Annotated in this window: 108 protein-coding genes, 1 tRNA gene and 1 pseudogene; 25 read left to right on the top strand and 85 right to left on the bottom strand. The window is 61.2% G+C overall.

Going from position 1 to position 115,343, the window contains the following annotated elements:
• Positions 1-106: 106 nt before the first annotated feature.
• Entirely contained in the window at positions 107-3,322 is a 3,216-nt protein-coding gene (locus ACTHUY_RS00860) for a DUF3427 domain-containing protein (RefSeq protein ID WP_441674820.1), read from the bottom strand.
• Between the two features lie 206 nt (positions 3,323-3,528).
• On the opposite strand from ACTHUY_RS00860, the gene ACTHUY_RS00855 reads away from it, so the two are divergent.
• Both ACTHUY_RS00855 and ACTHUY_RS00850 read left to right on the top strand, forming a co-directional pair.
• A complete protein-coding gene (locus ACTHUY_RS00855; RefSeq protein ID WP_441674819.1) occupies positions 3,529-4,542 on the top strand; it encodes a LacI family DNA-binding transcriptional regulator in 1,014 nt (337 codons plus the stop codon).
• A 187-nt stretch (positions 4,543-4,729) separates the two neighbouring features.
• Positions 4,730-6,334 carry a glycoside hydrolase family 13 protein gene (locus ACTHUY_RS00850; RefSeq protein ID WP_441654313.1) on the top strand — a complete coding sequence of 535 codons (1,605 nt, stop codon included), beginning with the start codon at positions 4,730-4,732 and terminating at the stop codon, positions 6,332-6,334.
• 37 nt (positions 6,335-6,371) lie between these two features.
• Here the strand turns inward: ACTHUY_RS00850 and ACTHUY_RS00845 are convergent, their stop codons facing one another.
• The 3 genes from ACTHUY_RS00845 to ACTHUY_RS00835 are packed head-to-tail and all read right to left on the bottom strand — an operon-like array spanning position 6,372 to position 9,854.
• Positions 6,372-7,301 carry a co-chaperone YbbN gene (locus tag ACTHUY_RS00845; RefSeq protein ID WP_441674818.1) on the bottom strand — a complete coding sequence of 310 codons (930 nt, stop codon included), beginning with the start codon at positions 7,299-7,301 and terminating at the stop codon, positions 6,372-6,374.
• Positions 7,302-7,311: 10 nt separating this feature from the next.
• Positions 7,312-8,412: a hypothetical protein gene (locus ACTHUY_RS00840; RefSeq protein ID WP_441677231.1), complete on the bottom strand. Its 1,101-nt coding sequence runs from the start codon at positions 8,410-8,412 to the stop codon at positions 7,312-7,314.
• A gap of 2 nt (positions 8,413-8,414) precedes the next feature.
• Positions 8,415-9,854 (bottom strand): hypothetical protein, encoded by a 1,440-nt coding sequence (locus ACTHUY_RS00835; RefSeq protein WP_441674817.1) that lies wholly within the window; start codon positions 9,852-9,854, stop codon positions 8,415-8,417.
• A gap of 149 nt (positions 9,855-10,003) precedes the next feature.
• Between ACTHUY_RS00835 and ACTHUY_RS00830 the strand changes: the two genes are divergently transcribed.
• Positions 10,004-11,206 carry a cell division protein DivIVA gene (locus tag ACTHUY_RS00830; protein ID WP_441654309.1) on the top strand — a complete coding sequence of 401 codons (1,203 nt, stop codon included), beginning with the start codon at positions 10,004-10,006 and terminating at the stop codon, positions 11,204-11,206.
• A 193-nt stretch (positions 11,207-11,399) separates the two neighbouring features.
• On the opposite strand, the gene ACTHUY_RS00825 is transcribed toward ACTHUY_RS00830, so the two are convergent.
• The 24 genes from ACTHUY_RS00825 to argS all read right to left on the bottom strand — a co-directional run bounded on the left by ACTHUY_RS00825 (position 11,400) and on the right by argS (position 34,382).
• Positions 11,400-12,185: an alpha/beta fold hydrolase gene (locus ACTHUY_RS00825; RefSeq protein WP_441654308.1), complete on the bottom strand. Its 786-nt coding sequence runs from the start codon at positions 12,183-12,185 to the stop codon at positions 11,400-11,402.
• Between the two features lie 293 nt (positions 12,186-12,478).
• Positions 12,479-12,784, bottom strand: coding sequence for a hypothetical protein (locus ACTHUY_RS00820; protein ID WP_441654307.1), 306 nt, complete (start codon positions 12,782-12,784; stop codon positions 12,479-12,481).
• A complete protein-coding gene (gene nucS / locus ACTHUY_RS00815) occupies positions 12,784-13,479 on the bottom strand; it encodes an endonuclease NucS (protein ID WP_441654306.1) in 696 nt (231 codons plus the stop codon). Before nucS ends, ACTHUY_RS00820 begins: the two co-directional genes overlap by 1 nt.
• Positions 13,480-13,489: 10 nt before the next feature.
• Positions 13,490-13,879 carry a DUF2550 family protein gene (locus ACTHUY_RS00810; RefSeq protein ID WP_441674816.1) on the bottom strand — a complete coding sequence of 130 codons (390 nt, stop codon included), beginning with the start codon at positions 13,877-13,879 and terminating at the stop codon, positions 13,490-13,492.
• 39 nt (positions 13,880-13,918) lie between these two features.
• Positions 13,919-14,194, bottom strand: a complete 276-nt coding sequence (locus ACTHUY_RS00805) for a F0F1 ATP synthase subunit epsilon (RefSeq protein WP_441654304.1) — start codon at positions 14,192-14,194, stop codon at positions 13,919-13,921.
• Positions 14,191-15,654: a F0F1 ATP synthase subunit beta gene (atpD, locus tag ACTHUY_RS00800; RefSeq protein ID WP_441654303.1), complete on the bottom strand. Its 1,464-nt coding sequence runs from the start codon at positions 15,652-15,654 to the stop codon at positions 14,191-14,193. Before atpD ends, ACTHUY_RS00805 begins: the two co-directional genes overlap by 4 nt.
• A gap of 36 nt (positions 15,655-15,690) precedes the next feature.
• Positions 15,691-16,590 (bottom strand): F0F1 ATP synthase subunit gamma, encoded by a 900-nt coding sequence (locus tag ACTHUY_RS00795; protein ID WP_126703909.1) that lies wholly within the window; start codon positions 16,588-16,590, stop codon positions 15,691-15,693.
• Between the two features lie 2 nt (positions 16,591-16,592).
• Complete coding sequence (atpA, locus tag ACTHUY_RS00790) at positions 16,593-18,218, bottom strand: F0F1 ATP synthase subunit alpha (RefSeq protein ID WP_441654302.1); 1,626 nt, start codon at positions 18,216-18,218, stop codon at positions 16,593-16,595.
• A gap of 40 nt (positions 18,219-18,258) precedes the next feature.
• Positions 18,259-19,065 carry a F0F1 ATP synthase subunit delta gene (locus ACTHUY_RS00785; RefSeq protein ID WP_441654301.1) on the bottom strand — a complete coding sequence of 269 codons (807 nt, stop codon included), beginning with the start codon at positions 19,063-19,065 and terminating at the stop codon, positions 18,259-18,261.
• A complete protein-coding gene (locus ACTHUY_RS00780) occupies positions 19,066-19,614 on the bottom strand; it encodes a F0F1 ATP synthase subunit B (protein WP_126703912.1) in 549 nt (182 codons plus the stop codon).
• 2 nt (positions 19,615-19,616) lie between these two features.
• Positions 19,617-19,829: an ATP synthase F0 subunit C gene (gene atpE, locus ACTHUY_RS00775; RefSeq protein WP_126703913.1), complete on the bottom strand. Its 213-nt coding sequence runs from the start codon at positions 19,827-19,829 to the stop codon at positions 19,617-19,619.
• Positions 19,830-19,870: 41 nt separating this feature from the next.
• Positions 19,871-20,617, bottom strand: a complete 747-nt coding sequence (atpB, locus tag ACTHUY_RS00770) for a F0F1 ATP synthase subunit A (protein WP_126703914.1) — start codon at positions 20,615-20,617, stop codon at positions 19,871-19,873.
• A gap of 230 nt (positions 20,618-20,847) precedes the next feature.
• Positions 20,848-21,273 carry a hypothetical protein gene (locus ACTHUY_RS00765; RefSeq protein ID WP_441654300.1) on the bottom strand — a complete coding sequence of 142 codons (426 nt, stop codon included), beginning with the start codon at positions 21,271-21,273 and terminating at the stop codon, positions 20,848-20,850.
• Positions 21,270-22,364 carry an MraY family glycosyltransferase gene (locus ACTHUY_RS00760; RefSeq protein ID WP_441654299.1) on the bottom strand — a complete coding sequence of 365 codons (1,095 nt, stop codon included), beginning with the start codon at positions 22,362-22,364 and terminating at the stop codon, positions 21,270-21,272. The genes ACTHUY_RS00765 and ACTHUY_RS00760 overlap by 4 nt, the downstream gene beginning before the upstream one ends.
• Entirely contained in the window at positions 22,361-23,131 is a 771-nt protein-coding gene (locus ACTHUY_RS00755) for an L-threonylcarbamoyladenylate synthase (RefSeq protein ID WP_441654298.1), read from the bottom strand. Before ACTHUY_RS00755 ends, ACTHUY_RS00760 begins: the two co-directional genes overlap by 4 nt.
• A 13-nt stretch (positions 23,132-23,144) precedes the next feature.
• A complete protein-coding gene (prmC, locus tag ACTHUY_RS00750; RefSeq protein ID WP_441677229.1) occupies positions 23,145-24,005 on the bottom strand; it encodes a peptide chain release factor N(5)-glutamine methyltransferase in 861 nt (286 codons plus the stop codon).
• Positions 24,002-25,099, bottom strand: coding sequence for a peptide chain release factor 1 (gene prfA / locus ACTHUY_RS00745; protein ID WP_441677227.1), 1,098 nt, complete (start codon positions 25,097-25,099; stop codon positions 24,002-24,004). The genes prmC and prfA overlap by 4 nt, the downstream gene beginning before the upstream one ends.
• 83 nt (positions 25,100-25,182) lie before the next feature.
• On the bottom strand, positions 25,183-25,395 hold the full coding sequence (gene rpmE, locus ACTHUY_RS00740; protein WP_126703920.1) for a 50S ribosomal protein L31: 213 nt from the start codon (positions 25,393-25,395) through the stop codon (positions 25,183-25,185).
• Positions 25,396-25,540: 145 nt separating this feature from the next.
• Positions 25,541-27,409 (bottom strand): transcription termination factor Rho, encoded by a 1,869-nt coding sequence (gene rho, locus ACTHUY_RS00735; protein ID WP_441654295.1) that lies wholly within the window; start codon positions 27,407-27,409, stop codon positions 25,541-25,543.
• Between the two features lie 652 nt (positions 27,410-28,061).
• Positions 28,062-28,955: a homoserine kinase gene (gene thrB / locus ACTHUY_RS00730; protein WP_441654294.1), complete on the bottom strand. Its 894-nt coding sequence runs from the start codon at positions 28,953-28,955 to the stop codon at positions 28,062-28,064.
• Positions 28,955-30,055 carry a threonine synthase gene (gene thrC / locus ACTHUY_RS00725; RefSeq protein ID WP_126703923.1) on the bottom strand — a complete coding sequence of 367 codons (1,101 nt, stop codon included), beginning with the start codon at positions 30,053-30,055 and terminating at the stop codon, positions 28,955-28,957. Before thrC ends, thrB begins: the two co-directional genes overlap by 1 nt.
• Complete coding sequence (locus ACTHUY_RS00720) at positions 30,055-31,329, bottom strand: homoserine dehydrogenase (RefSeq protein ID WP_441654293.1); 1,275 nt, start codon at positions 31,327-31,329, stop codon at positions 30,055-30,057. Before ACTHUY_RS00720 ends, thrC begins: the two co-directional genes overlap by 1 nt.
• A 35-nt stretch (positions 31,330-31,364) precedes the next feature.
• Positions 31,365-32,705, bottom strand: coding sequence for a diaminopimelate decarboxylase (lysA, locus tag ACTHUY_RS00715; RefSeq protein ID WP_441654292.1), 1,341 nt, complete (start codon positions 32,703-32,705; stop codon positions 31,365-31,367).
• Positions 32,706-34,382 carry an arginine--tRNA ligase gene (gene argS / locus ACTHUY_RS00710; protein ID WP_441654291.1) on the bottom strand — a complete coding sequence of 559 codons (1,677 nt, stop codon included), beginning with the start codon at positions 34,380-34,382 and terminating at the stop codon, positions 32,706-32,708.
• A gap of 137 nt (positions 34,383-34,519) precedes the next feature.
• On the opposite strand from argS, the gene ACTHUY_RS00705 reads away from it, so the two are divergent.
• A tRNA-Arg gene (locus ACTHUY_RS00705) sits at positions 34,520-34,595 on the top strand.
• A 54-nt stretch (positions 34,596-34,649) separates the two neighbouring features.
• On the opposite strand, the gene ACTHUY_RS00700 is transcribed toward ACTHUY_RS00705, so the two are convergent.
• The 4 genes from ACTHUY_RS00700 to ACTHUY_RS00685 form a co-directional block, all read right to left on the bottom strand.
• Entirely contained in the window at positions 34,650-35,438 is a 789-nt protein-coding gene (locus tag ACTHUY_RS00700) for a glycerophosphodiester phosphodiesterase (RefSeq protein ID WP_441677225.1), read from the bottom strand.
• Between the two features lie 59 nt (positions 35,439-35,497).
• Positions 35,498-36,859 (bottom strand): peptidoglycan DD-metalloendopeptidase family protein, encoded by a 1,362-nt coding sequence (locus ACTHUY_RS00695; protein ID WP_441677223.1) that lies wholly within the window; start codon positions 36,857-36,859, stop codon positions 35,498-35,500.
• Between the two features lie 119 nt (positions 36,860-36,978).
• Positions 36,979-38,019 (bottom strand): hemolysin family protein, encoded by a 1,041-nt coding sequence (locus ACTHUY_RS00690; RefSeq protein WP_441677222.1) that lies wholly within the window; start codon positions 38,017-38,019, stop codon positions 36,979-36,981.
• Positions 38,016-39,323 carry a hemolysin family protein gene (locus tag ACTHUY_RS00685; RefSeq protein ID WP_441654287.1) on the bottom strand — a complete coding sequence of 436 codons (1,308 nt, stop codon included), beginning with the start codon at positions 39,321-39,323 and terminating at the stop codon, positions 38,016-38,018. Before ACTHUY_RS00685 ends, ACTHUY_RS00690 begins: the two co-directional genes overlap by 4 nt.
• 462 nt (positions 39,324-39,785) lie before the next feature.
• Between ACTHUY_RS00685 and ACTHUY_RS00680 the strand changes: the two genes are divergently transcribed.
• Together ACTHUY_RS00680 and ACTHUY_RS00675 are read left to right on the top strand one after the other, a co-directional pair.
• Positions 39,786-43,553, top strand: coding sequence for a multifunctional oxoglutarate decarboxylase/oxoglutarate dehydrogenase thiamine pyrophosphate-binding subunit/dihydrolipoyllysine-residue succinyltransferase subunit (locus tag ACTHUY_RS00680; RefSeq protein ID WP_441677220.1), 3,768 nt, complete (start codon positions 39,786-39,788; stop codon positions 43,551-43,553).
• Positions 43,554-43,642: 89 nt separating this feature from the next.
• A complete protein-coding gene (locus ACTHUY_RS00675) occupies positions 43,643-44,233 on the top strand; it encodes a GDSL-type esterase/lipase family protein (RefSeq protein WP_323052602.1) in 591 nt (196 codons plus the stop codon).
• 231 nt (positions 44,234-44,464) lie between these two features.
• Here the strand turns inward: ACTHUY_RS00675 and ACTHUY_RS00670 are convergent, their stop codons facing one another.
• The 13 genes from ACTHUY_RS00670 to ACTHUY_RS00610 all read right to left on the bottom strand — a co-directional run bounded on the left by ACTHUY_RS00670 (position 44,465) and on the right by ACTHUY_RS00610 (position 56,594).
• Entirely contained in the window at positions 44,465-45,025 is a 561-nt protein-coding gene (locus tag ACTHUY_RS00670) for a hypothetical protein (protein WP_126703932.1), read from the bottom strand.
• A gap of 110 nt (positions 45,026-45,135) precedes the next feature.
• Complete coding sequence (locus ACTHUY_RS00665; protein ID WP_407644345.1) at positions 45,136-45,210, bottom strand: 50S ribosomal protein bL37; 75 nt, start codon at positions 45,208-45,210, stop codon at positions 45,136-45,138.
• An 86-nt stretch (positions 45,211-45,296) separates the two neighbouring features.
• Positions 45,297-45,566, bottom strand: a complete 270-nt coding sequence (gene rsrA / locus ACTHUY_RS00660; RefSeq protein WP_441654285.1) for a mycothiol system anti-sigma-R factor — start codon at positions 45,564-45,566, stop codon at positions 45,297-45,299.
• The gene (locus ACTHUY_RS00655; RefSeq protein ID WP_126703934.1) at positions 45,563-46,168 is read right to left on the bottom strand and encodes a sigma-70 family RNA polymerase sigma factor; all 606 of its coding nucleotides are present in this window, start codon (positions 46,166-46,168) and stop codon (positions 45,563-45,565) included. The genes rsrA and ACTHUY_RS00655 overlap by 4 nt, the downstream gene beginning before the upstream one ends.
• A 50-nt stretch (positions 46,169-46,218) precedes the next feature.
• Positions 46,219-47,364: an N-acetylglucosamine-6-phosphate deacetylase gene (locus ACTHUY_RS00650; RefSeq protein ID WP_441654284.1), complete on the bottom strand. Its 1,146-nt coding sequence runs from the start codon at positions 47,362-47,364 to the stop codon at positions 46,219-46,221.
• Between the two features lie 364 nt (positions 47,365-47,728).
• Positions 47,729-48,487: a glucosamine-6-phosphate deaminase gene (locus ACTHUY_RS00645; protein ID WP_441654283.1), complete on the bottom strand. Its 759-nt coding sequence runs from the start codon at positions 48,485-48,487 to the stop codon at positions 47,729-47,731.
• Between the two features lie 3 nt (positions 48,488-48,490).
• Positions 48,491-49,150: an N-acetylmannosamine-6-phosphate 2-epimerase gene (locus ACTHUY_RS00640; RefSeq protein WP_441654282.1), complete on the bottom strand. Its 660-nt coding sequence runs from the start codon at positions 49,148-49,150 to the stop codon at positions 48,491-48,493.
• A 4-nt stretch (positions 49,151-49,154) separates the two neighbouring features.
• The gene (locus ACTHUY_RS00635; RefSeq protein ID WP_441677218.1) at positions 49,155-50,039 is read right to left on the bottom strand and encodes an ROK family protein; all 885 of its coding nucleotides are present in this window, start codon (positions 50,037-50,039) and stop codon (positions 49,155-49,157) included.
• A complete protein-coding gene (locus ACTHUY_RS00630; protein WP_441654280.1) occupies positions 50,036-50,962 on the bottom strand; it encodes a dihydrodipicolinate synthase family protein in 927 nt (308 codons plus the stop codon). Before ACTHUY_RS00630 ends, ACTHUY_RS00635 begins: the two co-directional genes overlap by 4 nt.
• Positions 50,963-50,972: 10 nt before the next feature.
• Positions 50,973-51,779, bottom strand: coding sequence for an ABC transporter ATP-binding protein (locus ACTHUY_RS00625; RefSeq protein ID WP_441654279.1), 807 nt, complete (start codon positions 51,777-51,779; stop codon positions 50,973-50,975).
• Positions 51,779-53,899: a dipeptide/oligopeptide/nickel ABC transporter permease/ATP-binding protein gene (locus ACTHUY_RS00620; RefSeq protein WP_441654278.1), complete on the bottom strand. Its 2,121-nt coding sequence runs from the start codon at positions 53,897-53,899 to the stop codon at positions 51,779-51,781. Before ACTHUY_RS00620 ends, ACTHUY_RS00625 begins: the two co-directional genes overlap by 1 nt.
• A gap of 3 nt (positions 53,900-53,902) precedes the next feature.
• A complete protein-coding gene (locus ACTHUY_RS00615) occupies positions 53,903-54,853 on the bottom strand; it encodes an ABC transporter permease (RefSeq protein ID WP_441654277.1) in 951 nt (316 codons plus the stop codon).
• Positions 54,854-54,986: 133 nt separating this feature from the next.
• Positions 54,987-56,594, bottom strand: a complete 1,608-nt coding sequence (locus tag ACTHUY_RS00610; RefSeq protein WP_441654276.1) for an ABC transporter substrate-binding protein — start codon at positions 56,592-56,594, stop codon at positions 54,987-54,989.
• Between the two features lie 256 nt (positions 56,595-56,850).
• Here ACTHUY_RS00610 and ACTHUY_RS00605 point away from each other — a divergent pair, with 256 nt between their 5' ends.
• Genes ACTHUY_RS00605 through hisN form a run of 7 tightly spaced genes read left to right on the top strand, consistent with a single transcriptional unit; the run spans position 56,851 to position 63,154 of the window.
• On the top strand, positions 56,851-57,672 hold the full coding sequence (locus tag ACTHUY_RS00605) for an alpha/beta fold hydrolase (RefSeq protein WP_441654275.1): 822 nt from the start codon (positions 56,851-56,853) through the stop codon (positions 57,670-57,672).
• Entirely contained in the window at positions 57,669-58,586 is a 918-nt protein-coding gene (locus ACTHUY_RS00600; RefSeq protein ID WP_126703944.1) for an alpha/beta hydrolase fold domain-containing protein, read from the top strand. The genes ACTHUY_RS00605 and ACTHUY_RS00600 overlap by 4 nt, the downstream gene beginning before the upstream one ends.
• A gap of 27 nt (positions 58,587-58,613) precedes the next feature.
• Positions 58,614-59,390: a FadR/GntR family transcriptional regulator gene (locus tag ACTHUY_RS00595; protein WP_441654274.1), complete on the top strand. Its 777-nt coding sequence runs from the start codon at positions 58,614-58,616 to the stop codon at positions 59,388-59,390.
• Between the two features lie 44 nt (positions 59,391-59,434).
• A complete protein-coding gene (locus ACTHUY_RS00590) occupies positions 59,435-59,983 on the top strand; it encodes a DoxX family protein (RefSeq protein WP_441654273.1) in 549 nt (182 codons plus the stop codon).
• Positions 59,980-61,269: a 3-phosphoshikimate 1-carboxyvinyltransferase gene (gene aroA, locus ACTHUY_RS00585; RefSeq protein WP_441654336.1), complete on the top strand. Its 1,290-nt coding sequence runs from the start codon at positions 59,980-59,982 to the stop codon at positions 61,267-61,269. Before ACTHUY_RS00590 ends, aroA begins: the two co-directional genes overlap by 4 nt.
• Positions 61,266-62,276: a ribosome small subunit-dependent GTPase A gene (gene rsgA, locus ACTHUY_RS00580; RefSeq protein WP_441654272.1), complete on the top strand. Its 1,011-nt coding sequence runs from the start codon at positions 61,266-61,268 to the stop codon at positions 62,274-62,276. Before aroA ends, rsgA begins: the two co-directional genes overlap by 4 nt.
• A gap of 56 nt (positions 62,277-62,332) precedes the next feature.
• Complete coding sequence (gene hisN / locus ACTHUY_RS00575; protein ID WP_441654271.1) at positions 62,333-63,154, top strand: histidinol-phosphatase; 822 nt, start codon at positions 62,333-62,335, stop codon at positions 63,152-63,154.
• A 112-nt stretch (positions 63,155-63,266) separates the two neighbouring features.
• Here hisN and ACTHUY_RS00570 read toward each other — a convergent pair whose 3' ends face one another.
• Entirely contained in the window at positions 63,267-63,857 is a 591-nt protein-coding gene (locus ACTHUY_RS00570; protein WP_441654270.1) for a DUF6912 family protein, read from the bottom strand.
• Between the two features lie 108 nt (positions 63,858-63,965).
• On the opposite strand from ACTHUY_RS00570, the gene ACTHUY_RS00565 reads away from it, so the two are divergent.
• Entirely contained in the window at positions 63,966-64,172 is a 207-nt protein-coding gene (locus ACTHUY_RS00565; protein WP_126703950.1) for a helix-turn-helix domain-containing protein, read from the top strand.
• Between the two features lie 165 nt (positions 64,173-64,337).
• Positions 64,338-64,742, top strand: a complete 405-nt coding sequence (locus ACTHUY_RS00560) for an Rv3235 family protein (RefSeq protein WP_441654269.1) — start codon at positions 64,338-64,340, stop codon at positions 64,740-64,742.
• On the opposite strand, the gene secA is transcribed toward ACTHUY_RS00560, so the two are convergent.
• From secA to ACTHUY_RS00470, 18 genes are all read right to left on the bottom strand, one after another.
• Positions 64,739-67,459, bottom strand: a complete 2,721-nt coding sequence (gene secA / locus ACTHUY_RS00555) for a preprotein translocase subunit SecA (RefSeq protein WP_441654268.1) — start codon at positions 67,457-67,459, stop codon at positions 64,739-64,741. The two genes, ACTHUY_RS00560 and secA, sit on opposite strands and share 4 nt — an antisense overlap.
• A 125-nt stretch (positions 67,460-67,584) precedes the next feature.
• Entirely contained in the window at positions 67,585-68,529 is a 945-nt protein-coding gene (locus tag ACTHUY_RS00550; RefSeq protein WP_441654335.1) for a polyprenyl synthetase family protein, read from the bottom strand.
• Between the two features lie 53 nt (positions 68,530-68,582).
• Positions 68,583-70,145, bottom strand: a complete 1,563-nt coding sequence (nuoN, locus tag ACTHUY_RS00545) for an NADH-quinone oxidoreductase subunit NuoN (protein WP_441674809.1) — start codon at positions 70,143-70,145, stop codon at positions 68,583-68,585.
• Positions 70,142-71,701: an NADH-quinone oxidoreductase subunit M gene (locus ACTHUY_RS00540; RefSeq protein ID WP_126703954.1), complete on the bottom strand. Its 1,560-nt coding sequence runs from the start codon at positions 71,699-71,701 to the stop codon at positions 70,142-70,144. The genes nuoN and ACTHUY_RS00540 overlap by 4 nt, the downstream gene beginning before the upstream one ends.
• A gap of 25 nt (positions 71,702-71,726) precedes the next feature.
• The gene (nuoL, locus tag ACTHUY_RS00535) at positions 71,727-73,652 is read right to left on the bottom strand and encodes an NADH-quinone oxidoreductase subunit L (protein WP_441654334.1); all 1,926 of its coding nucleotides are present in this window, start codon (positions 73,650-73,652) and stop codon (positions 71,727-71,729) included.
• Between the two features lie 9 nt (positions 73,653-73,661).
• Positions 73,662-73,952 (bottom strand): NADH-quinone oxidoreductase subunit NuoK, encoded by a 291-nt coding sequence (gene nuoK / locus ACTHUY_RS00530; RefSeq protein WP_206501904.1) that lies wholly within the window; start codon positions 73,950-73,952, stop codon positions 73,662-73,664.
• A gap of 5 nt (positions 73,953-73,957) precedes the next feature.
• A complete protein-coding gene (locus ACTHUY_RS00525) occupies positions 73,958-74,995 on the bottom strand; it encodes an NADH-quinone oxidoreductase subunit J (protein WP_441674808.1) in 1,038 nt (345 codons plus the stop codon).
• Positions 74,992-75,663 (bottom strand): NADH-quinone oxidoreductase subunit NuoI, encoded by a 672-nt coding sequence (nuoI, locus tag ACTHUY_RS00520; protein ID WP_441654265.1) that lies wholly within the window; start codon positions 75,661-75,663, stop codon positions 74,992-74,994. The genes ACTHUY_RS00525 and nuoI overlap by 4 nt, the downstream gene beginning before the upstream one ends.
• Positions 75,656-76,993: an NADH-quinone oxidoreductase subunit NuoH gene (nuoH, locus tag ACTHUY_RS00515; protein ID WP_441674807.1), complete on the bottom strand. Its 1,338-nt coding sequence runs from the start codon at positions 76,991-76,993 to the stop codon at positions 75,656-75,658. Before nuoH ends, nuoI begins: the two co-directional genes overlap by 8 nt.
• Positions 76,993-79,569 (bottom strand): NADH-quinone oxidoreductase subunit G, encoded by a 2,577-nt coding sequence (locus ACTHUY_RS00510; protein ID WP_441674806.1) that lies wholly within the window; start codon positions 79,567-79,569, stop codon positions 76,993-76,995. The genes nuoH and ACTHUY_RS00510 overlap by 1 nt, the downstream gene beginning before the upstream one ends.
• Positions 79,566-80,900 carry an NADH-quinone oxidoreductase subunit NuoF gene (gene nuoF, locus ACTHUY_RS00505; RefSeq protein ID WP_126703960.1) on the bottom strand — a complete coding sequence of 445 codons (1,335 nt, stop codon included), beginning with the start codon at positions 80,898-80,900 and terminating at the stop codon, positions 79,566-79,568. Before nuoF ends, ACTHUY_RS00510 begins: the two co-directional genes overlap by 4 nt.
• Positions 80,891-81,571, bottom strand: a complete 681-nt coding sequence (gene nuoE, locus ACTHUY_RS00500) for an NADH-quinone oxidoreductase subunit NuoE (RefSeq protein WP_441674805.1) — start codon at positions 81,569-81,571, stop codon at positions 80,891-80,893. Before nuoE ends, nuoF begins: the two co-directional genes overlap by 10 nt.
• Complete coding sequence (locus tag ACTHUY_RS00495; protein WP_441654261.1) at positions 81,571-82,926, bottom strand: NADH-quinone oxidoreductase subunit D; 1,356 nt, start codon at positions 82,924-82,926, stop codon at positions 81,571-81,573. The genes nuoE and ACTHUY_RS00495 overlap by 1 nt, the downstream gene beginning before the upstream one ends.
• Positions 82,926-83,624 carry an NADH-quinone oxidoreductase subunit C gene (locus tag ACTHUY_RS00490; RefSeq protein WP_126703963.1) on the bottom strand — a complete coding sequence of 233 codons (699 nt, stop codon included), beginning with the start codon at positions 83,622-83,624 and terminating at the stop codon, positions 82,926-82,928. The genes ACTHUY_RS00495 and ACTHUY_RS00490 overlap by 1 nt, the downstream gene beginning before the upstream one ends.
• The gene (locus ACTHUY_RS00485; RefSeq protein WP_126703964.1) at positions 83,621-84,181 is read right to left on the bottom strand and encodes an NADH-quinone oxidoreductase subunit B; all 561 of its coding nucleotides are present in this window, start codon (positions 84,179-84,181) and stop codon (positions 83,621-83,623) included. Before ACTHUY_RS00485 ends, ACTHUY_RS00490 begins: the two co-directional genes overlap by 4 nt.
• Positions 84,182-84,192: 11 nt before the next feature.
• Positions 84,193-84,552, bottom strand: a complete 360-nt coding sequence (locus ACTHUY_RS00480; protein WP_126703965.1) for an NADH-quinone oxidoreductase subunit A — start codon at positions 84,550-84,552, stop codon at positions 84,193-84,195.
• A gap of 109 nt (positions 84,553-84,661) precedes the next feature.
• Positions 84,662-85,945, bottom strand: coding sequence for a geranylgeranyl reductase family protein (locus tag ACTHUY_RS00475; protein ID WP_441654260.1), 1,284 nt, complete (start codon positions 85,943-85,945; stop codon positions 84,662-84,664).
• Positions 85,946-86,063: 118 nt separating this feature from the next.
• Positions 86,064-86,759 (bottom strand): demethylmenaquinone methyltransferase, encoded by a 696-nt coding sequence (locus ACTHUY_RS00470; RefSeq protein ID WP_441654259.1) that lies wholly within the window; start codon positions 86,757-86,759, stop codon positions 86,064-86,066.
• A 39-nt stretch (positions 86,760-86,798) separates the two neighbouring features.
• Between ACTHUY_RS00470 and ACTHUY_RS00465 the strand changes: the two genes are divergently transcribed.
• Positions 86,799-88,028 (top strand): isochorismate synthase, encoded by a 1,230-nt coding sequence (locus ACTHUY_RS00465; protein WP_441674804.1) that lies wholly within the window; start codon positions 86,799-86,801, stop codon positions 88,026-88,028.
• 174 nt (positions 88,029-88,202) lie between these two features.
• Positions 88,203-88,379, top strand: a complete 177-nt coding sequence (locus ACTHUY_RS00460; protein WP_441654257.1) for a hypothetical protein — start codon at positions 88,203-88,205, stop codon at positions 88,377-88,379.
• Between the two features lie 300 nt (positions 88,380-88,679).
• Here the strand turns inward: ACTHUY_RS00460 and ACTHUY_RS00455 are convergent, their stop codons facing one another.
• From ACTHUY_RS00455 to ACTHUY_RS00445, 3 genes are all read right to left on the bottom strand, one after another.
• On the bottom strand, positions 88,680-90,434 hold the full coding sequence (locus ACTHUY_RS00455; protein ID WP_441674803.1) for a trypsin-like peptidase domain-containing protein: 1,755 nt from the start codon (positions 90,432-90,434) through the stop codon (positions 88,680-88,682).
• A gap of 66 nt (positions 90,435-90,500) precedes the next feature.
• Complete coding sequence (menD, locus tag ACTHUY_RS00450; protein WP_441655200.1) at positions 90,501-92,159, bottom strand: 2-succinyl-5-enolpyruvyl-6-hydroxy-3-cyclohexene-1-carboxylic-acid synthase; 1,659 nt, start codon at positions 92,157-92,159, stop codon at positions 90,501-90,503.
• On the bottom strand, positions 92,156-93,145 hold the full coding sequence (locus ACTHUY_RS00445) for an o-succinylbenzoate synthase (protein WP_441655201.1): 990 nt from the start codon (positions 93,143-93,145) through the stop codon (positions 92,156-92,158). The genes menD and ACTHUY_RS00445 overlap by 4 nt, the downstream gene beginning before the upstream one ends.
• Positions 93,146-93,178: 33 nt before the next feature.
• Between ACTHUY_RS00445 and ACTHUY_RS00440 the strand changes: the two genes are divergently transcribed.
• Genes ACTHUY_RS00440 through ACTHUY_RS00430 form a run of 3 tightly spaced genes read left to right on the top strand, consistent with a single transcriptional unit; the run spans position 93,179 to position 96,104 of the window.
• Entirely contained in the window at positions 93,179-94,159 is a 981-nt protein-coding gene (locus tag ACTHUY_RS00440; RefSeq protein ID WP_441655202.1) for a 1,4-dihydroxy-2-naphthoyl-CoA synthase, read from the top strand.
• On the top strand, positions 94,156-95,232 hold the full coding sequence (locus tag ACTHUY_RS00435; RefSeq protein ID WP_441655203.1) for an AMP-binding protein: 1,077 nt from the start codon (positions 94,156-94,158) through the stop codon (positions 95,230-95,232). Before ACTHUY_RS00440 ends, ACTHUY_RS00435 begins: the two co-directional genes overlap by 4 nt.
• Before the next feature lie 2 nt (positions 95,233-95,234).
• Positions 95,235-96,104, top strand: a complete 870-nt coding sequence (locus tag ACTHUY_RS00430; RefSeq protein ID WP_441677216.1) for a 1,4-dihydroxy-2-naphthoate polyprenyltransferase — start codon at positions 95,235-95,237, stop codon at positions 96,102-96,104.
• Positions 96,105-96,262: 158 nt separating this feature from the next.
• On the opposite strand, the gene ACTHUY_RS00425 is transcribed toward ACTHUY_RS00430, so the two are convergent.
• Positions 96,263-96,658 carry a DUF4229 domain-containing protein gene (locus ACTHUY_RS00425; protein ID WP_441677214.1) on the bottom strand — a complete coding sequence of 132 codons (396 nt, stop codon included), beginning with the start codon at positions 96,656-96,658 and terminating at the stop codon, positions 96,263-96,265.
• A gap of 50 nt (positions 96,659-96,708) precedes the next feature.
• Here ACTHUY_RS00425 and ACTHUY_RS00420 point away from each other — a divergent pair, with 50 nt between their 5' ends.
• Both ACTHUY_RS00420 and ACTHUY_RS00415 read left to right on the top strand, forming a co-directional pair.
• A complete protein-coding gene (locus ACTHUY_RS00420) occupies positions 96,709-97,086 on the top strand; it encodes a PLDc N-terminal domain-containing protein (protein ID WP_126703976.1) in 378 nt (125 codons plus the stop codon).
• Positions 97,061-98,194: a hypothetical protein gene (locus tag ACTHUY_RS00415; RefSeq protein WP_441677212.1), complete on the top strand. Its 1,134-nt coding sequence runs from the start codon at positions 97,061-97,063 to the stop codon at positions 98,192-98,194. The genes ACTHUY_RS00420 and ACTHUY_RS00415 overlap by 26 nt, the downstream gene beginning before the upstream one ends.
• Here ACTHUY_RS00415 and ACTHUY_RS00410 read toward each other — a convergent pair.
• The 10 genes from ACTHUY_RS00410 to ACTHUY_RS00365 all read right to left on the bottom strand — a co-directional run bounded on the left by ACTHUY_RS00410 (position 98,142) and on the right by ACTHUY_RS00365 (position 104,865).
• Positions 98,142-99,092, bottom strand: coding sequence for a hypothetical protein (locus ACTHUY_RS00410; protein ID WP_441677210.1), 951 nt, complete (start codon positions 99,090-99,092; stop codon positions 98,142-98,144). The two genes, ACTHUY_RS00415 and ACTHUY_RS00410, sit on opposite strands and share 53 nt — an antisense overlap.
• Positions 99,079-99,984, bottom strand: a complete 906-nt coding sequence (ccsB, locus tag ACTHUY_RS00405) for a c-type cytochrome biogenesis protein CcsB (protein WP_441677208.1) — start codon at positions 99,982-99,984, stop codon at positions 99,079-99,081. The genes ACTHUY_RS00410 and ccsB overlap by 14 nt, the downstream gene beginning before the upstream one ends.
• Positions 99,981-101,507 (bottom strand): cytochrome c biogenesis protein ResB, encoded by a 1,527-nt coding sequence (gene resB / locus ACTHUY_RS00400; protein WP_441677342.1) that lies wholly within the window; start codon positions 101,505-101,507, stop codon positions 99,981-99,983. Before resB ends, ccsB begins: the two co-directional genes overlap by 4 nt.
• Positions 101,507-102,268 carry a cytochrome c biogenesis CcdA family protein gene (locus ACTHUY_RS00395; RefSeq protein ID WP_126703981.1) on the bottom strand — a complete coding sequence of 254 codons (762 nt, stop codon included), beginning with the start codon at positions 102,266-102,268 and terminating at the stop codon, positions 101,507-101,509. The genes resB and ACTHUY_RS00395 overlap by 1 nt, the downstream gene beginning before the upstream one ends.
• Positions 102,265-102,807: a TlpA family protein disulfide reductase gene (locus ACTHUY_RS00390; RefSeq protein WP_441677206.1), complete on the bottom strand. Its 543-nt coding sequence runs from the start codon at positions 102,805-102,807 to the stop codon at positions 102,265-102,267. Before ACTHUY_RS00390 ends, ACTHUY_RS00395 begins: the two co-directional genes overlap by 4 nt.
• Complete coding sequence (locus tag ACTHUY_RS00385) at positions 102,807-103,478, bottom strand: histidine phosphatase family protein (protein WP_441655211.1); 672 nt, start codon at positions 103,476-103,478, stop codon at positions 102,807-102,809. Before ACTHUY_RS00385 ends, ACTHUY_RS00390 begins: the two co-directional genes overlap by 1 nt.
• 38 nt (positions 103,479-103,516) lie before the next feature.
• A complete protein-coding gene (locus tag ACTHUY_RS00380) occupies positions 103,517-103,987 on the bottom strand; it encodes a MarR family winged helix-turn-helix transcriptional regulator (protein WP_441677204.1) in 471 nt (156 codons plus the stop codon).
• Between the two features lie 35 nt (positions 103,988-104,022).
• Positions 104,023-104,319 (bottom strand): glutaredoxin family protein, encoded by a 297-nt coding sequence (locus ACTHUY_RS00375; protein WP_441655213.1) that lies wholly within the window; start codon positions 104,317-104,319, stop codon positions 104,023-104,025.
• A gap of 163 nt (positions 104,320-104,482) precedes the next feature.
• Entirely contained in the window at positions 104,483-104,581 is a 99-nt protein-coding gene (locus ACTHUY_RS00370) for a 30S ribosomal protein bS22 (protein ID WP_019174583.1), read from the bottom strand.
• A gap of 74 nt (positions 104,582-104,655) precedes the next feature.
• Complete coding sequence (locus ACTHUY_RS00365) at positions 104,656-104,865, bottom strand: helix-turn-helix domain-containing protein (RefSeq protein ID WP_126703984.1); 210 nt, start codon at positions 104,863-104,865, stop codon at positions 104,656-104,658.
• Between the two features lie 220 nt (positions 104,866-105,085).
• Between ACTHUY_RS00365 and ACTHUY_RS00360 the strand changes: the two genes are divergently transcribed.
• From ACTHUY_RS00360 to radA, 3 genes are all read left to right on the top strand, one after another.
• The gene (locus ACTHUY_RS00360) at positions 105,086-106,435 is read left to right on the top strand and encodes a TrkH family potassium uptake protein (protein WP_441655214.1); all 1,350 of its coding nucleotides are present in this window, start codon (positions 105,086-105,088) and stop codon (positions 106,433-106,435) included.
• A 116-nt stretch (positions 106,436-106,551) separates the two neighbouring features.
• Entirely contained in the window at positions 106,552-107,217 is a 666-nt protein-coding gene (locus tag ACTHUY_RS00355; protein WP_126703985.1) for a potassium channel family protein, read from the top strand.
• 43 nt (positions 107,218-107,260) lie between these two features.
• Entirely contained in the window at positions 107,261-108,613 is a 1,353-nt protein-coding gene (radA, locus tag ACTHUY_RS00350) for a DNA repair protein RadA (protein WP_441677201.1), read from the top strand.
• A 178-nt stretch (positions 108,614-108,791) separates the two neighbouring features.
• Here the strand turns inward: radA and ACTHUY_RS00345 are convergent, their stop codons facing one another.
• The 7 genes and pseudogenes from ACTHUY_RS00345 to ACTHUY_RS00315 all read right to left on the bottom strand — a co-directional run.
• Positions 108,792-109,940: an FtsX-like permease family protein gene (locus ACTHUY_RS00345; protein WP_441677199.1), complete on the bottom strand. Its 1,149-nt coding sequence runs from the start codon at positions 109,938-109,940 to the stop codon at positions 108,792-108,794.
• Positions 109,937-110,626, bottom strand: coding sequence for an ABC transporter ATP-binding protein (locus ACTHUY_RS00340; RefSeq protein WP_441655234.1), 690 nt, complete (start codon positions 110,624-110,626; stop codon positions 109,937-109,939). The genes ACTHUY_RS00345 and ACTHUY_RS00340 overlap by 4 nt, the downstream gene beginning before the upstream one ends.
• Positions 110,626-111,582 (bottom strand): hypothetical protein, encoded by a 957-nt coding sequence (locus tag ACTHUY_RS00335; RefSeq protein WP_441677197.1) that lies wholly within the window; start codon positions 111,580-111,582, stop codon positions 110,626-110,628. The genes ACTHUY_RS00340 and ACTHUY_RS00335 overlap by 1 nt, the downstream gene beginning before the upstream one ends.
• Before the next feature lie 149 nt (positions 111,583-111,731).
• The gene (locus ACTHUY_RS00330; RefSeq protein WP_441655219.1) at positions 111,732-112,232 is read right to left on the bottom strand and encodes a hypothetical protein; all 501 of its coding nucleotides are present in this window, start codon (positions 112,230-112,232) and stop codon (positions 111,732-111,734) included.
• 684 nt (positions 112,233-112,916) lie between these two features.
• Complete coding sequence (locus ACTHUY_RS00325) at positions 112,917-113,216, bottom strand: IS3 family transposase (protein WP_441655220.1); 300 nt, start codon at positions 113,214-113,216, stop codon at positions 112,917-112,919.
• Positions 113,197-114,546 (bottom strand): annotated as a pseudogene (locus ACTHUY_RS00320) (IS30 family transposase). The gene ACTHUY_RS00325 and the pseudogene ACTHUY_RS00320 overlap by 20 nt, the downstream one beginning before the upstream one ends.
• The coding region (locus ACTHUY_RS00315) for an IS3 family transposase (RefSeq protein ID WP_441677195.1) at positions 114,486-115,343 on the bottom strand (858 nt) is incomplete at its 5' end. The pseudogene ACTHUY_RS00320 and the gene ACTHUY_RS00315, both read right to left, overlap by 61 nt.

The following is a 115,343-nucleotide window of genomic DNA, read 5'->3' as shown; positions in this document are numbered from 1 at the left end:
AGCTCAAGTCTGGGGCCCACGCAATTTCCTGCGTGGGCCCCAGACTTCATTTACCGATGGTCTTCACAGCTCATCATTGACCTGGGGACCAAGAGGTTTTCGGATGCTATGCAACTGCTCTCGCGATCTGGAACAGCTCTGCCGGCATCGATCTCTCTAGTTGCCACGTGATGTGCATGGGTTGCGAGCCCTCGTGGCTCACGTATGCCACCGGGCCCAGGAACGTATAGGGTTCCGCCGCCCCAGGGATCCCGCGGCTCGTCTTTGTGCGCCGCACGAAGAGCAATGGCTGTTTCAGATCATCGCCTTGGCCCTGAAACATCTGTCCCCTACGACTATCAGGCGTGGTGTTGTTCTGCGAGTCCCAGGCAAATTCGTTACTCATTACCGCATAGTCCTTGTACATCGTCTGGGGCGTGTAGTGCTTCTCCGTTTTCTCCAATGTAACGAGCAGAGCAACCGCATCAAGCGCTGCCGATTCGATGACACCTTCCCGCGTTGCGTTCGGAGTCGGCCTGGTGTCCTTCTCGTGCATACCAAGACCGGCATACAGTTCTTCACGGGTGTAGTGCCCATGCGTCAGGAGCGGCGATTCTCCCTCAAGGCTCGCAACGGGTCGTGCCACCTGCCTATCGCGGTCAGCAACGATGTTCCACATTTGCTCCAGTTCACCCGCGATGCTGGGATACTTTCGCAGGAGTGCAAGCGCCTCATCAAGGGAGAACTTCCTTTCTCCCCACGGAAATTTGCCGTTGTTCCAGAACGAGAAGATGAGCATCCACGCTAGCCTGCGTTCAAAGATATTCAGGTCCGCCTCGGTGGCCCTGCCTCTCAGTAGCTCAAGGTACCCAGCCGACCTAACAGCATCATTGACGTGCCGGAGGACGTGAATTCGGTTGTTGATAGCGAGGAAATCCTCCTGCGTAAACAGCTGGTGTAGGTTTTGCTCCACACCCGAGTATGCAGTCAAATAGGTCCACGTCCGTTTTGCGGACGACTTCTTATCGTCGACACTAGTCTTTGCTGGGCGACCGTAGAGATGATCAAAGTCCCGGCCCGTCTTCGACAGGAAGTCACCGAGCCGGTGGAACGGCGCCGTCGCACCCGGCTCTTGCTTTGCGAAGAAGTCTCGAACCTCCCGCAACAGCGGCTCAGTCCCCACCTGAAGAGATCTCCTGATATTGGAAAAAATCCTCTCCTGCGTGACCCGATCAAGCACGATCGCACATCCCCCGGGCAAGTCCGGAAACTCGTCCTTAATATCTGTGTCTTTCAGATGACCGTCGCGGGCGAAGATGACGTACTTGGTGTCGAGGCGGAAGAGCTTATTCTGGTTGCCCACGAAGTCGAGCACCGTGAGAACAGCCTTCCTCGGAGCCCGACGTAGCCCTCGGCCGAGCTGCTGCTGAAACAGCGTGGGTGACTGGGTTGGCCGGAGCATGAGGATCGTGTCTAGCTCTGGAATATCGACACCCTCATTGAAGATATCAACGGTGAAGATGATGGAAAGCGGATTCTTATCATCGACCAACCGCCGAATCGTTACGGAGCGCTCCTCAGCATCATGGTCTCCCAGTAGCACGGCCGCGGGAATGTTGGCTTCATTGAACTTCTTTGCCATAAAGTTCGCGTGAGCCTTCGTCGCGCAGAATCCCAGGGCTTTCATACGACGCGGGTCGGCAACCTTCTTTTCTAGCTCGTCAAAAATGACACGCAGACGGGCTTCTGCCTGGGCACCTTCCGTATAGATCGTTTCGAGTGCCGCAGACTCATAGTTGCCTTGCCTGACCTCCAGCCCCGACAGATCGGTTTCATCCCATATTCCGAAGTAGTGGAACGGAACGAGCAGGTCAGCATCGAGAGCATCCCAAAGGCGCAGCTCCGTTGCGATTCTTCCGGCAAAGAACTCATCGGCAACATTGGTACCGTCGCCACGCTCTGGTGTTGCAGTCAGTCCAATGAGTTCACGCGGTTGCAACCATTCCATGACCCTTCGGTAGGTTTTGGCGCTCGCGTGGTGGAACTCATCGACGATGACAACATCAAAGTGTTCCCGCGGTATCTGCTGAAGGATATCGCCGCTCAGCGTTTGGATCGACGCAAAGACATGTTCCCAGCGTTCTGGTCGAATTCCACCTACGAGGAGTTCCCCGAAGTCGTTACGCCGCGAAACGGCACGGAAAGCAGACCGTGCCTGTCCGAGTATTTCTCGCCGGTGTGCAATGAAGAGCAGCCTGGGTGCTTCCAGTACTTCCCGGAGGTTTCGGTAGTCGAGTGCCGACAGGATTGTTTTACCCGTGCCCGTCGCGGCAACGACAAGGTTCTGGTGGCGGCCGTGCGCCCGTTCGGAACTCAGGTGATCAAGCATGATCGACTGATGCGGTCGCGGATAGACATCGAGGAACGACGTATCGATCGCCGCAAGGCGCTTTGTTTTACCGGTGGCAGACTGAGCCCGCTCCAGGGCGCGATCCAGCTCGTCAAACTGTTCCGGCTCGTAGGTGACGAACTCGGGATCCTGCCAATATGCGTCGAATGCGGCTCTGAACTGACTGAGAACACCCGGCGTAAGTATGCTGGAGAGCCTGACGTTCCATTCCAGTCCCTCGGTCATTGCCGCGGCCGACAGGTTGGAAGAACCCACGTACGCCGTACTGAATCCAGAGTCGCGCTCAAATAGCCAGGCTTTCGCATGAAGTCGAGTGGACATGTTTTGGTAGCTGATCTTCACCTCGGCACCGAGGTCGTGGAGCATGCTGACCGCCCGAGCATCGGTTGCGCCCATGTACGTGGTGGCGACGATTCTGACGGGAACTCGACGATCCCGAAGCTGTTCAAGGGCCGTACGGATGAGGTTCACGCCGCTGACCTTGAGGAATGAACAGATAAGATCTACGCGGTCGGCGCTCGCCAGTTCGCGTGCGATCTCTTTGTTTAGCGCCGGCTCTTTCGCATTGTTCGTGAGCAGGGAAACCTCGGATAGCGCGGTTCCAGGTCGCACCGGGGCTTTCTTCTCGGGCGGGCTGAGCGACACCAGCTGGCTAAACTTTCCTTTGGCGTCATCCCATTCAATACGATCATCCGGATCGATCCCCTGAAGCGCACGATTGAGCAGGTCAACTCGATCCCTCTTATCTGCGACCAAGAGCCGGTGTTCAAGCCGTTGCGCGACATAGGTGGTCAAAATCCGAATTCGTTCCGCTTCTTCAACAGGTTCAAACTCGACATTTGCATCGACCGGGAAACGGTCCTTCGGTAACTTTGCCGACCGAACGAGCTCGTAGAGGCCATACGGCAACGCACCCTCTTCATACGACTCCATAAGCGCAGCCTAGCAATATCCGCGGAAACAATTGCAGTCACACCGTTTACTCCTGGTGCAACAATTCCTCACAGTTACATTGCGAAAACTCTCATCCAGCGTTCCTCGACAATCGCGCAGGTCTAGGACGTATATTTCAACATGGACCCTTGCAATCCGTTACAATTTACCGGTAGCTAACCTATTGTCGTACAAGGAAAGTACTGATGACGAAGAAGATTCGGCTGGCTGACGTTGCTGCCGTGGCCGGTGTATCGACCGCAACGGTATCGCGAGTTCTCAACGCAAAATCAACGGTTGCAACGGGCACCAAGCAGTTGGTTCTTCAGGCTCTTGACGAGCTGGGCTATGAGCGACCGGATGCTCTGCGTGACCGTAGCGATGACAGGGTCGGCATTGTTGCCCCCGATCTCAACACCCCCAGTGCCCCCGAGTACATTCAGGAGCTGGTCGATCAGCTGAGTCTGCGGGACTACGCCCCGATCCTTCTCACCCATTCCTCGGCTGGCGGTACGGAGAAGTATCTGCAGATGCTGGTCAAGCAGAACGTCTCGGGAGTTATTTTCCTGTCGGGTGTTGCTAACGAGTCTGATTACGATGTTCGTCGCTACTTGGACGAGGGCGAGCGCCAGATCCCCTACGTGACGATCAATGGCCGCAACCCCAACATTGGGGTCCCGGACTTTTCCTCCGACGACGTTGGAGCGGTGAAGGATTCGGTTCGCCATCTCTACCATTCGGGCCACCGGTCGATCGGCTTGATCACGGGACCAGAACGGTTCCGCCCCGCCCAGGACATGGCGATGGGCTACCGTCAGGCGATGATGGAGATGTGCCCCGACACGGACCAGACTGTTCTGCACTCCCACTACTCGGTCGAGGGCGGTGGCCGAGCAACAGACACCATGCTTGACCTTGGCGTCACCGGCATTATCTGCGGCTCCGACCTTCTCGTTCTCGGGGCGATCCGTCAGATCCGCCAAAGGGGCCTTCGCGTCCCCGAGGATGTCTCGGTCGTTGGCTACGACGACTCTCCCCTGATGGCATTCACGGATCCGCCGCTGACCTCCAACCGTCAGCCCGTCCGCCAAATCTCATCCGCCGCAGTTAATACCCTGGTGGACTTGATGAAGGGCGGTAACCCGCCGCGGGTTCCCTTCACCTTCCAGTCGGAGCTCATCACACGCGAGTCCTCCGGGGCCGCACCCAACCAGTCGTAGTTCTAGCCATTGCTTGACCGAGCCTGCTTAGCGGGGTTAGGCAGGCTCTTCCAGTCCGTCCGGCGTCTGTGTTTTGTTCGCCCGTGCTGTTGCTCTCGGCAGGTGCTACCTCTGTAACGTCGCCCTACCGGCCGCGCTCAGGTCATATACTTCGAAGGAACCATCAACATCTTCGAAGGGAAACAGCGTGGCTAACGAGTGGTGGCGCTCCGCCGTGATCTATCAGATCTATCCAAGATCCTTTAAGTCCTCCTCCGGCCCGGTCGGGGATCTAGCCGGGATCACCTCGAAGCTCCCCTACCTCAAGTCGCTGGGGGTGGATGCCGTGTGGATCTCCCCGTTCTATCCCTCTCCTCAAAAGGACCACGGCTACGACGTCTCTGACTACCGGGGTATTGATCCACTGTTCGGTTCGCTCAAGGACGCCGATGAGATGATCGCGAAGGCCACGGAGCTAGGCATCAAGATCATCGTTGACCTGGTTCCGAATCACACATCGGATCAGCATCCCTGGTTCCAGGAGGCGATCTCCTCCCCCGATTCCCCTTACCGCGACCTGTACTGGTTCCGCGATGGCAGGGGTGAGAACGGCGAAATTCCTCCGACGGATTGGACGAGTGTCTTCGGCGGCCCCGCATGGACGAGGGTGGCAGATGGGCAGTGGTATCTGCACCTCTTTGATTCCTCCCAACCTGACCTGGATTGGGACAATCAGGTGGTTCGCACGGAGTTTGAATCAATCTTGCGGTTCTGGCTGGAGCGCGGCGTGGCAGGCTTCCGTGTCGACGTGGCTCACGGCCTCATCAAGGACCGGAGCCTTCCGGACTGGCAGTTCCACTGGGACATGGTGTCCGGCCGGGACCAAACCGATATTCCGCCCGCTCCCATGTGGGATCGGGACCAGGTCCACGAGATTTACCGTGATTGGCGCAAGATCGTCGACTCCTATGGCGGCATGCTGTGTGCCGAGGCGTGGGTGACTGACGATGCTCGTAGATCTCTCTATGTCCGCGAGGACGAGTTCCATCAGTGTTTCAACTTTTCATTCCTTGCTAGCCCGTGGGAACCAGATGCAATGAGAGAGGTCATCGACCTGTCCTACGAGGTGAACGGCGGGGTCGGCGCACCCACCACGTGGGTGCTGTCAAACCACGACGTGGTTCGCGTAGCTTCACGGATGGGATTGGAGAAGACCGGCAAGGGCCCCAACGGCATCTACGCTACCGATCCCCAACCCAATTTTGAGCTCGGTTCGAAGCGCGCCCGGGCAGCTCAGCTATTGATGCTGGCTCTGCCAGGCTCCGCCTACATCTACAACGGTGAGGAGCTCGGGCTCCCCGAGCACACGTCCCTGCCCGATGAGGCGAGGCAGGACCCCACGTTCCGTCGCACGAAGGGCGAGGAAGCAGGTCGAGACGGTTGCCGCATCCCCCTTCCCTGGGACTCAACAAAGCCCGGGGCGGGCTTCTCCCCTACCGGTGACACTTGGCTGCCTCAGCCGGACGGTTGGGAGCGGTTTGCGGTTGATGTGCAGGAGAGCGACCCCAACTCCACGCTTGCCTTCTTCAGGAAGGCACTGGCCCTGCGTCCAGAGCTGGAACTCGGCACCTCCACGATCGAGGATCACTCCGAAGGTTCCGTTCTCGACTATCGGGTCGGTGATGTTCGGGTTCTGACCTGCTTCAACGACGAAGCACCCGTCCCTAGCGGGTGGCGGGTGCTTCTGTCATCATCGCCCATATCAAACACGATCGGTGCCGACACGACGGTCTGGCTCACGCAAGAGAGCTAGCAGTTTGCCTTGAGGCGGCTCGCCAGCAAGCTCAGCGCTACATGAGTGCGCTGGCGAGCTGCTTGCGGACCTCAGTGACGAGCGGGTCGTGGACGCCAACAATGTTGAACAGGGCGACGATCCGTTCGCGTGCCTTCTCACGATCATCGCCCGAGGTCGCTCGGATGACTGCGAGCAGACGACCGAAGGCCGACTCGGGGCGGCTGGCAGCAACCTCAATGTCGGAGGCCTGCAGATGCAAATCAACGTCGGTGAGGTCAGCATCCTTCGCGGTCGACATGATCGACTGAACGTCGTATCCCTGGACGCGCTGAAGAAGCTCAACGCGTGCCAGTTCGACCTTCGCTACCTCGTCGCCCGGGTTCTCCTTGAGTGCCTTTGAGTAGGCGGCGTGGGCCTTGTCAAAGTCACCGGCGGAGAGCGCCTCGTTTGCTTCCTTGACGTGGGGCGGGAGCTCCGGTTCCGGCAGGCTACCGTCCTCGTCGCCGTCGAGCCTCCCGTGCACGCTCAGCTGCTCGGCGGCCTGGAGAACGCTGTCGAGCGCCTTGGCAACGTCAGCATCGTCCAAGGTGCCTTGGAAGAGCGGGACGGGGTTGCCGCCGAGGACGGCAAGGGTCGTGGGGACCGCCTGAACCTGGAAGGCCTGGGCGATCTCCGGGGAGGAGTCGGCGTCGACAAAGCCAAGGCCGATTGCGCCGCCGCGGGACAGAATCTGCGACTCGAGGGTCTTGGCTAGTGCCAGGGAACCTTCGGAGCGGGGCGAAGTGAAGACCACGACGAGCGGCACGTGGAGTGACAGCTCGAGGAACGACTGCACGCTCTCCATTGTCACGTCGCGCACGAACGGTCCCGGGATCACCTGCTCGCCGTTCTCGTTCGTTGTCTGCGCCTTCATGCGCTCCTGCTCTTTGGCGGGGGCGAGCGCCGACAGGTCGACTGCTCCACGGATATTCAGTGGCTCACTCAATTGTTAATTCCTATTCGTCATCCGGGTTCGTGGACTCGTCGTCGGCAACCTCGATGAGCTCGGGGCTCGATGTCGCGATCACCTGGACATTCCCACCGCCCTGCGGCGGGATGTAGAACGCCACCATGACGGAGTACGTCGATGTGAGCGTTCCCTGAACATCGTATGTCGAATCTTCTTCTTCGGTTAGCCATTGAGCAAGTTCATCGCCAACAGTGATCGTCGAGCCAGCCGAAGTCCGGTCAATTTCGACATCGTAGTTGAAGTAACCCATCGTGACCGCGCCGCCGTCCTCGGTGGCCATGATCATCGGGCCGTGGTCGAGAGCCTCAGCGTTAACGGACGCCGTTCCGGTTTCGCCGAGTGACTCCGAGATCGATTCCTGCTGCTCCGAGAGGGAGGTAGCAAGCGAATCGCCTTCGAACGTCACGTTCGTTTCGTCGCCGCTCAGTAGCTGAGCATATTCGGTGACAACCTGGATCGCGGGAGCCGCGATTCCTTCCTTGTCGTCCTTGGCGATCGACTGAGTATCGGCTGCGAAGGTGATTTCCGCATCGGCCGGCACCAGGTCGGCGTAACCCCACAGCTTGTAGTTCTCGCGGCCCTCCACCTGCGAGAGGACAACGAGCTGGTGGTTGGAGCCAGTATCCGGGTTCTCGGTGAACACCATGGCAACGCGAGGGAAGTCTGTCGACATGCTCCACGTCGAATCCGCGTCGGTCATGGCGATTGGCTCAACCTCCGTGCCGAACCGGTCGGAGTTCTCAAAGCCCGCCTCGATGGTCCGGCGTGCGGGACCCGTGACCCTGTCCATGACGTTCTCGACCGAACGCTCCTCGTAGGCCACGTCAAGCGCCTCCGAGATAGCTTCCAGGACCTGGTCAGCACGTAGGGACTGGTTCTCGCCCTGCTCAACGGTGTCATCGGTGGCTTCTTCCCCACCGGTTTCCTCACCTTCGACAGGCTCGCCCGTGCCCTCCCCGTTATCCGTTGCCGAAGCTGACGGCGTCTCGACCGACGGGCTCGGCAGTTCGTTGGCATCATTCGAGCATGCGCTCAGGACCAGAGCGGTCGCGGCAGCAAGTGCCCAATATTTTCTCGATACGGTCATGATTACTCCTTCGGGCCAAAGCCCCACAGCTCGCGCCACTGTGCCGAGGTCGCGCGCCGTTCATCGTCATTGTCCGATTCGTCCGTCGATCCCTGAGCATCATCCTGCTCAGAGTCAGAGGCACCGGACTCCTCCACCTCGGACTCTACTGATTCAACATGGGAGGAGGATGAAATCTCGCTGAGGACTTCATTAGGATCCGCACCGGCATGATCTTCAGCATCCTGGACCGAATCGCTCTCATCAGAGTTGTCGTCTAAGTCGCTCTCGTTCGACACAGCCTCTTCGGTGACCGCGTCCGCGTCACCGGATTCGTCAGCTACCAACTCGGCCTGGTCGGACGATTCGCCAGACTCGTCCTTGTCATCAACCTGTGTCTCGGCTCCGGCCAGCTCCTCAGCCTGATCTGACTCGCCAGAGAGCTCTGCCTCTGCCACGTGATCGCGATCGCGATCACCGGACTCGTCGAGCTCATCAGTTTCGTTCGAGTCAGCGTGAGGCGCGGCCTCAGCATTGCCTGCAACCTCGGATTCACCGTCGCTATCGCTGGCTGTCTCATCCTCATTCACAGGCTCAATCACCGGCTCATTCTCTGGCTCTTCAGTCTCGAGTTCTGCTGCGCGGAACTCTTCAGCCCGGGGGCTGGCGGGGAGGATGCCGGCGCCGTAGGAACCGCCGGATGCTTCGCGTACCGTGTCGCGTTCCGGAGCGACGGGCTCCGTACCGTCCACCTTGATCGCGGGGATCACGGTCGTTTCGGTCGCATCGGCTCGGTCCCTGCGTTCGGTGCGCTGGATGCTCTCGGCACGCTTCTTGGCGATGGAACGAACCTGGGTGTCGAAGAGGAAGAGCGCGCTACCCGCGGCAAAGATAACGATGCCGAGGATGATGAGCGGGATTGCGTGCGGGGTATCGACCTCGCGCTCCCACGTGATGGTGAGTTGCGGGGTGGTACCGTCCTCGCCGACCGCAATCAGGCTCCAGTCGCCTTCGGGAACCACGAAGTGCATTTCGGCTGCGCCATCACCTGTCAGGAAGTTCTCGGGGCTGAACAGGTCGGAGCCCTGAACGGAGATGTCATCTTCGGGAGCAGCATCATTCTCGGGAACCTCGGTGGAAAGGGTCTCCCAGTTGGTCAGGCCCGTGACCCGCACGTGCGGGTCGTCACCCAGCCAGATGTTTGCCGTGCTGCTGGAAGCAACCACCATCTCAACGTTCGTGCCAGGTGCCCTGGCAACAACGGTCACGGTGTCGTTCACCATCTCGAGAACACCCGGGTCGGTGACGATAATTCCGGACTCTGATTCAGCTTCGGTTGTCGCCACAATTGTCGTGCTCGGCTTCCACCAGGTTGCGGAACCGACGCCTACGACGATGAGTGCCACGCCCACGATGAGCAAGAGAGCCGATATCGGCTTCCTCATCTTCTTCCATTCCGTCACGTTGTTCCTCCTCGATCTATGATCAGTGCTCAAGCATAGTTGTATAACGATTTTATAAAGTAGTCTTTTGCGTAGAGCGTACGCAGTTTCACACTGGTGCCGACTTTTTAGTTTCACAGCGTACTCTGGTGGCGAACGAAAGGAATGCTATGGAGGACACACAGTTTCCGATTGTCATGCGGGGCTACGATCGGACCCAGGTCGATCAGAAGGTGCACTCGCTGACCTCCTCTCTCAACGAGACACGGTCCCAGGTGGCCACGCTCGACTCAGAGGTGCTCAAGCTATCCGGCGAGCTCGCCGAGGCGCGCCGTGAACTCGCTGAGAACGATAGACCGTCCTACTCGGGTCTCGGTGCTCGGGTGGAGCGCCTTCTGCGTTCCACGGAGGAACAATCCCTCGATATCGTCACCCGGGCCAATGCTGACGCCGAGAAAACCCTGAACCGAGCAACCGAGCAGTCAAACAGCATGACGGAGGCAGCCGAGAAGCAGGCTGCCGAATTGCTCGCCACCGCACGCCGGGATGCTGAGGATGAACGCAAGTCGGCTACAGCCACCGCGTCAACCGAGCTCGACAACGCCCGCGTCAAGGTCGAGGAAATGGTTGCATCGGCAGAGCGCGAAGCCCACAGGCTCCGCACCGAAGCACAGAACTACACGGCCGATCTGCGCTCCAAGACCGAAACCGAGATGAGGACACTCCGCACCTCCACGGAGGACGAACTGGCTCGCGCCAGGTCCGAGCAGGAACGCACCCTCGCCGAGGAGCTTGCCGCACACCGCGAGAAGATCCAGTCCGAGTCTTCGGCGCACAACGAGCGCCTCGCTAACGAACTCACCGAGCACCGTGACCGAATTGCCCGCGAAAGCAACGACCACGAGAAGCGGGTCTCCCAAGAGTCGGCCGACCACCGGGAACGCCTCACCGCCGAGGCAAGGGAATCTGCCGACAAGCTCGCCTCCGAGGAAGCAACCCAGCGGGAACTCATGAACACCATGGTGTCCGAGGCAGAGCAGAAGGCCGCCGACGCTGAAAGGCGCCTCTCAGAGGCCGTCAGCCGCGCTGAGACGCTCCGCTCCACGTCCCAGTCCGATGCTTCCCAGCGCGTTGCCCAGGCGACCGCAGAGGCCGAGGAAATCCTCTCCGACGCCAGGTCGCAGGCCGGCGCCATCCTCTCCGAGGCCCGCGAGTCCGCTCGCAACGAGCGCGACTCCGTCAAGGAGCACGTCGCGCAGCTCACCGCCCAGCGCGACTCCATCACGTCCTACCTGGAGGACATGAGGTCACTGCTCAGCTCGGACCAGCAGAAGATGCTGACCGATCTGGCGGACGAGACCGAACAGCAATAGGCACTCGCAACGGCCACGTTCGTGGTGCAGAAAAATAGCAGGAAGCATGGGGCGTCCCGGGATTAGTTCCCGGGACGTTCCTTCATTTCCAAATACAAGCGCGACCGCTCACCCACACGAGATGCCTGACCATCTACCGGTAACTGTCGCTCCGGTTCTGCGCTGGTCAAATTAACCGGTGCCCGCCTGGGCGTCATTTGCCCGAGACGAACTCCGACAGCAGTCCGGCAAGTTCGCCGGGCGTCTCGAGCGCTGTGAAGTGTCCGGCGCTGGTGATGGTCGCGACAGTTGCCGAGCCCTGATATCTGCCAGCAAGCCCCTCCATCATCTCCGCCGTGCAGGAGGCATCGTCCTCGCCACGGATGAGCAGCAGCGGGATGTCGAGAGTGTCGATCAGCTGCCGACGGTCGGGGCGTGCCGCCATTGCCCTCTGCATCCAGGCCAGCGATGGTCCCTGAACCTCGTGGAGCCTGCGAGAAATATCGGCATAGACCTCTGGGCGGGCTTCCTTGGTGACGGGAGAGGTCATCGTGTCCGCCATGACGTACACGCTCGACACATCCCCATCGTCGGCCTTGTTGGCGGCTTCCAGACGCTTCTCTCTGGCCTCGGGAGCGTCCGCACCAATATTGGTATCCATAAGGACCAGGCCAGCAACGAGATCCGGGGCCTTCTCAAGGATGCTGACGGCGACCGCACCACCCATGGAGAGGCCGCCGAGAAAGACTCTGTCGATACCCATCTCTTCCAGGTCGGCAATAACCGCCTCCGCCAACGTGTCCAGGCTCGGTGCCGTTGCGCCGAACTTGCTATCGATTTCTGAGCCGGATGGGGACTTTCCAAAGCCCGGCGCATCGACCGTCAGAACCGTATCGAGGTGACCGCGCACCTCGTCATACATGGTCGAATCCAGGGGCATGGCATGAAGGAGAAGGAGCGGAGTTCCGCTCCCCGTCATCCGATAAGAGAGGTAGGTCATAGCACCACTGTAACGACTGCGCCCCGGTGAGTGAATGCTTGAGGCAGGCCATAATTTTAGGTGACGTGCACAAGCGCACGCAGTTCAGACTGCTCACGGGGAATTTTTCGTTGACTTCCCGGCGATGGGTTTCCACGTTTGGGTAACTAACGCGGGTAACGAAGGGCATGAAACTCTTGGGAACGCGAAGGCCGCCGGGTGGATGATCACGATGCTTGGACGGCCTTCTCGCCGGTTATACATTTTGTGGTGACCGCTCGTCTGGAGCCTCATCGCTCCGCTTCTTTGTCAAGCTAGAAGCTATAGCCGCGGGTGTCTCTGGCTCGCCAGCACGCACTGTGCCAGTGTCTACGTGCCTCGAGGCCAGCTTGTGCACCCCAGAGGGTTTCCTCTGTCCAGGCGACGATGTGGGGGGTTCCGATGGCGATAATTTGCTGACATCCGGGGCAGCGGTATTCCTTTTGCCCGGAGGGAATGTTGCGGACGTTAAAGGTGAGTCCACCCGGTCCCGTTTCGGTTCGAACGCCCCCGGTTATCCGGTCCATGTTGAGTGGGACGTGACCCTGGTGGTAGGGGCGCTTGCGAGACTTCCTGCCCATTAGAACAGCCTGTCCTCCGCATTATCCGTGCCCTTCATGGCGCCATAGTCGAGGACGAGGCAGCGGATCCCACGGTCCTCTGCCAGCACCCGGGCCTGGGGCTTGATCTCCTGAGCAGCAAAGACTCCCGAGACGGGTGCCAGAAGCGGATCGCGGTTGAGGAGCTCGAGGTAGCGGGTAAGCTGCTCAACGCCGTCGATCTCGCCCCTGCGCTTGATCTCGATGGCCACGTGCTTACCGTCCCGGTCCTTGACCATGAGGTCGACCGGTCCGATTGCGGTGGGGAACTCACGCCGAATAAGGCGGGTGCCGGGGCCAACGAGCTCAACCTGTTCGGCTAGGAGCTCTTGCAGGTGGGCTTCGACACCGTCCTTCACGAGGCCCGGGTCCTCCCCCAGCTGGTATTCCATCTCTTCGATGGTGCTGAAGACCTTGATGTTGAGAGCATCGTTCGTTTTTGCGTTGGCGACAAGCCAGACCTGCTCGACTCCGATCTCGGCTTCTTCTTCGGATGGCTCAGCCTCCGTCAGGGTGCACGGGGCACTCATCCAGTTCAGGGGCTTATAGGAGCCACCGTCGGAGTGGATGAGAACGGAACCGTCCGCCTTCATCATGATGAGCCGAGGGGCCCGAGCAAGATAGGCATCGAGCCGGCCGGAGTATTCGACGGAGCATTCTGCAAAGACAACACGCACGCCGTCCAGTCTACATACCCGTGGGTTCCTCGACCGGGCTCGCTCCGTCCATCCATCCCACAACACCAGCAACTGAGCTGTTTGTCATGGCCCACAGCCAGTCCTCACCGTTGCACTCAAAGTGCACGACCGCCGTACCTGCTGCTTCATTGCGCTGGTGGTAGTCGACAATGCTGAGGCGGTGCCGCGAGAAGGAAAGGGAGGGCCTGCGGGTGATGGAGCCGGTCTTGTACCAGGTGAGGTACTCCGCTCCGAAGACCGCAACACCTGCCTTCCACTCGTTTGAGCCAGGCTTACTGACCGAGCAGGGGAATGAGCCGACGCGGTTGAAGAGGGCGCGGGTGCGGAGCATCGCCCAAAACACAAATGCCCCGGCGACAAAGAGTAGTGCGACAAGCACACTCAAAATGACAGCCGGGGCATTCATAGATTTTCCGTTCTAGTCGTCGAGCTCCTCAAGGTGAAGTTCGCCTTCGCCCGAATCATCGACAACGATGGTCACGACGTTCGAGTCAACGACGACGAATCCCTGGGGAACTTCGAAGGTTTTCTCTCCTGAGCCCGATTCTACCCGTACTGTGCCGGTTCGGAGGACAGCAAGAAGAGGCTCGCGTCCGTCAAGGATGCCGAGCTCGCCCTCAAAGGCCGGGACGACGACAGAGCTCGCCTCTCCCTGCCAGCCGTCGCCGGAGCGTGCGACGATGTCGACCTTCATCGGTTCTCTTCCTCGAGCTCTCGTGCACGACGCTCGAGATCCTCGATGCCGCCGATGTTGAAGAACGCCTGCTCCGGAACGTGGTCGTAGTCGCCCTCGCAGATCCTGCGGAAGGCCTCAACGGTCTCGTCGACCGGGACCGTCGAACCCTCAACGCCCGTGAACTTCACGGCCGTGTAGGTGTTCTGGGAGAGGTACTGCTCGATACGGCGAGCGCGTGCCACCGTCACCTTGTCCTCTTCGCCGAGCTCATCGACGCCAAGGATGGCGATGATGTCCTGCAGCTCCTTGTTCTTCTGGAGGATGGACTTGACCTGGGTTGCCACGTCGTAGTGCGCCTGGCCCACGTACTGCGGGTCGAGAATACGGGAGGTGGAAGCCAGCGGGTCCACGGCCGGGTAAAGGCCGCGCGAAGCAATGTCACGCGAGAGCTCGGTCGTAGCGTCCAGGTGCGCGAACGTCGTGGCCGGGGCCGGGTCGGTGTAGTCGTCAGCGGGAACGTAGATTGCCTGCAGCGAGGTAATCGAGTGTCCGCGGACGGAGGTGATGCGCTCCTGGAGCTGACCCATCTCGTCAGCCAGGGTGGGCTGGTAGCCCACGGCGGACGGCATCCGGCCCAGCAGGGTCGAAACCTCGGAACCGGCCTGGGTGAAGCGGAAGATGTTGTCGATGAAGAGCAGCACTTCCTGGTTCTGGACGTCACGGAAGTACTCCGCCATCGTCAGAGCAGAGAGAGCAACGCGCAGACGCGTGCCCGGGGGCTCATCCATCTGGCCGAAGACAAGTGCGGTCTTGTCGAAGACGCCCGCCTCGTCCATTTCCACGATCAGGTCGTTGCCCTCACGGGTACGCTCACCAACACCGGCGAACACGGAGACACCGCCGTGGTCCTGTGCCACGCGCTGGATCATCTCCTGGATGAGGACGGTCTTGCCGACGCCGGCGCCCCCGAAGAGGCCGATCTTACCGCCGAGCACGTACGGCGTCAGAAGGTCGATGACCTTGATGCCGGTCTCGAACATCTGGGTCTTCGCCTCGAGCTCGTCAAAGTGCGGAGGGTTACGGTGAATCGGCCAACGCTCGTTCACCTCGAGGGTCTCGCCCTCTTCCAGGTTGAGGCAGTCGCCAGTAACGTTGAACACGCGTCCCAGCGTGACGTCGCCAACGGGAACCGAAATCGGTGCACCCGTGTCGGTCACCTCGGCGCCGCGGACAAGGCCGTCGGTCGGCTTGAGAGCAACGGTGCGGACGATGTTGTCGCCGAGGTGCTGAGCAACCTCGAGGGTCATCGTCGTCACGGACTCGCCCTCGCCCTGTGCCGTGAGGTCCAGGGTCGTGGTCAGTGCGTTATTGAGTGCCGGGAGCTGGTCCGGGGAAAACTCGACGTCGACGATGGCGCCGATGACACGGACAATCCGGCCAACGCCCGTCTCCGTCGTCGTCTCGGTGGTGGCAGTCATTCTTTCTTCCTTCACTTGGCCAGGGGCCGGGGTCTATCAGGAGTTCGCCAGCGCGTCAGCGCCGGAGATGAGCTCGGTAATTTCTGTGGTGATCTCGGCCTGGCGAGCGTTGTTGGCCAGTCGCGTGTAGTCCTCGATGAGTTCCTTCGCGTTATCCGTGGCCGCGTGCATCGCCTGCTGACGGGAGGCAAGCTCGGAAGCTGCCGCCATGAGCAACACGGCGTGGATACGCTGCGAGACGTACATCGGAAGGAGGGCGTCGAACACGTCCTTGGCGGACGGCTCGAACTCGTACAGGGGGTACTCCTCCGTGTCGCCTTCCTCGCCCTCGGCCTCAACGACCTCGAGGGGAAGCATGCGGCGTACCTGGACAACCTGCTTGACCATCGACTCGAAGCGCGTGAACACGGTGTGTAGCTCAGCTACACCGCCGTCCTCAGCGTCTGCGAGGAAACGCTCCAGCATCTCCTCGGCGATCTCCTGAGCGGTCTCCGGAGACGGGTTGTCGGACGAACCCGTCCATACCCTCTCCATCTCTACCTTGCGGAACTTGAAGTAGGACTCGCCCCTGCGTCCGTAGACGTAGAGAACGGGTTCCTTACCTTCATCGCGGAGCGACTGGAGGCGAGCCTCGGCCTCGCGGAGAACCGACGAGGAGTAGGCGCCCGCCATGCCCCTGTCCGAGGTGACGACAAGGATTGCGACCTTGTTCGTGTCGTTTCGGGGCGTGACGAGGGGGTGGTCAAGGTCGGACGCGTGCGTAGCGACCGTGGCGATCGACCGGATCAGCGCGAGAGTGTACGGGTCCTGGCCCTGCGCTTTCTGGCGCGCTTTTCCGATCCTCGAAGCAGCGATGAGCTCCATGGCGCGGAAGACCTTTTCCAGTGTCTTCGTTGCACGGATCTTCTGCTTATATACTCTCTGCGAACCAGCCATTGTCAGCCCCTCTTCGAGCGGACGATCTTCTCGGCGTCTTCCTCAGCCTCGGGCTCGGAAGCCTCTGCGGTCACAACATCCTTGGCTGCAATGAAGTCCTTCTGGAACTCCTCGATACCGCGGCGTAGCTCGTTGACGGTGTCGTCTTCCAGCTTGCCGGTGTCGCGGATCGCCGACAGTGCGGTCGTGTTGTGACGGAGATAGTCGAGCATACCAGCTTCGAACTCGTGGATCGCCTTAACCGGGATCGGGTCAAGGTAGCCGTTCGTACCCGCCCACACCGAGGCAACCTGATCCTCGATCGCATAGGGGGTGTACTGGGGTTGCTTGAGAATTTCCATGAGGCGCTCACCACGGGTCAGCTGACGGCGGGTCGTCGCATCCAGGTCGGACGCGAACATCGCGAACGCTTCCTGGGCGCGGTACTGAGCGAGCGTGATCTTGAGCGTGCCCGAGACCTTCTTCATGGCCTTAATCTGGGCATCGCCACCAACGCGGGACACGGAGATACCGACGTCAACGGCAGGACGCTGGTTCGAGTTGAACAGGTCCGACTGGAGGAAGATCTGGCCGTCGGTAATGGAAATAACGTTCGTCGGAATGTATGCCGACACGTCGTTCGCCTTCGTCTCGATGATCGGCAGACCCGTCATCGAACCGCCGCCAAGATCATCCGAGAGCTTTGCGCACCTCTCGAGGAGACGCGAATGCAGGTAGAAGACGTCGCCGGGGTAAGCCTCGCGGCCCGGCGGGCGGCGGAGCAGAAGCGAAACGGAACGGTAAGCCTCGGCCTGCTTCGACAGGTCATCAAAGATGATGAGGACGTGCTTGCCTTCGTACATCCAGTGCTGGCCGATGGCCGAGCCGGTGTAGGGGGCAAGGTACTTGAAGCCTGCGGGGTCGGAAGCCGGGGAAGCAACGATCGTCGTGTACTCGAGGGCGCCTGCACGCTCCAGGGTGCCGCGCACGGAAGCGATGGTCGAACCCTTTTGGCCAACGGCAACGTAGATGCAGCGAACCTGCTTGTTCGGGTCGCCCGACTCCCAGTTTTCCTTCTGGTTGAGGATCGTGTCGATCGCGACGGCCGTCTTACCGGTCTGGCGGTCACCGATGATCAGCTGGCGCTGTCCACGCCCGATCGGGATCATCGCGTCGATTGCCTTGAGGCCGGTCTGGAGCGACTCGTGAACCGACTTCCTCGCCATAACGCCGGGAGCCTGGAGCTCGAGCGCACGGCGGCCAGCAATGTCGGTGATTTCTCCCTGACCGTCGAGCGGCTGACCCAGGGGGTCAACGACGCGGCCCAGGTAGCCGTCACCAACGGGGACGGAGAGAACCTCTCCGGTGCGGCGGACCTCCTGGCCCTCTTCGATGCCGGAGAAGTCGCCGAGGACAACGCAACCAATTTCGCGTTCCTCGAGGTTCATGGCCAGGCCCTCGGTGCCATCCTGGAAACGGAGAAGTTCGTTCGCCATGGCGCCGGGAAGGCCTTCGACGCGGGCAATCCCGTCAGCGGTCATGGTGACGTGACCGACTTCTTCCGTGGCCGCTTCGCCAGGTTCGTAATTATTAACGAAACTGTCGAGCGCTGCCCGGATGTCCTCGGGCTGGATTGTCAGCTCAGCCATTGATATTCCTTTTCTTTTGCGGGTAACCGCAGTTGGTCTGTCAGTCCGTGAAAACGGACTTCACGTTGTTGATTCGGGCGGCAAGCGAGCCGTCGATGACGTCCGAGCCGATGACGATGCGGAGGCCACCAACAATGGCGGGATCAACTCCGACGTGGATCTCGACGGGCTTCCCGTAGCGCTGGGAGAGGATCCGCGTGAGGCGCTCCTCCTGGTCCGCGTCCAGGGGCTGCGCTGCCGTCACAATCGCGACGAGATGCTGGCTCCTGCGGCCGGCGGAACCGACCCAGTGCTGCAGCTGCGGGACAACCGACTCGTTGCGAGAAACCGCGAACTTCACGAGTGCAACGGTTTCGGGAGCCCAGTCGCCGAAGATCTGCGTGACGAGTCCGTGACGGCGTTCGAGCTCGGACGTGGAGTCCTCCAGGGCCCGACGCAGTTCGCGTTCCGCCTTGAGAACACCGGTTGCCCGGTAGAGCTCTTCCTCGACCGTGTCGAGGCGGTTCTGGAACTGCGCCGACATGAGGAGAGTCTCGACACCGGATGCCGTGACGGCCTCCCGGTAGTCTTCCGCGACGGAGAAGCGCTCGCGCGCCAGTCCCGCCAGGAGTTCGACGATCTCCGCGGAGACCTTGCCGTCGAATACGTGATGGACGAGGTCGGCCCGTGCCTGCGGAAGGCGCGACGGGTCGGTGATGGAACGGAGGAGTGCCGATGACGTGTCGAGGACGCGTCCGGCTGCGAAGATCTCGCCAGCCCAGCCGATCGCATCGGACGGTCGGTTGGCGACGACGCCCTCCCACGAGCGGAGAACCCGCTCGAGTGCCTGCTCGCTGGCCAGTCTCATCTATGCCTCCGTGTTCGCGGGGGTTGTCGCTTCAAGCTCATCGAGGAAACGGTCGACGACCTGGCGAGAAATCTCGCGGTCTGCAACGTTGGCCTCGACGATGCGGCCGGCCAGGTTGGTGGCCAGTGATCCGACATCGGTGCGGAGAGAGTTCGCTGCAGCGGCGCGGTCGACCTCGATTTGGCGGTGTGCCGAATCGACGATCCGCTGAGCCTCGACATTCGCCTTGGAACGCGCGTCCGCGACGATAGCCTTAGCGTTCTCCTGAGCATCTTCGCGGATGCGGGCGGCGTCTTTGCGGGCGGCCGTCACCTCATCGGCGAGCTCTTCGCGCTCTGCCTTGATTTCTTCTCGTGCTCGTTCGGCTGCCAGAAGCCCATCTTCGATCTTTTCACGACGCTCGTCGAGCATCTCGATAAAGGTCGGCCATGCCTTCTTGTAGACCACGAACGCAACAATGACGAATGCGACCGTGCCCCAGATGAGGTCATAGGAGGCTGGAACGAGCAGCGAGGGGTCCCAGTTGAACCACTCGGCGCTGTTGTTCATGATCAGAATACGAACCCAGCGGCGAAGCCGATCAGGCCGAGGGCCTCAACGAAGGCCATGCCGAGGAACATGTTGACGCGGAGGAACGACTTGATCTCGGGCTGACGAGCAGAAGCTTCCTGCGTCTTGGCGACGAGCATGCCGATGCCGATTGCAGGGCCGGTTGCAGCGAGGCCGTAACCGATGGTCGCGATGTTACCGACGACTGTATCCATAATTTCCTGTTTCCTTTGTTGTTGAGTGGTTGACCCAAGTATCAGTGCTCTTCAATCGACAGCGAGATGTACACTGCCGCGAGAAGAGCGAAGATGTAGGCCTGGAGGCCTGCGACGAGGATCTCGAAGACGACGACACCGATGCCACCCAGGAGGGTAACGGAGCCAGCGAGGATGCCGGTCAGGCCGCCCATCGAGAAGTACAGCGCGTGCGTTGCCGCGAAGCAGAGCACGAGCAGGAGGTGACCCGCCACCATATTGGCGAGAAGACGAATAACGAGAGTTGCCGGGCGGACGATGAAGTTCGAGAGGAACTCGATCGGGGTCATCAGAATATAGACCGGCCACGGGACTCCCGCGGGCATGAGCTGGCTCTTGAAGTAGCCACCGACGCCATGAACCTTGATGCCTGCCGCGATAAACATGATGTAGGCGAACAGGGCAAAGATGATCGGCATACCGATCAGCGATGTCGAGGCGATGTGCAGGCCTGGGATGACACCCGTGATGTTCATGAACAGAATGCCGAGGAACATCGTGGCGAGAGCAGGCAGGTACTTGCCCGCCTTCTCCTCACCGAGGACTTCGTAACCGATCGACTTGCGGATGAAGTCGAGGATGTATTCGAAGGCGGCCTGGGCACGGCCCGGGACGAGCTTTGCACGCTTGGCGTACAGGATGCAGATAATCGCAAGAACGGCGACGGCAATAAGGCGCGCCATGATGATGCGGTTAATCGCGAACGGAGTCCCAGCAAAGAGGTAGGGCTCCGGGAAAAACTCGTCCATGGTCGGTGCATGGAAGCCGGATTCTTCCGCCGCGAGACGGAGGCGCCCGGCCTGGGCTGCGAGCTCAAACGAGGCGTTTGCGAACAGAATGGCCCCCAGAAAGTGAGTGGGTGGTTGAGCATCTTAGCCAGTTCGACACAGAACTGCTGAGCTCATTGCGGACGAGATTCATGGTAACTGATTTGATTCGCAAATTGTGAGCCCGTGACCACAGTTACGGGACGTATGTCCTATGCTCGCGTCCGAGCAATGGTGATTGTATCGACTGCAAGAGAGACGACAACCGCGCCAACAAAACCTAGCAATAGAGCCGTTTCGTTGAAGAAATCAAACCTCTGAAGACTGACAAAAACGACGAAAAGGATTGCAATTTTCAGCAGGTATCCCCCAAGCAGCACCGACATATCGTTGATACCGGGGCGCTTCTCTGTGAGTATCATCACCGCAAGAGTGAGACCCATCGCGGTACCTGCAATGCTGACACCGAGGAGAGCACCCCACAGGCCGGGCGTGCCATCGACCCCGTACCCGATCGCTCCCCCAAGGATGGCAAGGATCAGGTAGCCGATTGCGGTGCGGGCAGCAATCGCTCGGTAGAGCTCACCGGCGGTCGGCACATGACCCGGCTCGTGCTGCTTCTTGGACTTTCCGATCATGACTTACCGAGCCCGCCTTTCATTTCCCACCTCGTGTAACCAATGGCCACGAGAAGGCCAATGACCGCCAGGGAGGTAACGAGAACGGGATCCATGAAGGCAAGACCGACCGCAATGAAGGAGAACAGGGCGGACCACACGTAAATGACCTGCACGGCTCCACGGTGGGAGTTGCCGGCTCTCAGGAGCCTGTGGTGGAGGTGCCCAGCATCGGCGGCGAACGGGGACTGGCCTCGGACAAGCCTCCGCATCACGGCGAACATAAAATCTAAGAGTGGGATGAGGAGTACCCCGATGGGCAGAATAATCGGCATGAAAGCCGGGATTGTTCGGCTGGTCGCAATGCCGGGATCGATCTGTCCCGTGACGACAATGCCGGCAGCGGCGCAGACGAGGCCGAGCATGAGAGCACCGGAGTCACCCATGAAGATCGTTGCCGGATTGTAGTTGTGCGGCAGGAAACCAATACAGATACCGACCAGCGCAGCGACAACCACTACGGCGACCGACGAGTAGTCTCCCGGGGATGACTCCCTGGTGAGCATGTATGTGTAGATGAAGAAAGCGGCCGAACCAATTCCGACAACGCCCGCCGCCAGACCGTCGAGGCCGTCAATGAAGTTGATGGCGTTCGCGACGATAACGACAACGATGATCGTGAGGAACAGGGTGAGCCGGGTCGATCCCACGGTCAGTCCCCACACGGGGACGGACACGAACTGGACACCCTGCCACGCCATGACACCCGCGGCGAGGATCTCTCCGGCAAGCTTCGCGTACCAGTCGAGCTCCCAGATGTCGTCAATAATGCCAACCAGGCACATGAGTGCCGCACCGAGAAGGATCCCCCAGGCCGCCGAACCGGCAGCAAACTCTTGGCTGAGATAGGGGATTCTGCTCGCTACTGCGAACGCTGCCGCCAAGCCAATGAGCATGGCGAGCCCACCTAGGCGCGGGATTGGGACCGTGTGAACATCCCGGTCACGCACCTGCGTGATAGCCCCCGTCGCCAGTGCCACACGGCGGACGACGGGCACCATGAGGTAGGTGACCGCCGCCGCGATAAGCATGACGAGGAGGTAAACTCTCACGGCGCGGTGGGATCCTGAGAATCGGTATCGGCAGTCTCAGAAACTACCTCGGCAGACGCAGAGGCCGTGCTTCCCGCTTCCTCGGTCACGCCGCTGGCAGCGTCGGAAGCGCTACCGGGTTCATCCGTGGTGCTGCCTGGAAGCTCCTCGAGCTCAATGAGGGCCGCGATCTTCTCGCGTTCAATGGCGCCCTGGCGGAGAATCCGCGCAGGTTCGCTTGTCACGTCAACGATCGTAGAGGCCACTCCCCCGTCGGCCTTGCCGCCGTCCAGGTAGAGCGCAACGGACTGGCCGAGCATCTCCGTTGCTTCGTCGATTGTTGTTGCCGCAGGCTGGGCGTGAATGTTGGCCGAGGACACTGCGAGGGGCCCGGTCCGTTGCAGGAGCGCAAGAGCCGTTTCCGAGTCCGGCATACGAAGCGCAACGGTGCCGGCGGTTTCACCAAGGTCCCAGGCAAGCGAAGGCTGAGCCTTCACAATGATCGTGAGCGCTCCCGGCCAGAACTCCGCAATAAGGTCGCGAGCGGCCTGGGGAAGGCTTTCCGCGAGGGCTTCGGCGGTCTCCTTCGTGCCTACGAGAACCGGTGGCGGCATCTGACGTCCCCGGCCCTTCGCATCAAGAAGGTTCGACACCGCTGCCGGGTTGAAGGCGTCCGCCCCGATTCCATACACCGTGTCGGTCGGCAGGACAATGAGCTTACCGTTCGACACGGCAACCGAAGCGGCGTCGAGGGCCCCTGAGTCTGTTGTGCAGTCACGAATATCCACGGGAACTAGCTTCTCATACCGCGTACAAAAACCTCGGCCTGCCAGCCAGGTCTGGCTCCGTTCTTCCCGTCATACCCCACTCGCGAGCACACTCGACCAGAGCTTCTCCCTGGTTTTCGTCATGCTCCATAACAAGCACCCCTCCGGGCTTTAGAAGCTGGCGGGCACGAGCAACAAGGGCGCGGGGAATTTCGAGACCATCTTCTCCCCCACCCCACAGGGCGCGGGAAGGATCTTGACCAACCTCGGGAGGAACCTCAGAGGGAGGAACGTACGGTGGGTTGCTGACAACAACGTCAACCTGACCAAGCAGATCGTCGCAGACAGTCCGAGCATCGCCGTGCCTGACTTCAACGCCGTACGGCATAGCATTGCGCGACGCTGCCTCAACGGCAACGTCATCGAGCTCCACGGCAACCACCCGGGCGCCCGGTACTTCATCGGCAATGGAAATGGCGATGGCCCCGGAACCGGTGCAGAGGTCGACGACAAGCGGTGAAGGGCCAGCTTTCGTGGCGGCTTCTATAGCTTTACCTGCAACCAGCTCTGTCTCGGGACGGACAATGAACACCCCGGGCTCGGCGGGAAGAACAAGGTTCCGGAAGTACATGGTTCCGGTCAGGTGCTGGAGCGGGATGCGAGCGGCCCTCTTCGCAACGAGATTCTCGTACTCTTTTGCCTGCCGGTCGGTGGGTTCGGGGGCCGTGATGAGGCTGGTTTCCGCAACGTGCTCGGCGAGCCACCGAGCATCGGCCTGCGGCGACTCGATCCCCGCCTCGGCGAGGATCGACTGGGCCTGAAGTCTGAGCGCCCGCCACGTGAGCCCCGGGAAACTTCCCGTCGAGGATTCTTCCCCGGGTACCGCGGGGGTCATTCTCCCGCGTTCTCGAGACGCTCCCGCTCATCCATTTCGCGAGCGGAGTCGATGACGGGGCCGAGCTCTCCGCCGAGAACGGTATCAAGGTTGTAGGCCTTGAAGCCGGTGCGGTGATCGGAGATCCGGTTTTCCGGGAAATTGTAGGTGCGGATGCGCTCCGAACGGTCCACGGTGCGGACCTGGCTGCGGCGCTGGGCCGCCTCCTCTTCGGCTGCGGCTTCCTGCTGTGCGGCTAGCAGGCGGGCACGAAGGACACGCATGGCGGCGTCCCTGTTCTTGTGCTGCGACTTCTCGTCCTGCATGGAGACAACGATGCCGGTGGGCACGTGGGTGATGCGGACGGCGGAGTCCGTCGTGTTAACCGACTGACCACCGGGGCCGGAGGAGCGGTAGACGTCGATGCGCAGGTCGTTCGGGTCGATCTCGACCTCGCCCGGGTCATCCACCTCGGGGAATACAAGAACGCCAGCGGCGGAGGTGTGGATGCGGCCCTGGGATTCGGTGACGGGCACGCGTTGCACGCGGTGCACGCCCGCCTCGTACTTCAGGTGGGCCCACACTCCATCGGCCGGGTCCTCGGGCGGCTGGGGGCTCTTCACGGCAACCTGGATAACCTTGTAACCGCCGAGGTCCGACTCAGTGGCGGACAGTGTCTGGTGCTGCCATCCCTTGAGCTCAGCAAAGCGGAGGTACATGCGGAGCAGGTCACCAGCGAAGAGGGCGGACTCTTCGCCGCCTTCGCCGGCCTTCACTTCAAGAATGACGTCGCGCGAATCGTCGGGGTCGCGCGGGATCAGGACGTTACGAAGCTCTTCGTCGAGCTCGTTAAACTTTGTTTCCAGGCCCGGGAGCTCATCGGCGAACAGTTCGCCATCCTCGCCGCCCAGTTCAACGATTTCCTTCGCCTCGGCGAAATCGTCGCGTGCGGTCATCCACTCCTGGTAGACCCGTACAACCCGGCCCAGCTCCGAGTAGCGACGCCCCAGAGACCGGAGCTTATCCGGGCTCGACAGCACCTCGGGGCTAGCCATCTGTTCCTCAATCTGATGGAACTCGGTGAGCATCTGGGCGGGAACTGACTCGTTCTGCATGGGTGGATCCTAAAGTTGAAGGGAAAACCAAAACTAATGCGGAAGGCGCCGGCGAGTATTCTCGCCGGCGCCCCCGTGAAAAGCTACTTCTTCCGCTTGCCGTAGCGTGCCTCGAAGCGAGCCACACGACCACCGGTGTCGAGAATCTTCTGCTTGCCGGTGTAGAAGGGGTGGCATGCCGAGCAGACGTCAGCGCGGATCTCTCCGGACGTCACGGTCGAGCGTGTCGTGAACTTGTTGCCGCAGGTGCAGGTGACCTCAGTGACAACGTATTCGGGGTGGATTCCCTGCTTCATGAGTTTTCTCCTTGGATCGTTCATGCCCCGGGTCCAACCCAATGATCGCGAGATCATCCGCGTGTCCGCGTGGTCGGTGAGCCGAAAGCCGTCAGGTAATTATCGTGCCGGAGTGGCCCGCCCCGCAAGGGGCGAGCCTGTGAGACTACTCTCCAGAGTTTCCGGCGCCCTGCATCGACTTGGCGATGGTCATGAGGAACTCGCCATTCGACTCGGTCTTGCGCAGGCGTCCGAGGAGGAAGTCGGAGGCCTCCTGGACCTCGAGTGTTCCCAGCGCACGACGCAGCTGCCACACAATCTTCAGCTCTTCGGGGCTGAACAGCAACTCCTCGCGGCGCGTGCTCGACGAGTTGACATCGACGGCCGGGAAGATACGGCGATCGGCGAGCTGACGCGAAAGTCGGAGCTCCATGTTGCCGGTGCCCTTAAATTCCTCAAAGATCACTTCGTCCATCTTCGAACCGGTCTCAACAAGAGCGGATGCGAGGATCGTGAGCGATCCGCCGTTCTCAACGTTACGAGCGGCACCGAAGAAGCGCTTCGGCGGGTAGAGAGCGCCGGCGTCGACACCGCCGGACAGGATCCTGCCCGAAGCCGGGGCCGCAAGGTTGTAGGCCCTGCCGAGGCGGGTGATCGAGTCGAGCAGAACAACAACATCCTGGCCCAGCTCAACGAGACGCTTCGCACGCTCAATGGCGAGCTCGGCAACAACGGTGTGCTCGGAGGCGGGACGGTCGAAGGTCGAAGCAATAACTTCGCCCTTGACCATGCGCTGCATGTCCGTCACTTCCTCCGGGCGTTCGTCAACAAGAACGACCATGAGGTGAACATCGGGGTTGTTGACAGCGATGGCGTTCGCGATCTGCTGCAGGATCATCGTCTTGCCAGCCTTCGGCGGGGAGACGATGAGGCCACGCTGACCCTTGCCGATCGGGGCAACAAGGTCGATAACGCGGGGAGTGATCGCCTTTGGCGACGTCTCCATGCGAAGCATCTCGTTCGGGTAGAGCGGCGTCAGCTTGCCGAACTCGGGGCGCTTCAGAAGGTCCTCGAGGGTCAGGCCGTTCACCGAGTCGATCTGGACGAGGGGGTTGAACTTGTGGCGCTGGCGGCCACCCCTACCCTGACCGGACGATTCACCAAGGTCACGAACGGCGCCGACAATGGCATCGCCGCGACGGAGGCGATTCTTCTTGATCAGTGCCTGTGAAACGTAGGCATCGTTCGGGCCGGGCAGGTAACCGGCGGTACGCAGGTAGGCGTTGTTGCCGTCGATGTCGAGGATGCCGGCGACCTTCAGGAGGACATCGCCATCCCGAACCTGGTCGTTGAAGTCCGAATCCTGGTCGTTTGAACGCTGGCCCCGCTGGTTGTCGCGGTCCGAGCGGTCGCCACGGTCCTGGCGGTCGTTACGATCCTGGCGATTACCCCGATCGTTACGGTTACGGTTGTTGCGATCCCGGCGGCGATCGTTGCGGCGGCGACGACCATCACCCTCACCCTCATTCTGATCATTATCGCCATTGTCGCGGCGATCTTGACGATCGCTGCGGTCGGCGCGCTCAGCACGATCGGAGGCTCGGGATCCACGATCATCCCGGCCGGTACGCTCGCGGCGGTGCGATTCTTCGGCCTTGCGGGAGGCAGCTTCGCCCAGGGCCTCAAGGGCGGCGAGCTTGTCCTCGGGAAGTTCAGCGTCGGAATCGGCAGCGGGCGCGGATTCCTTGGCGGCGGGCACGGGAAGATCCAGGGTCGGCGCGGGGCTCGACTCGTCCTTCTTCTCGGCGGCCTGGTCTGCCTTCTTCTCGGACTTCTCTTCAGCCGAGGCAGATTCCGTCTTCTTGGCGGGAGTAGTGCTCTTCTTGGAGTCGCGAGCCTCCCTAATGGATGTAATTAAGTCATTGCGACGGGCCTTGGCATCGAGCTTGAGCCCCATGTCGGCCGCGAGCTCCTGGAGCTCGCCAAGTCGCATAGCAGTCAACGCTTTGCGAGGAGCGGAGGAATTTTCGCTCACTAGTTTCCTTCCTCGATTCCCGCATGATAGGCGGGCGAGATACGTAGGTTTTCAGCGCTATCAGGAAAATAAGAGTTGCAATGTCCCAAAAACTAGCGCTGAGGGGACGGCACCATACGAGGGCATAGCCGCATCGCACTTCAATCGGTGCTGGCGACAGCCTATCAGGTCATGAGAAGATTTGGCATATTCGAGCCAGATCACACCAAACTCCGAGGGCACTGCTATCGGTACCGGGGACTTTGAAGGTGCTGTTCAGAGCGACGCCGAGTGGACTAGTAGCGACCGGCCCCACTTCCCCACGCAGGCCAGGATGTCAGACCAGCCGGGATGTCAGACCAGCCAGGATGTACAACACGTCAGGCAACGGCATCAACCCGTGCACGGTGGTGTAAATGTTGAGCATATTCCATCAGCAATTCAAATATATTGCCTCGGTGCGCGAAGGAAACTTGCTGTCTCGTTCCAGTCTGTTGACACGTCGCTGTCGTCATAGAGACGTGAGGTCGCGTCGGGTTTCGTGACGCACCATTCTTTCAGCGTTGCAGGAATGCCGCTTTGTATGTTGAGAGCCCGATCCTCAGATGGTGAAGACCGGGCTCTGCCTATTAAAAGTGTTCTTAACCGTGTTCTATTGAAGATGGTGAAAGCGCTAGCTTTCGACGATTCGTGCACCCTCGCCAATTCCGGGGGTGGTGACGGCAAAGCCGCGGGCCTCAAGAATTCGGCAGGTCTGAGCGTCGAGCTCGTCGAGAACAAGGATTGCGGGGCCGGCGCCGGAAATAACCGCCGGCCATCCCGACGAGCGTAGGGCATCGAGCACTTCGGCCGTTGCCGGCATGGAACTCGAGCGATACTCCTGGTGGAGACGATCGCGGGTCGCTTCGTGTAGAAGATCGAGATCGTGGCCGACCGCATGGACGAGGAGCGCGCTGCGTGATGCGTTGAATGCCGCATCGACGTGCGGAACGGAGGTCGGAAGGGCCGCCCGTGCGGTCGACGTCGGGAGGACATCCGTGGGCACAAGAAGCGTTGTCCGCAATTCCGGGTGCAGGTCAAGGCTGGCGGCGTGGGATCGTCCCGATTCTGACCAGGACACGACCGCCCCACCATAGACGGCGGGGGCGGCGTTGTCGGGATGTCCTTCGAACTCGGTTGCGAGGGTGAGGACATCTTCCTTCGTGAACAGGTCGGGGCGTCCGAGGAAACCGGCGGCAAGCGTCAGGCCAGCGACGACTGCGGCGGCCGAGGAGCCGAGGCCTCTGGACTGGGAGATGCCGTTGCGGCAGACCATCCGAACGCCCGCGAGCGGCAGACCGGCGAACTCAAAACCGCGCATCAGGGCCCTGACGACAAGGTGGGACTCGTCGGTCGGGAGCTCGCCCTGGCCTTCACCCAGGATCTCGACGGTGGTCTTGCCAGCGATGAGGGTCGCTTCAACTTCGTCGTAGATCCCGTGCGCCATGCCCAAGCTGTCGAAGCCCGGGCCGAGGTTGCCGGAGGTGGCGGGAACCCGCACTCGGAGAGTCTCGGTGACCTGACGCATTAGAGTCCCAGAACCTTGACTGCCGCTGCGACGGAAGGCTCGATGACATCCGGCTCGATGTTGCGACCCTCGAGTGCCGTTACCGTGTCCTTGAGACCGTTGCCGGTTACCGTGCACACGATCGTGGCGCCCTCGGGGACGGTTCCTGCCTTGCTGGCCTTGATAAGGCCAGCAACGGAGCTTGCGGAGGCGGGCTCAACAAAAACGCCGACCTCGGCCGCAAGAACGGCCTGGGCTTCAAGGATCTCGCCGTCGGTGACGCGATCGATGAAACCGCCCGAGGAGTCGCGGGCCTCTTCGGCGTACTTCCAGGAGGCGGGATTACCGATGCGAATGGCAGTGGCGACCGTCTCGGGGTCTTCGACGGGGTGGCCGAGAACAAGAGGAGCAGCTCCCCACGCCTGGTATCCCCACATCTGCGGAACCGTGTCGACGACCTTCTCCATATGGAGAGCCGAATCGTCGAACGAGGCGAGGGTGGTGCGTCCCGCGTATTCGTTGTAGCCCATCCAGTACGCCGTGATGTTTCCGGCGTTGCCAACGGGAAGGACGTGGATGTCCGGAGCCTTGCCCAGAGCATCAACGATCTCGAAAGCCGCTGTCTTCTGGCCCTGGAGACGGTACGGGTTCACGGAGTTGACGAGGTCAACGGGATGCATTTCGGTCAGCTCGCGGGTAATCCGCAGGCAGTCATCGAAGTTGCCGTCAACGGCTACGAGCTGTGCGCCGTGGACAATAGCCTGGGCGAGCTTGCCGGCAGCGATTTTGCCAGCCGGCAAAATAACCGCACATCCAAGACCCGCTGCCACGGCATAGGCCGCGGCGGAGGCGGAGGTGTTGCCGGTCGAGGCGCACGCAATGATTTCGGTACCGTCGGCCTTCACCTTGGAGACAGCGGAAGTCATGCCACGGTCCTTGAAGGAACCGGTCGGGTTCATGCCCTCAACCTTGACGTGAACGTCGGCTCCGACAAGATTCGACAGCTTGGGTGCGGGTACGAGCGGCGTGCCACCCTCGTAGAGGGTCACAACCGGATCGTTGTCCTCGAACGGGAGCCTGTCGCGGTACTCATTGATTACTCCCTGCCACTGGTGCGCCATCAGTTGCCCTCCACCCTCATGACCTGCAGAACGTCCTTGACATAGTCTGCGGCCTTAATCTTTTCAATTGCCGACTTTGCGTCGGCTGTGCGTGCCTCGTGCGTTGTCACGGTCAGGCGTGCACTCGACTCGGTGGCGGCGCTCTGGCGAACGGTCGAGATCGACACGTTGTTGTCCGCGAGCGCACCCGACAGCTGCGTGAGAACGCCCGTGCGGTCCTCAATTTCAAACTCGATTCGGAACGAGGATGTGCCCTCTTCCGGGGTGAGGATCGGCAGGTCTGCGTAGGTGAGCTCGCGGGGAGCCCGGCCGCCGTAGACGCGGTGCGAGGCCCCGGCGACAACGTCGGAGAGAACGGCCGATGCGGTGGGGTCGCCACCCGCTCCACGGCCATAGAACATGAGCCGACCGGCGCCGGCGGACTCGGTGACGACCGAGTTGAAGGAGCCGCGAACGGAGGCGAGGGGATGGTCGAGGGGCACGAGGGTCGGTTCGACGCTGAGCTCGATGCCGGCCTCCTGGCGGCGAGCAATGCCGAGGAGCTTGATGGCGAAGCCATCGCGCTTGGCGGCCGCAATATCCTCGGCGGTGATCGAGCGGATACCGGTGGTCGGAACGTTGTCGATAGAGACGCGCGTGTGGAAGGCAAGGGAGGCGAGGATCGCGATCTTCGCCGCAGCATCGTGACCGTCAACATCGGCGGTCGGATCTGCTTCTGCGTAGCCGAGGTCCTGGGCGAGTTTCAGGGCGTCGTCGAAGGACATCCCGTTGGTTTCCATCTCGTCAAGGATGAAGTTCGTGGTGCCGTTGAGGATTCCCATGACGGTCTCGACCCGGTCACCCGCCAGGGATTCGCGCAGGCCGTACACAACGGGGACGGCGCCGGCAACGGCGGCTTCGTAGTAGACGTCGACGTCGGCTTCGGCGGCGGCCTCATAAATCTCGGGGCCATGGGCGGCAAGCAGTGCCTTGTTGCCGGTGACAACGGTAGCGCCGTTCTTAATCGCGCCCAGAACGAGCGTGCGGGCGGGGTCGATGCCACCGATGAGCTCGATAACGATATCGGCCTTTGTTGTCAGTGCCTCGAGGTCGTCAGTCAGGAGCGTTCGGTCGATCTCCGGGTCGCGCGGCGCATCAATGTTGCGCACGCCGATGCCGACGAGTTCGAGTTCATCACCGGCACGCTGAGCGAAGTCCTTGCTCTGTGCCTTCAGCATCTTGGCAACCGCGGTTCCCACGGTTCCGCAGCCGAGCAGGGCAATCTTGACTGACATTCTTCCTCCGATTGGTGGCTGGGTGGTTCCCGGGGTTACAACTCCGGAAAGAGTCCGAGGACATCTTCCCAGGTTTCGGGGCGGACAAGCCAGGTCGTCCCCCTGTCGGACACGGCAAGCACCCCGGCGCGCTTTATCATGTTGTAGTTCGAGGCCATCGACCTGCCGTAGGCACCGGTGGCGGCGACAAGGAGCAGGTCTCCCCGAGACACATCGCCCGGCAGGGACACGTCCTTGATAACGATGTCTCCGGATTCGCAGTGCATGCCGACCACGCGGGTCGGGACGCCTTCAGCATCTGTTACTCGGTCAACGAGTGCCGTGTAGTCGGCGCCGTACAGGGCGGGACGAATGTTGTCGCTCATCCCACCATCAACCGACACGTACCGGCGTACCCCATCGTCCGTCATGACGTCCTTCGTGGCGCCGACGGTATACAGAGTCATTCCGGAAGGGCCGGAGATGGAACGGCCGGGCTCTATAGAAAGCCGGGGCACGTCGATGCCCTCGGCGGCACAGGCCGCCTCGAGAGCCGAGCGAATCCCGGCAAGCATCTGCTTCTCGGAAACCGGCTGGGGGTCCTCCCCTGTGTACTGGATCCCGTAGCCCCCGCCGAGGTCAACCTCGGGAACGGCAATGCCATTGCGGGTGAGCTCTCCGGCGAAAGCAATGACGGCGCTAGCCGCTGCCGCAAAACCTTCCGGATCGAGGATCTGGGAGCCGATGTGGGAGTGCAGTCCAAGGAACGACAGGTTCGGGTGGTTGGCAATTGCCGTGACAACGTCGCGTGCCGCACCCGTGGCTAGCGAGAGACCAAACTTCTGGTCCTCGTGGGCAGTTGCAATGAACTCGTGCCCGCCTGCGTGGACGCCGGTTGTCACGCGAACGAAGCAGGGAGCCACCCTGCCAAGCCTGCTGGCAATGTCTGCGAGCTGTTCAACTTCGCCCGGGGAGTCAACAACGATTCGGCCCACGTTGTTCTCGAGGGCGAGCTCAAGAAGAGCATCGGACTTCGAATTGCCGTGCAGTCCGATCTTTTCTCCAGGAACGCCACCCGCGAGCGCGGTGCGCAACTCACCTTCGGACGCGGTGTCGATGTAGAGACCTTCCTCCACCATCCACCTTGCAAGTAGCGGAGAGAGGAAGGATTTACCGGCGTAGTAGACATCGCCGTCCCCGATAGCATCCACCCACGCACGGGCGCGGGACCTCATGTCATCCTCGTCAACGAGATAGACGGGGGTGCCGCGGACTGCCAGATCGGACAGGGCGTGACCGGCGAGGGTCAGCTTGCCCTCCGTGCATGCGAGATTCGCGGGCCAGGGGCCGGTGCCCGGCTCCGGAGCCGGGATTGAGGCAAGCGGGGCGAACGACATTTACATCTGCTCCGGGGCAGAAACACCAACAAGGTCAAGGCCGTTGGCGAGGACCTGGGTGGTGGCGTCGTTGAGCCACAGGCGCGCCGAGTGCCCCTCGTTTACTTCTTCGTCGGCACGCGGGGTGACGCGGGTCTGACCGTACCAGGTGTGGTAGGCGGCCGCGAGCTCCTCGAGGTAGCGAGCAATACGGTGCGGTTCACGTAGCGCTGCACCCTGGGCAACGACCTCCGGGAACTGAGCTAGAACACCCAGGAGGGAGGAGTCGGCCGGGTGGTCGAGGGCGGCAGGGTTGAATTCGTCGCGGGCCACGCCATGCTCGGCGGCGTTCTTGGCAACCGAACGCGTACGAGCGTGCGCGTACTGAACGTAGTACACGGGGTTCTCGTTCGTGCGGGAAGCCAGCAAGTCAAGATCCAGCTCCAGGGTCGTGTCAACGGAAGAGCGGACGAGCGAGTAGCGAGCAGCGTCGACACCAACGGCATCAACAAGGTCTTCGAGGGTGATGATTGTGCCGGCACGCTTGGACATGCGAACGGGTTCACCATCCTTCACGAGGTTCACCATCTGACCGATGAGAATCTCCATGTTCTGCCGTTCACCAGCCGTGTCACCGAAGGCCTGCGCCATGGCGTACATGCGGCCAACGTACCCGTGATGGTCTGCACCCAGCATGATGATGACATGGTCGGCACCGCGCTCACGCTTGTCCAGGTAGTAGGCAACATCGCCAGCGAAGTAGGCGGCACCACCGTCCGACTTGATGACAACGCGGTCCTTGTCGTCCCCAAACTTTGTCGTCTCAATCCAGGTAGCACCGTCCTTATCGTAGACATGACCGCGCTCGCGGAGGACCTCGATCGAACGATTGACGGCACCTGACTCGTGGAGGGCGTCCTCGTGGAAGTAGACATCAAACTTGACGCCGAAGTCGCCGAGGGCTTCCTTGATCTCCCCAAACATGAGGTCGACACCGCGGGAGCGGAACACTTCCTGCGCCTCATCGTCCGGGAGGGTCAGCGGATCGGGCTCCCCCGCCTGCGCGCAACCGGCTATGACGCGCTCTGCAATGTCGGTGATGTAGGCGCCGCCATAGCCATTCTCGGGGGCTTCCTCACCGCGCGCACGAGCCAGGAGGGACTCGGAGAAGCGGTCGATCTGCGAGCCGTGGTCGTTGAAGTAGTATTCGCGGGTCACGGTCGAACCTGCGGCCTCCAGAAGACGCGCCAGGGAATCGCCAACCGCCGCCCACCGCACGCCACCGAGGTGAATCGGACCGGTCGGGTTCGCGGAAACAAACTCCAGGTTGACGGAACCGGGCGTGGAGTTGCTTCGCCCATATTCGCGACCGGCGTTAAGAATCGTGCGAGCAAGCTCGCCTGCGGCGCCGGCTGCCAGGCGGATGTTGACGAAGCCGGGCCCCGCCACGGTCGCCTCGTCAATGCCGTCCCTGGTCGCGAGCCGTTCAGCAACAATGGTCCCCAGGTCGCGCGGGTTCGTGCCCGCCTTCTTTGCAAGCTGCATGGCAACGTTTGTGGCCCAGTCGCCATGATCTCGGTTGCGTGGGCGCTCCACCTTGACCGCGGGGAGCTCATCGGCGGACACGTTCACTGCACCATCCGCTACCGCCTCGGCAAGGACGGAGTCGATGAGTGCGCTGAGTTCTTCTGGAGTCATGTCACCAGTCTAGCGACGGTACCGCTCCTCCATCATCTTTGCTATGTAAATGTGTGCCAAGACGCCCCCTATGCATGGTGTCTCACAGGGTTTCAGTTAGCCCGGGGCCGCCGGGTGCTGATAAAGTCATGAATTGCGCCCCGGTAGCTCAGGGGATAGAGCGTCTGCCTCCGGAGCAGAAGGTCGTAGGTTCGAATCCTATCCGGGGCACCAGCCCCACGGCCCTGGTCACCGCACGAAACTGCGAGGATCAGGGCCGTTCGCATGTCACGGCTCCTGCGCCTGCTTGTCTCGGTTCTCAATCAACTCTCTGGCGAGGGATGGCCGGTCGGTAATGATTCCGTCGGCACCCATGTCGAGGATCTCGATCATGTCCTTCACTTCGTTGATCGTCCAGATATGAACGGCAAGTCCGTGACCGTGAGCAATGTCGATCAGCTTCTTACTAAGAATCCGCACCCCGTGGAAATTCATTGGCATCTGCACACACGCCGCACCGTCACTCGGTCCAGGCACAGCCTTCATGACCAAGTCACTCAGGAAGCTCGGAAGGATTGATGCCAAGACAAGGCGGGCAACACCGCTTGTCCCGAGGCTCGTCGCCACTCCGGGTACGGCTGTGCGGATTCTGCGAAGCCTCTTTTCGGAGAAGGAGGCTACCAGTACCTGATCGAGATAGTCGCTGCATCGCAGGAGCTCAATCATGGGTTCTACCGTGCCATCGACCTTTGCATCGATATTGAAGTCAATGTCCGGGAAACCATCGAGAGCGGCTTTGACCGTCATGGGCGCATGTCCCGACTCGTCTCGAAGCTGGCTGACCTCGGCCCAAGAAACCTGTGAGATTTCGCCGGAACCATTCGTCGTGCGGTCGAGTAGCGGATCGTGAATCAGGATGAGCACACCGTCGGATGTGGCTTGGGCATCGGTTTCAATGTAGTTAAAACCCTGAGCCCTCATCCCCTCGAACGCTTGAACGGAGTTTTCCGGATATTCGTCGGCACCGCCCCGGTGCGCGAGGACAATCGGCTTATCTGTACGCTCCCACGATCTCATGAACCTATTGTCCCATCAGCGCAAAGAGATCACGACCGACCGGGTGGTTCGATGGTGAGCTAGGAGCAGAGCTCAGAAAGATCAACCGCACCGCGCTCGCTCAGGAAGCCAAGCGGGTTGACCGTGGTTCCCTCTTCATCGGTGTGAATCTCGAGATGAAGGTGCGGGCCGGTCGACCGTCCGTTGCTACCGACATCAGCAATGTGCTGACCAACCTCAACCTGCTCGCCCTCGGTGACGTGCAGACCGTCGTCGTACATGTGGACGTACCAGGACCAGAACACTTCACCATTCACGTCGTGCTTGATGATGATGAGATTCGAGGACCGACCGTCCTTACCAACGCCAACATATTCGACCGTGCCCTCGGCAATCGCGTAGATCGGAGTTCCGGCCTCTGCAGCAAAGTCGGAACCAAGGTGGTTGTGATATCCCCCGCCGAACGGGATCACACGCCATCCATACCCAGACGAGAGACGGTAGTCGTTTTCCTTCACCGGCATGACCAAAGCATCCTTCGCGGGTGCCCTTAATGCATCAACCATGCCGTTAGCAGATTCAGCCGTCTGGCACACAGCGAGCTCAGCCTCGGCCTCAGCAGCAACCTCACGTGCGCCCCGAAGCCGATCAATGCTCGAAGCATCCGCACTCGCAGCTAACGAGGAAGGAACGGAGACATCGGGAACGGGTGCTTCGCCAAGCGAAGAGGTCACCGGAACATGGGCGGTTACGGCGGCAGCCGACTGGCCGGTTCCAGAAATAACGGTGGCAACACCGAGCCCGGCAAACATCGACGAGGTGGCGGCAACCACGGCCCGCGCCCTCATTTGACGCTTGGCTACAGTCCGCTCAGCATCCCTGGCCTTGCGAACTTCACCGCGGGAAACAACCGAAGTATCTGGCATCTCAACCGCGGCAAACTTTTCTGTCGGACTCTCTTCAGTGACCAGCGCGGGCTCGTAGGTGATCTCCGGGGTAACAGCAACGGGCTGTTCACCGACAAGATCAGCCTGCTCGTCAGCACTCATTGGGGAGACCGGCTCGGCAACAGTCGGGTCAGGTTCATCTGCCTGGTCATTATTCTGGGCAACAGACTGCAGGGGTCCTTCGGCAAGCCCGGGAACGGTCGGCGCGGATTGCTCCGCCTCCACACGTGGAACTTCTTCACCCACAACCGAAGCGGCGGCAGGTTCGTTTGCTGAGACCGGGGCGGGCTGTTCGACCAGCGTCGACCTGACCTCTACTACCTTGTTCGCACTGGCGGCGGCGAGCCTGCGAGCTCTCCTGCGTCCGACAAATACGGGCTCTTCGGCCAAAGCCGGGGCACTTGGCACAGGGTTTTCGGCGTTATCGGGCACGGCAGGCGCCGACTCTTCAGCGACGACTAGCTCGATCGGCACCGGGGCAGAATGCTTTCCCACGGACTCACTCTCACATCGATAACAACAGGTAACGAATAGATAACGTTACCAGACAAATGATATCGAGTTTTGTGGCAGTCAGCACCCGCCTCTCGCCACGGAAATTCGGCTGTTCTTATTCACGCATCGCGCTGCATCGAGTCCCGGACCTCTCCTACCAGCTCTTCGAGGATGTCTTCGAGGAATAGCACGCCCATGGAACCACCGTTCACATCTTTAACTTCCACAAGGTGAATTCCGTCACGTTTCATGATGGCTAAAGCGGATTCGACTTCGTCTCCGCCCGGCACGCACGCCATGGTACGGATCTTGAAGGGCGCCACCGGCATATCGCGCGACGCTCCGACCACACCGATGATGTCTTTCAGGTGGAGGTATCCGACGAAGTCCCGGTTGTTTGCCTTCACAACAAAGCGGGAGTACCCGGTTCGGGCTACCAGTTCTTCGAGATCCGCCGGGGTGGTTTCAGTGCCTACCGTGAACACTTCGTCGCGAGGCACCATGACCTCCGCAACGGTCAGGTCGGAAAACTCGAGCACCCCGGACAGTAGGCCGATCTCATCTTCAAGAACACCGGCACGCTGCGAGGTCTCAACAATTGACGCCACCTCGTCTGCGGTAAAGGCAGAGGCAACCTCGTCCTTCGGCTCGAATCCGAACAGTTTGATGATGTGGTTGGCAAGCCAGTTAAGCGAAACAACAATTGGCTTGAAGATCCGCGTGATCAGAACGAGCGGCGGCGCAAGAATCAGAGCCGCCTTCTCGGGAACGGTCACGGCCAGATTCTTTGGAACCATTTCACCGATGACGACGTGCAGGTAGACGACCACGACGAGGGCAATAACGAAGGCCACGGAATGTGCTGCGGCGCTCGGTATCCCGAGCGATTCGAAGGGCCCAATCAGGGCGGAGGCGATCGCCGGTTCGGCAACCGCACCGAGGGACGTGGAACAGAGCGTCACGCCGAGCTGGCAGGAGGCGAGCATGAGGGTGACGTTCTCGAGCGCCCACAGCACTGTCTTCGCCGACTTTGATCCCGCATCGGCCAGCGGCTCAATCCGGGACCTGCGTGCGGACATGACCGCGAACTCGGCGCCAACGAAGAACGCGTTGAGCGCGAGGAGGACCAAACCAACTATGAGGGCGGTTGTCGTGCTCATTCCGTCGCCTCCGTGTTGAGGGCGCGGGCTCTGATAGAGACGACACGTCGGCCTTCCAGCTTCTCAACGGTGAGGGAGACGCCGTCGCTTTCGACCGTGTCCCCCACCTCGGGCAGGCGGCCCAGCTCGGTCATGATGTAACCGGCAAGCGTTTCGAAGGGTCCGTCGTCGGGAACGTTTATTCCGGCTTCGCGGGCAAGCTCATCGGGCCGCATATCGCCGGGAATCAACCAGCCGTCTGCTGAAAACCGCGCGCGGAGCCTGCGCGGATCGTGCTCGTCGGCAACCTCGCCTACGATTTCTTCGACGCAGTCTTCGAGGGTCACGATCCCGGAGGTGCCTCCGTATTCGTCGAGCACCACCGCCATCTGCCCCGTGTCGCGCAGCTGAACGAGGAGGGGTGCAAGAGCCACCGTCTCGGGAACCCTCTCCACCTCTTTCATGAGGGATGAGGAAGTAACGGGAACATCGGCTCGCCTCTCGAACGGAATCGAGATCGCGCTCCGGAGGTTCACGAAGCCGCGAATGTCATCCAGGTCGTCGCCAACAACGGGGAACCGGGAGAATCCGGTCTTCCTCGCTAGCGAAATAACATCAGCTGCGCTGGCCTTGTGGTCGATCCACTCAACGCGTCCCCGGTCCGTCATGACATCCACAGCGGTGAGGCGGCCAATACCAATGGAGCGCGTAAGTAGACGCGCGGTTGAGATATCGAGGGTTCCCATGTTCGCGCTACGCCGGACGAGGGCCACGAGCTCGGTCGCTGAACGAGCACCGGAAAGCTCCTCCGCCGGCTCAATTCCAAACTTGCGGATAATCCAGTTCGCCGACGAATTAAGGCCGACGATAATGGGTCGAAGCAAGGTCGTGAACATACCCTGGATTGGCGCAACGACGCCGGCCGTGGACAGCGGATCCGCGAGCGCCATGTTCTTCGGAATCAGCTCGCCGAAGAGCATCGAGAACAGGTTGATGACGATCAGGGAGATAACGACCGCGAGGCCGATTGCGGCTGCCAGCGCCATGCCCGCCGACTGGAGTGGTCCTTCAAGGAGGTTTGCAAGGGCCTGCTGGGAGGTGTATCCCAGCAGGATTGTCGTCAGGGTGATGCCGACCTGCGCGGACGAGAGCTCGAGAGAAAGCTTCTTCAGGCCCTTGAGGGCAGCTGCGGCTCGCCGGTCACCGTCCTCAGCCTTCTTCTCAATCGTTCCGGGGTCCAGGGCAACAAGGGAGAACTCGGCTGCGACGAAAACAGCCGTTCCGGCAGTCAGAACTACGCCGAACAAGAGGAGGAGTATGTCCATAGTGACTTGATGCTACCGTGCCCTGGCGCCCTACCGGGTGCGTTACGGGCACTTACGAGCAACGTTGGACCACGTCACTCCCCGTGGACCTGCCCCGTGCTGTGGCACCGGCCGTGATAACCAGTCAAAGTCGCTCCACGGCTTCTTCTCGGCAAACCACGTCCCACGCTGGCGCAGAAGCTATCTCGCTCCCACCGCCGGGCTCTCAAGTTCAGGATTGCGCGCTCACTCGCTCTCCTCTGTAAACGCCCCGCACGAGGCACTCCATGCAGAACAGAATGTGGCATTTGTGTGGATCTCGTGAGACGCAATCATGACCGGCTCTTGACGGTGCCTCAAAAACCAATCCTGAGGAGCGGAAAACCGAGTCAATTTCGCGCTCCAATGGGTGGTCTGCGACAGAGGTCACCTAAACTAGATACGTTCCGCTGTTCATACACCTCGAAAGTAGGGCGACTAAAAGTGTCCGACAATAGCAGACGACCGGACGAGGACTTCGGCGCTAATCAATGGTTCATCGACGAGCTATACGCCAATTACCTCCAGGATCGTACGGCCGTACAGCCGCAGTGGCGCGAGCTGTTCCGGCGTTGGGAGAGGGAAGGTCGCAAGGCAAGCGTTCCGGCCCAGCCATCTCCCGAGTCCCAGGCGAGCGAATCCGCTCCCAAGGAGACCGCACCCAAGGCAAGCGCTTCCGCTCGCAAGGCTCAGCAGGAGCCCGACAATAGGAAGTCCGCTTCCGACCAGTCCCAGGTCCGATCGGACCTGCCGCCGGCTCCGCCGGTGGTCGCCACTCCCGCCACAACCCCCTATGCAGAGACATACGATCTCGCTCCAGCGGATGATGAGGGGGCGGATTCGACAATGAAGTTGCGCGGCGCAGCGGCCCGCACCGTCACGAACATGGAGAGCTCGCTCGGGATCCCCGTCGCAACCTCGGTTCGTGCCGTTCCCGCGAAGGTCCTGTTCGAAAACCGCGCGGTGATCAACACCCACCTGAAGAACAGTCGCGGCGGCAAGGTGTCGTTCACCCACCTCATCGGTTACGCCATGGTCGAGGCCCTCGTCGAGGTACCCGACATGAACAAGTCGTATTCGCAGACCGAGGACGGTAAGCCGGCGGTGCACGAGCCCGCACACGTCAACTTTGGTCTGGCTATCGACCTTCCGAAGCCCGATGGTTCCCGCACCCTTGTCGTTCCCTCGGTTAAGGCCGCGGAGACCATGGACTTCGTTCAGTTCTGGAGCGCCTACGAGGAGCTGGTCTCGAAGGCCCGCGACAATAAGCTCGGGGTCGAGGACTTCCAGCGGACCACGGCGACCCTGACGAACCCGGGTGGCATCGGAACCGTTCACTCGATCCCCCGTCTCATGAACGGCCAGGGAACGATTGTTGGCGTTGGCGCCATGACCTACCCGGCGGAGTTCGCCGGGTCATCCGACCGGGCTCTTGCTCGCCTGGGGGTCTCCCGCGTCGTCACCCTGACGTCCACCTACGATCACAGGATCATCCAGGGCGCCGCCTCCGGCGAGTTCCTGCGTGCACTCGAAGAGAAGCTCACCGGGCGGGACGGATTCTACGACCGCGTCTTCACGGCGCTCCATGTTCCTTACGAGCCGGTCCGCTGGCAGAAGGACATCGAGTACGACGCGAAGCGCGAGATGGGTAAGCCAGCTCGTATTGCCGAGCTCATCCACGCCTACCGTTCCCGCGGCCACCTCATTGCCGACACGGATCCGCTGGCCTACCGCAACAGGCGCCACCCGGACCTCGACATCACCCGGTACGGGCTAACCCTGTGGGATCTGGACCGGTCGTTCCCGACCGGCGGCTTTGCCGGCACCTCGCATCTGCTCCTGCGGGAAATCATCGACCAGCTCCGCGAATCGTACTGCCGCAACGTCGGCATCGAGTACATGCACATTCAGGATCCGGCGCAGCGCGAATGGTTCCAGGCGCGCCTCGAGCGGCCCCACACCGAACTGACCAGCGAGGACCGCCTTCAGATCCTCAAGAAGCTCAACGAAGCCGAGGCTTTCGAGACGTTCCTTCAGACGAAGTACGTCGGCCAGAAGCGCTTCTCCCTCGAGGGTGGCGAGTCCCTTATCCCGCTTCTCGACGCAATCCTTGACTCGGCGGCCGACTCCGGTCTCGAAGAGGTCGCGATCGCCATGGCGCACCGCGGCCGACTCAACGTGCTCACCAACATCGCGGGCAAGTCCTACCGTCAGGTCTTCACCGAGTTCGACGGCACCCAGGATCCCCGTTCCGTGCAGGGCACGGGCGACGTGAAGTACCACCTCGGCACGGAGGGCACGTACACGGCCCGCTCCGGTTCCACCACCGAGGTTTACCTGGCAGCCAACCCGTCGCACCTGGAAGCAGCAGACGGCGTTCTCGAGGGCGTTGTCCGCGCCAAGCAGGACCGCATCGACCTCGGTGAGGAAGGCTTCTCCGTCCTCCCGATCCTCATTCACGGCGACGCCGCCTTCTCCGGCCAGGGCGTTGTCACCGAGACGCTGAACTACAGCCAGCTGCGCGGCTACCGCACGGGCGGCACGGTTCACATCATCGTCAACAACCAGATCGGGTTCACGACCTCACCGGCTTCCGGCAGGTCCTCCTACTACCCGACCGATATCGCCAAGGGCCTGCAGCTCCCGATCTTCCACGTCAACGGTGATGATCCGGAAGCTGTCACCGAGGTGGCACGCCTCGCCTACGAATACCGGGAGACGTTCAACAAGGACGTCATCATCGACATGGTCTGCTACCGCAAGCGCGGACACAACGAGGGCGACGATCCGTCGATGACCCAGCCGGTCATGTACGGCCTTATCGAGTCGAAGCGCACCCCGCGTCAGCTCTACACCGAGTCCCTTCTCGGCCGCGGCGCCCTCACCGACGCCCAGGTCGAAGAGCTCGAAACCGACTTCCACAACATCCTCTCGGCAGCCTTCGACGAGGTGCGCGAATCGGAGAAGGAAACCGGTTACGGCTACCCGCACGTCGACACTGTCGCGGGACTCGAACTGCCGACCTCCCAGCAGGAGGATGCTGGCACGATTGTTGGGTGGACGTCGGCAACCAGCCCCGAAATCATCGCCCGAATCGGCGAAGCACACGTCCGTGCACCGGAGGGCTTCACCGTTCACCCGAAGATCGAGCAGCTCTTCGAACGCCGCAACAAGATGGCGTACGAGGGCGGCATCGACTGGGGCTTCGCCGAGCTCATTGCCTTCGGCTCCCTCCTGATCGAGCAGACCCCGGTCCGCATGTCCGGCCAGGATTCCCGCCGCGGCACCTTCGTTCAACGTCACGCCACGGCACACGACCTGACGACGGGCGCCGAGTGGACACCGCTCCGTCACCTGACCGAAGACCAGGCGAAGCTCTGGATCTACGACTCATCCCTGTCGGAGTTCGCTGTTCTCGGCTTCGAATACGGCTACTCGGTGGAACGCCCAGATGCTCTCGTTCTCTGGGAAGCGCAGTTCGGGGACTTCGCCAACGGCGCCCAGACCATCATCGACGAATTCGTGTCCTCCGCCGAGCAGAAGTGGAACCAGAGATCGTCGCTCGTCATGCTTCTGCCCCACGGCTACGAGGGCCAGGGACCGGACCACTCTTCCGCAAGGATCGAGCGCTTCCTCCAGCTGTGCGCCGACGACAACATGATCGTCATCCAGCCGTCGACACCGGCAAACTACTTCCACGCCCTGCGCACCCAGGCCTACAGCCGCCCGCGGAAGCCGCTGATCGTCATGACCCCGAAGCAGCTTCTGCGTCGCAAGGCCGCCAAGTCCGGCATCGAGGACTTCACGGCAGGCGGCTTCAAGCCCGTTATTGGCGAGGTCGACCAGAACCTGGATCCGAACGCGGTTAACCGGGTCATCATGTGCTCCGGCCGCGTCTACTACGACCTGGCCGAGCAGCGGGAAAAGCGTGGGGACACCCAGACCGCAATCATCCGCGTCGAGCAGTTCTACCCAGCACCGACCGAGGAGATCAAGGAAGCCATCGCCCCGTACGGCGATGCCGAACTGGTCTGGCTCCAGGACGAGCCGGCGAACCAGGGTGGATGGCCATTCCTGGCGCTCAACGTGTTCCCGGAGGTTGGCCCCGTCCGCCTCATCTCACGCCCCGCCGCCGCATCCCCCGCCACGGGCCTCTCGGTCCGCCACGTTGCGGAAGCCAAGGAACTGATGGACAAGGCGTTCACACGCTAGCCCATTCAGTGGCTAGACCAGCAGTTTAGCTTGACACTCCGCCGGCAGCCCACGGGCTGCCGGCGGTTCCTTGTGAGAGACTTGGGAAGGTGAGCACAGACGAATTTAGGATCATGGTCGTCGGCGACGAGATTGTCGCCGGGCGCGGCGATGCCCGCGCCATGGGATGGACGGGACGCGTCTTCGCACGCACCGACTCCCCTATCCCCCTCACCTCCATGGTCCTACCCATCCCGGGAGAGGATTCGCAGCAGCTAGCCGCCCGCTGGGAGGGAGAGGTCGTACCGCGCCTATCCCCCGAGGCCGACAACCGACTGGTCGTCGGCATGGGTTCCCACGACATTGACCATGGAATCTCGCTTGTCCGGGCCCGGCTCAATCTGGCGAACATTCTGGATCAGGCAACGCGCCATCACATCTCAGCCTTTGTTGTTGGGCCGCCACCCCGCCCAGACGTCCCGGAAAAGCAGATGAGCGAACTGTCAAACGCATACCGCGATGTTGCCGACCGACGCGGAGTCACGTTCGTTGACACGTACCATCCGCTTGCGTCCCACGATCAGTGGCAGACAGACATGGCTCAGCCCGGCTCCTACACGCCCCAGCAGGCCGGCTACGGCTTGCTTGCCTGGCTCGTGTTGCACAACGGCTGGCATCACTGGCTGGGCCTCACCGCTTAGCCGCGTACAGGTACGCCTCCGGCAACAGGCCCTATGAGTCACGATTCCACCTTCGCGCTGGGATCCTTCCTTACCGGCTGTTTGGAATCATTGGGAGCTACAGGCCAAAAGCTGTCTCGCACTGATCCCGCACTCCTGGAACAGACACCGCTGAGGATTGGAAAAGGCGGCCGAGACTCTGCTCGACCGCCCTGAGTTCTGGTGCGGGCTTGTCTCAGTCCGCTTGGTTACCTACTTCGTTTCCAGCGACGACTGGTGCCCGGTCTCAGTTGCAAGGAAGATAAGAAAGATCCTTGAGAGCGTCCGCCATACGTGGGACTTGGCGACTTCGATATTGTTCTTGAGGAGCTCGACGAGGTTCATTTCGAGTCCACCTTCGAGGTGCTCGAACTCGGCCTTCCGACAGTCCCTGCCCGTATCGAGATCCCCTGCCGCCCATGCGGCCGATTCCTTACGGCACAGGTCCCTCATGGCCTCCAGGCCGTCGTAGTGGGGCTTGTCTGCAAGCAGGTTGCCATGATCGGCGAGGAACGCATCCCGGTCGTCTTCGAATGTGCGGCGGCGGGCGCCGCGGGAGTACACGTCGAGGCTCATGAGTGCGCCGTGCGCGAGGGATTCCTGTCCGATTTCCTGAAAGTGTTCCCGAACGAACTCGCCAAACTCGCCTTCGCGGACGGCCTTGATGAAGTCCTCATCACCGTTCCACATGTCCATCATGAGGCCCCAGACGCGGGCACGCTGCTGGGAAATACGCGAAATTCTCCCAGCGAACTCGGGAACAGGTGTCGACAACTTCTCTCCTTCACGCCCTAAAACCACGGTATGGATCGAGGGGCTTAGATTCGGCTTGGTATGCGCATGGCCGCACCCCGTAATCGGGGAACGGCCATGCACCACACTACTTATGCGTTTGGACGCTTACCGTGATTGGCTGCCTTCTTGCGGCGATCCTTGCGCTTACGACCACGACGTGACATGGTTCCTCCTCAGTTAAACAACATCAGACATTCTATCATGGCGGAGGTTTGCCCCCTATATGCGAATGCGGCAGACCACAGTGATATCAGCGACGTGTCAGCCCGGTGACCTTCGCCCGCAGGGATTCCGGGGCGGACTCGGTGCAGGAACGGCGGATAACTTCCCGCATGTGCTTTTCGGCTTCCGTCGCCTCGGTGCAATCGGGACAGGACTCGGCGTGGGCCTTCAGCCTGCCCATCTCGTCTTCTTCCATCTCCTTGTCGAGGAGCTCGAAAAGGTGGTCACGTACTTCTTCGCAGGTGCATTCGGGAATGTCGGCGCCCAGTTCACGGGCAACATCATCTACGTTCTTCATACCTTCTCCGTGGCGTATCCTCGGTCGGCAGCGTACTGAGCCAGGAGCTCCCTGAGCTGGGAGCGGCCCCGGTGGAGCCTGGACATGACTGTTCCGAGCGGGATCTCGAGGATCGCGGCGATTTCCTTGTAGGCAAATCCTTCGACGTCAGCCAGATACACCGCCATGCGGCGGTCCTCCGGGAGCGCCGCGAGCGCTTCCTTGATTTCTTCGTCCGGCAGGGCGCTCATGGCCTCGGTTTCAGCGCTCCGCATCCCCCGCGACTCATGGGTGGATGCTTCGAGCATCTGCCAGTCTTCCAGCTCGCCAGCGTCGTACTTCTGCGGCTCTCGCTGCTTTTTCCGGTAGGAGGAGATGAATGTGTTGTTGAGGATCCGATACATCCATGCTTTGAGGTTCGTCCCGGCTTTGAACTGGTGGAAGGAGCTGTACGCCTTCGCATACGTTTCCTGGACGAGGTCCTCGGCGTCAGCCGGATTCCTGGTAAGCCTCATCGCGGCACCGTACAGCTGATCGAGGAAGGGGATCGCGTCGCGCTCAAAACGCTCGCGCCTCTCCTCCTCGGTCTCTTCGCCCGGTGCCCGGGTAACGTCCTCTGTCATTCTCCCCATACTACCTTTATTGGTTCACTGGGGTGAACGGCAAAGAGTTTCTAAACATTCCCGTATTCGACACCGTCACGCCACGCGCGTAACTCCGCGCCGTCAATAAGCACACCCGTCAGGGGCCTACCGGGGGCCGGATAGGCCGGTGGATCAATGTTGATAGCCCTGGCGGGGGCAAGCATCGTGGCCCGTGCAAGCACTCGTGGATCCACCCCATAGTCGAGGAGCTTAATGACTTGCCTTGCGAGTGTGGAGGCGCCTCCCGCGATCGTGTCGGTGCCGGTGAGCTTCGCCGTGCCGTCAACCATGGTGACGGCTAGTCCGCCGAGAACGTAGTCGCCGTTCGGCATCGCCGCACATGCGAGAGCGTCGGTGACAAGGGCGGCACCCGGTTCGACCGGATCATCAAGATAGTTGAGACAGTCGGCTACTAGCTCGGTTGCCACATGCACGCCGTCGCCGATGATCTCGACCACGAGGTCACCGTATTTCGCTGCGTCCATGAGTTCCCGGACGGGGCCGGGGAACCGGTGGTTGAGGGGCGGCATAGCGTTAAACAGGTGGGTGGCTGTTTGGGCCGGGCGGAGCCCTCCCGCGATCTTCGAGGTAGCCGACACTGCCTCGGAGGTCTGCCGGGAGGACGCCGCCGTGTGGCCCCATGAGGGGACGGCACCGTGCTGAAGGAGAAGCTGTGCCGCTTCCACGGAACGCTCCCTCTCGGGAGCGATGGTCATTGTTTTAATCCAGCCGCGCCCGGCCTCGAGCCAGGTAGCCAGCTCGTCGAGGTTGATGTCGCGAATGGCGGCGGGGTTTTGGGCGCCCGCCTTCTCGTGGCTCACGTAGGGGCCTTCGAGATGAATGCCGATCAGGAGCCCGTCGTCGCAGGCATCGGCCAGTGCCTTGATTGCGGGTAGGGGGTCGAGTGCGGAGACAAGGGATGCGATGAGATGGGTGGTGCCCTCGTGGGCGTGGGTGCGGGCCGCACGTTCGATTGATTCGCGGTCGTTGTCGTCGGGGAACGACGCGCCACCACCGCCGTGACAGTGAATGTCGACAAAGCCGGGGAAGAAGTACGGGCCGCGGAGTTCTTCCGTCGGGGGTACAACATTTCGTACCACCCCGTCTTCGAGCGTGATGCTCGATCCGATGATGTGCCCCGCAGCATCAAGCACGGTGGCGTTAATCTTTTCCACGACACTACCCTTTCTCAATCCGGCCGGTCTATCTATTAGTCATTTGCTGGCCTGGTGGCCACTATCCTCGTGACCGGGTGGCCACTGTTCGGCTGGCCTTGCGGCCTCTGCCCCGCTGATAAGCCAGCGTCTCTGGTCCGCCTTCAAGCTATTCATTTGTCATGAATAGCTCTCTGTCCGCATCTTTGCGTTTCCCGTTCAGCTGTGGTGGTCTGTTTAGATTCGTTGACCTGTTTCGATTTGTTGGCCAGCTCAGGTCTTGCAGCCTGTTCTGACTTCGTGGCCGGTTGTGATCTTTGGTGTTTGGTATTTCGGGAGAGGCGGGCCGGCACGCACGGAGTGATCGTGTCGGCCCGCGGTCTCCTTAGAGCTGTTCGAGCGTACGGTAGTAGTCGAGCAGTTCGAGGCGGGAGGCGGCCGCCTCGTCGATGTAGACGGTGACATCAACGTGGTGCTGCAACACGGTGGCGGGCCAGAGTTGGCTGACCGCGCCTTCGATGAGTTGCTCGACTGCTTCCGCCTTATCGGTCCCGAAGGCCAGGAGCACGATCTTCTTTGCCGACATGATGGTGCCGAGCCCCTGGGTGACGCAGAAGGTCGGGACACGATCCATGTCGTTGTCGAAGAAGCGAGCGTTAGCCTCGCGGGTGGAGGCGGTCAGGACATCCACGTGGGTCCTGGAGGCGAGACCACCGCCCGGTTCGTTGAAGCCGATGTGGCCGTTGCGACCGAGTCCGAGAATCTGAATGTCAACGCCAGGGGCGATTGCCGCATCGTATTCCTTGGCGGCTGCCTTCGGGTCTTCGGCTCCACCGTCGGGCGTGTGGAGGTCTGCTTCGAAGAGGCCCACTCCCCCATCTTTAACAAGTTCGGTGTGGAGCACGTTGAAGTAGCGTTCGGGATGATCCGCGGGGATGCCAACGTATTCGTCGAGCGCCCACGCCGAGCTTCCCGCCATGGAGAAGTCACCCGCGGCGTGAGCTTCCCGCAGGGCCTTGTACAGCCCGAGGGGCGTTGAGCCCGTTGCGACGCCGAGCCTCATGCCGGGCGTATAACCGTCGATGATTTGCTGAGCTGCGATCTTCGACAGCTCCTCGGCGTTCTCGCGAATAATGATCCGCATGTACTACTCCTTGCCAGTTTCCAGTGCCTGGACAAACCAGGATGTGATCGATGTTGGGTGGGTGATTCCCGTGCCGACAACCACCGACCACGCACCGGCATCGAGCGCGGAGCGAGCCTGGTCGGGAGTGTGGACCCGGCCCTCACACAGTACCGGTCGATCGAACTGCTCGACCATCTGACGGAGCAATTCCAGGTCAGGTCCCGCTGTCTTTTCCCTCTCACCCGTGTACCCGGACAGGGTTGTGGAGAGAATGTCGGAGCCGGCCTCGTAGGCCATCTCGGCATCGCCAATCGAGCCGCAATCCGCCATGACCACAATGCCTTCATCGTGCAGGGCAGCAACGGTTTCCGCGTATGTCCTACCGTCGGGGCGGGGCCGGCGGGTGGCGTCGATGGCGACGATATCAGCCCCCGCCATTGAGCATGCACGGGCGTGGCGGAGGGTCGGGGTGATGTACACACCCTCGGAGCCCTCTTTCCACAGGCCGATAACGGGGACCGATACCTGGCCTTTGATGGCGGAAATGTCGGCAAGCCCCTGGCAGCGGATAGCGGCTGCGCCGCCGAGTTCGGCGGCCAAAGCGATCTGTGCCATGGTGCGCGGATCCCTCATCGGCTCGCCCGGATATGCCTGGACGGAGACGACCAGACGGTTATTCATTGATTCAAGCATTCTTGACCTTCGCGTAGGCTGCCGCACCAATCAGGGGAGCTTCGTCACCGAGCTCACCTTTCACCAGCGGTGTCTTGTTCACGGGGTCCATGATGGCGGCGGCGAAGCCACAGCGCAGAGCCTGCCACCATGGATCTACCGCTCGACTCACGGATCCCGTGACAACAATGATCCCAGGATCAAGGGCGTTCGTCAGCGAGCCGATGACTTCACCGAGGGCAAATCCGCCGTCATGCAGGACCTTGAGGGCCGGGCTCTTCCTATCGATGGCCTCCTGGTCCATTTCCGGACCGGACCGATGTTCGCCGGTTGCCCGCTCATAGGCCGCCGCCATGCCGCTGCCCGAGGCAATGGCCTCAATGTGGCCGAAGCGGCCGCACGAGCATTCAATGTTTGCGGCTACGCCGTGGCTGATGTGGCCAACGTGGCCAGCCACTCCGTGCTCACCGATCATGGGCTTGCCGTCCACGACGAAGGCCCCACCGATGCCGGTGCCTACCGCGACCGTGAGGGACGATGGGTAGCCTTTGGCAACCCCGTAGGTGGCCTCTCCCACGCCGTGGGCGTGCACGTCCCCGAGGACCGTAACGGGCACATCAAGGGCGGTGCCGAGCTCGGCGGCTATGTTGGTTCCCGCCCAGTTCGGGATGAGGTCGGTTGCCGAGGTGACGACACCGTCGACAATGACTCCGGCAGAGGCCACGGCGACATCCGTGACGCCGTCGTAGCTCTGCGCGAGCCGGATGATGGCCGGCATGATCTCGTCTTCACCGGGGCCGGGTGCCGTCTCAATAGACTGCATTTCAGTGACGGCTCCGCCGTCGACAAGCCCCGCGCGGATCTTTGTTCCGCCGATATCGATCGACAGAGTGCTCATGATGCTTGCAGTCCGTTCCGGTCGAGGATCTCCGCAACGGCATCGATCTCGGCCCCCGCGAGCCTGCGAACAGGCTCCGGCATCTGGTTCGTCTCGATAACACCGAGCAGATTCAGTGCCGTCTTGAATGCGCCCACGCCCGCGCCGTAGCCGAGGAGGTTCTGGGCTGCCCCAACGATGGTCATGAGGTCGGCGAGACGATCCTGTTCGGCGCGTACCGCGTTCCAGTCGCCCGCTTGGTAGGCATTCCACTGCCGCACATAGCCGGCCGGGTCGACGTTGCCGAGACCCGGGACAGAGCCGTCCGCACCGGACATGTACGCGCCGTCGACAACCACCTCGTGGCCGGTGAGCAGCGACATCTTGTTCGTGGCCTTGCGGTTTGCGAGCGTGAGGGCGCGGAAGGACACGTCGTCACCGGAGGAGTCCTTGACCCCTTGGATCACGCCGTCTTCGGCGAGGCGGAGAAGCAGTGCCGGGGGCAGCTTGACGCCGTTGACGCAGACCGGGATGTCGTACGCAAAGATCGGCAGGTCAGTTGCCCTGCGCAGCGCGCGGAAGTGCTCCTCGACCTGGTCGACGCCACCAAGCGCGTAGAACGGTGCGGTTGCGACGATCGCGTCGGCTCCGAGCTTCTCTGCTACGCGGACGTGCTGGAGGACGCGGGAGTACTGGGTGTCGATAACCCCCGCGAGGACCGGGACGCGGCCGGCGGTGATGCGGATAGCGGATTCGAGGATCTGCTCGCGTTCCGCATCGGCGGTGAAGGCTGCTTCACCCGAGGAGCCAAGAATGAACAGGCCGTGCACGCCCGCTTCGAGCATCCGGTTGATGTTGCGCTCCGAAGACGCCTCATCGTAGCGACGGTCCTCGGTGAGGGGTGTGATAACCGGAGGTACGACACCGGTGATGGGAGATGACATGTCACTTTCCTTAGGAAGCGGGGTGCAGCAGGGAGGGCGCTGCGCCGAGAAGGGTCTTGGTGTAGGAGTGTTGCGGGTTGGCGAGAACGTCGGAGGCTGGGCCTTCTTCGACGACCTTGCCGGCATTCATGACCGCAATGCGGTCGGAGATGTATCGGACGGTTTGGATGTCGTGCGAAATGAAGACCATGCCGAGGCCCAGCTCGGCCTTAAGGTCCGCCAGCAGGTTGAGGATCTGGGCACGGACGGAGACGTCGAGAGCCGACGTCGGTTCGTCCGCGATGATCGCATCGGGTTTGATGGCGAGGGCGCGGGCGATAGCGACGCGCTGACGCTGACCGCCGGACAGCTGGCCCGGAAGAGCATCCATGACGGAGTCGGGCAGGCCAACCATGGAGATCAGGTCACGGACCCTTGCCTCGCGATCTCCCTTCGTTCCGACCTTGTGGACGCGGAGCGGGTCAATGAGCTGTTCCTTGACGACCATGCGTGCGTTCAGTGCTGTGGCGGGGTCCTGGAAGACAACGGAGACGACGCGGCCAATCCTGCGGCGCTGGGCGGCGGACCGCTTCGTCACCTCCTCGCCCTTGAAGAACACACTTCCCGCGGAGGGCAGCTGGAGGCCGCACATGACGTTCGCCGTTGTGGACTTGCCACAGCCGGACTCGCCGACAATACCGAGGGTCTGGCCGGACACGACCGACATGTCAACACCTGCGACGGCGTGGACCTTGTTCGGGTTGAACAGGGAACCGGTGCGGGTCTTGAACGTGACGTGCACGTCCTTGAGCTCAATGATGGGGTTCTGCTCAGGCATTACTTTTCACCTTCTCCTAGCTCGTCCCTACGCTCGTCATCAGTGCCGTAGGCGGCAGGCCTCATGGCTTCCTCCGCGAGCATCGACTGGTCCTTTCCATCCTCGCGTTCGAGAACGGCAGTTGCGGCGGCCGCGTGCTTCGCGCCTTCCGGAAGTGCGGCGTAGTAGTGGTCCGTTCCGGGCACCTGGGTGCGGACCGGCTTGATGTCCAAGCCAACGTCCGGGTGGGAGGAACGGGGTGCGAAGCGGTCACCCGCGGGGAAGTCCTTCGGGGACGGAACCGTACCGGGCACCTGGTGGAGGCGGCCCTTGCCGGATTCGATCGAGAGGACGGAACCGAGGAGTCCGCGGGTGTACTCGTGGGTCGGGTTCGTGAGAAGCTCCGAAGTCGGGGCCTGCTCAACAACCTGGCCGGCGTACATGACCGTGATCGAGTGCGCCACCTCGGCAACGAGTGCCAGGTCATGCGACACAAACACCATGGCGAAGCCAAGATTGTTGCGAAGCTCGTTCAGCAACTCGATAACCTGCTTCTGGACGGTGACGTCCAGGGCAGTGGTCGGCTCGTCCGCAATGATGAGCTTCGGGTCGCGGGTCAGTGCCATGGCGATGAGGACGCGCTGGCGCTGGCCACCGGACAGCTCGTGGGGGTACGACTCGAGGGTGCGCTTCGGGTCGAGGCCCACAAGCTCGAGAAGTTCCTCCGCCGTGCGGGTGCCGCCGCGCTTCGTCATCTGCTTCATCTGAGCGGAGATCAGCATCGCCGGGTTGAGGGACGACAGGGCGTCCTGGTAGATCATGGCAAGCTCGTGGCCGAGCAGCGACTGACGTTCCTTCGCCGGCATGGCAAGCAGGTCGCGGCCCTGGTAGAGGATCTCGCCCGACAGCTGAGCCCGTTCATCTATCAGGCCCATGATCGTCAGCGCGGTGATCGACTTACCGCAGCCGGATTCGCCAACAAGACCCATGGTTTCGCCCGAGTGGACGGTGAAGGACACGTTGTCGACAACGGCGACGTCGCCGTGGCGCGGGAACCTGATCGACAGGTTCTTCACCTCGAGGAGCGGCTGACCTTCGGCCTTCTTGATGAAGCGGTCGGATCGGTCGGCCTCGACAGCATGGAGGGCATCCAGTCGGGCCTGGAGGGAATCCTTCTGCGCTTCGTGGGCTGCGACGGGGTCGATGAGGAGGCGGTCTGCTTCGCGCTCAACATCGGAGCGGGGCTTGTCCTGGATGGCGCCCTTGGGGGCGGCAACCATGGCATCGGTGATGCCCTCGGACAGGATGTTGAGGCAGAGGACCGTGATCATGATGGCGATGCCCGGGAAGAGGGCCTGCCACCACTCGCCACGGAGAACACCGGGCTGTGCGGCCGAGAGGACGTTACCCCACGTGGGAACCATTGTTTCCTGAAGCCCGGCACCAATGAAGGTAAGGGACGCTTCGAGGATGATCGCATCGGCAACGAGGACGGTTGCGAACACGAGGACCGGGGCCGCGGTGTTGCGGACGACGTGGCGGATCAGGATCCAAGGTGCACGTGCACCGGAAACGACAACCGCGTTGACGTAGTCCTCACCGTACGCGCTCATGACGTTCGCGCGAACGATACGGGTGAGCTGCGGGGTGTAAACGAAGGCAATGGCGGCAACGATGACGTAGGTCAGGCGCTCCGGGTGCGCCGGGTCCTGGAAGACAACGACGGTAACGGCGACGAGGGCGATGCCGGGGATGGACATGATGACGTCCATGACCCTCATGATGACCTCGGACAGCCACTTGCGGACAACGGCGGCAATCGAACCGACAATCGCACCGGCGAGCAGAGCTACCAGGGTGGAGAACAGGCCAACGAGAAGGGAGGCGCGGCCACCGTAGAGCAGGCGGGACAGGACGTCACGGCCCACGTGGTCGGTTCCGAAGAGATGCTCGGCACTCGGCGGCTGTGCCTTGTAGAAGACTTCTTCCGGCGGGTGCGGGGCCAGCAAGGGCGCAAATATCGCGCTCAGCGCAACGAGGATGAGGACAATGATCGCAATGCGCGATCCCCAGTTCATCCGGGAGAAGCCGCGCAGCTTGATGCCGGGCTTCGACAGCTTATTCGTCAGGTTTTTACGCATGGGTTACACCGCCCTAATCCGGGGATTGATGAGGACATAGAGGACGTCGACGACGATGTTCACGATGATGAAGGCAACGGCGACGACGAGGGTTGCACCCTGGACGACCATGACCCAGTTGTTCGTGATCCCGTCGATAAGAACGCGTCCCATGCCGTTGATCGAGAAGATAATTTCAATGACGACCGCGCCACCCATGAGGTAGCCGACTCGCAGGCCAAGAACCGTGACGGGCGTGATCAGCGCGTTGCGCAGGACGTTGCGGCCAACGACGACGGGCTTGGGGATGCCGGCACCGAGTGCGGTACGGACATAGTCGCGGTCCAGTTCCTCAACCATGGAGGTACGGACAACGCGGGTCATCTGACCAATGACGGGGACGGCGAGCGCAAGGGCCGGGAGCAGCATGCGCAGGACCCATCCGCCAGGGTCCTCGGAGAAGGCCGGCAGGGCACCGGATACGGGAAGGGTTCCCATGAAGATGAGGACCAGCATGATGGCAAGCCAGAAAGACGGGGTTGCGAGGCAGGCAACCGATACGACGCGGATGACCTGGTCAACCCATTTGTCGCGGTAGATGGCGGCGAGAACGCCGAGGGGGAACGCCACGATCACGGCGAGGAAAAGGCCGAAGAACGTGAGTCCAAGAGTGGTGGGGAGCGCGGCAAAGACTTTGTCGGAAACGAGGTTGCCGGTGCCGACGCCGTAGGTGCCGAGGTCGCCTTGAACCATACCGACGAGATAGTTCCAGTACTGGACGATCAGCGGGTCGTACAGTCCGTTCTCGATGCGGTAGTTTTCGAGCTGCTCGGGCGTTGCGTTTTCTCCGAAGGCCACATATGCGGGGTCGATCGGCGAGAGCGCCATGATGAAGAAGACGAGAAGCGTTACACCCAGCACCATGAGCGGGAGGGCTAGGAGTCTTCGTCCAATGAGCCGAATAAGGTTGTTCACAGCATTGTGCCTTTGCTTTTCTGGGCTTTCTGGAGGGCATGACAAAGGAGGGGCGAGTCAACCGGGGGTCGTCTCACCCCTCCTATGTCGATGGAGTATGCCGCGGAAAGTAGGTACCGCGACCGGATGCGTACTACTTGGTGGTCACGCCGACCAGCTCGATACCGGTCGTGGCAATGGGCTCGACTCCCTCAAGCTCATCGGCGTTGTAGGCCGTGATCATGGTGCGGTGGAACAGCGGGTAGATCGGGACCTCGCGGGAGATCAGATCCTGGGCTTCGTTCCACTTCTCCTGCTGCTCGTCGCCGGAAAGCTGGACCGCGTCAAGGACGAGGGTCTGCAGCTCTTCGAAGGACTCCATGTCGGACTCCTGCCAGAAGGAACGCTGCGTGGTCCAGATGTTGTCACCGAACCACCAGTTGATGAGGAGGGCCGGGTCCTGACCAAAGACCGACGGGTCACCGGGGGCAAGAGCAACGTCAAACGTCGGGTCATCAACGTCGAGGTTGTTCGAGTAGAGCGATGCAGACGCCTCGGCCTGGACGCTGACGGTAATGCCAACGGCCTCAAGGTCGGTACGGATCTGCGGGGAAAGGTTCTCGATCCAGGGGTGGTCGGTCGTCAGAAGCGTGATCGACAGATCCTCGGCTCCGGCTTCGGCAAGGAGCTCACGCGCCTTCTCCGGGTCGTAGTCGAACTGGACCTCAGCTTCGTTGTAGTTCGGGTGCGACTCGGGCAGGAAGGAAGTCGCGGGGACAGCCTTGCCCGACATGGCGTTCGCAACGAGCTTCTCGGTGTCAATCGCGTAGAAGAATGCCTGGCGGACCAGCGGGTCATCGAACGGAGCCTTGCTCGTGTTGAAGAGCATGAACGGCAAGTTGAAGCCGGGCTTCTCTTCGACGGTCAGGCCGGCGCTCTCGAGGAGCTCAACGTTCTCAGCGGGAACGTTCTCCATGACCTGGATGGTGCCGTCCTGTGCGGCGGTGGTGCGAGCGGTGTCGTCCTTGAGGACCGACCAAACCATGCGTTCGCCACCGGCCGGGTATGCGCCGTTGTAGTGCTCGTTCGGAACTGCGATGACCTCGGTGTCCGAGATCGTCTCGTACTTCCAGGGGCCCGAACCAATCGGCATTGAGGTCAGATCCTCATCCGTTGCATCGGCGGGAACGATCTTGACGACCGCGATACGCTCCTTGACGAGCGAGAACGGGTACTTGGTGGTGATGGTGACCGTCTGGTCATCCTTCGCCTCGACCGACTCGATGAAGTCCAGCATCGTGGCGTAAATGTTGCCCTCGGCGGTCGAACGCTCAAACGAGGTTACGACATCCTCGGACGTAATGTCGGTGCCGTCAGAGAACTTAGCACCATCGCGGAGAGTCACCTCGTACTCGGTGTCAGACACCTCGACGAGCTCCTCATCGGCCGCGAGGGCAGCATAGGTCGTGTAGTCCTCCATGTGGAACTCGTACAGGCCCTCGACAACATGCCAGTTGGTGCCCATCGCGAGTGCCGATGACGTGTTCGACGGGTGGTAGTTGGTGGTTTCGTAAGCCACGCCAACCGTGATGTCGCCCGAGGGGGCGCCGTCACCACCGGTGTCGCCACCGTTGTCGGACGTGTCGTTCGAACCGTTTGAATCTTCGGTGGGATCGTCGCTACCCCCGCCACCGCAGGCGGAAAGACCAAGCGCAAGCGCTGCGGTCAGGGCAACGAGGCTCTTGCCGCGTGCTCTTTTCATAACTGATTCCTCTCCGTTGAGAATTCGTCAGACGTCTGTTCAGCGATCTGATGACAATAAGGTACGTTGTCTGACAAGCTAATGCAAGCCATTTGGTTAATTTCCCGTGTCTCAATCGGGTAAATGGCCGAAATTACGTGCGAAAATCACCGCGAAGCAAGGTCGACCTTTCCGCGAATGCACAAGGAAGGGTGGATGTTTGACCGATCCTGCTCTACACTATCATCAGTTGTCTGTTGAATATATGGGAGGTGTCATGTTCGTTCGGTCTAGGGGTGACATACTCGCCCGGATCGAGGCCGGAGCATGCGGCAAGCGCCTCCTTATCCTCTGCCACGGAGTAACGGACAGCGCCGCCTCCCTCGATGAGCTGATCGACCGCTTCTCCCCCACCCACCGGATTGTCGCCTTCGACAGCCTCGGGCACGGACATTCCCCCTCCTTCACGGGAGAGACCCTGGCGGACCCGATCGAAGCGGCGCGGCTGGCGCTCGAACAATCGATCGCTCCCTTCATAGCAAAGTACGGCCGTGCAACTGCCGTTGGGCACTCGATGGGAGCCGCTCTCCTGTCCCGCGCGGCAGCCGATCATCCCGAGTGGTTTACCGGCCTAATCCTCGAGGACCCGGCTTGGCTCACCACCGAGCAAGCCGCCCGTTACCGAGCAAACGGACCGGCCGAGGCTAAGCGAATCGGCGACATGGTCGGCAGAGAACGAGAAACGATCGACACGATCAACGTGGACTATCCCCTCTGGCCCAGGACAGAACTGGCCGGCTGGCTCCAAGCCAAGCTCAACGTCGATCTCGACTTCGTCGCTACCGGCGCCGTTGGCTACACCGAACCATGGCAGACGTGGCTCGGGGACCTGACCGTCCCCACGCTCGTGCTGTCCTCGGATGGTGACGACACCCTCCTGAATAGAGACGGACTCCGTCTCATCGATTCTTTGGCCAATCCCGCGCTGACAACGATGTTCGTGCCGGGGCTACGCCACACCATGAGGCGGGACAACCCGGCCGCCTTCCACCAGGCGGTCGATCCCGTCATCGCCCGCTGGACCGAGGAGCATCCATGACCTTCATTCACCCCGAACTACGCCCGCCACTCGAAGCACCCTGGTCCCCAGAGTGGGACCTGGCGCTCACCCGCGCCAGGAACGAAAACACCTTCGCGGACCAAAACGTAGCCGTTTCGGGAACCGCTCTTCACGTGAGTCGTGCCGGAGAAATGGAGATAAGAGTCTGGCGGCCAACGGACAACCAGCCCACATTCCTTATCTACGCAATCCACGGCGGCGGATACACGGCGGGCCGGGCACGGTACGACGACCAGCGCAACGCAGAGATGGCACTCGAATTCAATGCGGTCGTCGTTTCCCCCGACTATCGGCTCGCACCCGAGCATCCCTTCCCCACACCGCCGGAGGACTGCCTGTCGGGCCTCACCTGGGCAATTCAGCAGTTCCCGGACCTTCCCATCTTCCTATACGGCGACTCGGCAGGATCGGGCCTGGTGGAAACGGTGGCCGCCTGGCACCTCGACAACGACGGGAGGGCCCTCGCCGGCCTCATCTGTCTAGAGCCAGCCCTCGACCCGCTTGCCGGCACCCGTTCCATGACAACCTACGCAAACGGGCCAATGTGGTCCCACGAGAAAGCGCTCCGCTCCTGGGAGTGCTACCTTGGCGGACAACACCATTCCGAACTACCCCGCCTCATCGACCGAGTCGAGAGCGAGAACTTCCCGCCAATTCTCGTATTCGTTAACCCCGTCGATCCCCTTAGAGACGAGGGAATCGAATGGGCGCTGGCGCTCGCTGACGTGGGGGCGAAGATCGAACTGCATCTCATGCAGGGCACCTACCACAGCGCCCTGTCGATCTCCGGGACCCGGACGTGGCGTCGAGTTCAAAACACAATCCACGACTTTATCGATATATTCCACTTATCAGACAACCGCGCCGCTGACCCTGCCGGCACAGAGAGCTAGACGAGGCACCAACACATGGTCAAAAGCATGTCTCCCAACGACAGATACGACAGAGCCGCGAAGCTCGCACACCTCATGCCCGAATCCCGGCGCGAAGGGACGCTGAGCCAGTCGAGCCGGGCCGAAGCGACGATGGATGTCATCGAGCAGTACATCATCTCCAAGGGGCTTAAACCGGGCGATCCCCTTCCCACCGAAGCCCGCCTGTGCGAAGACCTGGGCGTATCCCGCTCCTCGGTCCGCGAAGCACTCCGCCAGCTTCAGGCACTCGACATTGTCGCCGTCCACCAGGGCCGCGGCACCTTCGTGTCCGACATGAGCCTCCGGCCGCTCGTCAAATCCCTCGTTATCCGCGCTTCCCTGGGGACCGATAACTTCACCTCCCTCAAGGAAGTTGTGGAGATCCGCGAAGTCCTCGACGTGGGCCTGGCTCGCAAAATCGTGGAGTCCATGGAGGGTACCCGCCACGAGGAACTGCACAGCATCACCGACGTCATGATCGCAAAGGCCGAACGTGGAGAATCGTTCCCGGATGAGGACATCGCGTTCCACCGCGGACTCATGCAGTCCGTTGGTAACGCGCTTGTCGAGCAGCTCATGAGCGCCATGTGGATCATTCACATGGCGGTGCTCCCGGACCTGCCGGCAGGCGACCAGACCTCCATGATTGCCACAGCCCGCGCCCACCGCGACATGCTTCTAGCTTCCGAAGCAGGAGATGTTGAAGGCTACGAAGCCGCGGTTGATGCCCACTACGCACCACTGCTGCGCACCCTCGGAAATCTCCCCTCTCAGCAGAATTGACGTTTCCGGTTTAATTTTGGGCGGGTCTAGTAAAGAATAGACTCATGAGTATCATCACAGCACTTGCCCGCCCGTTCCTGGCGGTTCCCTTCATCGCCTCCGGTGTGGACGCCGTCCGCAACCCCAAAGATCACATCGAAACCGTCGAAAGAGTTAACCCGACCCTCGAACAGCTCGGAGTGAGTCCACTCGACCCCGGAACAATCTCTGTTCTGACCCGCGTTGTCGGCGGTGTCCGCATCGCTGCCGGTGTCGGGATGGCAATCGGTAAGAAGCCCCGCGTTGCTGCCCTGACCCTCGCCGCCACCGAAGTTGGCCTCGCGGCCGTTAAGAACCCCGTGTGGCTCTCCGAGGGGGAAGAGCGCAAGCAGCACATGGCTGGACTTGTCGGCTCCCTCGGCCTCATCGGCGGCGCCCTTGCCGTCGCTGGCGACCGCCGCGGCAAGCCCTCGCTCGGTTGGAAGCTTGAAAATCACCGTAGCCACAAGGAAGACCTCAACGCGCTGGCCGACAGCTACGAGGACCGCCTCGATGAGCAAAAGGCTAAACTGGAAGAAAAGATCGCCAAGACCAAGGAGAAGGCAAAGTCCTGACCTCAGATTCTTCCCACCTCGACCCGTGGCCGGCCCCCTTCACGGGATCACCGGTTCACGGGCTCGTTGCTGTCCCGGGCTCGAAGTCAATGACCGCCCGACAGCTTGTTGTCTCGGCCCTCGCCGACTCCCCCTCGCGCCTCGAAGGCGCTTTGCGCTCCCGCGACACGGACCTCATGATCGAGGCCCTGAAAAACATGGGGGTACAAATCGACGGTGACGGCGACACCCTCGACATCACCCCGGCGCCGCTGAAAAGCGCACACGTTGAGGTTGGCCTCGCGGGAACCGTCTTCCGTTTTCTCGCGGCCGTGGGCGTCCTCGCCGACGGTCCCGTCAGCTTCGACGGCGATAAGGCTATGTACGCGCGCCCCATCGAGCCGTTGCTCGATGCGCTTGACCAGCTCGGAGCAACCATCACGGCAGGGAACGGCCCCGGCGGCCGCACCCTCCCCCTCACGGTCTCCGGTCCCGTCTCGGGCAACGAAGTCACGGTTGATGCATCCGGCTCCTCCCAGTTCATCAGCGCCATGCTACTTCTGGCACCACGGCTCCCGGGCGGCCTCACCATCAAGCTCGCGGGCACCGCGGTGCCCTCCCTTCCGCACATTTCCATGACCGTGGAGGCACTGCGGAACGCGGGCGCGGATATCACCGAGAACCTCGAAGGCCCGATCAGCTGGGTCGTTTCTCCCGGGCCGCTCAACCCCGGCACCGTCGTCATCGAACCCGACCTGTCGAACGCCAGCCCGTTCCTTGCGGCCGCCGCGGCAACCGGCGGAAGCGTCTCGGTACCACGCTGGCCGACGGAAACAACCCAGGCCGGCGCTCTCATCGTCCCCATCCTGGAGAAGATGGGAGCGACCTCCGAGCTCGAGGACGGCACGCTCACCATCACCGGGCCAGAAACACTCAAGGGCGTCGAGTTGGATATGCACGAGGCAGGCGAGCTCACGCCCACGGTGGCGGCCCTTGCCGCGCTGGCTGAAACACCCTCCCGCCTTTCCGGCATCGCTCACCTGCGGGGCCACGAAACGGACCGACTCGCTGCGATCTCGACGGAGATCACGAAACTCGGCGGCGTCTGCGTCGAAACGGCAAACGGACTCTACATCGAGCCAAAGCCGATGCACGGCGGAGTCGTCGACTCATACGAGGACCACCGGATGGCAACATTCGGGGCTATCCTCGGCCTTGCCGTCGAGGGCGTCTCCGTTCTCGACATTGGTTGCACGTCGAAAACAATGCCGGACTTCCCCGGCATGTGGACAAACCTGGTCACATGAGGGACACGGGCACGGATGATCCCCGGGTCCGGATCCGCCCGAACAGGCGCGGTTCCCGTCCCCGGACAAAGATTCGTCCCGACTACGATGACGCGCTTACGGCGCGGGTCTACCGCGTGGATCGCGGCCGCTACCATCTCGTCCTCGACGAGTCGGGAACCGCCGTTGTCTCCGTCAAGGCACGAGAACTCGGCCGCGGCGCCATCGCCGTCGGCGACCGGGTCGCCGTTGTCGGGGACACCAGCGGCCGCAAGGATACCCTGGCACGGATTGTTAAGGTCCTCGAGCGCACCTCAACACTGCGTAGAACCGCGGAAGAGGGCGAGGCCGCCGGGAATGAGCGGGTCATTGTCGCCAACGCCGACAAGCTCCTCATCATTACCGCACTCGCCCAGCCAGAGCCGCGCACCGGCATGATTGACCGTTGCCTCGTTGCCGCATACGACGGCGGCATGGAACCAATTCTCGTCCTCACGAAGTCAGATCTTGCCGACCCCACTCCCCTCCTTGATCACTACCGGAACTTGGAGATGAGAGTTCTGTCCACGTGGATCAATGAGGAAATGGGCCAGACCGACGGGGTTGACGTCGTTGCCAACGAAGTAGCCGGCAGCATCTCCGTCCTCGTTGGCCATTCGGGCGTCGGCAAGTCCACCCTCATCAACGCCCTGGTACCCGACGCCGAGCGGGCCACCGGATCGGTCAACGAAGTGACCGGGAGGGGAAGGCACACATCCTCGTCAGCAATCGCCTTTGACCTTGCCGACGGTGGCGTCATCATCGACACCCCCGGCGTCCGCTCCTTCGGGCTCGCCCACGTGGATCCCGACATGCTTCTCGAAGCATTCCCCGACCTCATTCCGTTGGCTGAGGAATGCCCGAGGGGATGTACGCACACGGAGACGGAACCCGAGTGCGGCCTCGACAGCGCAACGGAGCAAACCGCGGAACGCGTCGAGTCGTACAGGCGGCTTCTCGAGGCCCGCCATAACGCCGAACAATTCTGAGTCCGCGATACTGACGCTCCCCCGTCGCGTCGCCCAACTGACGTAGGGTTGGTGCCATGCAATCCCTAACTCGATTGGGCGATGACCTGAGCTTCGCCACCGCCATCATCGACCAGGTCGATGCTCTGACCCTGCCCCGCTTCCAGGCACAGGACTTCACCGTCTCAACGAAGCCGGACAACACCGAGGTCACAGAGATCGACATTGCCGCCGAGCAGAAGATCCGCTCCATGCTGTCCCGCTCTCGCTCGCGTGACGCGATCCTCGGAGAAGAGGAAGGCGAGACCGGCACCGCTGCCAGGCGCTGGATCATTGACCCGATTGACGGCACCCGCAATTTCGTCCGCGGAGTCCCCGTCTGGGCAACGCTTCTTGCTCTCGAAGAAGAGGGCGAGATCGTCATGGGGATCGTCTCTGCCCCGGCACTCCACCGCCGCTGGTGGGCCGCCAGGGGCCTCGGTGCCTTCACCGGCCGCAACTGGACCAACGCAAAGCAGCTTCAGGTCTCCCAGGTGTCGAAAGTCGAAGACGCTTCGCTCTCCTACTCGTCGATGAGCGGATGGGCGGAGCGCGGTCAGCTCCGCGGCTTCCTTCGCCTCGCCGAACAGTGCTGGCGCAACCGCGCCTACGGCGACTTCTGGTCCTACATGCTACTCGCCGAGGGCGCAGTCGATATTGCCTGCGAACCAGAGCTCGAACTGTACGACATGGCGGCCCTGGTCCCTATCGTCACCGAAGCGGGCGGCACATTTACTTCCGCTGATGGCGAGCCCGGCGTGGCTGGCGGCAACGCGTTCGCGACCAACGGTCTACTCCACGAGGAAGCCCTTGGCCTCCTCCACTCCATCACCGACGGCGAGGGCGAAGCCCGCGCCTAAACGCACACATCTAGCACATCGAGGGTTCCCAAAGGCAGAGAGTCTTGGGAACCTTCGAGGCGCTTCCCCAACCGACACAGAACAGACCTCTTAGTCATTGGCGTCAGCACTTCTAGGTTGCGAGACGGCGCTTAAGCTCAACTGCAAGCTTCAGGCGTTCACTCGGGTGGTACCAGAGCATGTCGAGGTCCGCACAATCGTTGTAGGCATCTTCATCGCCCTTCCGTGCCGACAGGATCGTACCCGCGGAAGCCTCCTCGTCTACAAAGATGGCAGCGACGTCGCGCCACCTGACTTGTCCACCTACTGAGACGCGCGATGGTTCGTTTTCATCAGCAGATCCTGCCGCACCATCAAACGCAATCACGAGTCGAAATGGGACATATGCACCGGAAGTGAGATGATCGTCCGCAGCGGCAAGCTGAACGATCAAATCGAGTTCTTCATCGTCTTCTTCAGTGAAGAAAGCACGCACACCTGGAGTCACAGCATGCCCACTCGGGATCTCGAGCACTGCTTTCTCGAGGTCATCGAGACTAATCGCCGAGAAAATGCGTCTTGATTCGAGCATGTCATACACCGTTTCACCATCGAGTTGCCGCGCCACCAATTCGCGGCGCAACCTTAACCATTCCTGAAAGCGGAATGTCATACAATTTACTCTGGTATTAACAAGATGTATTGTTAAGTATCCGATTGCCATTCGGTCACCGTCCTGGTCAACGAATGGCAATGAAACCCTTACTTCTCGTTTCCTCAAGGCTCTAGCACCTTAAGGGGCACGGAAATCACGAAGCGGAGATCTCATATTATGGCCACAAAATTTATGACGATTGCCGATGTCGCAGAGACACTTAACGTTTCGACGGCACAGGTTCGATCACTTATTCATTCCGGAACTCTACCCGCCATCCAGGTTGGAGGGCGCGGTCAATGGCGTATCGAGCAGACTATTCTCGATAAGTACATTGAAGACGGATACGAAGCTACTAAACGTCGCGTTCAGGGCCAGGACTAAATCCTGGCCAAACTCGATGGGGCCACCACCGGTGGCCCCATTTTCTTATCCACATGACCGGTTCTAACCGGTTGTCCACTTTGCTAACGATGCTAATAATCATATAAACATCGTTCTTGCCCGTAAAGCGGAACTAGTGGATTAAAGATACATAGAGGTTAAAAAATGAATAATAAAGGAGAGGCTCCCGAGCCAAAGGACAAGTTTCCTGTTCCTCCAACGCCGAAGGAGCGAGTCTCAGGTCCGTTGCCGGATCCGCAAAAGATTGCCGAGAATATTGCGCTTGGCGCCTTCGAGGTGCTTTCGGGCTATCGATCCGTCCAGCAGCTTCAACGTTGGCTCGAGCCTCAGCTCTACGTGGAGCTAGCGCAACGTGCCGGCGTTAGGTCCCGTGTGAAGGCAAAGAAGAGCCTTCCGGCGCGCGTCATCAATTCGATCACGTGCGAACCTGCCGAGGGCGTGTGCGAAGCTAGCGTGGTCGTTTGGAACATAGATCGGCCCCGAGGCTGCGCAGTGAGGCTGGCGGAGCATCGGGGCCGCTGGAGGGCTCAGGCCCTCGACGTGATCTAGCGGCGCTTCTTCTTAGCAGCGCGGCGCTGGGCCCGGTTCTGTCCGGGCTGGGCCGGCGCCGGGCGGGCGGGACCTGACGTCTCTTCCTTATTGGTCATCATGCGAGACTTGGGGCGCTCAATCGAGAGGACCTTATCGGCGGCTTCCTGGCGCTTCGCCATGGCAACCGTCTCGTCCGCAGCCTCCACGGCTGCGATCTCATCCTTTGCTACCTGCTCGTCATCGGAGGCCATCTTTAGGCCGAAGAGGTAGCGAACCGTTTCTTCCTTAATGGAGACGGACATGGCCTTAAACATGTCGTAGCCTTCCCGCTTGTACTCAACAAGCGGGTTGCGCTGCGCCATGGCACGCAGACCAATACCTTCCTTCAGGTAGTCCATCTCGTAGAGGTGCTCGCGCCACTTCCGGTCAAGAACGGTGAGGAGAACTCGACGTTCAATCTCTCTCATCTGTTCCTCGCCGAACTCGGCCTCCCTCTCCTCATACTGGGCGTGGATATCGTCATCGAACTCGGCGTTAAGGCGCTCAACGGTCAGGCGGTTCTTCGCCCCCACGTCCTCGAGGAGCTCCTCCGTGGTGAAGGACGGGCGGTAGACGGTCTTCATGTCCGTCCACAGCTCGTTCAGGCTCCAGTCGGTGGGATCGCCCAGCGTGTGCCCTGCGACAACGTCCTCAACGACCTGGGTCATGTAGGACTGGATCGAATCGGCGAGGTCCTCGCCTTCCAGGATCTCCCGGCGTTCCTTGTAGACGGCCGCACGCTGATCGTTCATGACGTCGTCGTACTTGAGAACGTTCTTACGAGTCTCGGCATTACGTGCCTCGATAGCGGTCTGTGCGGACTCGATCGACTTCGCCAGGATCTTGAACTCAAGGGGTTCATTCGAGGGGTGGTTTTCGGGACTCAGCAGCTTGCTTGCCATGCCCGAGGCGAACAGGCGCATGAGCTCGTCTTCGAGCGACAGGTAAAACCTGGATTCGCCCGGGTCGCCCTGACGGCCGGAGCGGCCTCGGAGCTGGTTGTCGATACGGCGAGACTCGTGGCGTTCCGAACCGAGCACGTATAGTCCGCCCAGTTCTTTCACCTCGTCGTGTTCGCGCGCAACGGCTTCCTTCGCGGCCTCCAAAACCTCCGGCCACGCGGCCTCGTATGCTTCGGGATCCTCAGCCGGGTCCAGGCCCTTCGCCTGCATCTGCTCAACAGCGAGGAACTCGGCATTGCCACCGAGCATAATGTCGGTGCCTCGACCGGCCATGTTTGTTGCAACGGTAACGGCACCCTTGCGTCCCGCCATCGCAACCACGGCGGCTTCGCGCTTGTGGTACTTGGCGTTGAGAACCTCGTGCTTGATCTTCCGCTTCGTCAGGAGCTTGGAGATCGCCTCGGACTTCTCCACCGAGGTCGTACCAACGAGGACGGGCTGTCCGGCCTCGTAGCGCTCGGCAATGTCGTCGGCGATGGCCTGGAACTTGCCGGCCTCGGTTGGGTAGACGAGGTCCGTCTGGTCGATACGGATCATCGGCTTGTTCGTGGGGATCGGGACAACGCCAATGTCGTAGGTGGAGGCAAACTCTTCCGCCTCGGTTTCGGCCGTACCGGTCATGCCGGAGATCTTCTCGTACAGGCGGAAGTAGTTCTGAAGCGTGATCGTGGCGAGAGTCTGGTTCTCGGCCTTAATCTTCACGCCTTCCTTCGCCTCGATCGCCTGGTGCATGCCCTCGTTGTAGCGACGGCCCGGCAGCACGCGTCCCGTGTGCTCATCGACGATCAGGACTTCGCCATCCATGACGATGTAGTCCTTGTCGCGCTTGAACAGTTCCTTCGCCTTGATCGCGTTGTTGATGTAGCCGATCAGCGGGGTGTTGGATGTTTCGTACAGGTTGTCGATACCGAGCTGGTCCTCGATCTTGTCGATACCGGGCTCGAGAATGCCGACGTTACGCTTCTTCTCGTCCACCTCGTAGTCGGTGTCCTTGCGGAGCTTCAAAATGATCCGCGCGAACTCCTCGTACCACTTGTTCGCATCGCCTTCGGCGGGGCCGGAGATGATCAGCGGGGTACGGGCCTCGTCAATAAGAATCGAGTCAACCTCATCGATGATGGTGAAGTAGTGGTCCCGCTGGACGAGCTCATCGACCTTCCACGCCATGTTGTCGCGCAGGTAGTCAAAACCAAACTCGTTGTTCGTTCCGTAGGTGATGTCGGCGGCGTACTGTTCGCGCCGCTGCGCGGGAGTCATGCCGGAGGTAATACAGCCGGTCGTCATGCCGAGGAACCGGAAGACACGTCCCATAAGGTCCGACTGGTAGGTGGCTAGGTAGTCGTTCACCGTGATGATGTGAACACCCTTACCGGTCAGCGCATTGAGGTAGGCCGGGAGGGTCGCAACAAGCGTCTTACCTTCACCGGTCTTCATCTCGGCGATATTGCCCATGTGGAGGGCAGCGCCACCCATGATCTGCACCGTGTAATGGCGCTGCCCCAGGGTGCGCCGCGATGCTTCACGTACAACCGCGAAAGCTTCCGGTAGGAGCGAGTCAAGGGACTCACCCTCTTCGAGTCGCGTCTTGAACTCGTCGGTCATGCCGCGCAGTTCATCGTCGTCAAGCTCGAGGAAATCATCCTCCAGGGCATCGACCTGCTTCGCGATCGTCTGCAGCTTCTTCACCGTGCGGCCCTCGCCGGCACGGAGAATCTTGTTGAGAATCTTTGACACGAAATTTTACTCCTGGGAATGGGACAGCTGACAACATTGTACGGCCTATAATGCGATCCGCCCGAGTTCGCGGGGGAACTCGGGCGGATATTCGGCGTACAGCGGAGGGGTACTCCCCCGAGCCGTTAGCTAATGCGGTCAACCATGAGGCGAGCAAAGGCATTGAGTCCGTTACGGACCTCGCCTTCCGGAATCGCATCGAGCGATGCGACGGCCTCGTCCGACCAGGTGCGCGCCAGGTCCCTGACCTCTTCCATGACCTGATGTTCACGTAGGAGGCTGACGGACTTTTCCACGGCCTCGTCACCAACATCACCTGCGAGCAGGTCGAGGATCTGCTGTCCAGCCTCGTCGATCGTGCCGACGGCGGCACGCTCCTTGAGGATCAGGATCGGCATCGTCTCGACGCCTTCGCGCAGATCGGTTCCCGGGGTCTTACCGGTGACGTCGCCGTCCGACATGATGTCGATAACGTCGTCAGCGAGCTGGAAGGCCACACCGACCTTCTCGCCGAACTCGGCAACCGCTTCCGCGATCTCGGGCGAGCCGCCGGATGAATTCACGCCGTAGCGGGCCGAAGCCGCGATAAGGGAACCGGTTTTGTCGGCCAGAACGTTGATGTAGTTGTCCCGAGCAGACACGTTTTCGGGAGCGCCGAGGGTCTCGCGGAGCTGGCCGAAGCACAGCCGTTCGAAAGTGACGGCGTGAAGGCGTACCGCCTCCGGGCCAAGACCAGCGACGAGGGACGAGGCCTTCGCGAATAGCACGTCACCGGCGAGGATCGCGGCGGAGTTCCCGGCAAGCTGCTGAGCTGAGGGCACTCCCCTCCTCATCGGTGCCTCATCCATGACGTCGTCATGGTAGAGCGTGGCGAGATGCGTGAGCTCGACGACCGCGGCTGACACCTCGGCATCCTCGTTGCCCGGGTTAGGGCCGAGGAAGGACGTCAGCAGGCACAGGGCGGGGCGCAGGCGCTTGCCGCCCGCTGCCGCCAAGTGCCGCGTCAGTTCGTCAACGTCGGGTTCGGGTGATCTGACCGCCTCCTGGAGACGCGTTTCCACGCTCTCCATGAGTTCGGACAGACGTTCGTTCAGGCTGCCGGTGGCGCTGACGAGTTCTTCGATCACGGGAGTAGCACCGCCGCGTTTCCAATGAGGTCAAGGACAGGTCCGGGGAACACACCGAGTGCGATGGTCGCGATAGCTGCGATGACGATCGCCACGAGGCTCATGCCCTCCGAGGAGACTACCGTCGTCCGCTCGTCCGAATCCTCAAAGAACATGAGGACGACGAGACGGAAGTAGAAGAACGCGGTCGCTGCGGATGCGAGAACGGCGATGACAACCAGCGGCCATGCCCCGCCCTCAATACCGGCGGCGAAGGCGGTGAACTTACCGACGAAGCCACCCGTGAGCGGAATACCGGCAAACGAGAGAAGGAAGATCAGCATCGACACGGCAAGTGCGGGCTTGCGCTTGCCGAGCCCGGCCCATGCCTTGAGCGAGGTTGCCTCGCCCGTGATGTTGCCGTTTGAGTCCTTCTCGCGAACGAGGGTGACGATGCCGAAGGCACCGACCGTTGCTACGCCGTAGGCCAGGAGGTAGAACAGCGTGGCGCTGATGCCCGAGGTCTCGAACGACGTGGCCGCGATGAGGACGAAGCCCGCGTGGGCGATCGACGAGTAGGCAAGCATGCGCTTGATGTCGGTCTGGATGATACCGAGAACGGTACCGACCAGCATCGTCACGATGATGATGACCCAGAGGAGAACCTCGAGGTCGCCCGCCATGCCCGGGGCAATGACGTAGAGGAACCGGATCATTGCCGCAAAGGCAGCGATCTTCGTGCCTGCCGCCATGAAGCCCGTGATCGGGGTCGGAGCGCCCTGGTACACGTCCGGGGTCCAGGAGTGGAACGGAACGGCACCGACCTTGAAGAGCAGGCCGACGAGGACGAAGACAATGCCGATGATGAGCATCCACTCCATGCCGACCGTTGCCGTTGTTGCCTGAGCAACCTCGGAGTAGCGGACGGAACCCGAGAATCCGAACAGGAGGGCAACGCCCATGAGGAAGAAGGCCGACGAGAACGCACCGAGCAGGAAGTACTTGAGTGCGGCCTCCTGCGAGATGAGGCGCTTGCGGCGCGACATGCCCGACAGGATGTAAAGCGGCAGCGAGAGAACTTCGAGGGCGATGAACAGCGTCAGCAGGTCGCCCGCTGCGGGGAAGGCCAGCATGCCGGTGACGGCGAACAGAACGAGGGGGTAAACCTCGGTCTGCTGAACGCCGGCACGGATGAGCTCGCGCTCCTCCTGAGAACCGGGACGGGTTGCTGCCGATGCCGCGAAGGAACCTTCGCGGGTCTGCGTGCGGTCGGCGATAACGAAGGCCGCGAGCAGAGCGGAGACAAGGACAATGCCTTGGGCCATGAGGGTGAAGGGATCCTCGATGAGCTGTCCGCCCACAACTGCCTGCGCGTCTTCGGTGTCAACAACGGTCCAGCGCCACACGACGGAGACAAGCGCTCCGGCGAGGGCAAGGAACGTGATCGTCACCTGGACGGAGCGACGGGAGTTACGCGGAGCGAAGGCCTCGACCAGGACTCCGAGAACGGCGGCACCCATGACCACGAGGATCGGAGTGAGTGCTGCCCAATCGATATCTGGGGTCACAAAGTTAGTCACTTGAGGTTCCCTTCGGTGAGCGCGGACGTAGCAAATGCGTTATCCGCGACGATGACGGCGGACTGTTCCGCGACCGGCTCGACGATCTCGATGATCGGGCCGGGGACGAAGCCGAGGGCCAGCATCAGGGCCACGAGAACACCGGTGACGGTCTTCTCGGAGACTCCCAGGTCCTTGACCTCGATGGCGGGCCGCGGTCCGGTGAATACCCGCTGGTACGGCAGGAGAATGTACAGAGCCGCGAGGATAACGCCGATGACGGAGATGCCTGCGATGAGCTTCGAGACCTCGAACGTTCCGGCCAGGACCATGAACTCGGGAACGAAGCCCGACAGGCCCGGCAGGGACAGGGTCGCAAGACCGGCGATGAGGAAGCCGCCCGCAAGCAGCGGGGTGACGCGCTGCCAGCCACCGTAGTCGGTGACCATCTGCGAGCCGCCCCTCTTTGCGAGGTAGCCAACGATGAGGAACAGCGCTGCCGTTCCCACACCGTGCGCAACCATGTACAGGATCGCACCGGTCATGGCGGTCTCGGATCCGGAGAAGATACCCATCACCATGAAGCCGAAGTGCGACACCGAGGTGAACGCGATGAGGCGCATGAGGTCCTTCGAAGCGATGGCCATGAAGCCACCCCAGATGATCGATATCAGAGCCAGGATCATGATGACCGGGGCTGCGTCCTGTGCGGCGCCCGGGAAGAGCGGAAGACACAGGGCGATCATGCCGTAGGTTCCGACCTTGTCGAGGACGCCGACGAGCAGCGCGGATGTTCCGGCCGGTGCCTCTTCCGTTGCGTCGGGGAGCCACGTGTGGACCGGAAACATCGGGGCCTTCACCGCGAACGCGATGAAGAAGGACAGGAACATGAGCATCTGTGCTGTCTGCGAGCCGTCAACCGAGCCTGCCAGGTTGGCGATGAGGAAGCCTTCGGGGCCACCCGGTCCGGAGACGTACGCGGCGACAACGCCGACAAGCATGACGAGTCCGCCAGCAAGCGAGTACAGCAGGAACTTCAGTGCCGCTGCCTTGCGCTTCGGGCCACCGTAAGAGCCAATCAGGAAGTAGACCGGGATGAGCATTGCTTCGAAGAGCACGTAGAACAGGAACACGTCCTGCGCCGCGAAGATCGCGATCATGACGGCTTCGAGAGCAAGGACCCAGGCGACGTAGCCGGCGTCGCGGCGGCCGCTCTGCTCCTCGTGAGGACGCAGGAAGCGATCCGAGTCAGCCGTGAGGATGACGAGCGGGACGAGCACGACGGCAAGGCCGATCATGACCGCACCCATGCCGTTCACGCCCCATGCGAGCGAAACGCCAATCGACGGGATCCACGAGTAGGTCTCGGCCAGCTGGACGGTGCCAGCGGTTGCCGTGTCGAACTCGGAGACGAATGCGATGATCGCACCCGCTAGGACCAGGACTGAGACGACGACGCCATAGGTCTTCGCCTGACGGTGGAGCGGCTTGACGGCGGCCAGGATAATGGCTGCGACCAAGGGCACCAGGATTAGGACAGTCAGCCAGGGAAAGGCTGCCGTTTGTGGGGTATCCATGTAACCTCTATTCCTCCAGTCCCGGTCAGATCCGCGCCGCGAGGGCCAGGATGACGACGACGACAATACCGAGCGTCATAACACCCGCGTAGCTTCGTGCGTAACCGTTTTGGATCTTGCCGATGCTGCGTCCCACGGAGCCGAAGCTCCGTGCCACAGCCATGACGAGGCCGTCGATGAGGCCCCGATCGGTCCCGTCCACGCCGCGCGTCAGCCACTGGCCGGGGCGCATGAACAGGTTCTCGTTGATGGCGTCCTGGTGCAGGTCGTTGCGGGCAGCGTTGACCAGGACATTGGCGGCAGGTGCCTTCGCGGGCACGTCGTTGCGAACGTACATGACGTAGGCAACGGCAACGCCGATGGCGACGAGCGTTAGGGTCAGCCCGATGATCACGGGGACCGGGATAACCGGCTCCAGGTGCTCAACGGCTCCGGTGACCGGCTCGAGGAACGTGACGAAGCGATCTCCAGCATCGAGGAACCAGCCCAGTCCAACGGATCCGATGGCCAGGATGATCATGGGGATCGTCATGAGAGCCGGGGACTCGTGCGGGTGCTTAGCATTCGGGCCTTCGGAGCTCCAGCGGGGCTTACCGTGGAAGACCATGAAGAACAGCCTCGACATGTAGAAGGCGGTCAGGCCGGCGACCAGTAGCGTTGCAGTACCGAACACCCAGGGCTGCCAGCCCTCGCCGACAAACGCGGCCTCGATAATGTAGTCCTTCGAGTAGAAGCCAGACAGGAACGGGAAACCAATAATGGCAAGGTAGCCCAGTCCGAACGTCACCCAGGTGACCTTCATGTGCTTCCACAGTCCGCCGAAGCCTCGCATGTCGACCTCGTCGTTCATCGCATGCATGACGGAGCCAGCTCCGAGGAACATGCCGGCCTTGAAGAAGCCGTGCGTGACGAGGTGGAAGATGGCGAATGCGGCACCGATCGGGCCAAGGCCCGCAGCCAGCATCATGTAACCGATCTGGGACATGGTCGATGCTGCCAGCACCTTCTTCATGTCGTCCTTCGCGGAACCGACGATGGCACCGAAGATCAGCGTGATCGTACCGATGATGGCAACCAGTAGCTGAGCGGTGGGTGCGCCCTCGAAGATGAAAGCGGAACGGACCATGAGGTAGACACCGGCGGTCACCATGGTGGCGGCGTGGATGAGGGCGGAGACCGGGGTCGGGCCCGCCATTGCGTCACCGAGCCATGCCTGGAGGGGGAACTGTGCGGACTTACCGCACGCAGCTACCAGTAGGAAGATGCCGATCGCGGTGAGGACGCCCTCGCTGGCGCCGCCAGCGGCACCGGCCACACCGTCGAAGCTGACGGTGCCGAACGAGGCGAACATGGTCATCATGGCGAGCAGCATGCCCATGTCACCGACACGGTTCATGACGAACGCCTTCTTGCCTGCGGTCGCGTACTCGGGGACCTGGTTCCAGAATCCGATGAGCAGGTACGAGGCAAGGCCCACGCCCTCCCAGCCCACGAAGAGGACCAGGTAGGAGTTACCAAGAACAAGGAGGAGCATCGAGGCAACGAATAGGTTGAGGTAGGCAAAAAACCGGCGACGGTCCCTGTCCTTCTCCATGTACGCCACCGAGTAGATGTGAATGAGCGTGCCAACGAACGTCACAAGAAGAACGAACGTGATCGACAACGGGTCAACCCGGAAGCCCAGCGCAACATCGAGGTCCCCGCCGGGGATCCACTCGTAAAGGATGTGCTCCTGAATACGATTCGAAGAATCCTGGCCCAGCAGGTCAAGCGCGGCCATGACGCCGATAACGAGGGAGCCGAGGGAGGCAAGGATGCCCAGCCAGTGGCCCCAGCGGTTAGCGCCCTTCCCCGCGAGGAGAAGGATGCCTGCGCTGACGAGCGGAATGGCGACGGCGAGCCAGATGAGCTCCACGTTGCCGGTTGCTGCGATTGCGTTAGTAGTCACAATCTACCCCCGTCAGTTCTTGAGCAGGTTCGGCGCGTCAACGGACGCGGACCTGCGGGTTCGGAAGATGGACACAATGATGCCCAGGCCAATGACGACCTCGGCGGCGGCGACAACCATGACGAAGAACGCCACCGTCTGGCCCGTAATGTCCCCGTGCATGCGGGCGAACGTGACGAGCGCCAGATTGCACGAGTTCAGCATGAGCTCAACACCCATGAGGGCAATGATCGCGTTGCGCCGGGTGAGAACGGCTACCGCACCGATGGCAAACAGAATGAATGCCAGCACTGCGTAATTCATGAGGCTCACTTGTTCTCCTCCTTCGAAGACTCCGGCTTGACCTCTTCGGCCGCCTGCGTCTCCGCCGCGGTCGGGACCTCATCGGACTGTGAGTCCTCATCGAAGGCCGGGCCGGTTGCGGAGATCTCGGTCGACTGGGTCGGGGCAAGCGGGGCCTTGGCGCCCGGCATACCCGGCAGGCCAACCTGGCCGATCTTGCCGAACGTGGTCGGGCCGTCGAGGCCCGGACGCTCGTCGCTTGCGCGCGCAATGCGCTCGACCGTCCTGGGCGAGATCTCGCCAACGGTACGGGCCTGGCCGCGGATGCGGAGGATGCGGGAGACGGACTCCTCGACGGGCTTGCCGCCCGCGGTGAGGGCCGGGTTCGTCGACGAGTTCGACTCGGCGAACAGGCCCGCGTTGGGGGCCTGGCCGGGGTGCACGCCGGACTCGGCGTACGCCTTCATCTTTTCGTTCGCGACATCCAGCTGCGTCTTACGCGGCTTCAGCTTCTCGCGGTGCGTGAGAACCATGGCTCCCATCGCTGCCGTAATGAGCAGGGCGCCCGAAAGCTCCATGGCGATCACGTGGTTACCGAAGATGTCGGTGGCAACAGCAACGGGGTTGGACTCTGCGTTGACCTCTGCCATGCCAACCGGGGTCGGCAGGTCGGTTGCTGTAAAGACAGCACCCGCAAGCACGAGGACAATACCGATGCCGCCGAGGGCGGCAACCCAACGCTGGCCCTTGATCGACTCAACGATCGAGTCGGAGGAGTCAACGCCCACGAGCATGAGGACGAAGAGGAAGAGCATCATGATTGCGCCGGTGTAGACGATCACCTGGACAACACCGAGGAACGGTGCTTCGAGGGCCGTGTAAATGAAGGCGAGCATGACCATGACGAAGACGACGGAGATCGTTGCGTATACGGCCTTCTTGGCGAACAGCAGGCCGAGAGCCGCGATCACCATGAGAGGCGCCAGCACCCAGAAGAGAATGGTCTCTCCCGTGGTGACGGTCCCGGTGACCGGGTCAATCCCGGCGCTCAGGAACGGATTCACTTCGCTGCCTCCTCAACGGGACGCGCAGCCTTGAGAGTCGGGTCGTCGGGACGGCGCTCTGCCACCCAGTCGATCTGCTCCTTGGTCGGTCCCGTGACCTCGTTGCGGTAGTAGTCGTCATCGGTCGTGCCCTCCACCATCGGGTGGGGCGCAGCCAGCATGCCGTCGAGCATCGGGGCCAGGAGGTCCTGCTTCTCGAAAATGAGGGACTCGCGAGTAGGTCCCACGAGGGAGTCGAACTCGTTCGTCATCGTCAGTGCGCGCGTCGGGCAGGCCTGAATGCAGAGCCCGCACAGAATGCAGCGCAGGTAGTTGATCTGGTAGACCGCTCCGTAGCGCTCACCCGGTGCGTACTGCTCATCCGAAGTGTTCGCGCCAGCCTCAACGTAAATCGCGTCGGCCGGGCACGCCCATGCGCACAGTTCACATCCGATGCAGCGCTCCAGGCCGTCCGCGTAACGGTTCAGCTGGTGCCTGCCGTGGAAGCGCGGCTGGGTCGGGGTCCTCTTGAAGGGGTACTCCTCAGTTGCGGCCGGGCGGAACATCGACGAAAACGTGACGCCGAAGCCAGCGACCGGGGCGAAGAACCTGCCGATCGCTCCCTTCTTCTTCGGGCTGTACAGTGCCGGATCAACCGGGCGGCGATCCGAGGACTGGTTGTCACTCATCGGAATCTGCCTCCTTTGCGGTAGACGAATATGCGGGAGCTCGCTTCGCACGTGGCGAGGGCGGTAGGGATTGGCCGGGCAGCGGCGGGACCGGGTAACCACCGGAGAACGCATCGAACTCGTCCTTCGGGTCGATCACCGTGCCATCTCCCGGATCATCCCTGTCATCGCTCTTGCCCTCAACGAACCAGAGAACAGCGAAGATGACGAGGAAGATAGCGGCCAGGATGATGAGGATCATCTGCGTATCGATATCTGTGAAGGTGCCGAGTCCCTGGATGATCGCAACGGCGACCAGCCACCCGAGGGCAACGGGGATCAGGACCTTCCAACCGAGCTTCATGAACTGGTCGTAACGCATACGCAGTAGCGTGCCGCGGATCCAGATGAGGCAGAACATAAATACCCAGGTCTTGAGGAACATCCAGATCATGGGCCACCAGCCCTCGTTGAACATTCCGTCGTTGATGGCCGAGATCGGCCACGGTGCACGCCAGCCGCCCATGAACACAACAACGGCGATCGTCGAAACGTTCAGCATGTTGATGTACTCGGACAGGTAGAACCAACCAAACTTCATACCGGAGTACTCGGTCGTGTGACCGGCAACCAGCTCACCCTCAGCTTCGGGGAGGTCGAAGGGCAGACGGTTAACTTCGCCAACCATCGAAATGAAGTACGTGATGAATGCGGGGAGGCAGATGAACACGTTCCACAGGCTCGTCTGATCATCGACCATCGCCGATGTCGACATCGTGCCGGAAACGAGGAAGACCGACAGGAGCGACAGACCCATGGCGAGCTCGTACGAGATCACCTGGGCGGCGCTTCGGATCGAACCCAGCAGCGGATATGTGGAGTTAGCGGACCAGCCACCGAGCACCAGGCCGTAGACACCGAACGAGGCAACTGCCAGCACGTAAAGCAGTGCAACCGAGGAGTCGGCAAGCTGCAGTGGCGTCTCGATGCCGAACATGGAAACTTCGGGACCGAACGGCATAACCGCATAGATCGAGAACGCACAGAGAGCGGAGATCGCGGGGGCGACAAAGTAGATTGCCTTCTCTGCGCCCTTCAGCCAGAAGTCTTCCTTGAGCATCAGCTTGATCGCGTCCGCGAATGCCTGGCCGAAACCGAAGATACCGGTAACGTTCGGGCCCTTTCGCGTCTGCATCAAGCCGAGACCGCGGCGCTCCACCCAGAGGGCCAAAATCACGGAGAGGATCAGGTACAGGACGATGAAAACGGCTTTGATTAGCCAGATCCACCAGTTGTCCTGGGAGAAATCTGCGACCGGCTCAGCCATCGCCGCAGGAAATGTTGCGAGCATTAGTTAACCTCCGCCGTGAGAGACACGATGCCGCCCGGCTGGGCGCCCAGGTCCGCCACGTGGCAGGCCGGGGAGTTCTTCGGAAGCCACACGACCCGATCGGGCATGTGCGAAAGAACAACAGGAACAGTGATGGAGCCCTTCGGGCCGGTCACGGTCAGCTTCGAATCGCGATCAACACCGAGTGCCTCGGCCGTGGCCGGGGAAATACGGGCGATGGACCGGTGGGCGGTACCGGCAAGGTGCGGCTCGAAGTCCTGGAGGCGACCGTCGTCGATCATGAGGTGCCAGGTTGAGAGAACCGCTTCCCTGTCCCCCGGTGCCGGGACCGGGTCGGCCTGCACGCGAGGACGCTCGATGCGGGCACCATCCCAGTCGACGAGCTCGCGGTACTCCGCATGTACGGACTCGAGTGTGGGAAGTCCCAGATTGTGGCCGAGTTCCTCGGCGAGCTCCGCGAGGATCTGACGATCCGTAAGAGCTGTCGAGGTGAGGACCTGGCCGAAGGGACGTTCGCGACCCTCCCAGTTAATGAAGGTGCCGCCCTTCTCGACGGGCGGTGCCGCCGGGAAGACAACGTCGGCCTTGGCCGTGATGTTGGAACGACGAACCTCGATCGCAATGACGAATGGGGCATTGTCTAGTGCCTCGGGCGCTCCCGCGGGAAGGTCGGCCAGTTCCACACCGGCGGTGATCAGGGCAAGCTTGCCAGCACGGGCTTCGTCGAGGATTCCTGCGGTGCCAAGCCCCGGCTGATCGGAAACCGTGGCGTTCAGCGTGACGCCGAGGTCAACGCGTGCCTGGCTGTCCGAAGCGGGACGTCCACCGGGAAGGAGGAACGGAACAGCGCCGGCCTCGAGGGCAGCGCGGTCACCCGCACGCCTCGGAACCCAAGCGATCCGTGCATTCGTGCGCTCCGCGAGGTCAAGAATCGCGGTCAGCGTGCCCGGGGTTTCGGCAGCGCGCTCACCAACGAGGATGACGCCGCCGTTCAGGCGCTCAGCGAGTGCCGCGAGGTGCTCCTGAGGAGCGTTCGCTGCAACAGCGTTGAGGACCGAGGGCTCGGTTCCGGGGGCCGCCGTGACGAGAGTGCCCGACATCTTCAACGTGCCGCGGGTTGCGAACGGTGCCAGGACGGAGACCGACGTGGTCTTCGCAAGAACACCCTTCCGCAGGCGGAGGAAGATCGAACCGCATTCCTCTTCCGGCTCGAGGCCAACGAGGAAGACGTGCTTGGCATTCTCGATCTCGGTGTAGGTAACACCGAGGCCGGTTCCGACAACGGACGAACCGAGGAAAGCATCTTCTTCCTCGGAGGCGACGCGGGTGCGGAAGTCGATGTTGTTGTGACCGAGGACGGTGCGAGCAAACTTCGAGTACGCGTAGGAATCTTCGAGCGGGAGACGACCGCCGGTCAGGATGCCGGAGGCACCTACCTTCTCGAGGCCGCGTGCCGCAACATCCATGGCGTCCGCCCAGGACGTGGGAACGAGTTCACCGTTTTCGTCGCGGACGTGCGGGACCTTGAGGCGGTCCTCGCCATTCTGCCAGCGGAACGCGAAACGGTCCTTATCGGTAATCCACTCTTCGTTGACCTCCGGGTCGTTACCAGCAAGGCGACGGAGAACCGTGCCACGACGGAAGTCGACGCGGATATCGGAGCCCGATGCGTCATGCTCGGTGATCGAGGGGACGGACACGAGGTCGAAGGGGCGGGCACGGAACCGGTATGCGGCCGAGGTGAGAGCACCAACGGGGCAGATCTGGATCGTGTTGCCCGAGAAGTAGGAAGAGAAGGGGCGGCCCGACTCGTCGAGCTCGGCCTCTCCGACCGGTCCCGGTGCCATGCCGACAACGAGGCCAGCCTCGCCGTGCGGGCCGGCATTGGCCAGATCCTCAACGGACGAGGGGACGTCGTCACCGTCGACAAAGCCGAGAATCGAGGCGTCGAAGTTGCCGATCTGCGAACCGTGGAGGCCATGGACCTCGTAGGCGGGAGAGCCGCCGCCGCGTCCCTGAAGCTGAATGAACGGGTCACCGGCAATCTCAGACTGGAAGCGCGTGCAACGCTGGCACAGGATGCAGCGGTCGCGGTCCAGCAGGATCTGCGAGGAAACCTTAATCGGCTTCGGGAATGTCCTCTTCACGTCCGTGAAGCGGGAGGTTGCCCGACCATCGGACATGGCCTGGTTCTGGAGGGGGCATTCGCCGCCCTTGTCGCAGACGGGGCAGTCCAGCGGGTGGTTGATCAGGAGGAACTCCATGATGCCGTGCTGGGCCTTCTCCGCAACGTCGGACGACGCCTGCGTGTAGACCTCCATGCCGGGGCTGACAGCCTCTGCACAGGATGCGACGGGCTTCGGTCCCTTGGCGAGATTGCCGTCGCGGCCCGGGCGGGCTACCTCAACGAGGCACTGACGGCAGGCGCCGGCGGGCTTGAGCAACGGGTGGTCGCAGAACCGCGGGATGCGGATGCCGACCTGCTCCGCGGCACGAATAATCAGCGTGCCCTGCGGGACTGCAACATCCTGGCCGTCAACCTTGATATTGACAAGATCGGTTTCGGTCGTTGTCATGAGACACCTACTTCGGAGAAGAGTGCGGACTTTTCGTATGGGAAGAGCTCCCAGGCCGGAGTGGTCAGGCCCTGCTCAAATTCCTCACGGAACAAATTGATGCCGGACTGGATCGGGACGGCCGAAGCGTCGCCGAGCGCACAGAAGGAACGGCCAGCGATGTTGCCCGCGATTTCGTAGAGCATGTCAATGTCGGTGGGCAGGCCCTTGCCTGCCTCGAGGCGGTGCATCACTGCCCGCATCCAGAACGTGCCTTCGCGGCACGGGGTGCACTTACCGCATGACTCGTGCTGGTAGAAGTCGGTCCAGGCGCGGACGACGCGAACAACGGAGGTTGTTTCGTCAAAGATCTGCAGCGCACGGGTGGCGAGCATCGAACCTGCCTCCATGACCTCTTCGTAGCCGAGGGGAACGTCGAGGGCTTCGGGGCCGAGGATTGCCGTGGAGGAACCGCCGGGGGTCCAGAACTTCAGTTCGTGGCCTTCGCGGATGCCGCCTGCCATGTCCAGAAGCTCGCGCAACGTAATGCCAAACGGAGCCTCGTACTGACCGGGATTCTTGACGTGACCAGAAAGGGAGAACAGGCCGTGGCCCTTCGACTTCTCCGTTCCCATCTTCGCAAACCAGTCGGCGCCGTTCTTGATGATGCCGGGCACGGATGAAATGGTCTCAACATTGTTAACGACCGTGGGGCGGGCCAGGTAGCCCTTTGCCGCCGGGAACGGGGGCTTGAGGCGGGGCTGGCCACGGCGTCCCTCAAGGGAGTCGAGAAGAGCCGTTTCCTCACCGCAAATGTAGGCGCCAGCGCCAGCATGCACGGTGATGTCAATGTCGTAGTCACCGTTCGGGCCCAGGCCCTTACCGATGAGTCCAGCCTCGTAGGCTTCGCGGACCGCTGCCATGAGGCGGCGGTACACGTGGACGGTTTCACCGCGCAGGTAGACGAAGCCATGGTGGCCGCCGATTGCGCGCAGGCAGATTGCCATGCCCTCAATGAGGGCATGCGGGTTGGCGAGCAGGGCCGGGATGTCCTTACAGGTTCCCGGCTCCGACTCGTCAGCGTTGACCACGAGGTAGCGGGGGCCGCCGTCGGCGGGCGGCAGGAAGGACCACTTGAGGCCCGTCGGGAAGCCGGCACCGCCGCGTCCGCGCAGACCGGAGGCCTTGACGACCTCGGTTAGCTCGCCATCGCCGTAGTGCCAGGCCTTGCTGAGGCCCTCGTAGCCGCCATGCTGCTTGTACGTCTCGAGCTTCCACGACTGCGGTACATCCCAGATATTTGAGATAACCGGGGCGAGAAGCGAAGGATTAGTAAACTCGGTCACCGTGATTCCTCCCCTACGGCCTGGGGAGCGGTCCAGCCCTTTTCGCGGGCGTAGCGGAGCCCAACGAGGGACTCGGGACCGGCACCAGGACCTTCATCGACGAGGCCGTCCTCGAACCCTGCAAGGGTGCGGGACACCTCCTTGAACGTGTGGACCTTGTTGGGTCCGCGGGTGGGCTTGATGTCCTCACCGGCGGTAATCTTGTCGACCAGTTCAACCGCGCTTGAGGGCGTCTGGTTGTCGAAAAACTCCCAGTTCACCATGATGACGGGCGCGAAGTCGCAGGCGGCGTTGCACTCGAGCTGTTCAAGCGTGATCTTGCCGTCCGCGGTGGTCTGGTCGTGGCCGATACCGAGATGCTCGGACAGCTTGTCCCAGATGATGTCACCACCCATGACCGCGCACAGCGCGTTCGTGCAGACACCGACGTTGTATTCGCCGTTGGGACGACGACGGTACTGGGAGTAGAAGGTTGCTACGGCAGATACCTCGGCCCGAGTGAGCGACAGGACGTCCGCACACAGGGCAATGCCCCGGGGCGACACGTAGCCGTCAACGGACTGAATGAGGTGCAGCATCGGCAGCAGGGCCGACCTGTCATCCGGGTACCTGGCGATGATTTCAGCCATGTCATTGCGAAGTCGGGTCTCGACATCCGCATCAAAACGATCGGACATTAGCGATCAACTCCTCCCATCACCGGGTCGATAGAGGCCAGGGCAATGATGACGTCGGAGAGCATGCCGCCCTCGCACATCATTCCTAGCGTTTGCAGGTTCGAATATCCGGGATCACGGAAGTGAGCACGGTACGGGCGGGTGCCGCCGGCCGAGACGAGGTGAACGCCGAGCGTTCCCTTTGCGTGCTCGACCAGCTGGTATGCCTGGCCTGCGGGTACCGAGAAGCCCTCGGTGACGAGCTTGAAGTGGTGAATGAGCGACTCCATCGAGTCGTTCATGATTTCCTTGATGTGCTCGAAAGACTGGCCCTGGCCGTCCGTTCCAATTGTCATCTTGGACGGCCACGCAATCTTCGGATCCTCAATCATCACCGGCTCGCCCTCGGACTCCTCGAGAGCGTCAAGGACCTGGTAGACGATGTGGAACGACTCGAAGATCTCCTCGAAACGGAGAACCGCGCGGTTGTAGGCGTCGGACTTGTCCTTGACCGGGACGTTGAACTCGTAGTTCTCATAGCCGCAGTACGGCTGCGTCTTGCGCAGGTCGAAGGGCAGTCCGGCCGCCCGCAGGTTTGGTCCCGTCATGCCAAGAGCCAGCATGCCGGCCAGCGGCAGCGTGGAAATGTCGACGTGACGCGCCTTGAAGATGGGGTTCTCCTTGACGACATCCATCATCTCTTCCGTCGTCGCCTTGACGTTCGGGAGGAGTTCGCGGATGTACTCGATCGTGCCTTCGGGCAGATCGTCGGGGAGGCCGCCGGGGCGGACGTACGAGTGGTTCATGCGCAGGCCGGTGATCCGCTCGAAGATGCGGAGGATGTCCTCGCGTCCGCGGAAGCCCAGCGTCATCATCGTTGTCGCGCCAAGCTCGTTGTTGGAGGAGGCGATGGCGACAAGGTGGGAGGCGATCCTGTTGAGCTCCATGAGGAGGACGCGGATCTGGCTGGCACGGCGCGGAATCTGATCGGTGATGCCGAGCAGCTTCTCAATGGCGAGCGCGTAGCCAACCTCCTGGAAGAACGGAGCAACGTAGTCCATGCGGGTGCAGAACGCGACGCCCTGCACCCAGTTGCGGTATTCCATGTTCTTCTCAATACCGGTGTGGAGGTAGCCGGTCGACGAGCGGAGCTCGCGAACGTACTCGCCATCGAGTTCGAGAAGGAGGCGGAAGACGCCGTGGGTGGAGGGGTGTACGGGGCCCATGTTGACGACGATGCGCTCTTCGCCCAGGCGCTCAGCCTCGGCGGAAAGATCGGACCAGTCGCCGCCCTGCGCGTGATGCTGGGGCGCCGAGTTCAGGTCCTCGTCGGTTGCTCCGGCAGTTGCGTAGTACCGGGAATCTGTAGAAGTCATCAGTTGTAGCTCCTCCGAGTATCCGGCGGCGGGACGACCGCGCCCTTGTATTCGACGGGGATGCCGCCGAGCGGGTAATCCTTACGCTGCGGGTGACCGACCCAGTCATCGGGCATCGCGGGACGGGTAAGGCCCGGGTGATCGTCGAAGACGATTCCCATGAGGTCCCAAGCTTCGCGCTCGTGCCAGTCATTACCCGGGTAAACACCGACGAGGGTCGGCATGTGCGGGTCCTCATCCGAACAGACGACCTCAATGGCCAGCTGGCGGTTGTGCGTAATGGAGAACAGTGCCGTGTAGGCGTGCAGCTCGCGCCCCGTGTCGTTCGGGTAGTGCACGGCAGACGTGCCGAGGCACAGTTCGAAGCGCAGGTCCTGATCGTCGCGGAGCATCTTCGCCACCATGGGGGCGTGCTCCTTCACGATGAAGAGGATGAGCTGACCGCGGTCGACGACGACCTTCTCGATGACGTCCTCACCCGCGAGGCCTTCGGCGGCAATGAGCTCAAGAAGAATATCGACGACTTCGTCGAACCAGGAGCCGTAGGGTCGGACGGCGGCCGGGGAGATCGTGACGGTCTGTTCGAGCGTCCCGAATCCGGAGGTATCACCGGTTCCTTCGACTCCCCACTGCCCGTGCGTCGTACGTACGACGTCCAGGCTGGGGCGTCCGCCCCGTGCAATTTCGTTATCGGTCACGCGAGCAGTCCCTTCATTTCGTGCGTCGGCGTGGCAGCCAGCGCGGCCTGTTCGGCGCGACGGGCAATGGCCTTACGGTGTCCAAAGAACTTCTCGTCCTTAATGAGCTTACGCAACTCGAGGACGGAGTTAATGAGCATCTCGGGGCGCGGCGGGCATCCCGGGAGGTAAATGTCGACCGGAACGATGTGGTCAACGCCCTGGACGATCGCGTAGTTGTTGAACATGCCGCCCGAGGAGGCGCAAACACCCATGGAAATTACCCACTTGGGGTCCGCCATCTGGTCGTAAATGTTACGGACGACCGGTGCCATGCGGTGGCTGACTCGGCCGGACACAATCATGAGGTCTGCGTGTCGAGGCGAGGCGCGGAACACCTCGAGGCCGAAGCGAGCCATGTCGAAGCGGGGAGTACCCGCCGCCATCATCTCAATGGCGCAACAGGCGAGACCCATCGTGACAGGCCACTGGGAGTTGGAACGTCCCCATCCGGCAATGCCCTCGATGGTGGTGAGCATAATGCCCGCGGATGCATCATCTTCATGCGAATGTGCCATGATTTATCTCCTCAGTCCCACTCCAGGCCACCGCGGCGCCACTCGTAGACGAAGGGCACGGTGATCAGGAAAATGAATGTCAGAACTGCAATGAGCCCGAAAGCTCCGAGTTTCTCGAACGAGACCGCCCAGGGGTAGAGGAACACCACTTCGATGTCGAAGATGATGAACGTCATCGCGGTCAGGTAGTACTTGATGGGGAAACGTCCGGCGGTGCCGGCGTTCGGGGTTGCTTCGACTCCGCACTCGTAGTTTGAGAGTTTGACGCGGTTATAGCGTTTCGGGCCGAGCAGGCCAGTTCCGACGAGGCCACCGACGGCCACGACGAGCGCCACCACAATCATTAGGAGTATTGGGGTATAGGGGTTCATTTCGCCTCCATTGAGCAAGCAACCCGCGAAGCCCTGAGGCCCGCTTGATTCACACTTCCAGGGTAGTCGGTATTTTTCACGCTTGTGGCGCTGCCGCAGGTCAACAGCATCATGCGGACGGCACCACCTTCGTGAGAGTCGTGATGAGCTTGTCCATCCAGTCCCCATCGCGGCGGTCATAACCGTCCGAGAGGAGCTTCATGACGAGCCTCATGAGGGTCGGCCTCGGCAGTCCGTAGTGGACGCAGAGGTGCATGATCTCCGGGCGCTCGATCAGGGTAGCGAAGATACGTCCGAGCGAGTAGTAGCCGCCGAGCTCCTCCCGGAGCTCCGCGCTGTACTGGTGGAGCACGCGGTCCTGCTGGCCGAGCGAGCGGCGCGACAGCGCCTGTGTAATAAAGTCCGCTGCGAGGCGGCCGGACTGCATCGCGTATGCAATGCCTTCGCCGTTAAACGGGGAAACCATGCCGCCAGCATCGCCAACGAGCAGAAGGCCCGATTCGTAATGCGGCTTGCGGTTAAACGCCATCGGAAGCGCCGCTCCCCTGACCTGGCCAACCTGGTTCTCCTTCGTGAAGCCCCATTCCTCAGGAACGTTCTGCATCCACGTGTCGAACAGCTTGCGGTAGTCAATGCCGGTGGGCTTGGCCGTCGAGGACAGCGAACCGAGGCCCACGTTGACGAGACCGTCGCCCAGCGGGAACACCCAGCCGTAGCCGGGCATGAGGTTCGACTTACCGGGCTCCCCATCCCACAGCTCGAGGTGGGATTCCATGATTGGCTCATCGGCGCGCGGCGACTTGAAGTACGTCCGCGTTGCCACGCCCATGGGCCTGTTAAAGATCTTTTCGCGACCCATCGAGGTTGCAAGCCGTGCGGAAACACCGCCAGCATCCACGACGATCGGGGCAAGAAAACGCTGCGGCGGGGCCTTGCGGTCAGCCCCCTTGGGGCGCGCCTCAACGCCGATAATCCGGCCGGAACGCTCATGAGTAATTGGCCCCGTGACGGTCATGCCCTCGCGCAGGTCCGCACCCGACTCGACCGCCTTCTTGGCGAGGTCGTGGTCGAGGTCGCCACGCGCTCGTGCCATGCCGTAGGAGGGCATGGAGTTCAGCTCGGGCCACGGAACTTCAATTCGGTGGCCGCCGCCGTGGGCAACGAGAGAGTAGTTGCGGATCCAGCCGTCGGTGTTGATTCCCATGCGGATGATTTCCGCGACTGCACGCGGGGTAAGCCCGTCGCCGCAGATCTTGTCTCTCGGGAACGTGCCTTTCTCCAGAAGCAGTACACGCAGGCCCGTCTGTGCCAAATAGTGAGCGGTAGCTGAGCCGCCTGGTCCGGCGCCTACAACGATGACGTCTGCATCACCGCTGAGCCTGTCTATAGCCACGCTTTTCCTTTCACTATCCGCGTCATCCTATCAGCGGATTTATCCCATTTATCCATTAGTAAATGTGGTTATTTACCAAAGGCAAACGTTGTTAAATTCGTTTGGTGACTGCGGCCACTCATTCGGGCTTCGTAGCCCTGTGCAGGGCAACGATTCCTCCGGAGAGGTTTCGGTATTCAACATTTCGCCAACCGGCCTCCTGGACGCGCTTCGCAAACGCCTCCTGGCTCGGCCAGTCGAGAATCGATTCCGCGAGGTAGTCGTAGGCCTCAGAATCCGAGGACACAAGCGTAGAAAGCGTCGGCAGGGCCGTGCCGAGGTAGAAGTTATAGAGCGCTCGGAACGGTTTCCACGTGGGCGTCGAGAACTCGTTGACAACCAGGGTGCCACCGGGGCGAACAATGCGAAGCATCTCCCGCAGGGCCAGATCCGGGTCATTGACGTTACGCAGGCCGTACGAGATGGTCACCGCATCAAACGTGCCGTCCGCAAAGGGCAGGGCTGTCGCATCGCCGGCAATGAAGTCCATGTCGGGCTGGCGCTGCTTACCGACGGTGACCATGCCGATCGAGAAGTCGAGCGCAACGGTCTCCGCCCCAGCATTCTTGTACACCTCGGTGGACGTGCCGGTTCCGGCCGCAATATCAAGGATCTTCATACCGGGGGTAATCCGCAGGGCCTCGCGGACAGCCGCCCGCCATACGTACACCTGCCCCATGGACAGAACGGTATTGGTGATGTCGTAACGCTTGGCGACATCATCGAACATACCCGCCACATCGCGCGGGTCTTTCTTCAGGGTGGCTCGACTCATATCTCCATTATGGACCCATACCAAGTATGCTTTTTGCTTGTGTCCGACCTAACCCGACTTTTCGCATTCACGCGGCAGGCCGCTTCCCGGCCGAGCCCCGGGGATATCCCGCATCCCCGAAAGAACCTCATGTGGGTCACAGCCACGGGCGGCATGGTCGGATGGGGAGAGGCCGCGGTCGGTACATTTGAAGGGCCCGACCGCTTTACTGCGGCTCAGCGCTGGTTCGATGACATCATTGCCGCCGCCATCATCGACGATCCAGTGGCCCGCCCTGGCACCGGCCTCACGGCGTTTGGAACCTTTTCTTTCTCGGACACCTCCGCCGACATTTCGACCGTGACAATCCCACAGAGGATTCTTGGCTGGGACAGCGACGGTGCCTGGGAAACAGTAATTTCGACGGATCAAAACGCCACTATCACAGCCGAGCCCATTGAGCCAATCGGTGATTTCGGGCACGTCGACTGGTCGGCGGGGCACCTGGATGAGGAAGGTTTCAACTCGGCGGTCGCGGAAACCGTTGAACTTCTGGCCCGTGGAGAAGCAAAAAAGGTCGTGCTGGCCCGCGACATCGACATCGTTTCCGAATTCCCCATGGACGAGAGACTCCTCGTCGCCAAGCTGACCCGGGCCTTCCCCTCCACATGGACCTACCTGGTTTCGGGAATGATCGGAGCAACGCCCGAAATGTTGGCCTCCGTTCGCGACGGCCACCTCACCACCCGCGTCCTCGCAGGATCCTGGCCCACCACCCAGGGGCAAGAAGCGGCAGAATATGCGCTCCGCTCTTCCGCGAAGGACATTGCCGAGCACCGTTACGCTTCCGACTCGGTCCTCCACGCACTCGACATTCAGGCCTCCGGCCCGGTCCGTGCCAACGGCCCCACCATCCTGCATCTGCCCAACGTCGTTCACCTCGCAACAGATTTCGAAGCTGACTTAGCAGCGGGTTGGACGGGGCTGACCGCAGCCGGTGCCATGCATCCCACCGCGGCAGTCGGTGGCACCCCCACCGATACGGCCCTCGAGGTCATCGACCGGATCGAGGCCCTCGACCGGGGCCGCTACGCGGCACCCGTGGGCTGGATGGATTCGTCCGGTAACAGCGACTGGGCGCTCGCCCTGCGATGTGCACAGCTGGACCGGAACGATCCCCACCGCGCCCGTGCCTTCGCCGGTGGTGGCATCATGGAACGCTCCGTCCCCCAGCAGGAACTCGCCGAAACCGAAGCGAAGTTCTCCGCGATCCTCAAAGCCTTCGAATAGCGGGAGTTTCACGGTGCTCGGCAGAGTCCACGCAACCGGGGCGGCCGGTCGGTTCAATCGGAAACCTTTCCTCGCTATTATTTCTTTGACCCCTCCGGTGGGCACCGATGCTCGCTGAACCCGGTAAGGCACCCGCCAGGCTCGTGCTTATCCGGCCCGACAGACGTTAGGACAATGATGATGACCGAGAAGCCCGCGCGTTCCGCCCGCCAGTCCGAGGCCGCCGCCCGCAATGCCAAGATTCGGCAAGAGAAGCGGAAGAAGCAGGAGCAGCGTCGCAAACTCACAATCGGCATTGGCACCATCATCGCCATCGCTGCCCTCGTCGCCTTCTTCGTGTTCGTTTTCTGACGCCCACCTCCCGTCCCCGTAGTCCGGTAGGGAAATCAGCCCGCGTTCCGACACTCATGTCGGAACGCAGGAAGCCCCGCGCCTAGATCTGAATGATCATGCGCGGGACTTCCCTTTTGGCTATGACGTCTTCCCGGTAGGTATCGGGGTGGTCTCTTCTGTTGAAGCAATGGGCCCGGTCTGTTGAAGCAATGGGCGCGGGCCTAGCCGGTTTGCTATCACTTGCTAGCTAGCGGGTTTCGCTACTCCCGCGGGCGGGTTTGCTACTCCCCCTTCCGGGTTTGCTCCTCCCCCGTCCGGCTATTCCCTCATACCCAGAACGAGGTCGATCGTGTCCGTGCTTCCATCGCGGTACACCTCGAGGGCGATGGTCTCGCCGGGGGCGTACTGGCGGACGTAGCCGGTCAGGGCGGTGTTGGAGGCGAGCTGGTCGCCGTTGATCGACAGAATCGCGTCGCCTGATGACAGTCCATACTGCTCTGCGGGAGATCCTGGCGAGACCTCAACGATTCGGGCACCCACGCGGGTTCCGGTCTCGGTGGCAACTGCCTCGGACACCGTGGTCACACCAATGAAGGCGTGATCGACCGTGCCATCATCCATGAGGTCATCAACAACCCGGGTTACCAGGTCGACGGGGATGGCGAAGCCAAGGCCAATCGACCCGGCACTGCCGCCGTCACTCGAGGTGAGGGAAGCAATCGAAGAGTTGATGCCGATCACCTCACCGGAGGCGTTGAACAGCGGGCCACCGGAGTTGCCGGGGTTGATCGCAGCATCGATCTGGATTGCGTTGGTAACAACCTGCTCGGACGTATCGTCCTCGCGGGTAACAACGGGTCGATCGAGTGCGGAAATGATGCCGGTGGTGACCGTCGAAGAAAGACCCAGCGGGTTACCGATAGCAACAACGGGTTCGCCCACGATCAGATCCTCGGAGGATCCAAGCGTTGCGGGAGTGATGTCATCGGGAACCGTCTCTAGCTGGAGCACGGCAAGATCCGTTGAGGCATCGGATCCAATAACCTCAGCCGGAATGATCTGACCGTTGGAGAGGGTCACCTGGATCTGCCTAGCTCCGGCAATGACGTGATGATTCGTCACGATGTGGCCGTCGGCGTCGATAATGACACCGGACCCGGTCGATCCTGAGGTGGACGTCATGACGTCAATGGCCACGACCGAGGGCTGCACTTCTTGCGCAACCTGGGACCAGTTCACGCCATTGTCCGACGCTACGGTCCGGATCTCTGTCGTCGGTTCAGACGTCGCGCTCGTTGATTCGTGCGGCTCGGACAGTCCATAGAAAAGTCCGGCGCCACCCGCACCGCCAATGAGGCCGGCGACAAGCGCAAGGGCGGCGGTTCCCGCCACTCCCCTCTTTGCCTTCCGCTTCGGTGGTTCATTCCAGGAACCCTGACCGTAGGACGGGCCGTAGCCGTTTCCGGTGGGACCGTTCGGACCCAATGGGCCAGCCGGAGCGGGACCCGACATCCCGACATACCGAGCGTTCGTGCCGCGCGGTGCCCCGTAGTGCGCTCCCTGGGGTTGACCAGCACCCGGCGCGGATCCAGCGTGGGGCGTCGAGTTGCTCATCGGCGCCAGTCCAGCGTGTGCCTGACCGGTCTGCGGGACGGAACCCGCCCTGTCACCGCCGAGGCGCGAAGCAGGAGCTGACATCGGTAGCGCACCACCCTGGGTGGACGGGCCAACCGGGCGATGCCCCTGGCCCTGCACCCCCTGAGCTGAATCAGCTTGAAAACCGTGGGCCGATGCCGAGTTGTTTGCCGACCGTGCGGTATATCCGCCGGATCGTTCGCCGGGCTGCCAGGACGTGCGTTGCTGGGGATCCGCGCCGGTTGCCGGAACCAAGGGCGTTGCCCGGTCGGCATGATCCGGCTTCGGGGCGAAGCGCCGAGTGTCATCATCGGTATGCGGCGCGTCCGACGGGGCCTGTGGTTTGTCGGGGCTTGCTTCGCTCCGCGGCTGCTGCCCGCCCGATCCCTCGCCGAGCCATCCGCTCGTATTCCACCGCCCGTTATCGTTCTCGCTCACAGTTCCGATTCCCTTCTGTTGGTCTTGATACTGCCCTAGTTAAACGCGCGGTTCTGCTAAATCGCTTCAGGGAGTCTGAACAGACTCTGGGCCACCGGCCGCCTTTGCCGCCTCAAAAGCCATGGCCCGCGCCAGTTCTGTCCGTTTTGCTCGAACCTCAGTGACCGGTCGCTCGCAGGCAACGCGAATGACCCTGCCAGCGGGCGGTAGCGCAAGGAGCTCGGAAAGGTGCTGCCGGTCGGTTACCTCGACCGCTTCCCAGCCAAAGGCACGAGCCGCGCCAAGGATATCGAGGGATTTAGCGGTGCGGAAGACGCGTTCAAACGTATCCGCGTAGCGTTCCTGTCCGTGCTCGAGGGTCGCGAAGATCCCGCCACCCGAATCGTCGATAACCACAATGTCGGCCGCGGGTTCGTCCTGTCCGCGGGTGAGCACGAGGCCACCAAGGTCGTGGATAAAGGTGAGGTCGCCAACCGCGACCTTCATGGGCCCCAGAATTTTTGCCATGCCCCGGGTGGTCGACATCGTTCCGTCAATGCCAGCAAGCCCGCGGTTGGCATGGAAAACAGCATCGGGGTGACCTGCCAGCAGGTCAACATCCCGAATAACGTTCGAGGCACCGAGGAACCACTGCCCCGGAGCATCGGCGATCACGGCGGCGGCTCCCAGAGCGTCCAGGTCATTGCCAAGCAGGTCCCTGCCCACCTTCCAGGCGGCCTCCCCCGCCCGTTGCCAGCGAGCCAGCCACCGCGGCTGGGGAGCTATCTCGGGCATAACCTCCACGACCCGGCCAACCCTGCCTGGGTCCGTCGGGACCGGGTCGTTAGCGACGGTAATGACCTCGATGTCGGAGCGGGAGATCAGCTGTGTGACGGGGCGGGAAAGAGTCGGGTGCCCGACGACAATGACGCGCTCGATGTCGTTGGCGAAAACGTCGGCAAGAATTCGTCCCGCCGGGACGGCCTCTGCGAGGTTGCGTTCACCGCAGGCAGGTTCCGCAATGATCGGAACGGTCCCGCCCCCGGCCCTGCCCAGTATTTCGGCGTACGGCGTTCCCGGACCTGCCACGATCACGGTGGAGCGATCATCAAGACGCTCGGACTCAATACCCTGCCCACTCTCGCTTGCCCAATTGCTTGCTCGCGCCTGGAGCGCACGGACGTCGCCGTTGAACGATCCCCTGGTTGGGGTCGCATCAAAGACGGCCCCCTCGGGGTTGAGCGGGTTTTCGAACGAGACGTTGATGTGAACGGGACCGTTCCACGACAGACCGACGAGCCTGTCGATTTCCTCGGGGTCGGCAATGATCTGCTCGGCCGTCAGATCGGCCTGACCGACAACGTTCGGGCCGAGAATGCCGACCTGGTTCGTTGTCTGGTTGGCCCCGCTCCCCCGCATCCACTCCGGCCGGTCGGCTGTGAGTGCTATGAAGGGGACGCCGGAATGGTAGGCCTCGACGGCCGCCGGGTGGAGGTTGGCCACCGCGGATCCGGAGGTCGTGACAACGGGCGCAGGAATTCCGCTTGCTCGGCCAATACCGAGAGCAACAAATGCGGCGACGCGCTCGTCGGTTTCGACGTGGAGTGTGATGGCTCCGGCTCGTTCCAGTTCGGCAAGTCCATACGCCAACGGCGCTGATCGTGAACCGGGACAGAGAACGACGTGCTCGATGCCGAGGATGACGAGGCGAGAAAGAACAAGCTGTGCGGATTCTTGGGAGCTCACAGGCCTCCTCCCGTGAGAGCCGAGACATCTCTCGTGTCCTTCAGGTACTGCCACATGAGCTCAAGCCGCTTAGCCCAGCGTTCCTCCACGTCGGTTGGTGCGGGCTCCAGCGCATCGGGAACAGCTCTCCTCACCGGCAGGCTCCCATCGTCTGGGAGGAGGCTGTCGGAAGCAACGTCCCGCTGAAACAGCTGAACGGTGGCGAGGCCACAGGCATGATCGAGCGCGGGCAGGGATGCCGCGAGCGCAACGCCCGATGCGATACCGATGGAGGATTCGAGGGCGGAGGACACCACCACCCTCATACCGATCTCCTCTGCGAGTTTCAGACAGGCTCGAACACCGCCGAGAGGCTGCACTTTGACGATGATGAGGTCGGCCGCTTCCTGACGGGCCACCTCGTAGGGGTCTTCCGCGCGGCGGATCGATTCGTCGGCAGCGATGGGAACGTTGACGGCCCTGCGGACCCGTGCGAGATCATCCACGGACGCGACGGGTTGCTCTGCGTATTCGAGACCGCGGGCGGCCTTGTCCAGAAGTGGCAGTGCCTCGATGGCCTGCTCGATGGTCCAGGCGGCGTTCGCATCGATTCGGATCTTGCCATCAAAGGATTCTCGCACGGCCGCAACCCTATTGAGGTCATCGTCGAGGCTCTGGCCTGTTTCTGCGACCTTGACCTTGGCGGTGTTGCAACCGCCCCTGCGGGCGATGATTTCGCGCGCTCGCTCGGGTGTTGTGGCGGGAACCGTGACGTTGACGGGAACGGAATCTCTCAGGGGGTTCGGGTAGGGCAGGCAGGCGGCTTCGAGGGCCGCGGCCAACCAATTCGAGGATTCTGGGATGCCGTAGTCCCAGAAGGGAGAGACCTCCGCCCAGCCCGCCGGGCCTTCAATGAGGAGGCCGTCGCGGGTGTCGAGGCGTCGGAACCGGGTCGTCAGCGGGGTGGAGTAGGCCCGGTGCGGGAGGGGGAAGCTGGTAGCTCGCATGGTGTAAGCGTAGCGAAGTGGCACAATAGCGCCATGACGCTTTCACTTCCCGTGTCCGTATCCGAGACGTTTGATCCCACTAAGTGGCGTCTCGTTGAAGGATTCGAGTTCACCGATATCACCTACCATCGCGGAGTCGAGCGGAGCTTCGACGGCGACACGATCACGAGCGAGCGGGATCTGCCGATCGTCCGTATTGCTTTTGATCGTCCCGAGGTCCGTAACGCGTTCCGTCCCGAGACGGTCGATGAACTGTACCGGGCACTCGACCACGCCCGGCTCACCCCCGACGTTGGTGTGATCATCCTGACCGGCAACGGCCCTTCTGCCAAGGACGGCGGGTGGGCGTTCTGCTCCGGTGGTGACCAGCGGATCCGCGGTAACGATGGCTACCGTTACGACGGCGGTGAGACATCGGATGAACATGCGAAGACGCGCGACACGATCAACCCGGAGCGGGCCGGAAGGCTCCACATCCTTGAGGTGCAGCGCCTCATCCGGACGATGCCGAAGGTTGTTATTGCCGCGGTATCGGGATGGGCGGCGGGTGGCGGCCACTCCCTCAACGTCGTGTGCGACCTGTCGATTGCGTCGATTGAGCACGGCAAGTTCAAGCAGACGGATGCCAACGTGGGTTCTTTTGATGCTGGCTACGGTTCAGCCCTGCTCGCACGTCAGGCAGGTGATAAGCGCGCCCGCGAGATCTTCTTCCTGGCCCGCGAATACTCCGCCGAGGACGCGGCCGCATGGGGTGTGGTCAACGAGGCCGTGCCGCACAGTGAGCTGGAGGAGAAGGCCTGGGAGTATGCCCAGATCGTCCTCACGAAGTCGCCTCAGGCGATTCGCATGCTGAAGTTCGCGTTCAACTTGCCGGACGATGGCATTGCCGGTCAGCAGGTGTTCGCCGGTGAGGCAACCCGCCTCGCCTACATGACAACCGAAGCGGCAGAGGGCCGGGATGCGTTCCTTGAGAAACGCGAACCGAACTGGTCTGACTTCCCGTACTACGCATGATCCTTGAAGGCGGGACGGACCCCGACAGTATTGAGCGCCTCGCGCACGCGGCGGCGCACTCCCTTTCCACCCATCGGTCCGGTGAAAACCCGGAACCGATCCTCCTGGTTGAGCCGGGCGCAGAGAACGTCGAAGACGTCAACCCTCGGCCCGGCACTGCCTTTATTTTGCGCACCTCCGGCTCCACCACGGGCACCGGCAAGCTCGTTGAACTCCCCTGGGAATCCATCATTGCCTCAGCAGAAGCCACCAACCGGTCGCTCGGCGGCCCCGGCCGCTGGCTAGCGTCTCTGCCCGTACATCACGTGGCCGGCCTACAAACGGTTCTCCGGTCCGTCATTGAGGGCCAGTCGCCGCACCCCTACCAGCTTGGCGATCCCCTGCCCGAGGGCAGGACCTACCTGTCGCTGGTACCCACGCAGCTACGCAGAGCCTTGCGCGACAGAACGGCCACCGAGCAGCTCCGCAAGGTCGACGCGATTCTCGTTGGCGGTCAAGCCACTCCCGGGTCGCTTCTCGACGAGGGAAAGGCCGCTGGCCTCAACCTGGTGACGACATACGGCATGACGGAAACATGCGGCGGTTGCGTGTATGACGGGCTCCCAATCGGTAATACGGGACTCGCGATCGAAGACGGCCGCATCATCATCGAAAGCCCCGTCGTGGCCCTCGGCTACGTCGGCGGACCCGCGTTCAATGGCAGGTTCGTGACGAACGACGCCGGGCGGATCACCGACCGGCTCACGATCCTGGGGCGCATTGACGACGCGATCACAACCGGCGGGATGACAATCATGCCGACCCTCCTCGAAGACCTCGTTGCTTCCCTGTTCGGCCAGGCCTCAATCGCCTCCGGAATTCCCGACCCCGAATGGGGAGAAAAGCTGGTTCTCGTCACCGAAGCATCCATGAACACGAAGGAGCTACGCTCCGCGGCGAAGGAGAAACTCGGGGTGGAATACGCCCCGAAGGACGTGATCTCCCTTGCTGAACTGGGCCTCGACGCCTTTCCCCTGAAAGACTCCGGTAAAATAGACCGGCGCACACTCGCGCAGATTCTTCAGAAGGGATAGTCGTGGCAACGCTCAAGGACTGGCTCGAAGGAGCCAGGGTAAGAACCCTGCCTGCCGCAGTCGCCCCCGTCCTTATCGGCACGGGAGCCGCCTACCAGGTCGGTTCAGGTTCGATCCCCCGCGCCCTACTCGCGGGCGGCGTTGCCCTTGCCTTCCAGATCGGCGTGAACTTCGCAAACGACTACTCCGACGGTATTCGCGGAACCGACGACGTACGCACGGGCCCACCCCGGCTCACCGGTGGCGGCATGGTCTCCCCCGGGATCGTCAAGGTGGCGGCATTTGCCAGCTTCGGCCTTGGCTGCCTCCTCGGACTCGTCCTCATCGCCCTCTCGGGAGCCTGGTGGCTCCTTGCGGCCGGTGTGGCCGCCGTTATCGCAGCCTGGTTCTACACGGGCGGCGACAAGCCCTACGGGTACATGGGGCTCGGCGAAGTCTTCGTCTTCATTTTCTTTGGGCTCATGGCAACCCTTGGCACAACCTGGACCCAGGCAGGTCAGCTACCAGCATCATCCTGGCTCGGTGCGGTTGGCGTTGGTTTCATTGCCTGCGCGCTTCTCATGATCAACAACATCCGCGACATCCCCACCGACTCCCTCGTCGGTAAGCACACGCTCGCGGTGCGCATGGGAGACAGGGCAGCGCGCCTCGCATTCGTCACCATGCTCATCATCCCGATGCTCCTGGCATGCATCATGGCTATCGAAGCCCCCTGGGCGCTACTCTCGCTCCTGCTCCTGCCCGTTATTGCTCTCCAGGCAAAGCGGGTTCTCGGAGGAGCAAAGGGACGCGACCTTATCCTCGTCCTCCGCGGCACTGGTCTCATTGAGCTCGGCTACGGCATCACCCTGCTCATCGGCCTCGCGATCTAGACCAGACCTTCACATGGCCAAGCCAGCGTAACTGGACGGGCCAATATAGGTGGGCGGGCAGCTTTTGGTGCCTGTCAGGTGATCGAGGCAGATCCAGCCCGCTATCAAACAAGCCAATGAGAGCAGCCGTCCCGGCGCTCCACCGGGACGGCTTCGCATTAGCGCTGTTCGGGCCGTTCCTGCGTCTCGGTTGCTGCGTCGCCTTCCGACATCTGGGTACCTGCTTCTGCGGTGCCCGTAGGCTCAGAATTAACTGCTTCCGCGGATCTTGATTCGCGGCCCGTCGTTTCGTCGATAATCTCGTCCTCAATGTCCTCATCGGACGGTCCGGGGGCAGGCTTCTTAGCGGGCTCGTGTTCCCGTTTGGAGACGAGGGACTCAACGCTTCCGGCGGCTTCCTGGCCTTGACGGGGGAAGAAGATGAAGCCTGCCATCGCTCCGCAAATGATTGCGACAAAGGCCAAAAGATAGGACCGCATGCCCAGGAGATAGAAGACTCCGGCGAAGCCGGCGATCAGGACGATACGGATCGCGGTGTATTTCAGGATGCTCACCACTCAAGCCTACCGTGACCCTAACCAGGTACATCGCCTATGCTGGGAGGGTGCCAAGACTGATCGCCGTACTTCTCCTCGTAGCCATAGTGGTCTACGCATTCATCGTTGCGGTCCGGATGGATCCCAAGAAGAGCCCAGCCGGCATCAACAAGTGGGTCTGGGTGATCTTCACGATCCTCCCTCCCGTTATCGGCTCCATCATTTTCCTCGTCGCCAACTACGTGACGAACTCCAAGAACAATCCGCGTCGCGGCGGACCCGACTTTCTCGGCCCGCTCTCCCGCGACCAGGGACCCCGCCCGGGGCCAATGGCTCCCGATGATGATCCCGACTTCCTGCGAGAACTCGAAGAAGAGCTTCGTCGCGCCCAGTACGACAAGAAACTGAGAGATCACGAGGATGACAGCGACTCATCCTCCTCATGATCGGCTCGATGCGAAGGCCGTGATCGGTGCTCCGGTCGCGGCCTTTCTTGCCGTTCTCGGAGCCTCAATCGCCTGCTCCCTGATCGCGGGCACAATCCCCGCTGTTTCCGAAGCGACCGGCCAATCCATCCCGTTCTTCCTCGGGGCTCTGCTCCTGACCCTCGGGGCTTTCGGTGGCTTGCCGGCGGGCGAGATCAGCCTCACGCTTGGGACGGTGGGATTTACTTTTGTTATTGTCCCGCTTCTCTTCACCGCCCTTGCCGCATTCATTCTGTACAAGGTCCACCGAGCCTCGGAACTATCTCAGCCACTGCCGGACACCGCCGACAGGATCGTTGCCGGCGCCTGCTCCGGCATGGTGCTTCTCGTGTGCTGCGTACTTGCCTGGTTCGCCGCGTCGCTCCTCAATCCCGACAGTTCCCGAGCATCCCTGACGTCCAACGTCTTCATTCTCGCGGCCGGTGCGCTCCTGGTCGGCACGGTCTTCTCCGCGGCCGGAAGGAACTCCACAGATCACAGGCGGCCCGCCTGGATGTTCACCATGAGGTATGCGCTGGCGACCGGCATGCCCGTCGCGATTGTCGTCTGCATTGTCATGACCGTGTCTTTCGACTGGGGCTCATCCGCATGGCTTCTGCTGGGGAACATGGTGGCAGCAATATGGGTAGGTATTCATGGCGGCCTGCTCACGTGGCAACTCGACCTTGCACCTCTCGGCGGCCCAAGCACATCGGGAACGGGCCTGATCATCGCGGCTTCCGAGGGCCCGTGGACCATCATCGGCCTGCCCCTGGGCGCCGTTGCCATCATCTTCGCAACCCTGGCGTGGCGCAGGGAATGCCTATCACAATCTAAGTGGGCGCTACCGTGCGCCTTCGCAGTCATCACGGCAGTATCGCTCGTGGCGGGCAGCTGGTTCTCCGGTTACATCCGGGTGGGGGCCGATACCTCCCGGCTGTCTGCGATGCTTCTCCTAGCGCCCTTCAACATCGCGATCATGGGGGCGATCGGATGCATTATCGACCGGCTGGCACGGCTCATGGTCGGTGGAAACGCTACAGCTCAGACTGCGGCACCCAACCACAGCGCCAATCGGTCCAGAGGTTAACGTCCCCACCATCGAGCAGGAACACAACCTGCTGGTAACCCGAAACCAGCAGAGTATTTGTTTCATGCTCATCCGGCGGAAGTTCAAAGAGCGCAAACTCTTCATATCCGGGAGTTTCACCGACACCGGGATAAGGATTGAGGGACTCGACCTCGATCGGGTCCTGCTTCATCGCTTCCCGGATCTCATCAATCGACTGCGTGCACTGCAGCGCGCCCCCGAACTCATCAATTCTGACGGGTACCCCGTCCGGCATACCGATCTCGATCGTGTCAGAAAGTCGACCATCGCTCGAGGTGACTGAAAAGCCAGCATCGATTGCCGATACGTCAGTGATGGGACCGGGGTTCACATAGAAGGCGGTACGGATGCCGCCGTCCTCGTAGCCGAGAATAAGCAGACCGGTACCGGTCACTTCGCGGACGGGGTCGGAGCCTCTATCCTCTTCCGAGGAGTAGTAGGAGACCGTCTGATCGAGGACGATCATGGCGTCTTGAACACCGTCAGCATTCGCATCCGAGTAGAACACATCGTCAGCGGTAAAGGACAGGTCGACGTTTGCGACGCCCTCGGTGACGGCTTCCTCGCCAAGCTCGACAGTTGCGCTCCCCTCCCGGAACTCGATCCGGTAACCGCCCTCGGGCGTGATAGCAGCGGCAAAGCTTCTCTCGGGGAACACATCCTTATCGAAGGACTCAAGGAACTGGATACCCCGGATGACAAAGTCGAGGTTTAGAAGGTCGATATCTTGGATCTCGGGGCTTCCCAGCCCCGCATTCGTCAGGGTCGCGGGAGGTTCCGGGAGGACCAGCCAGCGGGACTTAAGGTCGTCGCCGGAGCCGCAGGCTCCGAGGAGAGCGGTGGCGGCTGCTAGGGCAACGAGCCTAGAGCCCCGCATAAGAATGCAGGGAGTCGACGAAGAAGTTGATGACGTAGTAGTTCACCATGAGAGCCGCAATGCCGATGACGTTGAGCCAGGCGGCGCGCTTACCTTCCCAGCCACGGGTGGTGCGAGCATGCAGGTAGGCCGCGTAGAAGCCCCAAACGACCAGCGACATGGTTTCCTTCGGATCCCAGTTCCAGGGACGGCCCCAGGCGTGCTCGGCCCAGATAGCGCCAGCAATTAGAGTGAAGGTCCACAGAAGGAAGCCAACGACCGTGACGCGCAGAGCGCCCGTCTCAAGGTCCTTCGCAGCGGGGAGATTGCGCAACCGACTCGGCTTCTCGTCAACGACCGTGTCACCATCACCTGCGGCAACGGCCTTTGCCTTGGCCTTTTCCTTTTCCTCCTTACTGATCTGGACCAGCTGGAGGGCCGACATGAGTGCCGCGAAAGCAAACAGGCCCATGGCTAGGGTTGCGGTAGAGACGTGGATGACGAGCCAGTAGTGGTCGAGGATCGGCGGGGTGCCTTGCACGCGCACATAGAGCACGGCAACGGCAATACCGAGGGAGAGAACGGCGAGGCCGTTGACGAAGGTACCCAGTACCCTTAGATCGCGTTTGCGGGCCAGAACGAGATAGGTACCGACCGCCACGCACGTGAACGTCAGGGTGAACTCGTACATGTTGGCCCACGGGACACGGGATCCTGCGACTCCTCGTAGCACCGTTCCAACGCCATGAAAGCCGAAGCCCAGCACGGTGAGCGACATGCCGATATTGGCGGCCTTACGGACCTTTACTTCCTTGCCCGCCGAGGTCAGGTCGATGCCGAACGCGATCATCGCAATCGTGTACACCGCCATCGCCCCGTACACGAGGATCAGGCTGATCTCTTCCAGGTTCATGAGTCCTCCTTGAGGCCAAGAGTAGTGGACACGACTCGATCGAGCCCAGTGTCGCCCTTCCGCCCGATTGCGGCGGCGTGCAGCGTGCCGTTCTCGTACCGTACCCACACGCGGCGGCTCGGTATGAGAAGCGAGGTGGCAAGGCCCGCCAGTCCAAGGACCGCGAAGCCCAGCATCCATCCCAGCGTCGGATCGTATCGCATGTCGAGGGCCGCGAAGCGGGCCAGGTCAACGAACTCGATCGTGCCATAACCGCCGGGAATCTCGGCAGACTGTCCCAGGGCCAAGGTCGTCAGAACACCGACCTCGGCTTCCCCGATCGCTTCGGTCACCATCTTCATGTTTTCCGTGTCGAGGAGGTAGACGTTCTGGGGAACCCCTTCATCCAACCCCAGGTCGCCCGTCCACGTTGTTGTCACCAAAACGGGGTTAAGCGCATCGGGATTGACGGAGATGATGACACCATCTTGCTCCTGAGCCGTGGGGAACAGCGTCGCCTGGAAACCGAGCTGCGGACCGGACGTCACGTCGGGAACCTTGATGACACCGGTGGAGATATAGGTCTGAGTGATATCGGGCAAGACAACATACTCATCGAGTGCCACGTTGCCGTCGGAGTCGGTGATCCTAATCCGCGGCGCGTAGCCGTTGCCGGACAGATAGACGTTCGCTCCCCCAACGACGATCGGCTCGTTCGGACGAATGATTTCCGTGCGGGTCTCGCCGTGTTCTGAAACCGTCACGTCCGCAGCAAAAGCCGAAGGCGCACCGTCCTCGTAGAACTCCGGCCTCATCTCGTCCAGAAGAATCCGGTAGGGCGGTAGGGATTCTTCGTCAACGAGAATCCCGCGGTTAAACGTGTCGTAGGAGAGTACAGAGTTCGCGAAGGTGCCGCCCTCGACGATGATGGCCTGGCCGCGGTAGGAGACGGCCTGCGAAAGACCAAAGACGACGAGCAGGCCCAGGAGCGACATGTGGAAGATCAGGTTGCCGGCCTCCCGCAGGTAGCCGTTTTGTGCCGAGAGCGTCCCGGAGCCCACTCGGGTTCGGAAACCCCGCAGGTTCTTCTGCACCGTCTCGAGAGCCTCATCCTCGGACAGCGCAGTTTCCGTTGACCGGTAGCTCTCGTACCTCGTGAGCCGGGCAGGAACTCGCCCGGGGCCGGCCTTGATGTCCTTGTACAGCGTGAACGACCGGGGCACGATGCAGCCGACAAGAGAAATAAAGAGAAGGATGTAGATCGCTGCAAACCACGGCGCGGTGAGGATATTGAAGAAGCCAAGAGCATCGAGGATGGTGCCCCAAATCCCGTTCTCCTCAATCCACTGCTCGGCCAGGACGGGGTCTTGGCGCTTCTGCGGAATGATCGATGCGGGGATGAGGGCGATGACAAGAAGTAGCAGCATGATGATCGCGTTGCGCATCGATGTGAGTTGCCGCCACCCCCACCGGAGCCAGCCCTTCCATCCGATCCCAACGGGAGCCGATGGCTGAGTGTCTCGATTAGACCTAACCGTTTCCATCACACCACCAGTTCCGTCTGACCCGAAAGATTCGCGACCCAGTTAATAATGTCGATCCACCAGCCGGTCACCATGAGCAGACCAACGAGGATCAGTGCGACACCACCAAAGATCTGAACCGTCCGGCTGTTCCTGCGCAGCCAACCCAGGATCTTCGTTGAGCGATCAACGGTCAGGGCCGCAATGATGAACGGCAGGCCAAGACCAATGCAGTAGGCGACCGTCAGGATCGTTCCGCGCTCGACGCTTCCACTCGAGAAAGACATTGAAAGTACTGCGGCAAGGGTGGGTCCAATGCACGGCGTCCACCCCAAACCAAACACGCCACCGAGCAGGAAAGCTCCGAGCGGGCCGCCCCGCTTCTGAATATTCAACCTGGTCGTCCGCTGCAGGAACGGCAAACCGCCGATAAAGGCAATGCCCATGACAATGATGATGGCGCCCGCAATCATCATGACCGTGTCCTGATACTGCGTGAAGCGCGCACCCGCCGCGGAGAAAACGACGCCGAGGAGAACGAAGACGGCGGAGAATCCCGCCACAAACAGCGCTACCGACCCCGCAAGTCGCCAGCTTTTCTGCCCCTCCGCCGTTGCCGGGGCGAGCGACGAAAAGTAGCCAAGATAGCCCGGCAGGAGCGGCAAGACGCACGGGGAGGCGAAGGAGACAAGTCCAGCCACCAGCGCGGCCCCAAGCGCTAGGAGCATGGGCCCGCCGGTGACGGCACTAACGAAGGAGTCGGCCAGGGACAGCGGCATCATAGAGCGTCGTCGATCATGCCCCGGACAATGTCGGGATCGATCTGGCCAATATAGCGGGCCGCGGGCCTGCCCTCGGCATCAAGAATCAGTGTCGTGGGGACCGCCTGGAGCGGAACCGTGCCCTCAAGATCGGCCACAAACTGACCATCGGAACCATCGATTGACTCGTAGGGGGTTCCAAAAGACCGCTCGAAAGCCTGGGCCGTTGCCGCATTGTCGCGAACGTTCACGCCCAGGACAGTCACGTCATCGGCGTAGTCCTCGGCAATCGCATTGAGGTCTTCGGCTTCGGCCCGGCATGGCGGACAGGCCGCGTACCACGTGTTAATAACGACGACCTCACCGCGCAGGTCCTCCAGGCTGATCTCTTCGCCCTCGAAGGTCGTTCCCGAAGCGGAGACGGCGTCAGCTCGTTCGGCCTCTTCCCAGATCACCCAGTTGGCGTCGCCGCCCTCGTATTGCTGACCTGCGTCGAGAGTTCCCGAACAGGCCGTCAGAACGGGGAGAAGAAGCAAGGGCAGGATCCTGGCTTTCCGCACTACTCTCCCTTCGCCTCGGCAGCCACCGAGGTGCCGGGAACCATGTCGGCTGCTGACTTTATAAGTTCAGCGGCGGGCTCCCAGTAGTCGAGCGACAGGAGCTGGGAATCGGCGAAGGTCAGCGACGTAACCGATGCAAGTGCACACTGGCGATTGCGCGGATCGTGGGCAAGCGACTTCTTCTCAACGAAGCGCCTCATCGTCCATATCGGCAGCTGGTGGCTAAAGAGCACACCCTCACCCCCGCGAGCAGCGTCAAGGGCGGTAGCGATGGCCCCGCTCATGCGACGCACAACGTTCGTGTAGGGCTCGCCCCAGGAGGGCTCAAAAGGATTCGTGTACCACGAGTAGTAGCGGGGGTGCGCAAGCACCCAGCGATTCTTATTAACTGCGAGACCCTCAAACTTGTTATCGGCCTCGATCAGGCGATCATCGATCGCGATCTGCAGATCAAACGCATCGGCGGTCGGCTGGGCCGTTTCCTGGGCCCGTTCAAGGGGCGAGGAGGCAACGTAGCGGACATCGTGTCCTTCGGAGAAGGCCTCTCCAACCTTTTCTCCCATGGCTTTGCCAAGTGCGGTGAGGTGGAATCCTGGCCTACGGCCGTAAAGAATACCGGTCGGGTTGTCCACTTCGCCGTGGCGTACGAGGTGAATGGTCGTCAATTCCATAGGTCAACAGTGCCACACGTGTCTGGGAATGTGGAACGTCAGACCGCGGGAGTGGCCGGATCGTCAAGAAGGGTCGCCATGATACGCCCAAGCTCGATCAGATCGTCGTGGCCGATCTTGTCAAGCAGGTGCTCGCGCACGGAAGCAACGTGGCTCGGTGCCAGCTTCTCAAGGAGCGCATACCCTTCATCCGTCATCCGGCAGATACGGCCGCGACCGTCCTTCGCGCAGGTCTCGCGAATAACAAAGCCCTCCTGCTCGAGGGAGGCAACGGTACGGGTGAGTCGGCTACGGGAGTGCACGAGATCGTCTGCGAGGTCGGACATTCTCATCGACCAGTCATCCGATTCGGACAGGCGCACGAGAACCTCATACTTGTTAAGGGTGAGCCCGTGAGTCTCAAACAGGTCATGACCAATCTGCGCACTGAGGCGCGCGGAACCGCGCAGGTAATTGCGCCAAGCCGCCTGCTCATCGGCTTCCAGCCATTTTGTGTTTTGCTCTGACACGCCTACTCCTTTATCCACTGGTAAGCATACCAAAATTAGTTAAAATGTAAACTACTTTTTATTCGAGACCACATACCGGGCTTCGTTGCCTTGTCGAGTGCAACCTTCGAAGACGTCAGTTTAGCTACTGCCCTGGGCCCATCAAGCAGCACGGGCAGATCGTCCGAGTACTGAGCGAGTGCGGGATCATCATCGATATTAACCGCACGCCATTCAATACCCCGCTCCGACTCGATCTGCGCAAGCGATTCCTCAGCCTGCTCGCACAGGTGGCAACCGGGACGCACAACGAGGGTGTACATGTTTCCTCCCGTGGAATCGGGTTCAGGCATTGAATCGGTGGGTTCAGGGTCAACGTTTAGTTTCTGAACTGGTCGCGCTTCCGGTTTTCTGGACATACTTCCAGTTCCCTAGTAGCGCTTCCAGTCGCTTTTTAGAAGCTCGACCATTCGCTGGATACAGATGTGGGCCCGGACATGCCGGACCCACATCGAGTCACTTCTTGTTGCGACGCTGGTGACGCGTCTTGCGAAGTAGCTTACGGTGCTTCTTCTTGGACATACGCTTGCGGCGCTTCTTAACTACGGAACCCACGGGTTACCTCCAATGTCGGGACGGCGAAGACTCCTTCGCCAATGGTCACCCGGAGATTCTACCGCTTCTTCTGCCTAAGCGTGTCTTTCGTCAGCGTCGTAGGCGGTTTTTGAGAGCAATTCGTCAACAGCCTCGGTGGGGACCCGGTAGGAGTTCCCGACGCGAACGGCCGGCAGGTCGCCGGAATGTACCATACGGTAGACGGTCATTCGAGACACACGTGCGAGCTCCGCGACTTCGGCAACCGTCATAAATTGCGGCGCCGAGGGAGGTACCTGCGACATACGTTTCCGTTCTTACGAGGAGAAGCCGCAACCTAACCGGTCGCGACTCCAGTGGAGTTATGCTCTTGATCATCATAGGGGACGAATGGGCCAAATGCCGATTAATTGCTGGATGTCGGCTGGATCATCTCTCATTGGGGCCGCATTGAGAGTACTCTTCAACATGGTCGGACCAGCGTCAGGAGGTGTCGTGGCAGCCGATAAGCGTGATAAACCACACATGGCACGTGTGCGGAATTGGATCGATAGGATCGCCCAGGAGCGCCCCGCGCGGCTCGCTCTCATCGTTTTCGCTTCGATCATTGCCGTAGCCACCGTGCTCCTATTCCTTCCCATTGCCCGAACTGGGCCAGGCGGAGCCTCCTTCATTGACGCCTTCTTCACCGCAACCTCGGCCGTATCCGTCACGGGACTAACCGTATTAGATACGGCATCGTCCTGGACCGGCTTCGGCCACGTTGTCATCATGGTGTCGATGATGATCGGGGGCCTGGGTGTCATGACTCTCGCCTCAATCCTCGGCAGGGCCGTCTCACACCGCATCGGCCTCACTCAGAAGCTTCTGGCCGCCTCGGAGACAAAGACTCGTCTTGGCGAGGTCGGCTCCCTACTCACCGCCGTTCTCGTAGCCTCACTATCCGTTGAGACCCTCCTGACGGTCGTTCTTCTCCCCTCCTTTTTAGGAATGGGAGAGCCCCTCCTGGAGGCTATCTGGCATTCGATGTTCATGGCGGTGTCGATCTTCAACAACGGCGGCTTTGTCATCGTTGAGGGCGGTCTATCCCCCATGGTTGGTGACTGGCTGTTCTGCATTCCGATCATTTTCGGCACCATGGTTGGTGCCATCGGCTTCCCCGTCATCCAGGATGTCTACGCGAACTGGCGCAAGCCCCGCTTCCTTTCCCTCCACTCCAAGCTGACGATCTCCACCTACCTGCTTCTCTGGCTTGGCGGCACGATCGCGATCTTCTTCTTCGAATGGGGGAACCCGGCAAGCCTCGGCGGCCTCCAAGGCGACGACAAGATCCTTGCGGGACTCCTCCAGGGAACAACACCCCGATCATCGGGGCTTTCAACGTTGGACCTGGCGGAGATGAACAACTCGACCCTGCTGATCATGAACGCCCTCATGTTTGTCGGCGGCGGCTCCGCTTCGACCGCTGGCGGTATCAAGGTCGCCACCTTTGCCGTCCTTGTTCTCGCTATCGTTGCCGAAGCACGGGGCGACCGCGACATTGTTGCCTTCGGCAAGAGAATTCCCTCTTCCACGCTCCGCCTCGCGGTCTCCGCAGCGTTCCTTGGGGCCACGCTGGTCGGCGTCGGCACCCTGGCTCTTATGCACGTCACGGACCTGTCCCTCCAGGTGGCACTCTTCGAGGTCATCTCTGCCTTTGCCACGTGCGGACTCTCCCTCGGCATCACCGCCAGCCTTCCCACGGCCGGCAAACTCATCCTCATCCTCCTCATGTTCTCGGGCCGCGTCGGCACCATGACCCTGGCCGCAGCACTTGCCATGAGAGAAACCCAACGCCAGATCCGCTACACCGAGGAACGCCCCATTATTGGCTAACGCCAGTCACACAGTTAACTGCCCAGCGCTCGGCTGTAACACAGTCGCCCTGAGGCTCCCCGCACTCAGTCACTCCGACACTCGCTGGGGCGCATATGATGTTCATGGAGGTATGCATGCGCAAATCACAGGATCCGCTTGGAGCCGTTCTCGTCATTGGACTGGGCCGCTTCGGCTCCGCTGTCGCGCTCACGCTGGCCGAGCAGGGCCGCGAGGTTCTCGCGGTAGAGAAGGACCCGCTTCTCGCTAACCAGTGGTCGCACCGGTTTACCGTGATCGAAGCCGATTCCACTTCAAAGGATGCCCTCGAGCAGCTTGGTGCCCGGGACTTCTCCGTTGCCGTTGTCGGCATTGGTTCCTCCTTGGAAGCTTCCGTTCTGACTGCCGCAAACCTGGTAGAGATGGGGATCCCGGAGATCTGGGCGAAAGCCACCTCCCGTGACCACGGCAGGATCCTGGAAAAGATCGGTGCCCACAGGCGCGTTTTCCCCGAATACGATGCTGGCAGGCGCGTGGCCCACATGGTGGCTGGCCGCATGATTGATTACATCGAGATGGACGATAACTTCACCATCGTGAAGATGAGGCCGCCCCTCGAACTCCGTGGCTTCACCATCGGTGAGTCAAAGGTCCGCGAGCGCTATGGCGTCAACATCCTGGGCGTCAAAGCCCCGCACCAGCCATTCGAGTACGCAACCCCCGAGACTCGGATCGGCGAAGACGATCTCATCATTGTCTCCGGCAACGTTGAGCTCCTCGACGAGTTTGCGTCACGCCGGTAGTTCCGTGACGCGATTCGCCACTGTCCTTCGATAACCTCATCCCATGGCAAAAACACGCACGTCATTCGTGTGCTCGGAATGTGGATGGGACACCTCGAAGTGGGTGGGCCGCTGCGCACAGTGCGAGGCTTGGGGGACTATGGTGGAGAACCGTCCGGCCCCAACAACCACTGCCAAGGCACTCGCACCCACGTCCCCGGCCGTACCCATCACGGAGGTGAAGACAACCGCAAGCAAGCGTTCTTCCACCGGTGTCGGTGAGCTCGACCGGGTTCTTGGTGGCGGGCTTGTACCCGGTGCTGTGATCCTCCTGGCTGGCGAACCTGGCGTCGGTAAGTCCACGTTGCTTTTGGACGTGGCGGCCCAGATATCCCGGATCAACTCCGAGCCGGTCCTCTACATCTCCGGTGAGGAATCTGCCTCGCAGGTCCGTCTCCGCGCCGAGCGCATCGGCGCCCTCTCTCCCAGCCTGCACCTTGCCGCAGAAGCCGATCTGTCGACGATCATTGGGCACGTCGAATCGGCTCGCCCTTCCATGCTTGTTGTCGACTCGGTTCAGACCATCATGGACACGTCCGTGGATGGTGCTGCCGGTGGCGTCTCCCAGGTACGTGCAGTAACTGCCGGTCTCGTTCATCTTGCTAAGTCGAAGAACCTTCCGGTTCTCCTCGTTGGCCACGTGACGAAGGACGGCTCAATTGCGGGTCCCCGCGTTCTCGAGCACCTTGTCGATGTTGTGTGCCAGTTTGACGGAGACCGTCATTCCCGGCTTCGCATGGTGCGTGCTATCAAGAACCGGTACGGACCAACCGACGAAGTCGGCTGCTTCGAGCTGGTTGATGATGGGATTAACGAGCTTCCCGATCCGTCCGGTCTTTTTCTTTCCGACCGGGCACGCACCGTCCCGGGTACGTGCGTAACGATCACGCTTGAGGGGCGGCGTCCCATGCCGGTGGAGATCCAGTCCCTGGCCGTGGCCCCCGCGGGTCCCCCGCGGAGAACAACGTCGGGTGTTGATTCTTCGAGGGTTGCCATGACCGTCGCTGTTCTCCAGTCACGGCTCGGCGTCGATCTTGACCGTAAAGACATCTTCGTTTCCACGATCGGTGGCGCCCGAGCCTCCGAACCGTCAACGGACCTCGCGGCTGCCCTGTCCCTAGCTTCCGCCGTCGCTGACCTGCCACTCGCCCCCGGCATCATTGCCCTCGGCGAAGTTGCACTGACGGGTGAAGTCCGTCCCATCGTCGGGCTCGAGCAGAGACTGGGCGAAGCAGTACGCCTCGGCTTCACTAAGGCACTGATCCCCGCAGGAACTGACGTCAAGGTTCCCAACGGAATGACGATCGCACCGGTGGCCGATGTGGCTGCGGCCGTGAAGGAAGTGCTCCCGCTGTAGTGCCCCAAGCGTATAAAGGCGGACGAGACCCATCTGGGGCACAGGCCCCAAGGCATGCTCGTAGTCCGGTGCCCTAGCTTACTCCGTCCTGCCACGAGCAACCACATAGCGGCATCGGTCGCAATCCGAAGCAATGCTAAGGAGCGAATTAGACAGCTTCGCAATGCCAAGTAGTCGACTATCCGACCTTTGGTTCTAGGACATCAAGCAGGTCTTGTCTCATCGCCTGAATTGTCGGGAATACTGCAGCGATCAGCAGGACGACAACAGCACTGCTGACCATGAGCGAAGCATCGTCAGCTCGAAGTAGTCGAGTGTCCGACACATCAAAAGTCTGCTCGGCAAACGACGCGACCAGGTCTTGCGCAGCAAGGGCAAAGGCAATCGCAAGTATCAATCCCAATGCGAATATGACGAGTACTTCGAGAAGGACCAAGAATCCAATCTGATATCGACGGGCCCCAAGGGCTCTGGCAAGTCCATAGAACCACGTCCGCTGACGCACAGAAATAGACTCAGCGACGAGAACTCCCAATGCACCCAGGACTAAGACACCCCAGCCGATAATGCCGTACACGAGCTCCGTGCCCGCCGCTACATCCCTAAGATCTTCTCCCACCGTATTGGCGGATGCAGCTACAACGTCTCTACCACCGGAATACCCGTACGTCTTCGCCCGCTCATCAATTATGTTTTGCACGGCGCCCGAAATGCTCGATGCGCTTGTCGCACCTTCATCTATGACAAGGAGGTACGTCACGGAGGTTGGGGGACCAAATAGCGATCTCATGAGTGGTGCCATCTGCTCCACCATGAGCACATTTGTTTGGTACAAAATCTCGTGCGCCTTGGTTGTTGCATAGGCAGCATCGTGAGAGATTTTTTGACCACCGAGGCAGAGTTCAAGATTTGCCGGGAAGCCTGTGCCAAAGGGAAGGTCGGCCGATCCACCGTCGGAAGCCATGGCAACACCCACGGTGACTGAGGAGTATTCCCCACCGTCAGCTTCACAGAGCAGACTCATACCCCCGTAATTTTCGATAATCGTTACTTCCCTCTGCGCGAACGGCTCCATTGCTGGCGCAAGCTCCTCGTAGAATTCTCGAGAGTCCAGCCCAAGAGTGTCAGATGTTTGAACCCAAACAATTCCAGAGGTACCAACCTCGGCTTCGAGAGCGTCGTCAAGGCCCTCGGTTGAGGCTCTCGACAGTTCAGCAACGATCAGCTGAACGATAAGACTGATTGCAACGAGTAGGGCCAGTACAAGAATTCTTGACTTGTAGGCCCACAGGAACTTCCCCCCGAGTCTGGGAATCTTTCCTCTCATCGTTGGCGCACCTGACCCTTTTCGATTGTAAATCGACGGCTCGCACGTTCTGCCACAACCTCGTCGTGAGTAACGACGACAACCGCCGCACCGAACTCCTCAGGCACGCGAAAAAGCAGGTCCGTGACAATCCCCGCCGTGTCTTCATCCAGGTTTCCGGTCGGCTCATCGGCTAGAACAATTGCTGGCTCAGAAAAGAGAGCCCTCGCAATTGCAACTCTTTGGCGCTGCCCTCCTGACATGGCTGAGGGTTTGCGACGTGCTAAGTCGCTAATTCCAAGGGTGTCGAGAATATCCAGCGCCTTCGACCTCGCCTTCCGCATTGGTGATCGCCCATTGAAATAGTGCGGAACCATCACATTATCGAGCACCGTAAGTGCGGGTTCCAGGTGAAACGATTGGAAGATGACGGCGACGTGCTCAGCGCGATAGCGAGACAGCTTGCCCTCGCTGGAGCGCGTCAAGTCTTTTCCCGCAACGACAACCTTCCCCGCCGTGGGTTGCCTCAGTAAAGCCATGACCGACAGTAATGTCGACTTCCCGCTCCCTGAGCGCCCCTGTATTGCCGTACTGGATCCAACAGGAACGGCAATGTCGACACTTTGCAATGCATGAACCGTGCCCGACGGAGATGAGTAATCCACCGATACATCACGAAGCTCAGCAGCAAGATTTGACTCCGCCATCACTTCTCCACGAGGGTCGCACCAATTGGGAGCTCTGAAGTTACAACTCGAACAACTCCGTCGGTTGGGCCGAGCGTAACCTCATGATCAACCTCCACCCCATCTTCAACGGTGGTGACAAAGTACGTGTCTGAGTCCTCCTCGTACTGAAGATAGTAAACAGGCACCAGAGTGACGTCCTCGAGGGGCTCTGATGTCACGGTCACGCTCCCGTTAATTCCGGGAACCGTCTCCGCATGAGCGGGCAACCTGCAATGCAAGTACCGTTGCCCGGTGCCGCTATCGAGACTGTTGCCTCCCATTGATCCAGTAGGATCGGGGCGCTCGGCATCGGTTTCACCCGCAGTTCCTTCGTCTCCTTCAGTCACGGATAACTGGGGAAGCGCAACACTCTCCGTTGTGGACCTGTCGTTGCTGTCAATCCACAGAGCATCGCACTGATAGGTTCGAATCCCCATGATGGTTTCAACGGTGGCGGCACCCGTGAGTTCAAGGTCTAGGAACCTCAATTCCTGCGTTGGGTTCATAGGGGTAATGAGTTCGAGTCCGGGCGCGTATACAACTCCCGCCGTCGGATCGATAGTCCCGCTTATGGGCGAAGTGACCGGACCTTCGAGTCCGGTCAAGCCGTCTAGCCTCGTTCGATCACTGTCAGCCAACGTAGCACTTTCCTCAAGTGCGGCTCGCAGGGACGGTTCAATGCGCCTGTCACCAACGTCCTCACCCTCAGACACCGTCTCCCCCACACCTAGCTGGGACTCAAATGTCCATGTCGAACCGGACACCAAGGGAACAAACTGACCCCGCGCCACATCCCCCGGGAGATCCAGCTCAATCTGGAACGTACCCTCACGTACTTCAGCAACATAGTCTGTTGCCCGATTTTCCTCATTCCCCTCAGATTCTTCATCCACGGACTGATCCTGGTAGCCGTCAACGTCATCGGCTTCCTGCAAGTAGCTTGTATCCGCGCTCGAGGAACAACTTCCAAGCATCACGACCAACCCAGTCGCCGCAACTAATGACCACGTTCGCTTCAGGAAACCACCAACTGGTGCCTTTTTCATCTCACGACCTTCTATGACTCGACCGTCTGGTAAACCGACTACTCGGTTTCGCTGAGGACAACTTCCTGAATTGTCGGCCCATCGTGATCACCCGGCTCCAGTGGCACCCGCTGCCCGCAACCCATTTGTCCGCTCATGAACTCAACGACACCGTCTATCCCGTCAGACTCGATCGACGCTTGCAAGTCAGCCTTGCGGTCCGGCCAGGTAAAACCCTGAACTTCAAAGTAGACATCCGGTTCTGGAGCAGCAGGGATCTCCGGCTGAACACCTGTCTGCTTCCATTCCTCGTAAAACGAATAAACCTCTCTACAGTACTGAACCTCGATAACAACACCCTGGTAGGCAAACTCAGGCGGATCCCAGTTCTTTATGTGGTTCGAGTAGTACTCATTTTCTGCAACTTCTTTAACGACCGCGGGGTCGAACCCCTCGAGATACTTCTCGTCGACGTCTAACGACGAAGTGTCATTTGAACATCCCACAACCAACAAAGTTAGAGTCGCGCAAGTTACACATAGTTTTCGTTTAGCACCCATAAATTCTCCTTCGACCATCAAAATCGTACGAGGCGGGCGAGAATCTATACCCGCACGCCTCGCACGATATATTTAGGATGTGATTGCTGTGTAGTCGAAGGTGTAGTTCCCATGGCCAGGCGCAATCCCGTTGCACTGATATGCGCCTTTTCGGTGAGCATGCACTTGGTACACCCCTGCAGCTACACCGGTCCAAGTGGCAAGCTCATTTCCCGGCCCGACTTCAAGTGTCGGGAGCCAGTTTCCATTGTGACTAATACCCATGACTTTCGAGTGAGAAGTTGGACTCGAATTTCGGTGCCTTACTTGCCATGTCCCAGTGCGGCTTTGAGTAGTGTAAACACCTCCGCGCCACTTTTGCCCATCGCAACTAACAACCATTGTGTTGTCATAGGTTAAGCCAGAGGCAGGGACAATGCCTATCATTGCGAAAAGCGAAACTACGGCGACAAAAATGAATGATCTAGATGTGAACTTCTTTGAATTCTCTTTGACACTTGCCATGACATTTTTCTCCTGATGAAAATGGTCAATGACGTTTTGTGCACTCGAGTCTCCCTTTATTCACTATCAGCCGTGACGCCATTGCTTGCTGTTGAGATTCCCGATGTTTCAAAATCTACAGTGTTCTCTTTCGTTAGGCAAGAGCTAATGCAAAAGTGGCTCGGGACGTTTTGTTGGAGATTATTGTATGCCGGCTAGGGTTCTTTGCTCGGTGATGGACAGGCCTTGGTAGGCGTTCTTGATTCGTTTGTTGTTGTAGAAATCGTTGTAGTCATGGATTGCTTGTTCGAGCTCGTCGACATCGCTCCAACGGCGGTGGTGATACATCTCGTTTTTCATGCGTCCGAAGAGTCCCTCACAGGCAGCGTTGTCGGGACTGTAGCCCTTGCGGCTCATCGACAGTGTAATACCGGCGTCGGTTGCTAAGCCGATCCATTCCTCCGATGTGTACTGGGCGGGTTCAATTGGTCGTTGCAACACCGGGTTGTTGAATTGATATTAGCTGTTCGTTGAAGACTTCGGCTGGGGTTTTCCAGCCAAGGATTTTCCGGGGCCGATTGTTGAGCGTGTAGGCAACGGCTTCAAGGTCTTGAGCACTCCACCGGGAGAGATCGGTGCCCTTGGGGAAGTACTGTCTGAGCAGCCCGTTGGTATTCTCGTTGGTGGGTCGCTGCTATGGCGAGTGCGGATCAGCGAAATACACTTTCGTGCCCGTCGCAAGAGCGAACTTGGCATGTGCGGAGAGCTCTTTACCCCGATCCCAAGTCAATGTCTGACGGAGCTGTTCAGGTAGACGAGTCATTGACAAGGTCAGAGCCGCTACCATCGCTTCAGCTCCGTAGCCGCCCAGAGCAGGTCCATTCTTCACCGCTGGCTGGTTTCCATATCCATCAAGGCGGGGTAAATGGACTAAGAGCGTTGAGCGGCTGCTACGTTCAACGAGCGTGCCGATCGCTGAACGGTTTGTGCCGATGATCAGGTCGCCTTCCCAATGTCCTGGTACTGCCCGATCAGCGGCTTCAGGAGGACGTTCACTGAGCAGCACATCAGCAGTGACATGGCCTTGGGCCTTGTTCTGGCTACGAGCACGGGGCTTGCGCAGAGCCCGCCCGGTCCACAACGCTGTCACAAGCTCACGCTTCAAAGCCCCGCGCCCTTGGATATACAATGCCTGATAGATCGCGTCATGACTGATACGCATAGTCTCATCATCAGGGAAATCGATCCTAAGCCGCGCAGAAATCTGTTCTGGACTCCATCCCCGAAACCATTTGCGATCCTGACGGTGGGGCTTGTTCAACCCCTTCCATGTGGGCAGTTCCGGCCCGACCACGATGCTCCCATCGGGCTGGCAGACGTTGCCGGCAAGGCGCTCCTGGACGTACTCGCGGAGCCTGTCGTTGGTCGCGAGTCTGGCCATCTTTGGGCGCTTGGCGGCCTGCTGCGCTTTCCACTGAGCAACCAACGCCCGGTACTCTGGCTTCCCGCCCCGGGTGACCGCGCTGCGGCGCAGTTCGCGGGAGACCGTTGCCGGGTCACGACCGATCCTGCGTGCGATCTCACGAACGCCAACTTACTTGGCGCGTAGCAGTGCGATCTCCTCACGCTCCTCAAAAGACAGGAAGCGGCCAGTGGGCTCGGACAATGCAATCGGTGGCATACCGCCAGCATGTCGAAACCAGCGGCTCCCGACCGGCACGGACACGCCCCCTTTCAGTGCTGCCTCGGCCGAGTTGATGCCCATCGCGATCAGACGCCAGAACTGTCGCTGCACCGCCCGGGAGGGCTCGGGCCGGCCCGGCGAGCGCATCGGCGGACGCAACGCTCGATCCGCACGCCACTGCCTACGGGCCCCTTCAGGAACTTCACTCGTTTTCGCAGACCAGTACTTCGTTGCCACTGCTGAACACCTCCAGGATCAAGGTGTTGCGACAACCGATTAAATTCACCCAGACCTCCACGGTCAGAGTGTAGGTACAGTGGCTCCACATCCGGATCGGTCTCTAATGCGTGCCGACGCGCGGGTGGCAGAGCCTTGATTGCGGCACGCAGGGTAGCGTTGGCGAGTTCTTTATCTGGATGGCGACTAACGTGGTAGGCGACCGCGAGCCCGTCAAAGCAATCCAGAATCGGTGACAGGTAAAGTTTGCCGTTAACGGCAGCAAACTCAGTGACATCGGTCAGCATCTGCAGGTAGGGCTCATCGGCGTGGAAGTTACCGTTGACGTGGTTGGGTGGAGCGGGACTGATCTCGCCGACATAGCTATAGTATCGCGTACGGGTCTTGGCATAGCGGACCGGGATCCGCTCTTCTTTCATCAGCCTTCGCACAACCTTCTCAGAGACTCTGATACTCCGCTTCTTCAGTTCCAACCAGATCCGCAACGCTCCATAGGTGAAGCCATTTTCGTAAGCAATCGTGTCGATCTGCTGGCGTAACAGAATGTACTTATCTGGTTGAGCCAGGGCTTGGAGCGTGTAGTAGTACGTCGATGGCCCCAGACCAATCGTCTCCAAGAGCATCTGGAGTGGTAGATACTGGCGCAGACTGTCAACGATGGTCGTCTTGTGCCTGGTGGTCAGTTGTCCGGGAATGACGCCCTCGTC

It is taken from the genome of Flaviflexus sp. (assembly GCF_052087705.1).
Lineage (GTDB): Bacteria > Actinomycetota > Actinomycetes > Actinomycetales > Actinomycetaceae > Flaviflexus > Flaviflexus ciconiae.
This window is presented reverse-complemented; position numbering and strand designations above follow the sequence as displayed.

Excerpts from the sequence above, each read along its gene's own strand:
- ACTHUY_RS00860 (WP_441674820.1), bottom strand. The coding sequence starts at position 3,322 with ATGGAGTCGTATGAAGAGGGTGCGTTGCCGTATGGCCTCTACGAGCTC.
- ACTHUY_RS00855 (WP_441674819.1), top strand. The coding sequence starts at position 3,529 with ATGACGAAGAAGATTCGGCTGGCTGACGTTGCTGCCGTGGCCGGTGTA.
- ACTHUY_RS00840 (WP_441677231.1), bottom strand. The coding sequence starts at position 8,412 with ATGACCGTATCGAGAAAATATTGGGCACTTGCTGCCGCGACCGCTCTG.
- ACTHUY_RS00830 (WP_441654309.1), top strand. The coding sequence starts at position 10,004 with ATGGAGGACACACAGTTTCCGATTGTCATGCGGGGCTACGATCGGACC.
- ACTHUY_RS00825 (WP_441654308.1), bottom strand. The coding sequence starts at position 12,185 with ATGACCTACCTCTCTTATCGGATGACGGGGAGCGGAACTCCGCTCCTT.
- ACTHUY_RS00820 (WP_441654307.1), bottom strand. The coding sequence starts at position 12,784 with ATGGGCAGGAAGTCTCGCAAGCGCCCCTACCACCAGGGTCACGTCCCA.
- ACTHUY_RS00805 (WP_441654304.1), bottom strand. The coding sequence starts at position 14,194 with ATGAAGGTCGACATCGTCGCACGCTCCGGCGACGGCTGGCAGGGAGAG.
- atpD (WP_441654303.1), bottom strand. The coding sequence starts at position 15,654 with ATGACTGCCACCACCGAGACGACGACGGAGACGGGCGTTGGCCGGATT.
- ACTHUY_RS00795 (WP_126703909.1), bottom strand. The coding sequence starts at position 16,590 with ATGGCTGGTTCGCAGAGAGTATATAAGCAGAAGATCCGTGCAACGAAG.
- atpA (WP_441654302.1), bottom strand. The coding sequence starts at position 18,218 with ATGGCTGAGCTGACAATCCAGCCCGAGGACATCCGGGCAGCGCTCGAC.
- ACTHUY_RS00785 (WP_441654301.1), bottom strand. The coding sequence starts at position 19,065 with ATGAGACTGGCCAGCGAGCAGGCACTCGAGCGGGTTCTCCGCTCGTGG.
- ACTHUY_RS00780 (WP_126703912.1), bottom strand. The coding sequence starts at position 19,614 with ATGAACAACAGCGCCGAGTGGTTCAACTGGGACCCCTCGCTGCTCGTT.
- atpE (WP_126703913.1), bottom strand. The coding sequence starts at position 19,829 with ATGGATACAGTCGTCGGTAACATCGCGACCATCGGTTACGGCCTCGCT.
- atpB (WP_126703914.1), bottom strand. The coding sequence starts at position 20,617 with ATGGACGAGTTTTTCCCGGAGCCCTACCTCTTTGCTGGGACTCCGTTC.
- ACTHUY_RS00765 (WP_441654300.1), bottom strand. The coding sequence starts at position 21,273 with ATGATCGGAAAGTCCAAGAAGCAGCACGAGCCGGGTCATGTGCCGACC.
- prmC (WP_441677229.1), bottom strand. The coding sequence starts at position 24,005 with ATGACCCCCGCGGTACCCGGGGAAGAATCCTCGACGGGAAGTTTCCCG.
- prfA (WP_441677227.1), bottom strand. The coding sequence starts at position 25,099 with ATGCAGAACGAGTCAGTTCCCGCCCAGATGCTCACCGAGTTCCATCAG.
- rpmE (WP_126703920.1), bottom strand. The coding sequence starts at position 25,395 with ATGAAGCAGGGAATCCACCCCGAATACGTTGTCACTGAGGTCACCTGC.
- thrB (WP_441654294.1), bottom strand. The coding sequence starts at position 28,955 with ATGCGTCAGGTCACCGAGACTCTCCGAGTGCGGGTTCCCGCCACCTCC.
- thrC (WP_126703923.1), bottom strand. The coding sequence starts at position 30,055 with ATGGCGCACCAGTGGCAGGGAGTAATCAATGAGTACCGCGACAGGCTC.
- ACTHUY_RS00720 (WP_441654293.1), bottom strand. The coding sequence starts at position 31,329 with ATGTCAGTCAAGATTGCCCTGCTCGGCTGCGGAACCGTGGGAACCGCG.
- lysA (WP_441654292.1), bottom strand. The coding sequence starts at position 32,705 with ATGTCGTTCGCCCCGCTTGCCTCAATCCCGGCTCCGGAGCCGGGCACC.
- argS (WP_441654291.1), bottom strand. The coding sequence starts at position 34,382 with ATGACTCCAGAAGAACTCAGCGCACTCATCGACTCCGTCCTTGCCGAG.
- ACTHUY_RS00700 (WP_441677225.1), bottom strand. The coding sequence starts at position 35,438 with ATGAGATCGTGGGAGCGTACAGATAAGCCGATTGTCCTCGCGCACCGG.
- ACTHUY_RS00690 (WP_441677222.1), bottom strand. The coding sequence starts at position 38,019 with ATGAGCACGACAACCGCCCTCATAGTTGGTTTGGTCCTCCTCGCGCTC.
- ACTHUY_RS00685 (WP_441654287.1), bottom strand. The coding sequence starts at position 39,323 with ATGGACATACTCCTCCTCTTGTTCGGCGTAGTTCTGACTGCCGGAACG.
- rsrA (WP_441654285.1), bottom strand. The coding sequence starts at position 45,566 with ATGAAGAACGTAGATGATGTTGCCCGTGAACTGGGCGCCGACATTCCC.
- ACTHUY_RS00655 (WP_126703934.1), bottom strand. The coding sequence starts at position 46,168 with ATGACAGAGGACGTTACCCGGGCACCGGGCGAAGAGACCGAGGAGGAG.
- ACTHUY_RS00645 (WP_441654283.1), bottom strand. The coding sequence starts at position 48,487 with ATGCGGATCATTATTCGCGAGAACGCCGAGGAGCTGTCGAAGATCGCA.
- ACTHUY_RS00640 (WP_441654282.1), bottom strand. The coding sequence starts at position 49,150 with ATGAATAACCGTCTGGTCGTCTCCGTCCAGGCATATCCGGGCGAGCCG.
- ACTHUY_RS00635 (WP_441677218.1), bottom strand. The coding sequence starts at position 50,039 with ATGAGCACTCTGTCGATCGATATCGGCGGAACAAAGATCCGCGCGGGG.
- ACTHUY_RS00630 (WP_441654280.1), bottom strand. The coding sequence starts at position 50,962 with ATGTCATCTCCCATCACCGGTGTCGTACCTCCGGTTATCACACCCCTC.
- ACTHUY_RS00625 (WP_441654279.1), bottom strand. The coding sequence starts at position 51,779 with ATGCCTGAGCAGAACCCCATCATTGAGCTCAAGGACGTGCACGTCACG.
- ACTHUY_RS00620 (WP_441654278.1), bottom strand. The coding sequence starts at position 53,899 with ATGCGTAAAAACCTGACGAATAAGCTGTCGAAGCCCGGCATCAAGCTG.
- ACTHUY_RS00610 (WP_441654276.1), bottom strand. The coding sequence starts at position 56,594 with ATGAAAAGAGCACGCGGCAAGAGCCTCGTTGCCCTGACCGCAGCGCTT.
- ACTHUY_RS00605 (WP_441654275.1), top strand. The coding sequence starts at position 56,851 with ATGTTCGTTCGGTCTAGGGGTGACATACTCGCCCGGATCGAGGCCGGA.
- ACTHUY_RS00600 (WP_126703944.1), top strand. The coding sequence starts at position 57,669 with ATGACCTTCATTCACCCCGAACTACGCCCGCCACTCGAAGCACCCTGG.
- ACTHUY_RS00595 (WP_441654274.1), top strand. The coding sequence starts at position 58,614 with ATGTCTCCCAACGACAGATACGACAGAGCCGCGAAGCTCGCACACCTC.
- ACTHUY_RS00590 (WP_441654273.1), top strand. The coding sequence starts at position 59,435 with ATGAGTATCATCACAGCACTTGCCCGCCCGTTCCTGGCGGTTCCCTTC.
- rsgA (WP_441654272.1), top strand. The coding sequence starts at position 61,266 with ATGAGGGACACGGGCACGGATGATCCCCGGGTCCGGATCCGCCCGAAC.
- hisN (WP_441654271.1), top strand. The coding sequence starts at position 62,333 with ATGCAATCCCTAACTCGATTGGGCGATGACCTGAGCTTCGCCACCGCC.
- ACTHUY_RS00570 (WP_441654270.1), bottom strand. The coding sequence starts at position 63,857 with ATGGCAATCGGATACTTAACAATACATCTTGTTAATACCAGAGTAAAT.
- ACTHUY_RS00565 (WP_126703950.1), top strand. The coding sequence starts at position 63,966 with ATGGCCACAAAATTTATGACGATTGCCGATGTCGCAGAGACACTTAAC.
- ACTHUY_RS00560 (WP_441654269.1), top strand. The coding sequence starts at position 64,338 with ATGAATAATAAAGGAGAGGCTCCCGAGCCAAAGGACAAGTTTCCTGTT.
- ACTHUY_RS00550 (WP_441654335.1), bottom strand. The coding sequence starts at position 68,529 with ATGGAGAGCGTGGAAACGCGTCTCCAGGAGGCGGTCAGATCACCCGAA.
- ACTHUY_RS00540 (WP_126703954.1), bottom strand. The coding sequence starts at position 71,701 with ATGGATACCCCACAAACGGCAGCCTTTCCCTGGCTGACTGTCCTAATC.
- nuoK (WP_206501904.1), bottom strand. The coding sequence starts at position 73,952 with ATGAATTACGCAGTGCTGGCATTCATTCTGTTTGCCATCGGTGCGGTA.
- nuoI (WP_441654265.1), bottom strand. The coding sequence starts at position 75,663 with ATGAGTGACAACCAGTCCTCGGATCGCCGCCCGGTTGATCCGGCACTG.
- nuoH (WP_441674807.1), bottom strand. The coding sequence starts at position 76,993 with ATGCTCGCAACATTTCCTGCGGCGATGGCTGAGCCGGTCGCAGATTTC.
- ACTHUY_RS00510 (WP_441674806.1), bottom strand. The coding sequence starts at position 79,569 with ATGACAACGACCGAAACCGATCTTGTCAATATCAAGGTTGACGGCCAG.
- nuoE (WP_441674805.1), bottom strand. The coding sequence starts at position 81,571 with ATGTCCGATCGTTTTGATGCGGATGTCGAGACCCGACTTCGCAATGAC.
- ACTHUY_RS00495 (WP_441654261.1), bottom strand. The coding sequence starts at position 82,926 with ATGACTTCTACAGATTCCCGGTACTACGCAACTGCCGGAGCAACCGAC.
- ACTHUY_RS00485 (WP_126703964.1), bottom strand. The coding sequence starts at position 84,181 with ATGGCACATTCGCATGAAGATGATGCATCCGCGGGCATTATGCTCACC.
- ACTHUY_RS00480 (WP_126703965.1), bottom strand. The coding sequence starts at position 84,552 with ATGAACCCCTATACCCCAATACTCCTAATGATTGTGGTGGCGCTCGTC.
- ACTHUY_RS00470 (WP_441654259.1), bottom strand. The coding sequence starts at position 86,759 with ATGAGTCGAGCCACCCTGAAGAAAGACCCGCGCGATGTGGCGGGTATG.
- ACTHUY_RS00460 (WP_441654257.1), top strand. The coding sequence starts at position 88,203 with ATGATGATGACCGAGAAGCCCGCGCGTTCCGCCCGCCAGTCCGAGGCC.
- ACTHUY_RS00445 (WP_441655201.1), bottom strand. The coding sequence starts at position 93,145 with ATGCGAGCTACCAGCTTCCCCCTCCCGCACCGGGCCTACTCCACCCCG.
- ACTHUY_RS00440 (WP_441655202.1), top strand. The coding sequence starts at position 93,179 with ATGACGCTTTCACTTCCCGTGTCCGTATCCGAGACGTTTGATCCCACT.
- ACTHUY_RS00435 (WP_441655203.1), top strand. The coding sequence starts at position 94,156 with ATGATCCTTGAAGGCGGGACGGACCCCGACAGTATTGAGCGCCTCGCG.
- ACTHUY_RS00415 (WP_441677212.1), top strand. The coding sequence starts at position 97,061 with ATGACAGCGACTCATCCTCCTCATGATCGGCTCGATGCGAAGGCCGTG.
- ACTHUY_RS00410 (WP_441677210.1), bottom strand. The coding sequence starts at position 99,092 with ATGCGGGGCTCTAGGCTCGTTGCCCTAGCAGCCGCCACCGCTCTCCTC.
- ccsB (WP_441677208.1), bottom strand. The coding sequence starts at position 99,984 with ATGAACCTGGAAGAGATCAGCCTGATCCTCGTGTACGGGGCGATGGCG.
- resB (WP_441677342.1), bottom strand. The coding sequence starts at position 101,507 with ATGGAAACGGTTAGGTCTAATCGAGACACTCAGCCATCGGCTCCCGTT.
- ACTHUY_RS00395 (WP_126703981.1), bottom strand. The coding sequence starts at position 102,268 with ATGATGCCGCTGTCCCTGGCCGACTCCTTCGTTAGTGCCGTCACCGGC.
- ACTHUY_RS00385 (WP_441655211.1), bottom strand. The coding sequence starts at position 103,478 with ATGGAATTGACGACCATTCACCTCGTACGCCACGGCGAAGTGGACAAC.
- ACTHUY_RS00375 (WP_441655213.1), bottom strand. The coding sequence starts at position 104,319 with ATGCCTGAACCCGATTCCACGGGAGGAAACATGTACACCCTCGTTGTG.
- ACTHUY_RS00365 (WP_126703984.1), bottom strand. The coding sequence starts at position 104,865 with ATGTCGCAGGTACCTCCCTCGGCGCCGCAATTTATGACGGTTGCCGAA.
- ACTHUY_RS00360 (WP_441655214.1), top strand. The coding sequence starts at position 105,086 with ATGGCACGTGTGCGGAATTGGATCGATAGGATCGCCCAGGAGCGCCCC.
- ACTHUY_RS00355 (WP_126703985.1), top strand. The coding sequence starts at position 106,552 with ATGCGCAAATCACAGGATCCGCTTGGAGCCGTTCTCGTCATTGGACTG.
- radA (WP_441677201.1), top strand. The coding sequence starts at position 107,261 with ATGGCAAAAACACGCACGTCATTCGTGTGCTCGGAATGTGGATGGGAC.
- ACTHUY_RS00345 (WP_441677199.1), bottom strand. The coding sequence starts at position 109,940 with ATGAGAGGAAAGATTCCCAGACTCGGGGGGAAGTTCCTGTGGGCCTAC.
- ACTHUY_RS00340 (WP_441655234.1), bottom strand. The coding sequence starts at position 110,626 with ATGGCGGAGTCAAATCTTGCTGCTGAGCTTCGTGATGTATCGGTGGAT.
- ACTHUY_RS00330 (WP_441655219.1), bottom strand. The coding sequence starts at position 112,232 with ATGGGTGCTAAACGAAAACTATGTGTAACTTGCGCGACTCTAACTTTG.